We start from the raw sequence: 113,206 nt of genomic DNA on the forward strand, positions 1-113,206 counted from the left end.
TGCGCGAAACCATCGGCACCGGTTTTCCGGGTGGTACGTACAAGCAAGTGTTCTACGTGGCTGACGTGGAAGCTACCGGTCCGTCGTTGAATGGGCAGTTGCACGTCGATCTGGACGAGGCGGATTTCCTGGCCGTATTTCCGCTCGCCGGCGAAGGTCGAGCGCGCCTGATCGGCACGGTGCGTGACGAGCGTGCTGAGCATCCCGAAACGTTGCGCTTCGAGGATGTCAGCGGACGCGCGATGACACGTTTGAAGGTCGAGGTGAAGCAGGTGCATTGGTTTTCCACCTACCGCGTGCATCACCGTGTAACCGAACACTTCCGCAAGGGCCGAGCGTTTGTGTTGGGCGATGCCGCGCACATCCACAGTCCTGCCGGCGGCCAGGGCATGAACACCGGCATCGGCGATGCCATCAATCTGGCCTGGAAGCTCGCTGCCGTTTTGGACGGATACGCGCCCGACCGTCTGCTCGACAGCTACGAAGCAGAGCGCATCGGTTTTGCGCATCGCTTGGTCGCTACGACGGATCGCGTTTTCACTTTCGTTACCGCCGAAGGCCGTGTCGCCGATCTCGTGCGTACGCGGCTCGCGCCTGCACTGATTCCGGCCTTCTTCCATTTCGAAGGTGTTCGCGAATTCCTGTTCCGCACCGTGTCGCAGATCACCTTGAATTATCGCGGATGCCCCTTGAGCGAAGGTGTGGCAGGTGATGTTTATGGCGGGGATCGCCTGCCATGGGCGACCGCCGCGGGAAGCGACAATTTTTCGAGTCTCACGGCCATGACCTGGCAGGTGCACGTGTACGGTAGCGCGAGCGACGCACTACGCCAGTGGTGCGCGGATCACGCCATGCCGCTGCACGTCTTCGATTGGCAACCACAGCACGAAGCCACAGGTTTTGCGCGCAACGCACTTTACTTGATCCGTCCGGATACCTATGTTGCTCTGGCGGATACCTCTGGCAGGCCCGAGGCTTTAGACACCTATTTTACTTCCCAAGGCATTAGGCTCCCGATGGCGCGCGCGATGTCCACCGCTCAATGTGATATCGCTGCGCATCCGAGGGAAATCCATGAATCCTGAAGAATCCATGCGCACCAAGGGGTCCGCATCGGCCCACGACGATGCCGTGGGCGCTTATAGCAAGGTTGCGGCCATCATGGCCGCCGTCGTCGGCTGGGCGGTCGGCATATACGCGGGTTTCAATCTGCTGGTGCCGCTGGTCGCTACTGCGATTGTGTGGCTGGTGAGCAGGAAACTTCTGAGCAAACCGAAGCAGGCCGTCGTCGCACCGTTCTGCGTACAGGCCGGACATCTGGTGTGGTTCGTGGTGTTGACGGCGAAGGGCCACGAGGTGATCAATCCGAACCTGATCGACATTGCCTGGCTGACGATCGGATTGACGTGGCTGTGGTTGAAGCCGGGCAAGCTTGCGTTATGCGTGCTGGCTGTCTACCAGCTGCTCACACTGCCCTACAACCTGCTGCAGTTTTCCGAGACGGATTTTGGTAGCGCGGCGAACAAGATGTTGGTGGTGCATGTGGTTTGGCGCGTGCTGGCGTTGTTCTATATGGGCAGGTTGTATTACCGCATGAGCAAGCCAAAGAAGAATGTAAAGCGTTGACTCCGTAGGTTGGTATTTGTACCCCGGTAATCGTGCTGCGTCACGACACCCGCCATGATGAAAGTCACTTCACGGCCGTCATTCCCGCGAAAGCGGGAATCCATCTTGCTCTGATGTACCGTTGAAAATGGATTCCCGCTTTCGCGGGAATGACGGCCGTGAGGCATGGTCGCATCGCAAATTGATCGGCAAACACGCATATAGCCGTTTTTTCTTCCGCTGCATCCTTGCAACCATTTAGCGCGTCGCCGCATCCCTTCTCTTGTTGAACATGCACTGGCTGCCTTTTGGCTTGCGGCCGGGGCTCGGTTTGCCCAACGGAGAGATCATCATGCGCTACGCACTATGCGTCGTGGCGGGGCTGCTTGCGTCCTGCTCAACCATGGATCCACCGCGACACTATGTGGATTTCGTCAATGACAGCCCGGATTCCGTCGTTTCACTGAGCGTGGCGGCACCAGGCAGTACGAACTGGCAGGCGCTGCACCTCCATGGCACTTTCAACGGCGGACCTCTTGAAGGTGGATACGTCGGCGACGCTAACGTTGCCCTGCCTGATGGACAGGGCTGCACATATGACGTGCTGGTCGAATTCGCGCATCAGAAAGCTCTGCTGATCAGCGCGTTGAACGTTTGCAAGGTTCAACGGCTACACATTGGCCACGCGTGGCAGCAGGCAAATCTGCATACGATTTGATTTACATCGCCGCGATGATGCGTCCGGTTGCTGCCAATACGACAGCACGTCCATCGCTATCCTTCGCCGGATTTTCGTAATAGGCCGCAACAAGCAGTGGTTTGCGATCGGGCGGCCAGATGATGGCGACGTCGTTGTTCTGCATTACGCCGCTGCCGGTTTTCTCGCCGACCCGCCAGTCGGCGGGCAATCCCGCGCGCACCAGTTTTTTTCCGGTCGTCGTGCCGAGCATCCACGTCGTCAGTTGCTTGCGCGAGGCTTCGGATAAGACGTTGCTCAACATCAGTTTCTGCAGGTTCGCCAGCATCGCGCTAGGCGTGGTGGTATCGCTGACGTGGTCGGGGGTGGGACGGTTGAGTTCCGGTTCGATGCGGTCAAGTCGCGTGATGGGATCGCCTAACTGTCGTGCGAAATCCGTTACCACGGAAGGGCCGCCCAGATGCGCCAGCAACACGTTTGCCGCGGTGTTGTCACTCAGCGAAACGGCGGCCCCGCACAGTTCGGCGATCGTCATCCCAGGCGGGCCAACGTGCTGGCTGGTGATGGGTGCGTATTCGAGCAGCGCGTCTTTATTAAAGACCAGGCGGCGATCCAGCTGCTCCTTGCCATGATCGACACGCGACAGCACTGCTGACGCAAGCAGCATCTTGAAGGTGCTGCACATGAGAAAGCGTTCGTCCGCGCGACGCCCTGCGCGATCGCCGCTTCCGGTATCCAGGATCGCTACGCCCAGCCGTCCACCGTATTGGCGTTCCAACGCTGCCAACTGCGCGTTGATGTCTTTCGTATCCGCTAATGACAGCGAAGGACGGAGACCAAGCGCGACCGCGCCCACTGCGATGCCCTTGAGCACACTACGACGATCCATGCTGCGTTTACCTCCGAAACCGTGTGGGGTGCTCATGCTAGCTGTGTTGCAGGTACTCCTGCTGTCGAAGTTGGGGCGAAATCAAGACAGCCATGCTGCGCATTGGCTTGCCGGAAGTGCGTGCGATTGGCTCTTGTACCTCCGCCGCTCGCCGTTTGAATGAGCGTATCCATTACTGCGGGAGGCTTGCATGCGCATCGCTGACATCGGTCGTTGGTTGTTTGCACTGGCGTTCGTAACACTGGGTTTGCTGAGTGTGTTTTCGCGTGATTTTGCTTCGGTATGGCAACCGGTGCCCGACGGTGTGCCAGGGCGGGCGTTCCTTGCGTTGATGTCCGGCGCCGTGATGGTGGTGGGCGGCGCGGGATTGCTGCTGCGGCGCATGCTGGTGCCGGCCTCGTTCGTGATGATGGTGTATACGCTGCTGTGGCTGCTGGCGCTGCATGTGCCCCGCGTGATCATGGGACCGTGGCATGAGATCACGTGGGGTGGCTGCGCGGAAATCATCACGTTAGTCGCCGCGAGCTGGGTGCTGTACGCAAGCGCGGCAACACCGGATGACAAACCTTACTTCGCTGCGCTCAGCGGCGCACATGCGGTGCGTGTCGCGCGCATTGCGTTCGCCGTCGCGCTGCCCTTGATCGGGCTGGAGCATCTGATCTACGCCAAGGAAACCGCCGACATGGTGCCTGGCTGGCTGCCTTATCACACGGGCTGGGCGTGTCTGACCGGTGTCGCGCACATCGCCGCGGGATTGGCGATTGCGCTGAACGTGTTACCCCGACTGGCGGCCACGCTTGAAGCATGGATGATGGGTGCCTTCACTGTATTCGTGTGGATTCCCATGGTGATGGCTACGCCATCGCAGCGGTTTGCGTGGACAGGTTTGGCGATTTCCACGGTGATTACGGCGGCGGGGTGGATCGTTGCGGCGTCGTATCGGGAAGTGCAGTGGCTTTCTTTCAGCCGGTCGCGCAATCAAGCGTTTAGTCCCCTCTCCCCTCCGGGGAGAGGGTAGGGTGAGGGGATAATCTTGCGGTGTGGGTGAAATCGGAGCGAGGCTCTTAATGAAGCTTGAGGCAAGCCTTGACCCCTCACCCCAACCCTCTCCCCGGAGGGGAGAGGGAGCAAAAGAGCTCTAGACGGTACGCCCCGTCTCAAACAGGAACCACACGCGCCGCTCCGCCTCATCGATCCAGTTTTCAAGCAGGCTGGCGGTTGCTACGTCGTTGTATTCATCGCACAGGTCGTGCGTTTTGCGCATGTAGTCGGCCACGCGCGCGTTGTCCTCGCGCAATTCGGCCAGCATGTCCGCCGGTGTGACGAAATCTGCATCGTTGTCCGACAAGCGCTGGTGACGGGCGATATCGCCGATCGACCGCAGCGTGGTACCGCCGAGCTTGCGTACGCGTTCGGCAATCGGATCGGTGATGGCGTAGATCTCGTCGGAATGTTCGTCCAGCAACAGGTGGTAGTCGCGAAAGTGCGGACCACTCATATGCCAGTGGAAGTTTTTGGTTTTGAGATACAGCGCGAACACATCGGCCAGTAGGGTGTTGAGTTCGGCGGAGATGTCGCGCCGCGCGTTTTCACCGAGTGCGCTGGGGGTTTTTAGCGGCCCTTTGCGCAGCTGCTTGGCTTTTTCGACCTTGTCGGCCTTGTTTGCTTTGGGCATGGCGGTTTCTCTCCTTGCAGTGGGGATGGGTGATTTGAGAGATCGGCGGGCGACAGCAGATTTATGACCATAGGCCAGCAAGCTCGCGCAGGCAACCGCTCAAATGTGGTACCGGCTTACCCCGCTGTCACCTTTCATCGCTAGACTGCTGGGCAGTTTTGGGGAGAGAACAGCGCCTGCCATGACCGAAGTTTCTGCAAACCCATTGAAAAAGCCTGCTTTGTTGTGGGCCAGCGTTGGTGCCCTCGGCGTGGTGTTCGGCGATATCGGCACCAGCCCGCTGTATACCTTCAAGACCGTGTTGGACATGACTGGCGGTAATACGCCGCAGACCATTTTCGGCGTGATCTCGCTGTTGATCTGGACGCTGATCATCATCACGTCGATTAAATACGCCGGCTTCGCCATGCGCATCGACAACGATGGCGAAGGCGGCATCCTGGCCCTGATGGCCCTGTTAGGGGTGAAGAACCGCAGGCGACCGGCGATCGTCGCAGCCGGCTTGTTCGGCGCCGCGCTGATTTATGGTGACGGTGCGATCACGCCGGCGATTTCGGTGCTATCGGCACTGGAAGGGCTGAATATCGCCGCACCTTCCCTGCAGCACTATGTATTGCCATTGACGGTGGTGATCCTGCTGGCGTTGTTCGCGTTCCAACCCGTAGGTACAGCGCGCATCGGTCGCGCGTTCGGGCCGATCATGGCGTTGTGGTTCATCACCATGGCGGTGCTCGGACTGTGGGGCATTGCCAAGCATCCCGGCATTCTGTGGGCGCTCAATCCGTATTACGCGCTGCATTACCTGTTGTATGGCGGCAGTGGCGCATTCCTGGTGTTGGGCGGCGTGTTTCTATGCGTCACTGGCGCAGAGGCGCTGTATGCCGACATGGGGCACTTCGGCGCAGGGCCGATCAAGCTGTCTTGGTCGACGCTGGTGTTTCCCAGCCTGGTGCTGAATTACGCGGGCCAGGGTGCGATCGTGCTGGCCGGCGCGCCGACGCAAGGCAATATTTTCTATCGGCTGTGCCCTGCTTCGCTCACCTTGCCGTTGATCGTGCTGTCGACCATTGCCACCATCATCGCCAGCCAGTCGATCATCACCGGCGCGTTTTCGATGACGCGGCAGGCCATTCAACTCGGTTGGATGCCGCGATTCAGAGTGTCGCAAACCTCCGAAGAGGGTTACGGGCAGATCTACGTCGGCGCGGTGAACTGGATGCTGATGCTGGTGACGATCGGATTAGCGCTGGGCTTCCGCAAATCCGACAACCTGGCTGGCGCGTATGGCATTGCGGTATCGGCGACCATGCTGATGACCACAGTACTGCTGTTCATCGCCATGCGGGAAATCTGGAAATGGAACATGCTCGCCAGCGTGATGGTTGCGGGCGTGTTCTTCATCGTCGACAGCTCGTTCTTCGCATCCAACATGATGAAGCTGTTCGACGGCGGTTACGTGCCCTTGTTGCTCGCCGCACTGGTGTACCTGGTGATGTACATCTGGCATCGCGGCATCGTGGCGCTTGCCGCGCGCAGCGGTGAAGATCCACTGCCTGTCGACGTGTTTCTGGATGAGCTCGGCGCCAGCGGCATCGTCCGCGTGCCCGGCACGGCGGTGTTCCTGACCAAGACAAAAGCCACTACGCCACCGGTGATGCAGTGGTACGTCAAGCACAGCAAGTCGCTGCAAAAACGCGTGCTGGCCGTGACACTGGAGATTGCTTCCACGCCGTGGGTGTCGGCCAAGAACCGCCTGGCCCTGTCCGAAATCGCACCGAATTTCTGGTCGATCACCGCCAACTACGGCTTTATGGAGCGTCCGGACATGCCGGCCCTGATGGCGCAAATCGCCACACATGGCTGCCCCATTCAACCCCATGAACTGACCTATTTCGTCGGCATGGAGAAAATCGTTCCGCGTGAAGACGGCCGTGGTATACCTCGTTGGATTCGTGCGGTGTTCGCCATGATGCTGCGAAATTCAGCCCGCGTAACCGATTATTTGCGTATTCCCGCCTATCAAGTCGTGGATATCGGGCGGCAAATTTCGATCTAAACCGCGCACGCGCAGATTTTCATAAAGTTAAACACAACGCTCTTTCCGGCTCCTATTTAGCTGAACAACTCGATCCCCCTTTACTGGCATGCTCCTTGCCTCGTTGTTTTGACAGGCAGGTGCACATGCTCACAACGGCATGTATAGGCGCATGCCGATGATGCGAATAACCGCGCGACGGAAAGGGGAAGCATGGCTATGTTGACGATAAAGCCTATCGATGTGCAGTAAAGCTGGCAGTTTTGACGCATCGGCGGTCCGTCGATGACGTTGCGTTGCGCATGAAGCGCAGACGATCGAAGCTGGCTGCCATAGGGATCTCCCGATGCATCTGAACATCGAGACACTTGCGCTGATCAATGGCGGGCAGGCGCTGGTGCTTGCGCTGATGCTCTGGTTTGGCACGCGCAGCGGCAGCAACCGCGCGGTCAAAGGGCTGCGTCTGCGCGCGGCGGCTTTGCTGCTGGAAGCGGGCGGTGATTTCATACTCGCGTTCGATTTCAAGCTTTCCCAACTGGCCGTGCTGCTGATGGGCAACACGTTCAACCTTTCTGCGCAGGCGCTGACCATCGTGGCGCTGCGCATGGTGCTTACCCGTTCGCTGCGCTGGCGTGAAGCGCTGATGCTTGGCTTGGCGGCTTGGCTTGGCGTGACCTACTTGAGCACAGTGCACCCGGATTATCGGATGCGCGTGCTGTGGGGCTCGATCATTCTTGCTTGCAACGCCCTGCTCAATCTCTCCGCCTTGTGGGGCGGCTGCAGCAAGCAGGATACGCGCGCGCAGTGCCTGCTGTTCTGGGCTTATGTGCTGGCCATTGCGCTGCTCGCGTGGCGCAACATCTCGCTATGGACGCTCGACACGCCGCCGCAAGGTATCGGTGTGCCGACACCGGTGAACATCGTCTACGTCTTGTTGATCGGGTTGCAACCGCTGCTGGCCAGCGTGGGTTTCCTGTTGCTTTACAACGAGATTCTGCAGCGTGATCTGTATGACCTTGCGCGCATCGATCCGCTCACCGGCGTCATCAACCGCCTGGGCTTGGTGGAAGCTTCGGATGTTCTGCTTACCAAGGCGCGTGCCAAGAACGAATCGATCGGCGTGCTGTTGATCGATGCCGATCACTTCAAAAGCATCAACGACCGATTCGGTCACGACGACGGCGACCGCGTGTTGTTGGAACTGGTTGCCAACATACGGCGCATGCTGCGTTCCAACGATCTGGTGGGGCGCGTAGGCGGCGAGGAATTCCTCGTGCTATCGCCTTCGGTGAAAGAGGGAGACTTGCTGGCGCTGGCCGAGCGCATTCGCTCAGCGGTGGAACGCACGCCGTTCCACATCAACGGCCAGTCGTACGCACTCACCGTTTCCATTGGCGCAGCCATTGCTACCGGCAATGAACCCGACATGATGGCGGCGCGGCGCCGTGCGGACGCTGCGCTTTACGACGCCAAGCGGGCGGGACGTAATTGCGTGAAGATTTCACCGACCTGAAGCATCGTGCAGGCACGCATGCAACTGCTGCAAGGCCGGAAGAATCTGTACCGGCTCGCGCATGGAGCGGCGCGCATGCGCAAGTGCGCGATGCACACTCGGCGGTGCTTGGCCTTGTTCAATCAGCTTGCCGCCTGGTTCCCGGCAGCTGAGAAGCGCCTCGATCCAGTCAGCGGACCGCTCCGGTCGCACACGTTGTGCGATATGGCGGGTAGCTCGAAACGGCGGCGCAACCTGTTCCACGGCGTGAAGCGCAGCGAAGAAGGCATCCGTGTTGCCGGCTGGTTGTTGCCGATCCAGCGCGGTGGAAAGTGCGGCCAGTGCGTCTGCGATGCGCCGGCGTAGCACGCCGGTCGAGCGGACCGGCAAGACAAACCACCCCGCTGCCACGCCGATGATCGCGCCGATCACGATTTCTTCCAGGCGCGGCCACAGCATCCGCGCTGCGGGTACGCCCACGAGATCCTGCAACAGCGCCAACGCCACGGTGACGAACAACGCCCACCAGCCATAACCAAGCGGCCGTAGCCATACACCGAGGAAGATGGCGGTGAGGATCAAGATGACGATCGTGTGTTCATCCAGACCGAGATGAACGCCAAGAACCAGCGCTATGAGCGTGCCCACCGCTGCACCGAGTACGCGCAACACGCTCTTGTGCGCCACATCCAACCGCCCACGATTGCCGCTGTTGACGATGAAGGCTGTCAACACGATCCATGACCAGTGCTGCGGAAACGCGGCATAGCCCACGGCAAACGACAGCAGCAAAGCAACCGCCATTTGGATGGCCATGCGCGTGGAGGCGATAGGGCGCAGTGAACTTTCCGGCGTTGGTGCAGCGACGAAGGCCGCATGGCCGACGCGTGGCAGCAAACGGAGCGCTTGCGCCAGCGCGTGCATCAGGTTGACCCAGAACAAGGCCAGCAATCCCACGACGATCGGCAACAACAACACTGGAACCGGGCCAGGTTGTTTGGGCGGTATATACGGCACCGTGAGCAATGTGACGAACGGCAACGCAATCAATGAGCCAACGCGACGCGCCATCGGGCCGAAGCGTCGCAGCCAGATCGACACGAACATGCCGGCGGTGAACACGAGCGCGCCCACAATCGGAAAACGATGCAGCAGGATGCCTACTCCAGCTGCCGCGAGGCCAACGGCTGGCAACACAAAGACCGCCTCGATGCGACCCCGGCGATCCCGATCGAGCTGGCTGCGCGACAACGAAAGGCACAACACCACGGCCAATATGCCGGGACCAGGTTCCCGGCTGATCGCGAGCGCGCAAAGCAGCGTGGCGATCGCCGCTATCAGCGTTGCGACGGCTTCTACCAGGGCGCGCCCTAGCCGTGACCGTTCGACCAATCCTTGAGACGACGGAAAAACGAGGCGCAAGAGATACTCCTGAATGACGTTGGCGGAGCAGCGGACCAAGATAGCACTTGCTGCCGGCCGCCTTATCGATGAATCAACGCAAGCTTTTGCGCACGCCGAGCGACGTGCTGCGTCAACAGCGGCGGGGGCTGCCCGTTCTTCCGCTGTGACGGCCTTCACGCAGCGCAGCGCCCGGACGCCGGAGCATACGCCGCATTGAAGCTATGGCGGCGATGGATTCCATCAGATGAATTGCGACAAGGCATAGCAACGCATGAGCCTGCTGTACGACCTGTCAGCCAATATGGTGCGTCGGCTTTACGATGCGCGCATCGACACGCCACCCGTGCTGGATGCCGGCATCTACTTTCCCGATGCCGGCAAGTTTGTCGACGCCTGGCCGACACTTCGTGACGAAGCGCTGGCACTTGCTGCGCGATTGCACACCATTCCACGCTTTCACGACATCATGCCGGCGCAGATGCCGATTTCCGCCAACGATGGCAAGGATTGGCGCGTGCTGGTGCTGAAGGTGTACGGCACGGATATCGGCAAGAATCTTGCGACCTGCCCAAAGCTGGCACAGCTCATTGCGTCATCGCCGGATGTGCTTTCGGCCACGTTGTCGTTTCTCGCACCACACAAACATATTCCGCGGCATCGCGGTCCGTTCCGCGGCATCTTGCGCTACCAGCTGGGACTGTCGGTGCCGGTGGATGCAGATGGGCGGCCTGCCGCCGTGCTCGCACTCAACGATCAGGAGCATCGCATCGGCAGCGGCCAACACTTGCTGTGGGACGATACCTATCCGCATGAAGTGTGGAATCACAGCGACGAGCCGCGCATCGCGTTGCTGCTGGATGTGCGGCGCCGCTACATGCCGGTGGATATGCGCCTGCTGTCGCGGGCGTTGATCGCGTCAGTGGGCATGGTGGCACGGCTGCGCGGTGTAGATTGACCGTGGGTTGGGGTGCAAACCCTAACCTACAGAGCTCATTGCTTGCGCATGACACCATCGCCGATGCCGAGACATCGACGAAGATAGTTCGGCACCTCGCAGATACGCTGCGCATGACTGTTCGTCTCGCCGCTTCTATGTGCAGAGCGTGCGCGTTCCAGCGGCCATCGACGATCCGTGACGTAGCCATGCAGGAACAGCCTATCGAACCAGGTCGAAGTCATAGAAGATTCACGTTGATGGTGCGTACGTGCGAGAGGTCAGTCGACGGTTTCGCCCACGAATTCGGTCAGCTGCATGGAAGGCCGCTGCAGGAACGCGCGATACCACGCCGACAAACGCGGCCGTCCGTGCTCGAAATCTGGCAACCGCCGGAAAGCCAGCCAATCCAGCGTGGTGGCGAGCGCGATCTGTCCGAGATCGACGTGTTCGGCTTCGGCATCGTGTGGTGTGAAGCCTCCTTCACGTTCGAGGAAGTCGTAGGCGCCGATCAGTTTGTCGAGTTGCCCGTCGCGAAAGGCGGGATAGCGGAGTGCCTCAGGACGACGCGCGGTTTCATAGCGCGCGGCGATGCCTGCATCGCACATGCCTTGTGCAAGCGCCTGCCGGCGCAGACTGACGAGCCTTGCGCGGCCATGTTGGGGAAGGAAGCGTTCGCGCTGATGCAACCCGTCGAGGTAGTCGCAGATCACGATGGAGTCAAACAATGCGAAGCCGTCATCGAGGATCAGCACCGGCACCTTTCCAAGCGGGTTTTGCCGGAACACTGCGTCGTTGCGCACCGTGGGACTGGTTTCGTGATGGATGACGTCGAGACGATCCGCGAGGCCTGCCTCGTGCGCCATGACCAAGACTTTGCGGGCGTAAGGGGAATGCGTTTGATAGAGGAGTTTCATGCTGTGCTGGGTCGGGGAGGTCGCAGCATTTTTCCAGCTTTATGCGCGGTCTAGCCGCGTTATTGGCCTCTTCGGCGTTGCATGGCCGCATTCTTTGGAGTAATTCTGCGGCATGACCGACGATACCGCTCTTGACGCCTTCGACCGCGAGATTCTCCGTTACGTGCAGCGTGACGCCCGCATGACCGGTGAGGACATCGGCGCCGCCATCGGTCTTTCTGCAGCCGCTGTGCAACGCCGGTTGAAACGCATGCGGGAAATCGGCGTGATCGTGGCTGAGGTCGCGATCGTTGATCCGCAGGCGGTAGGCCAGAGCATGGGCTTCATTGTCGGCGTGGAGATGGAGCGCGAGCGCGCGGACATGCTTGATGCGTTCCGCCATGCTGCATGCGCTGACCCCAATGTGCAGCACTGCTACTACGTGACTGGCGTAGCGGACTTCATCCTGATCGTGACCGCCCGCGATATGGACGATTTCCAAGCCTTTACCCGCCGCTTGCTGTTCGACAATCCCAACATCCGGCGTTTCACCACCAGCGTGGTGATGGCTCGCGACAAGACCAGCCAGGTGGTGCCGGTTTAAAAAGTTTAAATAGCGGGACTACGTAGGCTGGAATGCAAACCCCAGCATTGCCCTATCGGCATACACCGCGATGTTGGGGTTTGCACCCTAACCTACGGTTAGCATCACGCGTTCATGTGTGACAAACGTGAAGCCACATTTGACGCTTTAAAACTGTAAACCCGATGAAACAACTAAATGCGCGCAAGGCACTGGACGATGCTTTCGCGCGGGCGCACGATCGAGTGCCCCGATGTTCAAGCGGGATATCAGTTGGGGAGCAATGCAATCCAAGGCAAGTCAACGCGATCGCAGCCGGCGTGGCTGTGTCGGGCCTATACGGCGGTCCGATGACTTTTTGCGCACCTTTACCAGAGAGGTCAAGACGACGAGTACATAAGTTGGCTGATTCATCACAGGGGGACTCGCTTTTTTCATCCAGACTTAAAGGAGAAAAGACGTGAAAACCGAGCATGTGATGATGGCGTTGGCGATTGCGGCCGCATTCGCAACGCTGCCTTCGATTACTCAAGCAGCTTCTTCCAATCCGGCGCTTGCCGGTCTCAATACGACCGAAGCACCGCGTGTTACGCAGGTCGTAGACAACAATGCGGTCTCCGCATTGGAGCACACGCATCTGGCCGTTGTTGCCAATACAACATCTGCCGGCCGCGTGGACGATGCGTTGCCGATGAACCATATGCAACTGGTTCTTCGGCCAAGCGCGCAGCGCGCAGCGGCATTGCAAACGTTGATCGCCGCACAGCACGATCCGGCTTCGGCGAAATTCCATCAATGGCTGAGCCCTGAAGAATTTGGCACCAATTTCGGCGTCGCCGATGCGGATATCGCTGCTGTGAAATCGTGGCTGATGTCACGCGGCTTTACCGTGCATGGTGTCTATCCGAACAAGCTGCAGATCGACTTCAGCGGTACGGCGGGCCTGGTTCGCCAGGCATTCCACACGCAAGAGAACCGTTACGTCGTCAACCATGTCACGCATATCGCCAATGCGGGCGACATCAGCGTGCCTTCCGCACTGCGCGAGGTGGTGGTGGGCGTAGCGGGCCTCAACGACTTCCGTCCGCAACCCTTGCACGTGGCACCGCAAGTGGCGCAGTTCGATCGCGGCAAGAGCAACTTCAACATCAAGCAACCGGCTAATTCGTTGGCGGGAACACCAGGCCATTCGGCAGTGAATTTCACAGGTGGCGTGCGCGGTTTGGTGCCGTTCGACATGCAGACGATCTATAACGTCAGCAGCTTGTATACCAGTGGCTTGACGGGCACGGGTATCAACATTGCAGTGGTCGAAGATGTGGATATGTACACCCCCGACTGGGCTAATTTCGTCAGTCAGTTCGGCCTTGGCAGTTACGGCGGAACGTTCACGCAATTCCAGCCACAGTTGACGCCCTCCACCGGCAACTGCACCGACCCGGGCGGCAACTCGCCAGGTGGCGAAAGCATCGAGACGGTGCTGGATTCGGAATACTCAACTGCGATGGCTCCCGGTGCGAACATTTGGGTGGCTACCTGCAATGACGCCGGCTCGACCAATTTCTTCGGCGGCGTATTCACCGCAGCGTCCAACCTGATCAACAACACCAATCCGGCGGGACGTCCCAACATCATCAGTGCAAGCTATGGCTACGGCGAAGGCTTTACCGACGCCGCCAGCAAGACCGCGATCGACCTGATGTGGGCGCAAGGCGACGCCGAAGGTATTTCGGTGTTCGTATCCAGCGGTGATTCCGGTTCCAATCCGAGCTTCAACGGCAGCATCATCAATGGATTTGGCGTCGACGCGAACTCGTTCGCTACCTCGCCTAACGATACGGGTGTAGGCGGTACGGATACTGCAGACGTGCTCGACGGCACCACCAGCAAGTACTTCAACAGCACGCTCAATGCGCAGTACGGCTCTGCGAAATCGTATGTGCCGGAGCTCACCTGGAATCAGTCGTGCGGCAATACGCTGGCAGCGAACAAGCTGGCGCACGTGTCCGCGTTGCAGTTCTGCAAGAACGCGCTGATCTACGATCCGTACGGCTTTTACGTGACGTCCGAGAGCGGTAGTGGCGGTCCATCGTCGGTCGATTACAAGCCGTCATGGCAGCGCATCGTGCGTGGCGCGGCGAAGGACCAGTCGCGCGATCTGCCGGATGTGTCGTTGTTCGGCGGTTCTTATGGCGGGTATTCGTGGGTGATTTTGTGCACCGGTTTTTATCCTTGCACACCCAACTTCACTTCACCGGTGGAACTGGTGGGTGGCACGTCGCTGTCGGCACCGATGTTTGCGGGCATCCAGGCACTGATCGATCAAGGCTTGCATAACGACGGCCTGCCAGCGAACCAGGGCAATGCCGCACCAACCTTGTACGAACTGGCCAGAAATGAATACGGCGGCCCGACCGGGAAGACGCCTGGTACGTTGGCAAAGTGCAACTCCAGCAACGGCACCAGCGGTACCGGCAGTTGCGTGTTCCACAACATCACCACGGGCGGTAATTCCACGCAGTGCGTGCAGCTCCAAGGGCAAACCACGCCCGATTGCTATTTCTATGGCACCAGTCAGAACTTCCTGCAGTTCTATGGACCGACGCAGCTGGGTCTCACTTCTACTAGCTCCTCGACGTACAACAGCAACACTGCAGCCTATGCCGCACAACCCGGCTGGAGCTTCGCGAACGGGTTGGGTACGGTGAATGCGTACAATCTGCTGAGTGCATGGAGGGCATTCGTGAACGCGCCGTAATCCATCTAGACATGAATGCGCAAACCCTGGCGGCACAGCCGCCAGGGTTTTTTGCATCGATGCGTATGCTGCAGTTATGCCGGATAGTCGAGCTTCGGATACCAATCCGTTCCGCGCCCTTCCGGCGTCATGTCGAGCAAGGTCCAGATCGGCATGGGATCGGGCGCGCCACGCGGATCCTGGCCGGGATCGGAGGTTTCGAAACCCATTTCAGCGGCCCAGAACAGGCGGATGATGCCGTCGCGGCGAGTGAACACGTTTATTTCCGGGATGTCGCTGCCGTCCGGCGCAATGGCGTGATAGTCGCGGCTGAAGTTGCCGTTGAGATCGGAATACAGCTTCAGGTCGCGCCAGCCACGCTCGCGTTTGAACGCCAGTAGCTTCTGGAGCGGCGCGCGCGCGATCACGGCCAGTGCAACGCGCTGCTGTATGTCACGTGCTTCACCTTCCCATGCGCTGAGCAGCGACGTGCACATAGGGCACGGGCGCTCCCTCTGCGGACCGTACATGTAGCTGTAGACGACCAGCGTTTGCTTGTCGCCGAACAGGCCTGCGAAATCGAGGGGTCCGTTTTCCCCTTCGAAACGGTAATCGCCGATGACTTCGCCACCGGGCGGCAATGCGCGCCGCATCGCTGCAACACGTTCGATATGACGGCGTAATTCGATTTCCTCGCGCAGCAGTTCGTTGCGCGCGTGGCGGTACTCGTCACTTTCGTTCGGCTGGGTGGCGGCGTTGCGCTTCACCAGTTCGACGGCGGGGACGAGGGTGGGGTTCTGCGTCATGGTTGCGTTCCTCTGGAGGGGGGCCCTATAGGGGTGACGAACAAGATGGAAGGAAATCGACGTAGATCTTCCCCTCCCCTCAAAACTTGCGAAGAAACCTCGACTCGTCGTCCCGGCGAAGGCCGGGACCCAGGGACGTTGCTTTGACATCAAGACACTGGGCCCCGCCCTTCGCCGGGGCGACGGCTCAGGATTTTCAAGGATGGAACGCCATTTTCCGACCCTGACTTGCACTTCGATACAATTTCGATATATCGTTTCGACCGTCATTTAGATATATCGGAGTTATATCATGCGCGGACATTTCCTGTTTCATCGCTTCATGCATCGCCATCATGACGGTGGCTGTGGAGGCTGGCGTGAAGCCGGCGGGTACGACTACGAGGAGTACGCCTTCCATGGACGGCGCGGCCGGCATGGTGGGTTCGGGCATCACGGTGATTTCGGCGACTTGGGCGATCTGCAAGGCGGCGGCCGACGCGGCGGCGGACGCATGCTGGGTCACGGCGATCTGAAGCTGTTGTTGCTGGCGCTGATCGAGCAGCAGCCGCGCCACGGCTACGAGCTGATCCGCACCATCGAGGAAATGTTCCTCGGCCAATACTCGCCCAGCCCGGGCGCCATCTATCCGACGCTGACCATGCTGGAAGAGCTCGGCCATGCCTCGGTGGAGAACGAGCAAGGCGGACGCAAGCTGTATGCGATCACTGCCGAGGGCCGCGCGTATCTGGACGCCAATCGCGCGACGGTCGAAGCGATCATCGAACGCACACGCGAAAGTGCACGCATGTTCGCCAAGCTGTCGGTGCCGATGACGGTGCGCAAGGCGATGCATGCACTCAAACACGCCGTGTTGATGCGCGGTGGCGATTGGAAGGCCGAGGCACAACGCGTAGCCGCGATTCTGGAGCGTGCCGCAACCGAAATTGCATCCGGTCACAAGGACAAAGACAAAAGCGAGGACAGCGACAAGTGACGCGGCACGAACATCGCATGGTGCGGCATCAGCTGGCGATGCGCACGCTGGAAGTGTTGAGTTCGAAACGCATGACGCCGCACATGCAGCGCATCACCTTGAAGGGCGAGCAGTTGCACGGCTTTGTCAGCGCCTCGCCCGACGACCACGTGAAGCTGCTGTTTCCCAATGCGGATGGCGAACTGGTGTTTCCCGCACTGGGGCCGAACGGTCCGGAATTTCCGCCCGGCTCCAAACCTTCGCCTATGCGCGACTACACGCCGCGCGAACACGATGCCATGCGCAATGAGTTGATCATCGACTTCGTGCTGCACGGCGATGGGCCGGCATCGACGTGGGCCGAACAGGCCAAGCCTGGACATCGCATCGGCGTGGGCGGGCCGCGCGGCTCTTTTCTGATCGCCGACGATTTCGATCGCTACATGTTGATTGGCGACGAAACCGCCCTGCCCGCCATCGGCCGCCGATTGGATGAAATGCCAGCCGGTGCGCATGTGGTGGTACTGGTGGAAATTCCCGAGCGAGCGGATCGTCAGCCACTGGGTTCGCAAGCGGCATTCGAAGTGACGTGGCTGGAACGCAACGGTATCGAAGCTGCCAGCAGCGATTTGCTGGAAAGCGCATTACGTGAATTGCCGAAGTTGCCGGGCGATACGTTCTATTGGATTGCGGCGGAATCGCGTCGCGTGCGAACGATGCGGCGTTTTCTGGCAGAGGACCGTGGCGTGCCGAAGGAGTGGATTCGCGCGACGGGATATTGGAAGGCGGATGGGAGTGAGGAAGATGAGGATTGACGCCAGCATCAGCCCCCTCTCCCCCTCCGGGGAGAGAGGACCGTTTACGGCAAGCTTTAACGCACCGGCTTCACCCACGTATCGAACAACTCGTAAATCCGCCGATACTCGTCATACCACGCATCGGCATGCTCGAATTCATGCCGTTCCAACGGATACAGCGAGATCCAGAAATTCTTTTTGTGCAGTTCGACGAAGCGCTGATACAGGCGAACGGAGTCGCTGGCCAGCACGTTGTCGTCGATCAGGCCGTGGTTGATCAACAGTGGATCGCGCAGGTTTTCCGCATACGTCATCGGCGAGCTGATCTTGTAAGCCTCCGGATCGACCTGCGGCGTGTTGAGAATGCCGGAGGTGTACTGCGCGTTATAGGTCACCCAGTCGGACGGCGGACGCTGTGCTGCACCGGCAGCGAATTCGCCGGGTGCGCGCAGTAGCGCAATTTCGGTCATGAAGCCGCCATAGCTGCCACCGCAGATACCTACACGCTTGGGATCGACGCCATGGTTCTTCACCAGCCATGCCTTGCCGTCGAGCAGGTCTTCCAGTTCCGGGTGGCCCATCTGGCGATAGATCGCGGTGCGCCATGCACTGCCGTAGCCTTGGGAGGCGCGGTAATCCATGTCCAACACCACATAGCCTTCCTGCACCAGCATATTGTTGAACAGCTGTTCGTGCTGGTAGTACGTTGCGCCCTGCTTCACGTCCTGCAGATAGCCGGCGCCATGTACGAACAGCACGGCTGGGCGTGACGCCAACGCATTGGTTTCATCAGCCGGTCCGTAATACTTCGCATAGATCACACCGGCACCGTGCGTGGACGGCACTTCCACGATCTTCGGCTCGATCCACTGATGCGAGGAGAAGCCGGATTTCATGGTGTTGGTGAGTTCTCGCGGCGTGCCGCCTTCCGCGTTTTGCACAGCAAGTTGCGGCAACACGTAGGCGGACGAATGCAACACTGCCAGCTGCTTGTCGTCTGACGAGAGTGCGAACTGTTCCATGCCGCCGTACTGAGTAACGCGGTTGAGTTCGCCACCGCTCGTCGGCACGCGATAGACGTCGTAGCTGTAAGGCGCGGTCTTGTTCGCACTCAGGTAGAACCATTTGCCGTCATTGGACAGTTGCGGCTGGCTGACTTCGAACTTGCCGGAAGTCAGCGCCTTGGCAGCGCCGTCCACGGGTTTTGCGTAAAGCTGCGAATAGCCGCTTTCTTCGCTGAGGTACCACAGCGTGCGGTTGTCCTTGAGCCAGCCGAAATCATTGAAAGCCCAGTTGATCCATGCATCGTTGTGCAAGCGGTGTTGCGGCACCAGCGCGTGATGCGCGAAGTCGATGCTGGCGATCCAGCGATCTTTGTTGTCGATGGAAAGGAATGCCAGCGCTGCGTTGCGGCCGTCGTCGCTCCACACGATGCCGGCACTGTCGCTGTCCATGCTGTACAGGGTGACCGGCCGCACGTCCGGCGCCTTCAGTGCCTTGGCGTCATCGTCCTTGCCGGCTTTCTGCAGTTCGGCAACGGTTTTGGCGCGAATCGCCTTCAGCGGATCGTCCTTGATGCCGGGCAGGTTGTCGGTCGAGAGCGGGTAGGACTTGTGCGCGGCAAGATCGAGCAACAGCACCGATTGCGGCGCAGGATCATTGCGGCCGACATACGTGCGCGCCGCTTCGGTTTCGGTGAAGCCGGAATCGGTGACGTAGTGGATGACGTCGGGCGCCTTGCCGTCGTCGTGATGCGCAGGCTGTGTCACCACCAGCATCCAGTGGCCGTCGGGCGAAAGTTCGGTGTCGGCTAGCTGCTGCTTGTCGCCGAGATAGAAAGGCTGCGGTGCGCGCGAGGCGTCGGCCACAGCCAGTTCCTGTTCGTTGGCGTGCAGCGCATCCTTGTCCGCCTTGTCTTCGCGCAGCGATTTGAACAAATCGAGCTGCTGCTGGCCGAGCGCATCCGGCTTCTTGGCCTGCGGATCGTCGGCGAATTTCAGCACGGCAGCCGGTGACGTGACGCCGCTAGCGATGTCGTAGACATACCAGGTGTTGCTTTCGCGAAATTGCAGCGCGCGACCATCGGCCGAGAAACGCGGCGACGATTCCGGCAATGCACTGCGCGTGACTTGCGTGCGCCGACCGCTGCTCAACTCCACCAGGAACACGTCGCCATGGAAGATATACGCTGCATAGCGATGGGCACGGTCGTAGATGGCAGGGCCTTCTGCCCGCGCAGTGGCGGCGGCGTCCAGCTTGGTGCTCGTTCCGCTGGCGGGATCGATGCGATACAGATCGCGCACCGGGCTGCTGTCACGCTTGAGCCGGTAATACAGGCTGCGGCCGTCCACGCTCCAGTACGGATTTTCCACCGCGTGGCCCATCCAGTCCGGGTTGGCCATGATGGTTTCCAGATCGAGCTTTTGCGCGCTCGATGGGGCTTCTGCTGCCACAGGCAGTACGGTGAATGCGATGAGGCCGGCGAGCAGCAGTCGGCGCATGGGAGAGCTCCGGAGGTCGAAAATCGGCCAGCATAGCCAAGCGTCGGCGGGAGACAAGCGCCAAGGGTCCCGTTCCACGGGCCGGGAGCCGGATATAGTCTGAGCGGTCGGCCTTATCTAACGTCATTTCCAACGTCAAAAGGATTTCGGCATGCCCTCTTTCCTGCGTTGCCTGCCTGCCCTCGCCCTGATTGCAACCATGGTTACGTACGCGAACGACATACCGAAACCACCCGCATCACCTACGCGAACAGCCACCAGCAGCTTGCATGGCGTTACGGTGAACGATCCTTATCGCTGGCTGGAAAACCCGCAGGATCCCGCGGTCCAGGCCTGGATCAAGGCACAGAACGAACACACGGAAGCGGTGCTGGCGGCCATGCCGTACGGCAAGGCAATGACGGAGCGCGTGCAGCAACTCGCCATCACGTCCACTACGCGATCCTCACCGCTGCTTGCCGGTGGCACGCTGTTCTACATGCAGGAAACGCCACCGCAGCCGCAACCGCAGTTGATGGCGCAAGCGTGGCCGAATGGGCAGGCGCGGGTGCTGGTGGACGTCAATGCCGGCGACGGCAATACCGCGATCACCGGTTATTGGCCTTCGCCCAGCGGACGTTATCTGGCGTACGGCACGGCGGAAGGCGGTAGCGAGTTGACCACTGTGCACGTGCTGGATGTGCAGACCGGCAAAACCTTGAGTGACGCATTGCCTTATGCGGGCGGCGGTACCACGCCGGAGGGTGTGGCGTGGGATGCGAATGAGCAAGGCTTCGTGTACGTGCGTTTTTCGTTGCCGCCGGCCGGAGCCGAAGTGCAGCAGTTTGATGCGGCGTTGATGCATCACGTGTTGGGCCAGCCGATCAGTGCCGATGAAGCGGTCTTCGGCAGAGGCTATTCGAAGGTTGCCGAATACCGCCTGCTTACTTCACCGGGCGCCAAGCAGCTGGCCGTGCTCGCCAACATCGGTGACGGCGGTCCGGCCGAGGTGTATCTGCGCGAGGGTGAAGATTGGAAGAAGGTGCTGGGTCACGATGCAAACGTGCGCGAAGCGGCTTGGGTCGGTCAGCGTCTATTCGTGACAAGCTTTGCCGACGCGCCGCGCGGCAAAGTGCTTGCGGTGGATGCGCAAGGCAAGGTCACCACGGTGGTGCCCCAACACGAAGGTGCGTTGCAGGGCGTTGCGCCGATCGCGGATGGATTTCTCATCACACGCAGTTGGGGGCCGGACTGGTGGATCGAGCAATACGACGCGCAGGGCAAGTGGCTGCGCCGTCTGCCGCTGCCGGGCCACGGCATAAGCATCGACGGCATCGCTGCCGAACAGGGCCAGGATCATGCGTTGATCACGTACGACGGCTGGACTTTGCCCTCGCGCTGGGTCGACTACGACGCGAAAACCGGCGACCTGCACAGCGTGTTCGAAGTGAAGCCTGCTGCCGACTACAGCAACGTGGAAATGCATCGTATCGACGGCGTGTCGAAGGATGGCACCAAGATTCCCGTGACGGTGCTGGCACTGCGTGGCGTCACACCGAACGGTCAGCGCCCCACCATTTTGTACAGCTACGGCGGCTACGATCTTCCGGTCACACCGCATTTCATCGGCGCCCGCCTGGCCTGGCTGGAGCGCGGCGGCGTGTTTGCTTTCGCCAACATCCGCGGCGGTAATGAGTACGGACAGGACTGGCACGCGCAGGGTCAGAAACTGCACAAGCAGAATGTATTCGACGATTTCCATGCTGCTGCGCTGGCCTTGGTCGATACGCATTGGACCGACCGCAAGCACCTGGGCATTCTCGGCGCCAGCAACGGCGGCCTGCTGATGGGTGCGTCACTGGTGCAGCATCCCGCCGATTACCGCGCTGTGGTAGCGATGGTCGGCATCTACGATGTAATTCGCCATGAAACGAACTTCGCCAACGGTCCGTACAACGTCAGCGAAATTGGCACGGTAAGCGATCCTTTGCAGTTCAAGGCGACGCTGTCGTATTCACCGTTGCAGAACGTGAAGCCACATACCGGTTATCCCGCGGTGTTGATGACGACCGGCGCGAACGACCCGCGCGTGGCGCCGTGGCAATCACGCAAGTTCACTGCGGCACTGCAGAACGCAAGTTCCTCGGATCGACCGATTCTGTTGCTGACACGCATGAATGCAGGTCATGGCGTTGGCGCGCCGTTTAGTCAGCGGGTTGGGGATATGGCGATCATGCTGACGTTCTTTGCGCATGAGTTGGGGTTGTCGGCGCAGACGGCGTCGAGCGAGTGAATCTGCACGAGATTCAATCCCCTCCCCTGCTTGCAGGGGAGGGTTAGGGTGGGGTGACGCGAGCAAAGCTCGCGTTCGGCTGCGCCGGAACAATGTGAGGCACTGACGGAGCATCATCGCGAGAGTGCTTCACCCCACCCCAGCCCTCCCCTACTACACGTAGGGGAGGGGGCACATCGTGTGTGGATTACGCCAATCAGAACATCAAGCCCCACGAAACTCCCGCCGATACATCGACGGCGTCGTATTGAACGCCACGCCAAAATGCTGCCGCATCGACAACGCGGTGCCGAATCCCGCGCGCTCGGCGATGCGTTCGATCGGTTGATCGGTGGTTTCCAGCATGCGTTGCGCCAGGCCGAGCCGTTGCGACAGCAGCCATTGGCCGACCGTGGTACCCGTGTGCTGGCGAAAATGCCGCGTAAAGCTACGTCGACTCATCAGGGCGCGGGTGGCGAGCGAATCGAGCGTGTGGGTGTGGCCGAGATGTTGCGTAGCCCAGTGCAGGGTTTTGGTGAGCGGTGTGTCGGTCGCACGCGTGAGCACAGGCTGCTCGATGTATTGCGCCTGGCTGCCTTGGCGATGCGGCGGCACGACCAGGATACGCGCGATACGGTTGGCGATTTCGGCACCGTACTGCCGCCGCACGACGTGCAAGCAACAGTCGATGCCCGCAGCCGTGCCGGCAGACGTAACGACGTTACCCTGATCGACATACAGCACGTCTGGGTCGAGCCGCACTTTGGGGAAGCGCTGCCGGAAGAGTTCCGTCCAACGCCAGTGCGTGGTGGCGAGCTTGCCGTCGAGCACTCCGGCTTCAGCCAGCACATAAGCGCCAAGGCAAAGTCCGACGAGGGTGGCGCTGCGCTTGTGCGCGCGGCGCAACGCGGAAAGCAAGGGCTCGGGTGCGGATTCGTGCGGATTGCGCCAGGACGGCACCACGATCACATCGGCCTGCGACAGCTCGCGCAGGCCATGACGTGTGGCAATGCCGAAGCCGGCAGTGGTGCGCAATTCGCCCGGTTCTGCAGCGCAAACGCGAAGCTGGAATAGCGATTCCGGTTCGCCAAGCGTTTCGCCAAAAACAGCGCAGGGCACGGAAAGATGGAACGGGCGAATCTGATCGAAGGCAACGACGGCGACTTTGACAGGCTGCATGCGAGGATTCTCCGGCGGCTTGGCCCGATTCTATCGCTAAATGGCAATTGGGCCACTGCCGGGTCGCATGGCAGAAGCGGAAGATGCACTCACCGGGAGCACTCACGCTCTCTTTCACAAGGAATCGCCGTCATGAGCCATACCACTCCTCGCCGCGCGCTGGTCGTGATCGATGTGCAGAACGAATACGTTACCGGTGGCTTGCAGATTCAGTACCCGCCAGTCGCCACCTCGCTGCGCCATATCGGGCGCGCCATGGATGGTGCACGCGCAGCCGGCATTCCGGTGATCGTGATCCAGCAAACCTCGCCCGCCGACGCGCCGCTGTTCGCCATGGGCACACCGGGATGGGAGCTGCACGAGACGGTGGCCAAGCGCCCGCACGATCACTATCAGCGCAAGCTTTTGCCCAGCGCCTTCGCCGGTACCGATGTGGCCGACTGGTTGAGTGAGCACCAGATCGACACGCTGACCGTGGTCGGCTACATGACGCACAACTGCGACGACACCACCGTCAAGCATGCGTTCGATCGCGGATTGCAGGTGGAATTCCTGCACGACGCTGCGGGCACCGTGCCCTATGCGAACCGCGCCGGGTTTGCCAGCGCGGAGGAAATCCATCGCGTGTACAGCGTGGTGCAGCAGTCACGCTTCGCGGCGGTGTTGAGCACGGACGAATGGCTGGAATGCATTGCCACGGGGCGCGTGCCGGAGCGGGATACGATTCATGCTTCGCATCAGCGTGCGTTGGCGCTGCTGGCGCAAGGTGCGGCAGCATGAGGCTCAACAACAGCAGCGAAGAACCTGGCTCCCTCTCTCCTTCGGGGAGAGGGTTGGGGTGAGGGGTCACGCTCGCCTGATCTCGCCCGCAACACCTCGACATCGTCATTCCCGCGAAAGCGGGAATCCATTTTTAGCTTTCACATCGGAGCAACATGGATTCCCGCTTTCGCGGGAATGACGACCATGAGGGTGAGCAGGTTTCCTTGCAAGATTGCCCCCTCACCCCTCTCCCAACAGAGAGAGGGAACAGAGTGTCGTGCTGCTACGATGCCATTTCGAATCACTCCCCTCATGCTGCTATGTCCTTGCTCCCCACCGTCGAATCCGAAACCGCCGCCAACCCCGTCTATAGCATCATCTGGCTGCACGGCCTGGGCGCTGATGGCCATGATTTCGCGCCGATCGTGCCGGAGCTGGTTGTGCCCGAGTGGCCGGCTATCCGCTTTGTGTTTCCGCATGCGCCGGTGCGCCCCGTGACCATTAACAACGGCATGGCGATGCGCGCGTGGTACGACATCTATGGTTTCGATCTGCTCTCACAGCAGGACGAGGCGGGCACCCGTGAATCCATTACGCAAGTGGAAACGTTGATCGCCCGCGAACAGGAACGCGGCGTGCCGAGCGAGCGCATTCTGCTGGCGGGGTTTTCACAGGGCGGCGCGATTGCATTGGCGACGGGCTTGCGGCACGCGCAGAGGCTGGCGGGCATCGTCGCGTTGTCCACGTACCTGCCGATCGCCCATACGCTCGCCAACGAGCGCAGTGCGGCGAATGCGGGTGTACCGATTTTCTGGGGGCATGGCACTTACGATCCGGTGGTGGCGCTGCAGCGTGGTGTGGAATCGCGCACCACGCTGGAAGCACTCGGCTACAGGGTGGATTGGCATACCTACCCGATGCCGCACTCGGTTTGCCCGGATGAAATTGCAGATCTGCGCCGCTGGATCGGCGAGCATCTGCGCTGAAAAACGGCCAGATCTGCAGGCATACTGCACGCATGCCAGGGGCCACTACCAAACCATCCACCCAGCCGCACAGTCCGCTGCCGGATTTCTGTAGCTTGCCGGTCATTTCCGCGCTGCTGATCGTTGGCGCACTGTGCGTCACCCTGGCCTGGCTCGCGCCACAAAGTACGCGTGGCTGGCGCGGTTACAGCGTCGGCATGTTGTTCGTGGAATGGGTGGCGATGGTGATTGGCGTGGCGCTGTGCAAGTTGCGCCCGTGGTTGCTGCGCCTGCCGGGCCTTTTGCCGTATGCAGGCGTATGGCTGGTGATGGTGCTGATCGTGGTGATCGGCAGCGTGCTGGCGCAGTGGATGGACGGCACGCTGGAGATGCGGCTGATTCCGGCTGACTCCTCCACGTTCGTGCGCAATAACGCGATGATTGCTGCCCTGCTTGGCGCGGCGATGCTGCGTTATTTCTACGTGCTGGCCGAATGGCAGGCGCGCTTGGCGGCGGTGGCGCATGCGAAGGTGGAAGCGTTGCAGGCACGCATTCGACCGCACTTTTTGTTCAACAGCATGAACACGGTGGCGGCCCTGGTGCGGGTCGATCCCGAAGCGGCCGAACGCACGGTGGAGGATCTTTCCGAGTTGTTCCGTGCTGCACTGGGACAGGACGATACGCACAGCGGCACACTGGGCGAGGAACTGCAATTGGTCGATCGCTATCTGGCCATCGAGCAGTTGCGGCTGGGTGAGCGCCTGCGCGTGCAACGCGATCTGGACGATCTGCCGATCGATGCGTCGATGCCGGTGCTGCTGCTGCAGCCGCTGGTGGAAAACGCGGTACGTCACGGCGTTCAGCCGTTGCGTGAAGGCGGCGAGATCGTTCTGCGCGGTGCGCGGGAGGGATCGATGATGCGGATCGAGATCAGCAATCCGCTCGCCGACCGGCCAGCCATCGGCGGTAGTGGGCATGGCCTCAACAATGTGCGTCAGCGCGTGACTTATCATTTTGGGCCACGGGCAAGCGTGGAAGCAGGCCCGCAGGAGAATTGCTTTGTGGTGAAGCTGCATCTGCCGATCGTAGGGGTTCCCTCAAATCATGCGCGTACTGATCGTTGACGACGAACCGCTGGCGCGGGCACGACTCGATGCCTTGCTGAGGGAATGCGCGGACGTGGATGTGGTCGGCAGCGTGGGCGACGGCGAAGCCGCACTGGCAGCGCTTTCGGAAACACAGCCTGATCTGCTGCTGCTCGACATCAACATGCCGGGCATGGATGGCAAGGCCCTGGCCGCCCGTTTGGCCAATCGCACGCGCCCGCAGGTGGTGTTCTGTACGGCGTACGAAGCGCACGCCGTGCACGCGTTCGACCTGGGTGCGGCCGATTACTTGCTGAAACCCGTACGCGTGGAACGCTTGCGCGATGCACTCAAACGCGTCCGCCAACGGCTGGATGCGCAGCCGCGCGAACCCACCGGCTGGCTGCATGCACGCGTGCGTGGCGAGCCGGTCCGCATCGCGCTGGATGAAGTGATCTGCCTGCTGGCAGAAGAGAAATACGTGGTGGCGCATCGCGCGGGCGATCAGCTGCTGCTCGACGAATCGCTGCGACAGCTCGAGGAAACCTATCCCGATCTGATCCGCCTGCACCGCAACTGCCTGGTACCGGCGCGCCGCCTGATCGGCCTGAAAACGCTCACTGATGGCCGCGTGCTGGCGCGTCTGGCCGGTACCGATTTCAGCCCGGAAGTGAGCCGCCGCAATCTGCCCGCTTTGCGCAAATTGCTGCGTATGGGTTGAAGTGGCTGGGAGTGAGTAGGCTGGGATGATAATCCCAGCTTTGTTGCGGCTACTGATGCTGGGATTTCATTCCAGCCTACGCGATTGCTGCGCGTGAGTTGACGAGTGCGCGACAATGATAGCCGCCATCGTTTCCGGAGCCGTCATGTCGCCTTCTCTCCTCCGCATCGCCACCCGCAAAAGTGCGCTTGCCTTATGGCAGGCCGAACACGTGGCTGGCTTGCTGCGTGCAGCACACCCGGGGTTGCGGGTGGAGTTGGTCCCATTGACCACACGTGGCGACGAAATCATCGATAAGCCGCTGGCGACGATCGGCGGCAAGGGTTTGTTCCTCAAGGAACTTGAGGTGGCGATGTTGGAAGGTCGCGCGGATCTCGCCGTGCATTCGCTCAAGGATGTCCCCGCGGAACTGGAACCCGGCTTCACCCTGCCCGCCGTCCTGCCGCGCGCCGACGCGGCCGATGCGTTCGTCAGCAACGATTACGCCGATGTGACGGCGCTACCGCTAGGGGCGCGTGTCGGCACCTCATCCCTGCGTCGTCAAGCGCAATTGCGCGCCGTGCGACCCGATCTGGAATTGCTCGACTTGCGTGGCAACGTCGGCACACGTTTGCAGAAACTCGACGCCGGCCATTACGAAGCCATCATCCTCGCCTGCGCCGGCCTAGAGCGACTCGGTTTACATGCGCGCATCCGCAGCCGCATGAGCGCACCGAGCTGGTTGCCTGCACCCGGCCAGGCGGCCATCGCCATCGAAGCACGCTCGGATCAGGCTGACGTGCTCGAAGCCCTCGCCGTGCTGGACGATGCCGATACACGCTTGGCTGTTACCGCCGAGCGGGCGATGAATCGTGCTTTGGGTGGAAGCTGCACGGTGCCCGTCGGAGCGTGGTGTACGGTGACGGAGCATGGGTTGCATCTGCGCGGCATGGTGGGCGACGTATCAAGCGGTCGTCTACTGCTGGCCGAGGCCTCGGGTAACAGCAGTGACGCCACGAAGCTTGGTAACGATGTAGCACAGGCCTTGTTTGCACAAGGTGCTGCAGATTTCCTTGGTCATTAAAAAAGCGGGCGCAAAGGCCCGCTCTTTCAAAGCGACAATACAAAAATTCAAAGGTCGAATTTCTGGTTGTACTGCAGATAGAAGAAACGATCGATGTCGAAATTCGGATCATACGGCGGGCTACCCGAACCCGTCTGCACGACGCTGTAGTAGAACGGTCCCTTCTTGTTGAAGATGTTGTTCACGCCCAGTGAAACAACGCCTTTCCATGGGGTGGTGTAACGCACCTGGGCGTCATTGAAAGCCACCGAACCCTTCCGCGAGATGCCGTAAGCGCCAATCCAAGGATTGGTATACGTGGGATTAGCACATTCGATCATTGGCGTTCCTGGAGGACTGCCATAGCTGTTGCTGTAGCAGGTGTCTTTCAAGCCTGAGTAATACCGAACGGTCCAGCTTGCACCAAATTGCTTGTAATCCCAGTCTGTCTGGAAGGTGGAACGAATGCGGTACAAGCCCTGCTCGCCGTTCATGAAGCCGGCGAGATCTTGCGGGACTGCGCCAGGGCCGCTGGTTTGCTGATATTTGGTGAGATACGTGCTGTCTGACGAGATGCGGAAGCGCCCGAACGACGTTTCCGGCAAACGATAGTGAATGCCTAGATCGTAACCGCTGGTGGTTATCGAACCCAAGTTGTACAGGGTTTCCGTGAGGCTACTGATGGCTCCTGTGCTATCACGCGTGAAACTGTTGCAGAAGCTCGAAATGTTCTGCACGTAGCAGTAATCCAGAATGCCGCCCGCAACCACACTGGTAATGGCGTTCTTCAGACGGATGTCGTAATAGTCCAGCGACATATCTAGGCCGTCGACATAGTGCGGGCTGTAGACCACACCAAAGGTGCGCGTGGTGGATTTTTCCGGTTTCAGGTTTGGATTGGAGCTTGCGAGAAAAGCGTTAGGCGTCTGACCGCCCGCTGCGCTGGTGATCGCACCACCGGATTGATCGATCTGGCGGTAATTGGCCGGTACGCCAGCTGCCGCACACCGCCCCGCAATCGAAGGATTGCTGGCCGCGGCACCGTACACGCTATCGCATGGATCAAGGAACGTTTCGAAGCTCTGCCCCGTGCCGCTATAGAGATCGTTAAGCGTTGGCGCGCGGAAGCCTTGTGCATACGTGCCACGCACCAATACATCCTGGATCGGCCGCCAGCGCACGCTGTACTTGTTGTTGGTCGTGCTGCCGAAACTGCTGTAATGCGAATAGCGGCTGGCGATGTTGATGCCGAATTCCTGCGCACCCGGTAGGTCGCGCAACAGTGGTGCGTCGAGTTCGATGTAAGCCTCGTTGACATCGTAGCGACCATTGGTCGGCTCGCTGGCCAGATTGGTGGTGAGGCCGGCGGAATCGTTGGGATCGGGCGCGAAGTAACCTTTTTCGCGACGATGCTCGATGCCAGCGGCCACGCTGAATGTGCCGCCGTGAGGAATGTCGAACAGGCCACCGCTCACGTTTGCCGTGACGTCGTCGGTCTGGCTCATCTGACGCGCATTGCCGACGTAATTCACGTAGTCCCATACGCTCTTTGGCGTGTTGCCAGGACCGGCAAGGATGTTCCAGGGAACGCATCCACCTGTCGGGTTCGCACAAACGGGCTGACCGTCCGGACCTGCAATCGCATTCAACGCATTATCGGCATTAGGCAAATATAGGTTGCCCGTGGAAATTTGACGGATGCGCGTTTGCGCGAAGGTGTAGCCCGCATCCCAGTTCCAGTCGTGACCGAGGAAATCGAAGTAGCCTTCGATGCCTGCGTCTATATGCGTAAGACGCGAATTGGTCCATGTGATGCGCGGCATTTCAGAGGTGCGGCGCACGAAATCCGTTTCAGAGCCTGGGAACGGGTTGTAATAGGCGTCAGGATTAAGGGTCCAGGAAAATGGATAACCTGCGAGCTGGCTGGAACTGTTGCGGCTGCTGTAGCTAGCGGAACCGCGCAGCGTGATGCTGTCGGTCAGCTTGTAGCGTTCTTGCAAGAACAGGTTCTTTAGCGAGGTGCCCGCGCGGAAGGTCATGTCCTTGCTGGCGTTGTATTTGTCCGCTGTACTGGAGGAATCGTAGAGGTGGTAGTTAGCTAAATCTGCGCTATTCGTGCTGCCGTGATTGATGACATACGCCACTCCCGTATTGGGATCAAAAACGCGGCCATAAGGACCCGTACCCAATCCGGCATCCGGATGACGCGGACCTTGCGCATAAGCCGTGATGTCACGGCTGCGATCCCATGTAGGCTGCTCGTCCTGATAGGAGGCGCTCAGGATGAAGGACGACTTTTGGGTGGTATGCCCCCAGGTGAAATCCCCGTTCTTCTGCTGGCCATCGCCTTTCTGGTTCTGGCCGTAATAAGCGTTGAATTCCGCACCGTCGAAATGCTCGCGCGTAACAATGTTGACGACGCCACCGATCGCATCGGAACCGTACACCGAAGAGGCTCCGTCTTTCAGCACGTCGATGTGATCAATGATGGATACCGGAATCGTAGAGAGATCGGTTAGCCCAGTGAGGCTGGTGCTCCAGCGACGACCGTTGACCAACACTAGCGTGCGTTGTGAACCGAGATTACGGATATTGACGTAACGTCCGCCGATATCCATGCCGGAGGACAATGTGTCCTGCGGTGTGATATCGGGTGTACCGATAGAAGGCATCCGCGCCAGAATGTCGTTGACGTTAGTCAGACCCGTCGCTTTGATCGCCTGACGATCCATGGTGAACACTGGTTGCGAAGTTTCCACATCCACACTGCGGATATGAGAGCCGGTCACCGTGATGACCTCGAACTGTTTTGCCTTGTCGGCGCTAGGGCCTTGCGCACCGTCTTGTGCTCCCGCACTCCACGCACAAATCATAAGCGCCGCAGCAATGGCAGATGCCATACGGTTCTTGTAACTCATCGATGCACCACTCCCTCAGACAATACGTGTTTGCGGCACGCGTGAAGTGCGCAGCCGGCTTTACGAAAAAATGACGTCCAGCCAGTTTTCGCGATGCCGTGTCGAAGGAGTAGCGGACACCGGCATTCAAATGTGTATGCCTGCACTGACAACGGTGAGCGGGATTAACCTCAGCGCATGAGGCAATGACCGATGCACGGAAAACAAAACCCCTCCGCGCTTGCACACGGAGGGGTTGAATAGACGGCTAAATCGCGACGCGCGATCAGAGGTTGTAAACGATATTGGTCGTCGTCAACGTATCGGTGTGACGGATGCCCGACAGCACATCACTGTTGTGGCGTACCTGGAAGCCCACCTTGAGCGACAGCTTCTTGGTCATGCTCACCGCAACTCCGGCATCGTTTTGCAGGTAAGTGTTCTTGGTACCGGATTCCATCAGGAACGTATCGTCGAACGAGGTGTTGTCGGTGATGCGGTACTTGTAGTTCACCAGTCCGCGCGCAACGACCTGGCTCTGGCGCGGTTCCTTGAGCGGCACAGTGACGCCGTTGATGGTCTGCGTGCCGGTAGCCGGCTGGTATTCGGTGTAACCGGGACCGATTTCGAAGGAGAGCTGGGTACGATCGGTCTTCAACGCCATGTAGCCGTAGCCGATCGAGACCGTGCCCTGCCAGCGGTAAGCGGCGAAGTCGTCATGCTCATAGCGGCCGGCGGCGACGATGTAGCTGCGCGGGTCGAGCTTGTAGCCGGCCGAAGCACCGAAGTCATAGCGGTCGGCCGTGGTGTCGAATTGCTTGACGGCTTGGCCTTGCGCGTTCGTCACCGTGACCTGGCCCCTGGAGCGCAGCCAGTCGGCGAAGAAGCTGTTCTTCCACTGGTCGGTTTCCTGTGCAAGGTTCAGCTTCGCATTCACGTTCTGCGAGCGGGAGTTGCCGGTAGTAGAGGCGAAGCCCAGTTCGCCCGAGCCCGTCCAGGTGCCGGCGCTGGTCTGGGTACCGGAGGACGTGTCCTGGGCGTGGGCAGTGAAGGTGGCCAGGGTGGCGAGCGCCAAGCCGGTCATCAGCAGGTTTTTCATCGCTGGAGTCGTCCAATGTTAAAAAGCTGTTGGAACAGGCCACTTTAACGGAGCGGCTTGAACGCTTTGTGAATATTTAGAGCGATCTTAATGGCCTGATCGTGACAATCGGGCCGGCAACGCGCATCGGCGCTAAATCTCATGGGAAAGCCTGCGACACGCTTGCGGGCGTCACGCGGCATGGCCATGCTACGCAGACTCCCCTGCTGAATGTCGACATGGATCGGTACGAGCGCATTCTTACCCTGCACCGCTTGTTGAAATCGGCGCATTACCCGGTGCCGCTGCCCAGGCTGATGGACGAGCTTGAGTGCTCGCGAGCCACGCTGTACCGGGATATCGCCTTCTTGCGCGACGCCTTGGGCGCGCCGATCGAGAGCGCGGGCGGCGAACACGCCGCGTTCCGCTACGAAGCCACCGAGGGCCAGCGTTTCGAATTGCCAGGGCTGTGGTTGACCTCGGACGAGTTGGCCGCGCTGCTGGCGCTCAACGAACTGATCGGCCGCAGCGGCCCCGGCGTGCTGGCCGGTGCATTGGCGCCCTTCAAGGCGCGTATCGAGCACCTGCTTTCCGATCGAGCCAGCGGCAAAGCTTTGCCGGTGGAGCGCATCCGTGTGATTCCATGGGGCGAGCGCAAGCTCGACCAGCAAGTGTTCCGCATTACCGCGGGAGCAGTGTTGGACCGCAAGCAAGTACGTTTCCTGTACCGAGCGCGCACGACCAACAATGAAAGCAAGCGCACCGTATCGCCGCAGCGACTGACGCACTACCGCGACAACTGGTATCTGGACGCCTGGGACCACGATCGCGAAGCTTTGCGCAGTTTCGCGGTGGATCGCATCGCCGATCCGCATGCGATGGAAGAAGCAGCGACAGATGTGGCAGAAAGCGAGCTCAATGACCTGCTCGCCTCCAGCTACGGCATTTTCGCCGGCAAGCCGAAAGCCTGGGCCACTATCCGATTCTCTGCACACGCCGCGCGCTGGGTGGCCGATGAACATTGGCACTCGCAGCAGAAAGGCGCTTGGCTGCCGGATGGGCGGTATGAATTGCAGCTGCCGTATTCGAATTCGCGCGAGTTGCTGATGGACGTGCTCAAATACGGGCCAGATGCGGAGATCGTTGCGCCGCTGCCGCTGCGCGAGGAAATGAAGATCATGCTGCAGCTCGCACTCACCGGCTATCAATAGCGATTAAGCCGCTCGTCACCCATGCCAGCTACCCCGTCCACCGAACTTCAGCCGCGCGTTGGCAATGAGGGAAATGCAGCACGCAAGCCTACGGTTGCGTTGGCGCTCGGTTCCGGCGGCGCGAAGGGGCTGGCGCATATCGGTGCGATCGAGGAGCTGGAAGCACAGGGTTTCGACATCGTCGCCATCGCCGGCTGTTCGATGGGTGCATTGATCGGCGGCGTTCACGCAGCCGGCAAGCTGAGTATCTATCGCGACTGGGTCTGTACGCTGGACAAGTTCGACGTGCTGAAGCTGGTGGACTTGTCGTTTTCCTTCGCTGGCGGCGGCTTGATCAAGGGCGAGAAAATCATCGGCACCATGCTCGATCTGGTCGGCGATGTGCGTATTGAAGATCTGCCGATTACGTTCACCGCGGTTGCCACAGATCTCGAGCGTGAGCGTGAGGTATGGCTTACGCGCGGTTCGCTGTTCGATGCGGTGCGTGCGTCGATCGCGATTCCCACGCTGTTTCGTCCACACCTCATCAACGGACGATTGCTGGTGGACGGCGCACTGCTCAATCCCGTACCGGTAACGCCGTTGATTCGTGAGCCGGCCGATTACGTCATCGCGGTCAGCATCGATGGGCCAGCCGAAACGAATCTGCCGACGGAAATGTCTGCGGGCGATGCAAAACCAAAGGGCGGTATTGGCCGCTTGCTGGGACGGCTTCTGCCGGGTGGCGAATTGAAAGCGATGGACGCCGCAAAGCCGCGCGAAACGGGCGCCTTGGAGTTGCTCGGCCAATCGATGGATCTGATGCAGGCGAATCTTTCTCGTCTGCGCCTGGCCGCGTATCAGCCGGATCTGCTGGTGCAGCTGGCGCGCAATGTATCAAGCGCGTATGAGTTTTACCGCGCGCGGGAGTTGATCGAATTGGGGCGGGAGAAGATGCGGGTGGCGTTAGAGTCGTGGAATCCGCCGCCGCGGTGATGCTTTTCTTTCTCTCCATGTTGGTTGGGAGAGGAAACTGAACACATCAGCGCAGGCTGTTCGCCCTCATCCAATTATCCAGATACATCTTCAGCGCAACCGCCTGGTTGTGCTCTTCATCCTTCGCGCCAAACAGCAACGTGACACGGTGCCGTTCCGCCTTTGTCACCAAGGGTTGCCAGAATGATTTTTGCGCGTCCAGTTCGGTCGCATAACGGTGGCGGAAGCTTTCCCAGCACGCGAGATCGTGGCCGAACCATTTGCGCAGCGCCGTGCTGGGCGCCAGTTCCTTGGCCCATAAATCCAACGTGGCGTTTTCCTTCTTCAGGCCACGCGGCCAAAGCCGGTCCACCAGGACACGATAGCCATCAGTTTGGGCGGGCGGGTCGTAGATGCGTTTGACGGCGATGCTCACGGACGGCCTCCTGCAAGACTACGTCCGTCAAGCATACGCCTGCGTCATTCAAACAACGTGATCGCGGTCTAAGAACCTACTTTCATCTCCCAGGTATCTCGCGCTGCGCCGGAGCGGCCGTCGGGCGGGCGTGGCGCAGCGCCTGAGTGCAGCCACTCAGGCGCAAGGAGGGATGCTTGGTAGGCTCTAGAGTTCTTCGACGTGCGTCACCTTGGCGCGGCGCATCAGCCAAGCCACGCCGCGCAGATCGGCGATGCCCACCCACAGGCGGTCGAGCATGCCGTACTTGGATTTACCGGCCGTGCGCGGACGGTGTCCCACCGGCACGCTCTGGCTTTGGAAGCCGGCGCGTTTCACCAGCGCCGGCAGGTAGCGGTGCATGTGGTCGAAATAAGGCAAGCGTAGGAAGACGTCGCGCTCGAACAGCTTGAGACCGCAGCCCGTGTCCGGCGTGGCATCGCGCAACATGCGCGAACGCACCGCGTTGGCGATCTTGGAGGAGATACGCTTGTTGAAGCTGTCGCGCCGCGTGGTACGCCAGCCGGCAAACAGTTTGACTTCCGGCTCGGCCGCATCGCGTGCGGCAAGCAGATTGGGGATATCGGCCGGATTGTTCTGGCCGTCGCCGTCGAGCGTGGCGATCCACGACGAGCGTGCCGCGCGCACGCCATTCCACACCGCCGTGCTCTGTCCGCTGCGGGTTACGTGATGCAGCACGCGCAGTTCCGGATAGCTGGCTTTCTGAGCTTGCAACACGGCGCGGCTGTCGTCGCTGGAGTCGTCATCGACGTACACGATCTCGAAGTCCAGCTTGCCGCGTAGCGAGGCGGCGATTTCGGCGAGCAGCGGAGGAATGTTGTCGCGTTCGTTGAAGACGGGCACGACGACGGAAAGTTGCGGCATGGAATCTAGCCTTGTGATGCGAATTTATTTTTTGCCCTCTCTCCTTCGGAGAGAGGGCATGGTTCGTGGCTCAGCGCAGCTTGCCGAGAATCCCATCCAGCTCGTCATTGCTGTGGTAATGGATCACCAGCTTGCCGCGCCCGCCGCGGCCATGCGCCACTTCCACCTTGGTGGCAAAGCGCTCGCCCAGTTCGCGTTCCAACGCATCGATGTTCGGATCACGCGCCGGTGCGCTCTTCGCCTTGCCCTTGGGTGCGGTCTGCGCCTTGCGGGCGGCGTCTTCGAGTTCGCGCACGCTCCAGTTGTGGCGTGCGGCTTCCAGTGCCAGCGATTCAGCTTGGAATTCGGGCAGCGTGAGCAGGCAGCGGGCATGACCCATTTCCAGCTTGCCGTCATCGAGCAAGCGTTTGATGGATGCCGGCAGATCGATCAGGCGCAGCATGTTCGACACCGCGGCGCGTGAGCGGCCCACTGCGTCGGCAGCTTGCTGGTGGGTGAGATCGAAATCGTCGATCAGGCGCTTGATGGCGTCGGCTTCTTCCAGCGGCGTGAGATCCTGGCGCTGGATGTTTTCGATCAGCGCCATCGCCGGTACGGCGACTTCCGGCACGTCCTTCACCAGTGCGGGGATCTCGCTGAGCTGCGCGCGCTGCGCTGCACGCCAGCGACGTTCGCCGGCGATCAGCTCGTAGCTGTTCTTGCCGATCGAACGCACCACAACGGGTTGAATGAGACCTTGCGCGCGAATCGACGCGGCCAGTTCGTCCAGCGCTTCGTCATTCCAATGGCGGCGCGGCTGGTATTTGCCGGGCTGGATGTATTGGATCGGCAGATTGCGCAGCTCGCCTTCCTGTTCGATCACCGAGGGTGCGCCGGTGTCGCCGCCGCCAAGCAGGGCATCGAGCCCGCGTCCCAATCCACGTTTCTTCGCGGCAGACATTCTTGATGCTTACTCCTGATCCAGATGTGCCGAGGCTTCCACCGATTCCTCGGGTGAGTCGCCGTGCATGGCATGCAGCGCTGCGACAGCCGCCTGCGAACCGCGTTCGCGGCGAATGATTTCGCCGGCCAAACCGATGTAAGCGATGGCGCCGCGCGAGCTGCGGTCGTACAAATGAATGGGCTGGCCGTGGCTGGGCGCTTCGGCCAGGCGCACGTTGCGCGGAATGATCGAGCGCAGCACCTTGTCGCCGAAATGCTGGGTGAGCTGCGCGGAAACTTCATTGCCGAGGTTGTTGCGCACGTCGTACATGGTGCGCAGCAGGCCTTCGATTTCCAGCTGCGGATTCAGATGCTGGCGCACGGCTTTCACCGTATCGAGCAGGCTCGAAAGGCCTTCCAGCGCAAAGTATTCGCATTGCACCGGAATCAGCAGGCTGGTCGCAGCGGTAAGCGCGTTGACGGTGAGCAGATGCAGCGTGGGCGGGCAATCGACCAGGATGATGTCGTATTTGCCGATGACTTTCGCCAGCTGTTCCTTGAGCCGGTTCTCTCGCGCCAGCGCGTCCATCAACTTCAATTCGGCGGCAGTGAGATCGCCATTGCCCGGCAGCAGATCGTAATGCGCTTCGGTAGTAACGATGGCTTGCTCGATCGGTGCTTCGCCCAGCAGCACTTCGCAGCCGCTCGGCGAAACTTCGCGCTTATCCACGCCGGATGCCATGGTCGCGTTGCCCTGCGGATCGAGATCGATCAGCAGCACTTTGCGCTTCGCCGCAGCAAGCGCCGCAGCGAGGTTGACAGCGGTAGTGGTTTTGCCGACGCCACCTTTCTGGTTGGCGACAGCGATGATACGGGCCATGTCTCGTCCGGTACCGTGGGTGTATTCAAAAGGACGGCTAGATTAGCAGGAAGGGGGCGAAACAGCCTGCTGTCAGAGCCAGTGCAGGCCGCCCGGAGATCGTAGACAGGCTCTCATGGGTTTGCGTGCTCCAGCACGACCAGGTGGCGTTCCGCGGACCCCAGGCCCGGCACCGCCAGCGCATGAATGCCGCGAACGACGAATGCGGATGGCACACCTGCAAGCTCTTCTTCCGGTGTCTTGCCCTTCATGGCCAGCCATACACCGTGGGGCGCCAGCAGATGGCCACCCCAGGCCAGCATGTCCGTCAGGCTGGCAAAAGCGCGGGCCGTGACGCAGTCGAACGAGCCTTCCACCTCTTCGACGCGCGATTGCAGCGCGCGCACGCCTTCCAATTTCAGTGCACGAATTGCTTCGCGCAGAAAGCGCACCTTCTTGCCGTTGGAATCCACCAGCAGCACCTGCCGGCCCGGTGCGGCAATGGCCAGGGGAATGCCCGGCAGGCCGGGGCCGGTGCCGAGGTCGGCCAGCGTTTCGCCCTTCACGTGAGGCAGGATGGCCAGCGAATCGAGCAGGTGCCGGCTCACCATCTCCGCAGGATCACGAATCGCGGTGAGGTTGTAGGCCGCGTTCCAGCGCTCGAGCAGCGCAAGGTAATCGAGCAAGCGCGACACGGCATCGGTCGGCAAGGACAGACCGAGCGCAGCAATGCCCTGTTCAAGCTGGATTTGCAGGGTAGAGCGATCGGCCATTGCGGTTCCTTGAGAGACGTACGGTGCTTCGTAGGTTGAGGTGAAAACCCCAACGTTGCCATGCCTGCGGCCTTAAGCAGATCCGCGAAGCAGTAAAAAAAGAAGACCCGCCGTAGCGGGTCGAACTTCTCAGATTCCCCTGAGCCGGTGCTTCTTGGGCAACCTGGCCAGATGCTTTTGTTAGGCGGCGGCGTCCAGCTCGACGCGAGTCACCATCACACCGCGTTCGCGCAGTTGCTGGTTGAGGCTGGACTTAAGGCGAGCCACAACCTGGCGCTGTTCCTGTTGACTGGTTTCCGACTCCGACTGCAGGGCATCGAGCACGCCATGGCGGATGAGCTGATCAGCTTGTTCGATCACTGCGTCGGCGCGCTCAGGCTCCAACACTTGCCAGTACACGGTGCCTTGTACCGGCGTGGCTTTGGCATTGGAGGCATCGAAGCGCAGCACGCGTCCACTAAGGTCGATGCGATGACCGACACGATCCAGCAGCGGCATCACCACATGGGTGCCTGGCTGCAGCAGACGAACCTGCTTGCCGTAACGATAGAGGCTGTAGACCTGACCCGCCGGCACACGCTTCACCGCCACTGCAGCTAGGGAGAAAACCGCTATAAGAGTAAAGGTCAGGATGGTCATGATCTTTTAAAACAACCAGTTAACTACGGTTTCTAAAAACTTTACGGAGCATCATTCTACAGGCACATGACGCCGCCAGGATTAATTCTAATTTAACGCCTGGATTTTCAACCCCGCAAGCCCTTTTTGTCAGCAAATCCTTAACGGTTGTTGGCACTGAAACGTTTGCATCGTTCGTGCCGTAGGCCAAGGCACATCGCCCCAGCTGTCCATGCTGTGACCCAAAGCACATCGCCCCGCCGATAGGTCTATCGGCAGGGCGATGGCGTGGCTGAAGTGCTAGCGGGCTAACTGGGGTTAAAACTTGCCGGCGCGGAAGTCAGCAATGGCCTGGTGGATTTGCTCAGGTGTGTTCATCACGAACGGGCCGTAGCGCGCTACCGGCTCCTGTAGTGGCTGACCGGCCACCAAAAGCACACGGGATGGGGCTTCGCGGCCGGCAATACGCACGCTGGTACCCTCGGACAACACCGCCAGTTCGCTGCGCGAAAGCTTCTCGCCCGCCACTTCGGCATCGTTACCGTCGAAGACATAGGCGAAGGCATGGTGGCCTTCCGGCAGCGGAATCTCGATGCCAGCCCCGGCTTCCAGGGCGATATCCAGGTACACCGGAGCGGTGACAATTCCCGACACTGGACCGGTTGCGTCACCGAAATGGCCAGCAATGACCTTGAGCGTCACTCCAGAGACCGGGCGCACAACAGGAATGTGTTCTGGATCAATATCCTGGTAGCGCGGCTCGGTCATCTTGTCCTTGGCCGGCAGATTCACCCACAGCTGGAAGCCCCACATCAGGCCGTTTTCCTGCTGCGGCATTTCCGAATGCAGGATGCCGCGACCAGCCGTCATCCATTGCACGCTGCCGGGCTTCAGATCGCCGCGGTTGCCGTGGTTGTCGCCATGCTGCATGTGGCCGGCCAGCATGTAGGTGACGGTTTCGAAGCCGCGGTGCGGATGCTCAGGAAAGCCGGCTATGTAATCGCCCGCCTGGTCAGAGCGGAATTCGTCCAGCAGCAGGAAGGGATCGAGCATGTCCAGCCCAGGCTGGCCGATGATGCGCTTGAGCTTTACGCCCGCACCGTCGGCGGTATCGATGCCGCGGATGCGGCGGAGAATGCGGCGCTCAGTCATGGTGTGCTCCCGTAAGAACGATCTGGCGCACATGATGGTTGTGCTGAAGCAGCAACCCAAGTAGGAAGGGGCGAACGGACTGTTTCGAGTCATGCACGCAGAACTGCGTTTTACCGCAAGTCGTGCCCGCTCACCCTGGCCCTCTCCCTGGAGGGAGAGGGAATAGAACGACTCAATGCACCCAATGCCCGCTGCGTTGCCGCGGTGGTGCGGGATGCTCGGCTTTCGACTCGTTCGCGCGAAGCAGCGCATCCAGTTCCGCTTCTGTGGCGGGATGCTCGAACCAATACTGGTTTACGGCGGCCAGCACAGCGGGGAGTTGCGCCAAGCAGTCGTCGTATTCCTCGTCGGTGAGTTTTTCGAACTCGGCTTCGGCGCTGAGAATACCTTCGTCCACGGCCAGGGCCATCACGGGGCCGAGCACTTCCATCAAGGACGGATCGTCGGCCAGGCGCTTTTCCCACAGTGCTGCGCGTAGATCGATGCCGCGGCTGAAGCCCTCGCACCAGCCGGCCGCCGACAGCGCCGGGCCGGCTTCGGTGTCGATTTCGCCGAGAATCGGTTCGTAGGCGTCCACGTCCAGTTCGGCGCTAATCGAATCGTTGAGCTTGGCGAGCAAGGCCAATACGCGGTTGCCTTCGTTTTCGTCCGCAAACGGCTCATGCAGCACTTCGGGCAGCCATTCCTCCGGCAGTACCTGTGTGGGGCCTACGGCCAAGGCGCTGAGCAGGCCGTGCACCCCGTCGAGCAGCAGATGGCCGTCACCTTCCTGGGTGTGCGTGCGCAAGTAGGCATCCAGCTCGTCGAGCTCGCGATCATCCAGGGAACTGGGCCATTCGGTCTTGGTTTCGCTCATCGTCATTCAATATCCAGGTCTACCGTGACCGGAGTGTGGTCGGAAGGCCGCTCCCAGCGCCTCGGTTCACGGTCAATGGTGGCACTCTTGGCCGACGATTTCAGGGCATCGCCCAGCAGGATCAAGTCGATGCGCAACCCCATGTTGCGCCGGAACGCACCCTGCCGGTAGTCCCACCAGCTGTAATGGCCGGCGTCCTGTTCAAAAAGGCGAAAGCTGTCGTGCAGGCCCAGCTCCGTAATGGCTTTCAGGGCGGCGCGCTCGGGCGGGGAGCACAGCACTTCCTCACCCCAGGCAGGCGCGTCGTAGACGTCGCGATCATCCGGGGCGATGTTGAAATCGCCCAGCACCACCAGCTTGGGATGGCGCTGGATTTCTTTCGCTAGAAACGCGTGCACTTTTTCCAGCCAGTGGAGCTTGTAGGTGTATTTCTCGTCACCCACGGCCTTGCCGTTCACGACGTAAAGATCGACCACGCGCACGCCACCCACCGTGGCGGCGAGGATGCGCCGCTGCGGATCGTCCAGCCCGGGAATGTCGGTGATTACGTCTTCAAAGGACAAGCCAGCATCATTCCGAGCCAGGATCGCCACGCCGTTGTAGGTTTTCTGACCGGCGTAGATCGCTTGATAGCCCGCGGCGGCCAATTCGTCGACGGGAAACTTGGCGTCTTCCAGCTTGGTTTCCTGCAGCGCCACGACGTCTGGGCGTGCATCGGCCAGCCACTGGGTGAGGTGCGGAATGCGCACCTTCAGCGAGTTCACGTTCCAGGAGGCGATTTTCATGCGCGGGATTGTACGGGATGACGATGACGCACACGGGCTGCCCCATGACGCAGCGTGCCTTCATGCACATGGGCACAAGGGGGTTAGCTGCTAGCGTGGGGCTTTCTTGTGTCCGCGGAACGCTGTCATGCTCAAACCCTCCCGCTTGCTGTTGCCGCTCCTTGCCGCGTTGCTCGCCCCGGTCGCGGTGGCCGATACGCGCAGCACTCCTGACCCGCGTATCGAAACCTTGCTCACCCAACTGGGTAAGGTGCGCGATATCAATGAAGTAGCGCTGTCGCCGGATGGGCATCAGCTCGCCTGGGTTGTGGAAACCGAGGGCAAGCCAGGTATCGTGCTGGCCGACGTCGACGGCAAGAACGCGCATAGCGTCGGCATAGCCACCAAACCCGGCATATGCAGCGAAGAAGGCATCGCTTGGGCGCCGGATTCGCGTCATCTGGCCTTTCTCTCTAATTGCGCCAGCACTCGTAACGGTATGGGCGGCAGCAAGCAGCAGGACGTCTACGTGCTCGACACGCAGTCGTCGGGCCAGCCGGAACATCTGTCCAACCTCAATGGCTACGCGCATGCGCTGAGCTGGTCGCCGGATGGCAAAACGCTGGGCTTCCTTTATGTGGAAGGTGCCACGCGCCCGGCCAGTGCGCTGGCGGCGGCGAAGCCGTCCGTCGGCGAGATCGGCGTGGAAGGCATCGAAGTGCAACGGGTCGCCACCTTGCCTGCGCAGGGCGGTGCGGTGCAGCGAGTCACGCCAGCCGACAGCTATGTCTACGAGTTCGCGTGGGCGCCGGATAGCGATCGCGTGGCTTATGTCGCTGCACCAGCACCGGGTGACAACAATTGGTGGATCGCGCAGCTCTATGTGCAGAGTGCGCAGGCAAGCGCGACACGCACGGCCGTGGTCAATCCGAATACCGTCAGCGGGCCATTACATGGTTTGCAGATCGCGTTGCCGCGTTGGTCGCCGGACGGTTCGCGCATCGCTTTCATTGGTGGCTTGATGAGCGATCAGGGTTTTACTGGCGGCGACATTTACAGCGTTGCCGCTGGCGGTGGCGCACCCGTCAATCTCACATCAGGCATCCATGTCTCGCCATCGTGGTTTACCTGGAGTTCGCCGCAGTCGCTGCTAGTGAACCAATTCAGCGACGGTCACGCGCAATTGGCGGAATACACGGTGGACGCACGGCACGCGCAGCAGCAGCGCGTGTTGTTCACGACGCAAGGCGCGGTATGGGACGGGAGCGCAATCATGGGGCTTTCATTCTCCGCTGATCATCGCTACGTAGCGTTCGAGCAATCGTCCTTCGACGTGGCACCGGAGGTCTACGCGGGTGCAGTGGACAGTGGAGCACCTCATGCCGTCACCGCGATCAACGCAGCGTTGAAGCCGAGCTGGGGCAAAGCCGAATCGGTCGAATGGGATCACGATGGTTTCCACGTGCAGGGTTGGCTGCTGTACCCGGTCAACTACGATCCCAACAAGCACTATCCGATGATCGTGAACGTGCACGGCGGCCCTTCCGGCGCAGTGCTGCCGCGCTGGCCTGGGTTGGGTGCGAGTTTCGCGCCGTTCTCTGGATTGGGCTATTTCGTTTTCATGCCGAATCCGCGCGGCAGCTACGGTCAGGGGGAGGCCTTCGTGCAGGCCAACCGCAAGGACTTCGGCTATGGCGACCTGCATGACACGCTTGCCGGTGTCGATGCCGTGGAAAAGAAAGTGTCGGTGGACGATCACCGTCTTGGCCTCGTCGGCTGGAGTTACGGCGGCTTCATGAGCATGTTCGCGCCCACGCAAACGCAGCGCTTCCGCGCCGTGGTGGCCGGCGCAGGTATTGCCAATTGGCAGAGCTATTACGGGCAGAACCTGATCGATCAGTGGATGATTCCGTTCTTCGGCGCATCCGTGTACGACGATCCTGCGGTGTATGCGAAAAGCTCGGCGATCAACTTCATCAAGAATGTGAAGACACCCACGCTGATCGTAGTGGGTGAACGCGACGCAGAATGCCCGGCGCCACAATCGTTCGAATACTGGCATGCCTTGCGCACCCTCGGTGTGCCGACGTCGCTGGTGGTGTATCCCAACGAAGGACATCATTTCGTCAATCCGGTGCATCAACGTGATCTGCTGCAGCGGGCGTTGAATTGGTTTGAGAAGTATTTGCCGCCGCAGTCGTAACACGAGATCCACACACGCTCCTCTCTCGACGTGAGAGGGGCGTTATCTCAGAACAGCTCACCCTGCGGCGACACTTTCCGCGGAGGCACAAAACGCGACGTATCCAGTTGCAACGCGCGTGCGCGAGTCAATCCACGACGACGGCATGTCACTTCAAAGCGACGCCGCAACAGTTCGGCAAATACGCCTTGCCCTCGCATGCGCGTGGCGAAGTTGCTGTCGTAATCTTTGCCACCATTGGACTGCTGCACTAGGCTCATCACGTGCTCTGCACGCTGCGCCGCGTGCAAGCTGAGCCATTCGCGAAACAGTGCTTTTAACTCATACGGCAATCGAATGACCGTGTAGCCCGCGCAGCTCGCGCCCGCGTCGGCTGCCTGCTTAAGCACGGCTTCCATATCACGATCGTTCAACGCAGGGATGATCGGCGCCACCAGCACGCCTACCGGCACACCAGCCTCGGCCAAGGTGCGAATGGCTTTCAACCGCCGATGCGGCGCACTCGCACGCGGTTCAAGCTTCGCCGCCAAATGATTGTCCAATGAATTCACCGAGACGAACACCTGCACCAAGCCTTCTCGCGCCATCGGTACGAGGATGTCGAGATCACGTTCCACCAACGCGTTCTTCGTGACGAGGGTGCAAGGGTGATGGCATTCGGCCAGCACTTCCAATGCAGCACGCGTGATGCGCCATCGTTTTTCGATCGGCTGGTAAGGATCCGTATTGCTGCCGATATTGATGGGACTGGCGACATAGCCTGGCTTGGACAGTTCTGAACGCAGCACTTCAGCCAAGTTGCTCTTGGCACGAAGCTTGGTTTCGAAATCGAGGCCAGGGGACAGATTCAAATAGCTGTGGCTGGGTCGCGCGTAGCAGTAAATGCAGCCGTGCTCGCAGCCGCGATACGGATTCATCGCCGCTGTGAAACTCAGGTCTGGCGAATCGTTGTGTGTTATGACACTACGTGCACGTTCTTCCGTCACTTCCGTGCGCGGACGCAGACACTCTTCATCCAGCATGGCATGCTGCCAGCCATCGTCTTCGGCGTGATGACGAATGCTTTCGAAGCGTCCTTCCGGATTGGATGCAGCGCCGCGGCCTTTGAATGCGTGAAGGGGGTCAGCCATTGCTCAATGATGCGCCGTGCTCATCTCACACTGCGCGACACTCAGGGTTCTTTCGCTTGCTTGAGCTGCTCCGCCAGCCAGGTGGCCATGTCCGCCATGGGATAGTCGGTATTCAACTGCCGATGCATTTCTTCGAACACAGGTGGCGAAATCGTCCAGCCCAATGGAAGCAGATAATTGCCGGGACACAGTCGCATGTGCCAGAGCACGTCACTGCGACCGGGTTCAGTAGCATTGATGTGCAGCGACGCCAGTAGCGCGGCTCTGGCGTATTCGCCACGCGCATCCCGCGTGTCCAGCAGCGCCACCAGCGGTGCGGTTGCTTCGCCATAACTGCGTTGTTCGGTAGTGCTGAGTGTGCGTGGACAGGCCGCAGAGTAGAGCGGTACGGTTTGCGCAGGATCGTGCGCATCGACGAAATCGTGCAAGCTGGGATCGTTGCTGATGTGGAGCACGATGAACTGCAGTGGTTGCTGCTGCACATCAGCGATCGAACGCAGTCGTTGCATCACTTCAAACAAGGTGGTGGCGCCCGAATTCTCGAAGTAGCCGCCATCCACCAATTGGAACGAGGCCGGCGGCAGAGCGCTGTTGCCGGCAGTCTGCAACGTGCCGGCCGGACTCAGATAGGTGAACCGGGCACTATTGAGCACCACTTCACTGAGCGGCACGCGCGGATCCAGCCAATGCGCCGCATCATACGCGGTGGTCCACGGGCTGCGCGCGAACGGGCGGAACGGGTGCTGCACGAAACGCCAGCCCTGTCCGACGGTGGTGCTATTGAAGAACAGTGCAGGTGTGTTCGTGCTGACATCGCCGTCATCGTTTTCATAGAGCGCGGCAAACGGTTGCGCCAGCGCGTTGACTCCCTGCTCCTGCGCTGCCTGTTCCCAGGCATGCGAGAGCGCACGGCCACGATCGTTGAACAAAGCACCCGGCAGCCAACGTTGCGTGAAGTCGATAAACCAGGCGTTGGCCATCACCGGTGCAAGAAAATCGTGATCAAGCATGTTTTCGGTGCGGTTCTGCGCGGACAGTCCGGTCTGCGGTGCGACACGTAGCGCGGCTACGTAGCTGGCCAAGCCCAAACTGCCGCCGGAAACGCCGGAGCCTGCAAAAAGATATCGCTCGAACAGGGGTTCGGTGCCGGCGGGCGGTTCCGCCTGGTCGATCAGCTTAGTGAATTGCGTCAACACCGTTGCGGTCCAGGCGGCCGCACGCAGGCCGCCTCCTTCGGCGGAAACCATGATCACCGGGCAGGCGCGTTGCGGAGTGCATCGACTTTGCAACCAGGCCTTGGCGTAGGCGTCGAAGTCTGGCCGATGGTCGGGTGGTGGAGGCGCAGGCTGTTGGTGCGTGGTCATCGCCGGATACTGGCGTACGTGGTGGTTGTCGTTGAGATGCAGCGCGTGCAACAGCACGGACACCACCATCAACAAGCTCAGCAGAGGTACGCCACGACGATCGGCGATCATGCACAGAAAACCGCCGCTCATGCAGAAGAAGCTGCAAGTGATCAGCAATACGGCCAGCGAGCCCATGCCGTCGAATTGCCGCGGCTGGAACGCGACCAGGACGGTAATGAGGACGTTCAAGATCAGCACAGCAAGAAATACGCTCAATGGCGTCGTGCCCAACGTTGCGATAGATGTCGCACGTGGTTCTGCCGCTGCGCCGGTTCGCTCGGCGTTGGCCTGTAACAATCGTTGACGCCCAATGAAGAACACGATCATTGCGGCAGCCACGATCAGTAGCCCCGCGGTGCGCTCATCGCGCCGCAAGCACTGCGCTGACGTGGCGCACACTGCATGGGGCGTGCTGCGCAAAGCCATCAGGTATCCGAACAGCACCAGCAGCGGCATCAGGATGCCCAGGACGCGCGGTATCCACTGCCGCAGTGTGGCCGCGCGCGGATTTTGCAGCGCGGGCCAGCGCGGGTAGGTCAGCCGATAGGCCTGGTGTGCGGTGTACCAGAGGGCGAGGCCAGCCAGTGCGGCGGTCGCCAGCAAAAAGAGGTAGCGGGTGCTGCTGGGATCGACCCACATGGCAATCAGGAACAGCTCGTTGGCCTGATCGACGTTGCTGATGACGATGCCGGCGAAGGCAAGCACCAGCAGGGAGACGCGGATCGGCTTGCCGTGGTCCAGAACGATAATCAGCCAGTCGACGATGTTCAGCCAGGCCAGCCGCGCGTTCTGCGTTACGGAAGTAGGTGGATCGTGCTCAGCCATCATCCCTTGTTCCCGGGCATATCCGATCGGCGTCCATATTACGGATATGACATGCATCGGGCCGGTGGAGAGGATCGCAGTTCCAGGCGGGGGTACAGCGTTATGATGATTTTGTTTCGGGGGATCAGGTGTAGGGGTCTGTCATGCGCTGGTTACTGCTGTTTGCGACCTTGCTGTCGTGGGTGCTCTGCTTCACGCGCCACGGCGCAGGCGCCATGGCCTTTTGGCTATTCGCGGGGATCATCGGTGCCATCGCCACCGTTCTTGGTTTTGCGCATGCGCGCATCTCTGCCAATGCGCAACCAGAGATCATGCTCGATCTGCCTAAGCGTCAGCCGCCGCAAGAGAAGCCGCCGCAAGCATGAAATGCTGCACTGCAGCTTTGGTGGTTTAGCCATCCAAACGCTACACTCGGGTGATTGACGCAGCGCAAAGGTGCGGTGCGCAATCATTCACGAGTGCGCTCCCGGCGAATCGGCGAGCAGGAGGCAAAACATGTCCAAGGTCTATCCCGTCGATCCCGCCTTCGCCGCCAAGGCGCGCATTCGCAAAGAAGACTACGAACAGCTGTATGCGGAGTCGGTGAAGGATCCCGAAAGCTTCTGGGGCCGCATCGCCGAGCGCTTGGAATGGTCGAAGAAACCCACGCGCATTCGCGACGTTTCCTTCGATCCGAGCAACCTGCATATTCGCTGGTACGACGATGGCCAGCTCAACGTGTCAGCCAATTGTTTGGATCGTCACCTGGCTACGCGGGGCGACAAGACCGCGATCATCTTCGAGGGCGACGATCCGTCGGAGTCGCGGCGCATCAGCTATCGCGAGCTGCATGCGGAAGTGTGCAAGTTCGCCAACACGCTGAAGCATCTGGGCATCAGCAAAGGCGATCGCGTGGCGATCTATATGCCGATGATTCCCGAGGCCGCCGTGGCGATGCTGGCCTGTGCGCGCATTGGTGCGGTTCACTCGGTGGTGTTCGGCGGCTTCTCGCCCGATTCGCTGGCGGGCCGTATCGCCGACTCCACCGCAAAGTTGGTGGTGACGGCGGATGAAGGTTTACGCGGCGGCAAGAAGATTCCGCTGAAGACCAACGTGGATGCTGCGCTTCAGCGCCCTGGCACCAACAGCGTGGAAACCGTGATCGTGGTGCGCCGTACGGGTTCCGCCGTGCCGATGCAATCGCCGCGCGATCGGTACTACCACGTGCTGATGGAAGGGCAGTCGGCAGATTGCCCGGCTGAACCGTTGGAGGCGGAACATCCGCTGTTCATCCTGTATACCTCCGGCTCTACCGGTAAACCAAAGGGCGTGCTGCATACCTCGGGCGGTTATCTGGTTTACGCGAGTTTCACGCACGAGCTGGTGTTCGATGTGCGCGAGGACGATGTGTACTGGTGCACCGCCGACGTGGGTTGGGTTACCGGGCACAGCTATGTGGTCTATGGTCCGCTCGCCAACGGCGCGACCACGGTGATGTTCGACGGTGTGCCGAACTATCCGGATTTCAGCCGCTTCTGGCAGGTGGTGGATAAGCACAAGGTTACGTTGTTCTACACCGCGCCCACGGCGATCCGAGCTCTGATGCGTGAGGGCGAGGGCCCCGTGAAGAAATGCTCGCGCGCCAGCCTTCGCCTGCTCGGTTCGGTTGGCGAGCCGATCAATCCTGAGGCGTGGGAGTGGTATCACCGCGTGGTGGGCGACGAGCGTTGTCCGATCGTAGATACCTGGTGGCAGACCGAGACCGGCGGCATCCTGATTACGCCGCTGGCAGGCGCCATCGACACGAAACCCGGCTCGGCCACCTTGCCTTTCTTCGGCATCAAGCCGGCCGTGGTGGATGCCGGCGGCGCGCTGCTGGAGGGAGCCGCGGAAGGCAATCTGCTGATCACCGATTCCTGGCCTGGCCAGATGCGCACGGTGTATGGCGATCATCAACGCTTTATCGACACTTACTTCAAGGCTTACCCCGGAAATTACTTCACCGGGGACGGCGTACGTCGTGACGAGGATGGCTATTACTGGATCACTGGCCGCGTCGACGACGTAATCAACGTTTCCGGCCACCGCATCGGTACGGCCGAGGTGGAAAGTGCATTGGTGGCGCACCCGAAAGTGGCGGAAGCAGCGGTGGTCGGCTGCCCGCATGAGATCAAAGGCCAGGGCATCTATGCCTATGTGACGCTCGTGGCCGGTGAGCAGGGCAACGACGATTTGCGCAAGGAGTTGGTTGCCTGGGTGCGCAAGGAAATCGGGCCGATCGCCACGCCTGATTACATTCAATGGGCACCGGGTTTGCCAAAGACGCGTTCGGGCAAAATCATGCGCCGCATCCTGCGCAAGATTGGAGAGAACCAGCCCGATCAGTTGGGGGATATTTCCACACTGGCGGATCCGGCAGTGGTGAAGAACCTGGTTGAGGAACGGTTGATTCGCTAAGCGTCTGCTTTTTCTCGAGCCCGAGGTTTGCGTTACCGTCTTCCCGGTGTACGCCGGGAAGACAAACGTTTAGGGGCAGCGGATCACCGGGCTGCTTGTTTACCTGCATTACGTTCCGGCAGCATGCGCGTATGCGCACCACGCAAGGCCAAGATGTCGCCGGTATTGCTGCCGGATTAGACAACCATCAGATCCATGTATGGCGGCTTCGCTATGACAGGGCGCAGCGACGTGAGCCTTTGTGCGCGTTGCTCAGTATCTACCTTGGCGTGCCGGCGGCGTCGATCAGCCTGGAAGATGGTGAGCATGGACGGCCCGAACTTGCGGAACCGTTGCATCAAATATTGCAGTTCAATTGGTCACATAGCGGCGATGCGGCGTTGATAGCTGTGGCACGTGACGTTGCTCCCGGCATCGACATCGAGCGTCTTCGCCCTCGCGCGCATGCCATGCAGCTCGCGGAGCGGTTCTTTCATCCGGAAGAAACTGCCGCGTTGGCGGCGCTGAACGCAGCGGAGCAAGAACCGGCTTTTCTTCAACTCTGGACGGGCAAGGAAGCCGTACTCAAAGCCATGGGGCGAGGCATTGCATTTGGCCTGGATCGCCTGCGCCTGACCGTCATGCCTATGCAGCCGAGTGTGCTCTGGGTGGATGGCGACGATCCCGCACAGTGGCAACTTCACACTTTGCCAGCCGGCGCCGATCATGTCGCCAGCGTGGCTTGGCGCGGACCGGACCGGGTCATTGCCAACTGGACACTTGCCGATAGCGCTTGAACGGAGCACTGTGTTCGGCCAATGATTTTTTGTTCCTGGCCTCCATGACCCTGCTCAGCGTCAATCTCAACAAGATCGCCGTGCTGCGCAATTCGCGCGGTGGCAACGAACCCGACATGGCCCGCGCTGCGATCACCTGCATCGAATCAGGCTGCGGCGGCATCACGGTGCATCCTCGCCCGGATATGCGCCACGTGCATCCCGATGATGTGCGTACGCTCGCCGCTATGTTGCGCGGACGTGTGGAATACAACATCGAGGGCAATCCGTTTGCCGCGGCCCGCGGAGCCTATCCCGGGTTGATTGCGCTGGCACGTGAAGTTCGTCCCACTCAGGTGACCTTGGTGCCGGACAGCGATGGCCAGATTACTTCGGATCATGGCTTCGATTTGGCGCAGGATACGGAGCGGTTGCGACCACTTGTGACGGAGTTGCGCGAATTGGGTTGCCGGGTGAGCTTGTTCGTTGATCCAGGTGCGACAGGATTTGAGCATGCCGTGGCGATCGGTGTGCAACGCGTCGAGATCTACACCGGGCCTTATGCACACGCCTTTGCAGAGGGCGACGCCAAAGAGCAGCTGGATTTATGCGTCGACACGGCTCGCCGTGCTCAGCAGGCTGGATTGGCGGTCAACGCTGGACATGACCTCAGCCAGGCGAATCTGGGAACGTTGCGCGCGGCCATTCCTGGTCTTGCTGAGGTGTCCATCGGACATGCTCTGATAGGTGAAGCGCTGTATGAAGGTCTTGCTACCACGGTGCGCAAGTATCTGCAGATTCTTCGCTGAAGCTTTGGCCGTTTAGACGGCTACAAGTAACCCGACATTGCCGTCATTCCCGCGAAAGCGGAGGCGTGTTTCGACATCGGGGCTGGTCAATCCATTTGCTCTAATGTGGAACGTGAGCAGTGATTCTTGCTTTCGCGGGAATGATGGCCGTGCATAGGTTGAGATGAGATGCAGCCTATTAAATGGACCCCATAAAAACAGAAACCCCCGCATACGCGGGGGCTCTGTGGGTAACGCTTGGCTGCACGGTTGAACTGTTCCGATTCAACCGCCGCTGTTTTACTTACTGTCCACTACTTTCGGTGAAACCGATCTTGTTCAGGCCGTAGCTCTTCGCGTCGGCCAGCACACGTGCAACGACTTGGTAAGGTACCTGGTCAGCTGCATCGATCTGCACTTCCGGTTGATCAGCTTCAGCCTTGGTCGAGATCACCGCGATCTGCGTCTTCAACTGCGCCTCATCCACCGGGGTGTCGTTCCAATAGAACGCGCCCGATTGGTCGATCTTCAGACGAACCGGTTCCGGCGGATTCGAAGGCGGAATCACGTTCGGATTCGGCTGCGGCAGGTCGATCTTGATCTTGTGGGTCATGATCGGCGCCGTAATCATGAAGATGATCAGGAGCACCAGCATCACGTCGACCAGCGGCGTGACGTTGATGTCTGCCATGGGGCCTTTGCCACCACCTGTACTAAATGCCATGGCACATCACTCCTTACCGGTCGTCATGAAGCCGACGTGGACCATGCCCGCGTCCTTGGCCTCACCAAGCACCTTACGGACCGTCTTGAATTCCGTGTCCTTGGCGGCACGGATCTGCAGTTCGGGCTGCGGCGACTGCTGTGCAAACACCGCAAACTTCGACTTCAATTCGGCGTCGGTGATCGGGTTCTGATCGTCATTGAGATACATGCTGCCATCGTCCTTGATGGCCAGATCCATCGGTGGTGTCGGCGGCGCGGTATCCGTGGTTTTCGGATTGGCCGTCGGCAGCTTCACCGTGATCCGGTGCGACATCAGCGGTGCTGTGATCATGAAGATGATCAACAGCACCAGCATCACGTCAACCAGCGGCGTGACGTTGATTTCCGACATCGGCGAGCCGGACTCGTTTCCGGAGCTCATCGCCATGGGTCAAATCCTCACTTCTGAGTCGGAGCGACGCCTTCGACGCGTGCGCCGGTGGCGAAGAAGTCGTGCAGGTCATGCGCGAATTCGTCGAAACGGGCGTAGGTCAGGCGGTTGGAACGGGTAAAGAAGTTGTAAGCAAGCACCGCCGGAATAGCGGTGAACAGACCGAACGCGGTCATGATCAGCGCTTCACCCACCGGACCAGCCACCGCTTCCATCGAAGCGTTACCGGAAGCCGCGATGCGGATCAGTGCGTGGTAAATGCCCCACACCGTACCGAGCAGACCGATAAACGGTGCGGACGAACCGACCGTGGCGAGCAGGGTCATGCCGCCTTCCAGACGCAGGCTCTCGCGAGCAACAGCCTGACGCAGGGCACGGTCGATGAATTCGGAGCGGCTCAGCGATTCGGCGAGACGACCACCACCGGCGGAAGCCTGCTGGTGGTGAGCCACCGCCGAAGCGGCATCAAGAGCGATCTTCGAGAAGGGTTCGCCCTTGGGCTGGGCTTCCAGCTCACGAATCGCGTCTTGCGTGGAGTTGTTAGACCAGAAGCCGTTGATCACGCCGTCGGCGCGACCGCGAACCATCGAGTTGCGGATGGCGTTGGCGATGATGAAGTACCACGAGGAGAACGACATCGCCACGAGCACCACGAACACAATCCACCCCAGGAAATCGAAGTTGTGGAGCAGGTCGTGGAAACCCATTTGCTGCATGGCCATCGCATTAGCGTTGCCACCCAGTGCCGGAGCTGCGGCGTCGGACGGAGGAGTTTGTTGGAACATAAACGCTACCCTTGGAAGTCAGGCGTGAACTGTAACTGTAATAGGTATTACAGCTGATTGAGATTGAAGTTGACGGGTACGCGTACGTAACCTTCAACCTTTTTACCGTTTTTCATTTCAGCATTGAAACGCCATTTCTGAGCGGCCTCAATTGCTGCGCGATCCAGCTCGCGGAAACCGCTGGACTGCTCGACCTTGATGTCCTTCGGCGTGCCATCCACGGCCACCAGAATCAACAGCGTCACCGTGCCTTCATGCCGTTGGCGAATCGCCTGCGGCGGATACTTCGGCTGCATGCGGCTGTTGTAGCTGATGTCCTGGCTCGCCGTGATATCCGCAGGCGGTGCTGGCGGCGCGGGCGGTGCCGGCGGCGGCGACGGCGCAGGATTGCTCGACGCTTCTTCCACAGCCGGCGGTGGTGCTGGCGGCGGCGGCGTCGGCGGCGGAACCACCTGCTTGATGATCTTCGGCGGCGGCTGCTTCGGCGGTTCCGGCGGCGGCGGCGGCGGCGGGGGAGGTGGCGGCGGCGGCTCGATGAAGTTCACCTGCACAATCTTTTCTTTCTGAACTTCCGCCGTTTTCGGGGGTGCCATCGGCGCGATCAGTATCAGGAAAGCAAACGCATGCAGCGCAATGGCTACCGCCAGCGCCCATGTGCGCCCCCAACTGAACGGCTTAGTGCCGGTATCTTCGTTACTTGAGGCCATCTGTCGCTTTCAATCAGGAGCTGGTTAATTCGGAATCGTGATCGCAGCATCCATCGGCAAAAGTCCGCTCCCAAAAGAGGGTGACATTTGCCACTGGACAACGCGGGAAAAGTCCAACGGTACAACAGCACATGGCGTTTGTATAGCTTTTGTGTAGGCCTAAGATGGCAATGTTATGCATGTCCATCCGGCACACTAAAACGTGTTCGCCACGTGCTTTTCAATCAGCCGCCGATGTTCGCTTCCTTGAGCCATTTCTTGGCTTGTGCGGCGGTTTCCGGATCCTTCTGAGCTTCCATGACTGCTTCGGCTGCAGCTGCCTTATCCTTTAGGCCGACGTTTGCCTGAGCAAGCGCCATGTACGCCTTGCCCTTATGCTTCACGCCCTTGCTGATGGCCTGTTGGAGCAGCGGCTTGGCTGCGCTGTATTCGTTCTGTGTGACGAGCGCAACGCCAGCTTTGTACGCTGCTTCACCATCACTGGAGAGCGGAACGGCTTTCTTATATTGCTCAGCAGCTGCCGTAGCGTCACCGCCGATCATATGAGCGTCGCCCATCAGTTCGTAGTTCTGCGCGCTGGGCTTGACCACACCTTTGGTCATTCCTTCTTGCATGACCTGCACAGCTTTCTCAGAGTCCGGACCTGGATCTTGAGTGGACTGGCCCTGGGCTCTATTCATATAAAGCTTGGCCATGGTCACGTAGTCGTTTTCCGTGTTCAGAAGGCCTTTGGATTTGCCGTCCTCCATCAACTTCAACGCGTCGTCGTATTTCTGCATCTGGATATCCAGACTCAGCGCGTTGTGGAAGTTGGTGGGATCGGTCGGTGAAGCAGCAACTTGCTGCTTGGCGATTTCAGCAGCTTTATCTTTCTGACCAGAATCGTTGTAGTCGAGCATCAGCAGCTGATTCCAGCGCGGATCAGGCTTGTCCGTCATCGATTGGGCCTTCTTGATGGCCGCAATCGATTCGGAATATTTCTGCAGGCGGTAATACGCTTCGCCTTCCAGTGCGTAGGATTCAGGTGTTTCCTTCTTGCCCTCTGCACGCCATTTTTCGACCTGGTCGATGGCCTGCTGATACTGCTGATTAAGCACGTAGAACTGGGCTAGTTCGAGCTCAAGCGTGAAGTACGTGTCGTTCGGCATAACGCCGTTGTCGAGTGCACGCTTCAGCATGTCGATGCCGCCGGGCAGATCGTTGTTCATCGCATGCACGCGGGCCAAGCCTTGTAACGCTAATGCCTGCGCGTACTTGCTCTTGCTGCTGTCGATGAGTGGCTGCAGCAATTGCGTGGCTTGGTCTTTGTTGTTTGATTGTGCGGCATCGAGTCCCTTGTTGAGCGCTTCCTGTTCCTTCTTGTCGGTCAGATCCAGCTTGGGCTCTTTACGAGTCGCGTTGGGATACTGCGGAGCCGCTTTCTGCTGGTCGCCCGACGAGTTATCGCTCGCTAGCGCCGGAGTGCTCGCCAACATCAGCGCGAACGCGGCGCCGGCCAGCATCTTCAGGGAAGCGTGTTTCATAGCGTTCCTCAAAATGGAAAGGAGTCGAATTTAACGCACAGAGCGTGCGGGGGATCACTGAGATTAACCTGACCGTGCTATCGATAACAAGCTGCATTGCCACATTAAACTTTCTTTAAAATCAGGCGGTTATGACGTTATCGCCATACGGTGCCGAATTGCAGGCCGAAATTCGCCTCAAATAGGTTTGTGAGCATCCAGTGCCGGTCGTGACAGACGTGTGTACGCTTGTTCCGTTGTATTAATGCGTTAGTGCAATAGCTAAATCATCGAGGCACTGCAGATTAAGCAGTGCCTCGAGTTAAAGCTCACATCAGATGTCAAGGTTGGCGACCTTTAGCGCATTGGCTTCGATAAAGTCGCGGCGCGGCTCGACTGCCTCACCCATCAGCATTGAGAACATCTGGTCAGCAGCGATCGCATCTTCAACGCCCACCTGCAGCATGCGGCGCGTTTCCGGATTCACCGTGGTTTCCCACAGCTGCTCCGGGTTCATTTCGCCAAGGCCCTTGAAGCGCTGGATGGTCCGACCCTTTTTCGCTTCGTCCAGCAACCAGGTGCGTACGTCCCCAAAGCGAAGAACACCGCGCGACGCGTTGCCGCGACGAACAACAGCTTCGGATTGGATAAGTCCGGCCAACTGCTGGCTCATGTTCAAAATGGGACGGAACTCCGAGCCAGCGAAGAAAGGCTGCGGCAACAGCCATGTGTGGCTGAGGCCGTGCTGATCGCGGACAACCTCGATTGCCGCCGGCTGATCGCCATGCGCGGCGCGGAACATGAGTCGATAACGTGGCTTGCCCAGGCCGCTGAAAGCGAGATTTCGCGCAACGCCGTCCAGCCAGGTCTGCATCGCAGCTGTGTCTTCCCAATGACGCGGTTCGATCGGCGCGTGCTCAAGCATGGCGGTAAGCACGTTGGCGTCGAAGCGATGACCGAGGCGTTCGATCTGATCCAGTCCAGCCTGATAATCACGCAGCAGCTTTTCCAACGGCTCGCCGCTAATCGGAAGTGCGTCCGGGCTGTAAATCAATTCGGCGTTGTCGACTGCGTTGGAAATCAAGTACGCGTTGAGTGCTGCGTCATCCTTCAGATACAGCTCCTGCTTGCCTTGCTTGAGTTTGTACAGCGGTGGTAGGCCAATGTAGACGTGACCACGTTCGATCAAGTCTGGCATCTGACGGTAGAAGAACGTCAACAACAGCGTGCGGATGTGTGAGCCGTCCACGTCCGCGTCGGTCATGATGATGATGCGGTGGTAGCGCAATTTGTCGGGGTTGTAGTCCTCTTTGCCGATACCAGTGCCCAGCGCGGTAATCAGCGTGCCGACTTCGGCAGACGAAAGCATCTTGTCGAAGCGCGCCTTCTCTACGTTGAGGATTTTGCCTTTCAGAGGCAGCACCGCCTGCGTCTTGCGATTACGGCCTTGCTTAGCCGAGCCGCCTGCGGAGTCACCCTCCACCAGGAAGAGTTCGCACAGCGAGGGATCTTTCTCCTGGCAGTCGGCCAGCTTGCCCGGAAGACCTGCGATATCAAGCGCGCCCTTACGACGGGTCATCTCACGAGCCTTACGGGCGGCTTCGCGCGCACGCGCAGCGTCTACCACCTTGCTGGCGATGGCCTTGGCCTCATTGGGGTGTTCCAACAGGAACTCGCCAAGCTTCTCGTAGACCACCTGCTCCACCACCGTTTTCACCTCGGACGAGACCAGCTTGTCCTTGGTCTGGGAGGAAAACTTCGGATCGGGCACTTTCACCGACAGCACGGCGATCAGGCCTTCGCGCATGTCGTCGCCGGACAGCGTGACCTTGGCGTTTTTAGCTAAGCCTTCCTTCTCGATGTAAGCCTGGATAGCGCGCGTCAGCGCGGCACGGAAGCCCGTAAGGTGGGTGCCGCCGTCGCGCTGCGGAATATTGTTGGTGAAGCAGAACATCGTCTCCTGGTAGGAGTCGGTCCATTGCATCGCCAAGTCGACCGTGATGCCGTCCTGTTGGGCATTGAGGCTGATCACGTTTGGATGCAGCGCGGTCTTCAGATGCGCCAAGTGCTGCACGAAGGATTTGATACCGCCTTCGTAGGCGAAGGTATCGCTGCGCCCTTCCCCACGTTCGTCACGCAGATCGATGGTGACCCCGGAATTCAAGAAGGCCAGCTCACGCAGGCGCTTGGCCAAGATCTCGTAGTGGAACTCGATGTTGGAGAAGGTCTGTGTGCTAGGCAGAAAGCGCACTGTGGTACCACGCTTTTCGGCCGATCCCACGTTCTTCACCGGATAGAGCGGCTCACCGAGCTGATATTCCTGATGGTATTCATTCCCGTCGCGGTAGATGGTCAACCAGAGGTGTTCGCTGAGTGCATTCACCACGGACACACCCACGCCGTGCAAGCCGCCGGATACCTTGTACGAGTTTGCGTCAAACTTACCGCCGGCGTGCAGCACGGTCATCACCACTTCGGCAGTGGAACGGCCCTCTTCCGCATGCATGTCCACAGGGATGCCGCGGCCGTTGTCTTGCACGCTGACAGACCCATCATCGTGGATGGTCACAATGACGTGATCGCAATAACCTGCCAGGGCTTCGTCGATGGAGTTGTCAACGACTTCGAACACCATGTGATGGAGGCCGGTGCCGTCATCGGTATCACCGATGTACATGCCTGGGCGCTTGCGCACCGCTTCGAGGCCTTTGAGTACCTTGATGCTGTTCGAATCGTAGGATGCGTTCATGCAGTAACTATGTCCCGACGCCAATAGCCTGCCCGGTGTGGCGCCTTGAGGGCCGGGCTGGATGCAACCGATCGATTATAACAGGGGCGTCAATTGGCCCTGTTCCACGTGAAACATTTTTGCAGGGGTGTGCACCAACACCTCAGGCAGTTCGGTGCCTGAAATAAGGATCTGTGCTGATGTAGCTCGCAAGCTGTTCACCACGGCAGCTTGGTGGGTTAGGTCGAGCTCAGACGCAAGATCGTCCAGGCATACAATCGGCCATTCGCCCCGATGTTTGGCATCCAGCCAAGCTTGCGCCAATACGCAGATGAGGGCCGTAAGCTTCTCTTGCCCTCGGGAAAGGTGTTCCCGTTGGGGTGCCAATTGGAAGGAGAGTGACCAGTCAGCCCGGTGAACTCCGGACGTGGTATGCCCTCTTCCCTGATCCCGTATTCGTTGAGTGGCCAGAACGTCGGCAAGGTCCTCATCCTCCGGCCACCCTGGACGATACCGAAGCTGGATGTCTCCAAGCTCTGGTAGCAGCAAAGCTGCTTGCTCCTTCAAAAAGGGAAGCAGGGCTTCGAGATAGGCTCGCCGCCAGCCGTCGATAAGTACCCCATTTCGGGCTAACTCATGCTCCCAAGGCTTGAGTAGGAGCTCATCAAGTACGGAGGCAGATCGAAGTAAGCTGTTTCGTTGTTTGAGCGCCCGCTGATAACGACGCCAAGTCAATAGGAAATCGTGTTCCACGTGGAACACGCCCCAATCTAGAAACTGACGACGTTCCTCTGCCCCGCCCGCGATCAAGGCGTGCGATCCGGGCTCGAAACAGACGACCGCGCATTCCCTAATGAGTTGTCCAATAGCAACGTCTTCGCCGTCCAAACGAGCGACCCACCGTGCACCCTCACGTCCCAAGCCCAGGCGGCGCACTGTCCCGTCATCATGTCGAATACCTGAAAAAATGCTCAGCCCAGAGGTACCGCGCTGAACCAATACATCACGCGCTCCGCTGCGGAACGAACGGCCATGAGAAAGCAGAAAAGCAGCCTCCAGCACCGAGGTCTTCCCTGCCCCGTTTGCGCCCGTCAAGACATTGAACCCAGGTTCGAAATCCAAAGTGAGATCACGGATACAACGCAGCCCCTGAAGATGCAGACGCTCCAGTCTCATGCGCTACAAGCTCTCAAACGACAACGCCGGAGCTTGAGGCTCCGGCGTTGCGCTGGCAAAAAACGCCTGCAATCGAGCATGGAAACGGAGATCAGAGCCGCAGCGGCATAATTACATGCCGGGACTGCTCGCTATCGTCCTCTTGTACCAAGCAGCTCGACTGGGCATCACGAAGGCTCAACCGAGCCTTTTCGCCACGAAGCGCCGCAAGTGCATCCAACAAATACCCAACGTTGAAGCCTACCGTGAGATCCGACACGCCGGTATCGGCTTCGACTTCCTCAACCGCTTCTTCCTGTTCCGGGTTATGCGCAACGATGCGTAACTTGCTTGGCGAGAACTCAAGTTTGACGCCGCGATACTTTTCATTCGACAGAATGGCGGCACGCTGCAGAGCACCGCGCAACACCTCGCGATCAAGTATCGCCTGCTTATCCGCTCCCAATGGAATCACTGCTTCGTAATCCGGAAAACGACCGTCAATCAGCTTCGACGTAAACACAACCTCGCCGCGACGCACACGCAAATGGTTCCGCCCGAATTCCAGTTCGACCGAACCATCACCTGATTCCAGCAAACCGACCAGCTCATTCACACCTTTACGCGGAATGATCACCTGGCGACGTGCAGAAACCTTGCTCTCCAGATTCGTTTCTTTCAGAGCCAAACGATGGCCATCCGTCGCCACGCATCGCAATGCGTGTTCTTGCAGATCCAGCAACATGCCATTGAGGTAATAGCGAACGTCTTGGTTCGCCATGGCAAATGAAGTGCGTTCCATCAGGTCACGCAGCACTTCTTCAGGAAGGCTTACGCGCTCGACCAGTTCTATTTCATCGATGGTCGGAAATTCAGTAGCGGGCAACGTGGCTAGCGTAAAACGGCTGCGCCCTGCGTTGAGAGCAACGCGATCGCCATTTTGCTTCAACTCGATCTTGGCGCCATCTGGTAATGCGCGAACGATATCGAACAGCTTGCGCGCGGGAATCGTAGTTTCACCGTCCACCAGCTTTTCTGCTTCGGTAGCGGCAACCATTTCCACTTCCAGATCGGTACCGGTGAAAGACAGCTTCCCGCCGCCCACTTTCACCAGAAGATTGGCGAGTACCGGCAACGTCTGACGACGTTCCACCACGCCGACAACCTGCTGCAAGGGTTTAAGCAGAGCTTCTCGTTGGATGCTGAATTGCATGTTTGTGCTTTCCCTATCCTGCTGTTCTGTTTTTAAAAGAAGAGTAGTGGTTGCAGCTGGGGGCGTGGATAACTTGAAAACTCAAAATTATCCTTAACTAACAAAGGGTTAAGAAAATTTCCCCTGTGCCTCGAACGCTTTGCGACTTGTGCATCGCCAGTGGATAACTTTGGCGTGTCAAGGCGTCTTCATATTATCCACAGGATACGCGCCTACTTTTCAAGCGCTTGTTCAAGTTCCGCCGTGAAGAGACCCCTTTTCGACACTTGCGATCAACCTGTCAAGCTGCGAATCAATTGTTCCCAATCCTGACGCATGCGTGTGTCGGTTTCGCACAGCTTGCGGATGGTGCGGCAGGCGTGCAGCACGGTTGTGTGGTCACGGCCGCCAAAGGCTTCACCAATTTCGGGCAGGCTGTGCTCGGTCAGTTCCTTCGATAACGCCATGGCGATCTGGCGCGGGCGTGCCAGCGAACGCACGCGTCGCTTGGATAAGAGGTCCTGCAGGCGCACGCCAAAGTACTCAGCGACGATCTTCTGGATATTCGGGACTGTTATCGCTTGCGCATGTGTGGCGAGCAGATCACGCAAGGTTTCTTCGGCGAAATCCGTCGTGATCGGCCGGCCATAGAAATTGGCTCGTGCCGCAAGCGTGTTGAGAGCACCTTCCAGATCGCGCACATTGGAACGTATGCGTTTGGCCAGCAGCATCGCCACGTCTTCGCTGACGCGTACGCCTTTGTCATGCGCCTTGGCTAGCAGAATCGCGGCGCGGGTTTCGAAATCCGGCGGCTCGATCGCCACCGACAAACCCCAGCCAAGGCGTGATTTCAGACGTGGCTCAAGCTTGTCCACCTCTTTCGGGTAGCGGTCGCAAGTAAGGATGATCTGCTGCTTGGATTCGAACAGCGCGTTGAAGGTGTGGAAAAACTCCTCCTGCGTGGTGTCCTTGCCGGCGAAAAACTGGATGTCGTCGATCAGCAGCGCGTCCACCGAGCGGAACCGGCGTTTGAACTCGTCCATACTCTTGGTGCGCAGCGCCTCGATCATGGAGCCCACGAACTGCTCCGAGCGCAGGTACAGCACCTTGAAGTTCGGATTGTGCTCGCGCATCAGGTTGCCCGCAGCGTGCATCAAGTGCGTCTTGCCCAGACCTGTGCCGCCGTACAGCAACAATGGGTTGTAGGCGCGACCCGGGTTCTGGGCCACCTGCATCGCGGCGGCCTTACCAAGCTGGTTGGACTTGCCTTCAACGAAGGTTTCGAAGGTGTAGTGCGGATCCAGATTGTGGTGAAAATTCACCGGGGCAGCTTCGGCGACGCCGGATGGCTTGATGATCGGTGCCTGCATGGGGCGGCTGCTACCAGTCCCTGCACCGCTGCTGGAGCCGACTTCCAGCCGCACGGGCAGGCGCTGCCCGTTGAGCAAGGTCAGAACGGCTTCGATGCGAGGCAGATAACGGTCGCGAACGGCATCCAACGTGTAGGGATTAGGCGCGTAAAGTTGCAAACCTTCCGCATCGTCACGCGCCTGCAGCGGCATCAGCCAGGTATGCAGGTCCTCGGCGCTCAATTCACCTTCAAGACGCTCGAGACAGCGCCGCCACAAGTCACTCATGGATCCTATCAACCACAGCAGGGGCGCCTTCGCGCAGGGTGGACCGAGGAGTCTACCAGCAGGAACGGGGCAACTATCCACACGGATATCCACAACTTTCCTCGATCACTGCATTTGACACTGAGCGACCGGACTCCGCATAATCCAAGACCTTTTTCACCCATACATTTAGGAGGAAGCCATGAAGCGGACCTTCCAGCCCAGCAAGCTCAAGCGCGCCCGCACGCACGGCTTTCGTGCTCGCATGGCCACGGCCGATGGTCGCAAGGTGCTCAACGCACGCCGCGCCAAGGGTCGTAAGCGCCTGATCCCGTAAGCGATCGCGTTTATGAGCACCGCCGGCCTGCCGCGCGAGGCGCGGATTCGCCGAGCCGGTGACTTTGCGGTCTTGCGTCAAGCCAGCGGTCGCCTCGGCGGCCGCTGTTTTTCTGTGCGCTATCGGCAGAATGGCGCAGGCCATGCCCGGCTCGGCCTTGCCATATCCAAACGGGTTTCCAAGCGCGCCGTGGATCGCAACCGCATCAAACGACTTGTGCGCGAATCTTTTCGTCGCGCCTGCCACACGCTACCGCCGGTCGATCTGCTGGTGATGGCTCGTGAGCAGGCCTGCGTAGTGCCTGGCGCGGTGCTGCTGGCCGAGCTCGACGCCCTCTGGCGCAAATTGCCGCCGTTGAAGCGTGAAGGCGACACCTCCACAATGGCGTGCTGACCCTCCTTCATTCCTCCGCCTGGCTCGCCATGGCAGGGCCTTACCCTCGGATCGCTACGCGATGAATCAAACGCGCACCTTCCTTCTCTTCGCCCTGTTGGCCGTGGCCTATCTGCTATTTCAGCAGTGGGAACAGGATTACGGCCCTCATCCGCTCACGCCGAGCACTGCGACCAGCAACGCGGGTGACAACGCCACGCCCGGTACAACGCCGACGATCGCGAATGCCGCAGGCGGGGAAACCGGAACAGCCCAGCTCATCACTGTCACTACCGACGTGCTCCGCCTGACCATCGATACGCGTGGCGGCAGCATTGTGCGCTCCGAGCTGCTGCAGTACCCGGTTACGCCACGTACGAAGAAAGATCCCAATCCTGCACCGATCCGTCTACTCGACGATGGTGCCAATGATTACTTTGCCGCGCAGAGTGGCTTGGTGAGCGCGGACGGTGCGGCCCCTGATCATCATGCGATTTTCCAGGCAGCGCAGACCAGCTATGAACTTGCTTCTGGTCAGGATGCACTGAATGTCGACCTGGCGTGGACGGATGCTTCCGGTATCAAGGTAACCAAGCGCTACACGTTGCATCGCGGGAGCTACGTGATCGATCTCGACCAGCAGGTCGACAACGGCAGCAGCAAAACCTGGGACGGCCAGGCTTATCGCCAGTTGCAGCGCGCGGATCGTCCAGCCCCTGTTTACAGCAACTTCCTGCAGCGCATTTCTGACCAGTCGCGCTACGGCTTCTTCGGCGCTGTGTGGTACAGCACTGAAGACAAGTTCAAAAAGCTGGAATTCGGTGACTTCACGAAGCCGAAGGACCAGCCGCCGAGCAATCAAATGACCGGCGGCTGGGTGGGTATGATGCAGAACTATTTCCTCGGCGCCTGGATTCCGGCTGCGAAGGAAGCAGATACGTTCTCCACGGCTGTCATCAACAAGGAAAATGGCAAAACTCAGTACGTAATTCGTACTGTTGGCCCGCTGATCAGCCTTGCGGCCGGCCAGCGTGTGAGTAGTACGGCGCAGCTCTACATCGGTCCCAAACTTCCGGACGTTTTGGAAAAAGTTGCGCCAGACCTAGACCTAACAATCGACTACGGCATGCTGAAGATCTTTGCCGTACCGCTGCACGGGGTCTTGGCTCTGCTTCACAAGCTCACCAGCAACTGGGGCGTGGCCATCGTCCTGCTGGTGCTGCTGATCAACCTCGCCACCTTCAAGCTCACCAACGCGCAGTTCGAATCGGCAAACAAGATGCGCAAGCTCAAGCCGCGTATCGATGCTTTGAAAGAGCGTTATGGCGACGATCGCCAAAAGATGCAACAGGCGATGATGGAGCTGTACAAGAAGGAGAAGGTGAATCCCGCTGCCGGCTGCTTCCCGCTGCTCATCACCATTCCGATCTTCTACGGTCTGTATTACGTGCTGCGCGATAGCGTCGAGCTGCGCCAGGCACCCTTCTTCGGCTGGATCCACGACCTGTCCGCCGCCGATCCGTACTTCGTGCTGCCAGTGCTCTACACCATCGTGATGCTTGCACAGCAGTGGCTGATGCCCGTGCAGCCGGGCATGGATCCCGCGCAGCAGAAGATGATGAAGTTCATGCCGCTGATGTTCGCGGTAATCTTCCTGTTCTTCCCGTCAGGCCTGGTGCTCTATTACGTGGTCAACGGCGTTTGCCGTCTGCTGCAACAGTGGTGGATGATGCGCCGCGCCGATGCTGCTCCGGCCAAGGCAGCAGCTTAAAGATGCACTTCGCGCGGGCGGCCAAGGCCGCCCGCTGCGGTTATGCTGATACACCATGACCGCACACGCTTCCGATAACGACACCATCGCCGCCATTGCCAGCGCACCCGGCGCTGCAGGAATCGGTGTCGTGCGCGTATCTGGCCCGCGCGTACCCCTCATTGCGCAAACCCTGCTTGGGCAAACACCGGCACCACGTCATGCCCATTTCGCGGCATTTCGTAACGCAGAGGGTGAGCTGATCGACCGTGGTTTGCTATTGCACTTCCCGGCCCCCGCTTCCTACACCGGCGAACATGTGCTCGAGCTTCAAGGTCACGGCAGCACGGTACTGCTCGATGCGTTGCTGCAGCGAATATGCGAGCTCGGTGCACGCCTGGCGCGTCCTGGCGAATTCACCGAGCGCGCGTTCCTCAACGGCAAGCTCGATCTTGCGCAAGCAGAAGCCGTCGCCGATTTGATCGCTGCGCGATCTCAAGCCGGAGCCCGCGCAGCACTGCAATCCATGGAAGGCGTGTTTTCGCGCAAAGTGGATGCTTTGCTACAAGCACTGATCGCGTTGCGCGTGCATATCGAAGCCGCGATCGATTTTCCGGAAGAGGAAATCGATTTTCTTGCCGATCCCACCATTACACACAAGCTAGAAACGTTGCGTGCGCAACTGACCGATCTGCTACGCGAAGCACAACGCGGCGTGCGCCTCAACGACGGTTTGCGCATTGCCATCGTCGGTCGACCGAACACCGGCAAATCAAGCTTGCTCAACGCCCTGGCCGGCAGCGAACGCGCCATCGTCACGGATATCGCCGGCACCACGCGCGACGTATTGCGTGAAAGCATTTCGCTCGACGGCATTGCGCTGGAACTGGCCGATACCGCGGGATTGCGTGACACACATGATCCGGTGGAACGCGAAGGCGTACGCCGCGCGCACAACGAACGCGAGCGTGCCGATGTCGTGCTCCTCGTCACCGATGCTGAGCATTCAAATGCCGACCTCGCATGGCTGCAAGATCTTCCTGCCAGCATCGAGCGCATCGTCGTCATCAACAAAATCGATCTTGCCGGTTTGACCGCACACACACAGACGCGTGATGGGCTAACCTGGTTATGGCTCTCCGTCAAAACCGGCACGGGCCTCGAAGCACTGCGCGGACACCTCAAACAACTCGCAGGTGCCGGCAGTGGCGAAGGCGCATTCAGCGCACGTCGCCGGCACGTGTTCGCGCTTGAACAAACAGCCGATCATTTGAATCATGCGGCGCATGTCCTGGCCGATACGCACGCCGGCGAACTTGCCGCCGAAGAACTACGCCAAGCACAGCACGCGCTTGGTGAAATCACTGGCACGTATACCAGCGACGATTTGCTAGGCGCGATCTTCAGTTCCTTCTGCATCGGCAAGTGATTAAACGTGCTGCCTTGCCAGGAGCGCTTCCACTTCCGCCGGATGCGGCATGCCACCGCGAGCGCCAAGGCGCGTTACGGACAACGCTGCAGCGGCGCAGGCTTTACGCACGGCAATAGGTAAGCCTTCATGTAGAAACACTGCGAAGGCCGCATTGAACGTATCGCCAGCTCCAGTGCTGTCCACCGCTTCCATCTCAAAGCCTGCTTGATGCTGCGGTTCGCCTTCTTCGCGGAACCATGCGCCTTCGGCACCGCGTGTTAGCACGACTGGACAAGGTGTACGGTGCATCAGGCTGCGAAAATCTTCGGAAGGATCAGCGCCAAGCAAGATGGCGAGTTCATGTTGATTTGGCGTGATATAGCGAGCGAGATGCAACCATTCCATCGGCAATAGCTGCGCAGGTGCGGGATTGAGAATGACGGGCACGCGTTGTGCATGGGCGATACGTAGCGTGGCTTCCACGGTTTCAAGTGGAATTTCCATCTGCACCAAGACTGCGTCCGCGCTTGCAATCAGGTGTTGTGCTTTGGCGACATGCGAGGGTTCCAGGCGTGCGTTTGCGCCAGGTACGACGACAATTTCGTTTTCACCGCCAGCGACAGTAATCGACGCAGTACCACTGCTGCAGTCGGCGATGCGCGAGACATGCCCCACTCCGACGCCTTCCTTCGCCAGCTCATCGCAGAGCGACTCAGCAAACGCATCGTCACCCACTGCACCGACCATGTGTACCTGGGCGCCAAGCCGAGCAGCGGCTACGGCCTGGTTGCCGCCCTTGCCACCATGCACGGACAGAAAACGCTCGCCGAGCAGCGTTTCACCTGGTGCCGGAAAGCGCTTCGCCACAGTCACCAGATCCATATTGATGCTGCCGACAACGACAAGGCAGGTCATGAAGCTCTCGCAGGTGTGAATGACGTGCGAGAGCGTAAACGCAGAAGGGCGACGAGGGTAGCTTGTGCGTCGCGCTCAGTGGCTGTTGCTGTCGGGGCCTCCGTCCGTGCCGCCAGAAGCACCTGACGCATTATGTGCGTTCTGCTGGCGTTCCTTCATGTTCTGCTTCAGCGTGGCGTATTGGGTTTGTTGCGCTGGCGTGAGCAGGGCGTTGATCTGTGCATCGGTGTCATGCTGGATCGAGCGGATTTTGGCGCGGCGATCCTGCGGGGCAAGCGAGCCGTCATTGCGTACGGAAGCGAGCTGCTGCTGGCGATTCTGCAAAATCGCAGTGACTTTCGATGTCTGATCGTCACTAAGTTCCAGCCGCTTGGCGAGCCGTGCTGCCTGCTTTTGCGGGTCGGGAGCACGGTGTTGCGCAGTTGACGCGTCATTGGAATTCGCAGGTGCTGCATTGTCCTGGGCAAACGCGACGGGGACATAGCTCGCAACAGTAAGCGCCAGACCCAGTAGTGCAAAACGCAAGGCAAATCGGTTCATGGGTGTCTCCGGGGTTCCATGGTGAAGGTCGTCATTCGACGGTCGGCAGGAAAACAAACGGCGAAGTCTGCACGCCGTTTACCGTCCGCCTGGCTCGTCTATCTTTCGCAACCTTGAAAGCGGATACGTCGGCCCCGACGCTGAAGAATTCCCACCCTGGAGTCGACCATGATCGAGCTCTATTACTGGCCTACGCCGAACGGCCACAAGATCACCCTGTTTCTGGAGGAATGCGGACTGCCCTACACCATCAGGCCAGTGAACATCGGCAAAGGCGAGCAATTCGAGCCAGCGTTCCTGAAGATATCACCCAACAACCGTATGCCCGCCATCGTCGACACCAAACCGGCGGATGGAGGTGAACCCGTCAGCGTGTTCGAATCCGGCGCGATCCTGCAGTATCTGGCTGAAAAGACCGAACGCTTCCTGCCCAAGGATCTACGCGGCCGCGCAACGGTGATCGAGTGGCTGTTCTGGCAGGTCGGCGGTCTTGGCCCGATGCTGGGCCAAAACCATCACTTCAATCGCTACGCGCCAGAGAAGATTCCCTACGCAATCGATCGCTATGTGCGTGAAACGCGCCGCTTGTATGGCGTGCTCGACAAGCGATTGGAAGGGCGTAATTTCATCGCCGGCAGCGAATACACCATTGCTGACATGGCAGCCTATCCGTGGATCGTGCCCTACGAAAACCAAGGCATGAGGCTGGACGATTTTCCGCATCTGAAGCGCTGGTTCGAACGCATTCGTGATCGTGAGGCGACGCGTCGGGCCTATGCGATCGCCGACACCATCGAGGGCAAAACAGATTTGCGCACGGATGAAGAGGCGCGACGACATTTGTTTGGGCGTTGAGTCACCATGAGTCGCAAAAACAAAGCCCGCCAAATGGCGGGCTTTTTCATGCATGGATCAACGTGCTCGTCCTACACCCGAATCGCCTTGTAGCAGCGGCGGCGGTGCACCGGCCACGGCGAGCAGCGACTGCGCGTAGCCATCTTCCATCGTCACCGTGGACACCTCGTCCCATGCGAAGAACGAAGGTTCGCACAGCCACTCCGCATCGGGGGTGATCTCCTGCAGATTGAAGCCGTCGTCCTCCACGCTGATCAGGCGGCCGATATAGCAGACCTCCGATTCGTCTTCGCTGTCCACGTGGACGCCGATCACCGGCATCATCGCGCTAGCGGCTTGCACCACTTCGCGAATGCTGTCGAGCGGGAAGCTGCGCGGGAGGCGCGGCACCAGATTCTTCAGCACCAACGCCTTCTCCATGAAGGGACTGTGCTTGTCCGGCGTCTCCAGCTCGGAGATGTCGCGATGCCGCATTACATACATGCCGTCGTAGGTGATGCCATCACCTACCACCCACAACAAGAAAAATTCACGGCCCACGCTACCGACATAACCGCAGAAGCTGCCGTGTTCCAATTCGCCGCGCCATAGACGCACCAGTTGCTGTTTTTGTTGCGCTTCGCGGAGTTGCGCACGCGGACCGGTGGTCTTCAGTTCAATGATCGTACCCATACCCGCCATTTTATCAGAGGGGGTCTGGCGGCTTGTTTACAGCCCGCTAACTCCCCTCGCTTCGCAAAAATAGCCTTTCTGTACAATCATTTACTGAAAGGCTTTCGCATCAGAGGATATACCGGCTCAAATCCTCGTCCTTGACCAGGCTACCCAGGTTGTTATCGACATATTCGGCGTCGATCAGGTAGTTTTCGCCGGATTTATCCGCAGCTTCGTAGGAGATCTTCTCCAAAAGCCGCTCCATGACCGTATGCAGGCGGCGGGCACCGATGTTTTCGGTCCGTTCGTTCACCTGATAGGCCACCTCGGCCAAGCGGTCGATGCCCGTTTCGTTGAACGTCACCGTCACGCCCTCGGTACCGAGCAAGGCAACGTATTGCTTGGTAAGCGCGTTATGCGGCTCGCGCAGGATGCGCTTGAAGTCATCGACCGACAGTGCCGACAGCTCGACGCGAATCGGCAAGCGGCCCTGCAGTTCCGGAATCAGGTCCGAGGGCTTGGCGAGCGAGAACGCGCCGGAGGCGATGAACAGCATGTGGTCGGTCTTGATCGGGCCGTACTTGGTCGACACGGTCGAACCTTCCACCAGCGGCAGCAGGTCGCGCTGTACGCCCTCGCGGCTTACACCCGCGCCGCCCCATTCCGAGCGCTGCGCGATCTTGTCGATCTCGTCGATGAAAACGATGCCGTTTTGTTCGGCTGCCTCCATGGCCTGCGTACGAATTTCGTCGTCATTGAGCAGCTTGGCAGCCTCTTCGTCGATCAGCAGCGGGCGTGCGGCTTTGATCGGTAGCTTGCGCTTCTGCGTGCGTGCGCCGCCCAGGTTCTGGAACATCTGGCGCAGCTGCTGGCCCATTTCTTCCATGCCCGGCGGCGACATGATCTCCACGCCGACGTTCATAGCGACATCCAGTTCGATCTCGCGATCGTCCAGCGCACCTTCGCGCAGCTGCTTGCGCAACTTCTGGCGCGTATCGTTTTCGAGCGAAGCGGCTGGCGCGGGATCATGCGTCCAATCGGTCGGCGAAGCACGGCGCGGCAGCAAAGCATCCAGGATGCGATCTTCGGCGCGGTCTTCGGCCTGCGAACGCACGCGCTTCATCGCTTGCTCGCGAGTGAGCTTGTAGGACACGTCGGCGAGGTCGCGCACGATCGATTCCACGTCCTTGCCCACATAACCCACTTCGGTGAACTTGGTCGCTTCCACTTTGACGAACGGCGCATTGGCCAACGTGGCCAGACGGCGCGCGATTTCCGTCTTGCCCACGCCGGTAGGGCCGATCATCAGGATGTTCTTTGGCGTCACTTCCTCACGCAGCATCGGTTCCAGCTGCATGCGGCGCCAACGGTTGCGCAGCGCGATGGCGACGGCGCGCTTGGCGTCGTGCTGGCCGATGATGTAGCGGTCGAGTTCGTTGACGATTTCGCGAGGGGTCAGTTCAGACATGGGTTTAAATCCAGGGAACAGGGATCGGGGAACAGGGAACATGGAGATTGCGGGAGGGGTGACGTTCCCCCCTTCCCTGTTTCCCGTTCCCGGCCTTCCATCAAAGCTCTTCGATCGTGGTGTTGTGATTCGTGTAAATGCAGATGTCACCGGCGATCTTCAATGCGCGCTCGACGATGGCACGCGCATCCAGGTCGGTGTTCTCCATCAGCGCGAGTGCAGCCGATTGCGCATAGGGGCCACCGGAGCCGATCGCAATCAGCCCGTGCTCGGGTTCCAGCACATCGCCGTTGCCGGAGATCAGCAACGATGCTTCCTTGTCCGCTACGGCCAACATCGCTTCGAGCCGGCCGAGGCGGCGATCGGTGCGCCATTCCTTGGCCATCTCGACGGCGCCTCGGGTAAGGTTGCCGCCGTGCTTGTCCAGCTTCTGTTCGAACAATTCGAACAAGGTGAATGCATCGGCGGTAGCGCCGGCGAATCCGGCCAGTACATCGCCCTTGCCCAGGCGGCGGATCTTGCGCGCATTGGCCTTCATCACCGTGTTGCCCAGCGTGACCTGGCCGTCGCCGCCGATCACGACGCGGCCGTTACGGCGCACCGATACGATGGTGGTGGCGTGGAAGGATTCCATGTAGCTCTCCGAATAAAGCCAAGACCGCTGAGATAGGGTCGCCCTGAGGAAATCCAAGCTGCTTGGAGCGTAACCGCCGGTCAGGGCTGATCAGTGTCGCTGCCAGAGCAACACCGCACCGGCGGCGGTTATACCCCAAACACACAACGCTACCAGCAGGGCCGGCAGCAGACGTAGCCGATCGACCAGCCAATACAGACTTGCCAAGTACGCCAGATAAGGCACCACCGCCCACATGCCGAACACGATAGTGGCCTTCAGATCGGCGATGCCGCGTTCGCTTCCTACAATGTAATGCGCCATCAGCGCGAACGTCGGAAACAGCGGCAGCAAACCGGCAACGTAGTAGTTGCGCGTGCGCGCGAGCAACCCGATCAGCAGCACCATCAACGCACCGATCAGAGCTTTTAAAAGTAGATTCATGTCGTCGGTAGGATCTCGACTATTTTCTGCGCGCGCGTGGATGCGCGGCGTCGTACACCTTGGCCAGGTGCTGGAAATCCAAATGCGTATAGATCTGCGTGGTAGCGATGTCGGCGTGACCGAGCAGCTCCTGCACTGCGCGCAGATCACCGGACGATTCCAGCATGTGACTGGCAAACGTATGGCGCAGCAAATGCGGATGCACGTGCTTGGCGAAACCTTGGCGCAGGGCGAGCAGTTTCAGGCGTGCCTGTACTGTGCGTGGGCTGATTGGCGCACCATTGCGTCCGCGGAATATCGGCGATTCCGGTGCACGACCTTCCGCATCACCCAGCGTGCGCAGCGCGGCGATCGCATGACGGCCCACCGGAACGATGCGTGTTTTCTGTCCCTTGCCCAGCACGCGCACTTCGCCCGCATTGAGATCCAGATCCAACCAGCGCAAGCCGGTCAATTCGGAAAGACGCAAGCCGGAGGAATAGAACAGTTCCAGCATGGCGCGGTCACGCACGCTCAGCGCGTCATCGTTGCCGTCACCTTCCACCAGCGCGGTGGCTTCATCGACATCCAACACCTGTGGCAGTTTGCGATGCACCTTCGGCCCACGTACGCCGGCCACAGGATCGTGCGAAAGCATGCCTTCGCGCGTGAGCTGACGGAACAAGCTGCGGCAAGAGGAAAGTAGCCGCTGCAGACTCTTCGGCGACAAGCCCGCGCGATGTTCGGCAGCGATGAAGCTGCGCATGTGATGCGGCTTCAACTGCTCAACCGAAGCCATCTGCTGCTTCTGCATGTAGCGCAGCAGCTTATCCAGATCGCGGCGATAGCCTTCTATCGTGTGCGGCGATGCCTTGCGTTCGCTACCCAGTCGCGCGAGCCATGTATCAACCTGGGATTGCGCGTCCATCGCTACGTTCAAACGCCGTCCCGCATGCGCGCCAGCGCGGCAGTGACGGTGGCTGCGATCATCTTCAGGAATACCGTGCCCATGCCGGGCTGGAAGTGGTCCGCGTCCTGGCTGCCCAGCGCCAGCAACCCCAGTTCACCCAGCGGCATCAATGCGGCGGATTTGATGTTCGTTGCCTGTCCACCGAACAACCGCTGCAAGCGATCGGCAGAAAGCCGTCCGGAAACCGGCTCGTGATGGGCGAGGAAATCCGCAAATTCCGGCATGGCAGCGCGGCCGCCTGGTTCGTGCACGAGCCAATCCGCCGGCGGGAGCATCGTCTTGCCGAACACCACCAGGCGGGTCTGGTCGGTACCGAAATCTTCCGACAGACGAGCCACCACGCTGCGTGCAGCCACTTCCGGCGTGTTGGCGCGCAGCACGGCGACGTTGAGCTCATGCACGCGCTGCATCAGCCGCTCGTTCTCGGCGGCGATGGTGGTGAGTTCGGCCAGCTTGCGTTCCAGCTCGGTGTTCTTATCGCGCAAGGCCTGCAATTGATAGGCCGCGAGCGATGCCACGGCACCCTGCTCGCGCGGCAACGTCAGCAGCGTGGCCAGTTCCGGGTAATCGTTGAGGAAAGCCGGATGCTGACGCAGATACGCCGCTACATCGCTAGCTTTGATAGTGTCGTGAAGCAGGGCGTTGGTGGTCATGCGCGGAGCCTCTCTTAACCCTGGGGTGCAGTGTGCGATGGACGCGCGCGCGCATCAATCACCCAACCACTCTCCCTCATAAACGAAGGTCGCAGGTCCGGTCATCCACAGTCGTTCGCCGGGACCGACCCAATCAATCTGCAGCGTGCCGCCGGGAAGATCCACCCGCACCTGCGCATCCACTTCACCGCGACGCCGCAGCACCGCCATCGCCGCGCAGGCGCCAGTGCCGCAGGCCAGCGTCCATCCGGAACCGCGCTCATGCACCCGTAGGCGTACGTGCTGCGGGCTCAGTTTCTGTACGAATCCGGTATTCACGCCTTCCGGAAACCGAGTGTGCGCGGTCAAGGCCGGGCCGAGACGCGCCAACGCCGGGGCCAGCAGATCGTCCACCACGACCACCGCATGTGGATTGCCCATGGACACTGCACCGATGTCCAGTGTTTGACCATCCACTTCGATCGAATAGCGATCCGCCATCTGAGTGGCGTTGAAAGGAATGCGTGCCGGTTCGAACACCGGCACGCCCATGTCCACAGTGACGCGGTTCGCGTCGACCACGCGCACCGCCACCGGTCCGGAAGGGCTCTGCACTTGCGCCGTCTCGCCGATCGCCAACACACCGGCCCGCTGCAGCCAGGCGGCGACGCAACGCACGCCATTGCCGCATTGACCCGAAGGCGAGCCATCGGCATTCCAGATGCCGTAATAGAAAGCGCTAGCACCGTCGCGCGCCGGTTCCACACTCAGCAATTGATCGAAGCCGATGCCGGTATGGCGATCGGCCATCGCGCGGATGCTGGCCGGGTTCAGCGCAAGCGCGCCGCTGCGGCTGTCGATCACGGCAAAGTCGTTGCCGCTGCCGTGCATCTTGGAAAAACGCAGAGCCATGTTCGATCGTGCTATCCGTTTCCGTCCAGCGGCTTGGTCTGAACGCTGCTGGCGCTCGCGGGTGCTTGCGCGGTGCTCGCCTTGGCCGGTGCCGGAGCAGGCGCGGGATGAGCCGCGGGCGCCGGATTCGGCGGCGGATAGTACAGCGGGCCTTTGTTGCCGCAGCCGGCGATCGCAGCGAAGGCGAGGCAGGTCGGCAGCAGCAGAATCGATCGGCGCATGGGAAGGGAATCCTCGGAAAACGCCCGCAGTATAGCCAAGGCGGCCCGTCTATCATGTGCGCCTTGCAGAACATCTTGAGTACCCGATGAACTGGAATGAAGTGCTGCGCCTGCCCACCACTCTGCTCGTCATCTTGACGGGCGTGGTCTTGCTGCTTGCTTTGGTCCAACTGCTGGCAGCACGTCAGCACGTGCGCCAGCGCCGGCACATCGCCGCGGCCGGACATTCGTTGTTGCTAGTGGTGTTCCTGCTGCTGGCAGCGTTTCTTGGCGGCATCGCCATGTCGTTGCGCGGCTACCGTTTTCTCGGCGAAGAGGCGCCGGTAGCACAGATCGATGCCCGCATTCTGTCGCCGCAGCGGTGGGCGCTCACCGTGACATGGCCAGATGGCGCCACGCGCAAGATGATGCTGGCCGGCGATGACTTCCAGGTCGACGCCATCGTGCTGAAGTGGAAGCTGCCGGCGATGCTTGCAGGCCTGCCGCCGCTGTATCGGCTCGACCGCATTTCCGGGCGTTATGACGACGCCAGCCAGGAGACCACTTCGCCACGCACCGTGATCGACTTCAGCCAGGCCGGCGCGGACGATCTGTTCGACTTGAAGAAGCAGATGCCGCGCTGGTTCCCCGAAGTGGACACGGTGTTTGGCAGCGCGGCCTTCCTGCCGTTGGTCGACGGTGGGCGCTACAGCGTGAGCCTGATGCGCACCGGTGCGCTGGTGGCGCGGCCGGATGACGCAACAGCCCAGCGCATGGGTCAGCCTTTCGGCGGCTGAGGGTCGGAAGATTCTGCCGCAAGAACTTCCCCGTGGCCGCTGTCATGAAGCGCTGCTAGATTCCGCTCACCGTCCAACTGCTTCGCAGACACAACAAAGGGGAAAAGCATGAAGCGTCTTACGTTGATCGCCATGACCGCCGGTCTTGTTCTTGCTGCTACCGCTACGGTCGCCCAACAGCCGGTGCGCGACGTCAGTGCTCGGCGCCATCCGAATCTGGCTGCCGCGCAGCGGCTGGTCGACCAAGCCTACAAGCGCGTGACCGATGCGCAGCAAGCCAATGAGTTCGATCTCGGCGGCCACGCCGCCAAGGCCAAAGAGCTGTTGGATCGGGCCAACGCCGAGCTCAAGCAGGCGGCAGAAGTTTCCAACGAAGACCACCACCACTGATTGCCACGATCTCGAGAAGGCCTCCCCAAGCGGGAGGCCTTTTTTATGCAAGCGCTTTTTCGTAGACGAAAGCGTCCGTACCGTCTTCGTAGAAACCTTCTTTCACCGCACCGACCCGGTGATAACCCAGCCGCTCGTATAGGCGGACCGCGCTGTCGTTATCCGTGCGCACTTCCAGTCGCAGCGCTTCGCAGCGCCGCTGGCGCGCAGCCGTTTCGGCGGCTTCGATCAGCGCCGTGCCTACGCCCTTGCCACGTGCTTCCGGCAGGCTGGCGATCGAGTAAAGCCGAGCCACGCGGCTGCCCTTGCGGAAGAACACCATCGCTGTACCCAGGAAGCGCCGATGATTCGCGCTGGCCACCAGCACGCGCGCGGTATCGCTGTCGAGATGGCGGCGAAATTGCGCACGGCTGATCTGGTCACTGTCGAACGTGGCCTGTTCCAGTGCGACCAGATCGTCGAGATCGGAAAGTTCGGCGCGGCGCACCCGCACGGCGGCGGTGGCTGGCGATGGGGTCATCAGCGGCTCTTCTCGTGAAAGCAATGCACCTGCGACAGGCGCGGTGGGACTGAAGGGTTCTTTGCCCGGGTCGGTTCGAGCAAGCGGGGCACTCTAGTGCACACGGCGTTGGAAATCATCCCGCCGAAGTCATCCTTCGCGCGTGCAGGCCAGCCGGCGCATTTAGGCCTGCTTCATCGGGCACTCTTGTGTGTCCCGCCGAGGTGAAAGACACTGCCGCCTTGCGCTGCGCCGCCTCGTTTCCCCACGCGACGACGTCCCTCCTGCTGGTCTGTTTGAGGTGTCATGACCCGACTCGTCATCGTCGTCGAGAAAGCTTCCGACTGGAGCTCTTACTACCCCTCCGTCGACGTCGTCACTGCCATGGACTACCTGCGCGAGCCGGTGGGCGGTGATGAGGAACGCACTCACGTAATCAACCTATGCCGCAGCTACAAATACCTCGGCACGGGCTACTACGTATCGCTGCTGGCCGAAGCCCGCGGGCACCGTGTGATGCCGTCCGTGCGCACGGTGAACGATCTGCGCCGACGCTCGCTCTATGGCATCGCTATCGACGACCTCAACGCCAAGCTCACGCACTTTTTGCCAGCGGGTGGGCGCGACACAACGGACTTCGGCATCCTCGTCTACTTCGGCGAGACCGCCTACCCTGCGTTGCAGGATATGGCGCGGCAGGTATTCGAAATGTTCCCTTGCCCGCTGCTGCGCATCGAGTTTGAGCGTGAGCGCGTCTGGCAGATTGCCTCGGTCAAGCCGGTCGGCCTGCACACGCTGGACGATGCGCAGGAAGACGCCTTCGCGGCCGAGCTCGATCGCTTCTCCAAGAAGCTGTGGCGCAAGCCTCGCGCAAGGCGTCTGTATCGCTATGACCTGGCCATGTTGGTCGACCCGAATGAAGCGATGCCGCCGTCGAACAAGAAAGCGCTGAAGTCATTCATTGCCGCCGGCAAGGAGCTTGGCATCGAAGTCGATCCGATCGGCAAGAACGACTACCAGCGCCTGGCCGAATACGATGGGTTATTCATTCGCGAAACCACGGCCAGCGACAACCACACTTACAGCTTTGCGCATCGCGCCGAACGCGAAGGCATGGTGGTGATCGACGATCCCAGTTCGATCCTGCGCTGCACGAACAAGATCTTCCTCAACGATTTGATGGTCGCGCGCAAGCTCGCGGTGCCGCGCACGGAAATTCTCTACCGCGACGACGCCAAGGGTTTAAAAGAAGTCGCTGAAAAGCTCGGATTTCCAGTGGTGCTGAAAATCCCCGACGGCTCGTTCTCGCGCGGCGTCGTCAAGGTGGAAAGCGAAGATCATCTGGAAAAAGCGGCGAGCGAACTGTTCCAGCACAGTGCCCTGCTGCTGGCGCAGGAATTCGTCTATACCGATTTCGACTGGCGCATCGGCGTGCTCAATCGCGAGCCGCTCTATGCATGCAAGTACTACATGTCGCGCGGCCATTGGCAGATCTACAACCATGGCGCAAAAGGCACCGACAAATCGGGTGGTTTTGAAACGATCCCAGTTCGCGATGCACCCGCCGAGGTTGTAAAGCTGGCGCTCAAAGCCACCAGCGCCGTGGGTGATGGTCTCTACGGCGTGGACCTGAAACAGATGGGTGACAAGGTCGTAGTGATCGAAGTGAACGACAATCCGTCCATCGATGCCGGCGTGGAAGATCGATATCTGGGCGAAGATCTTTATCGACGCATCATGCAAGAGTTGCTGCGCCGCATGGAACGCAAACGCATGGGCATCGTCGTATAGAGTTATCTGGTTCGTGTCGAACCTCGGTTGATCCTTTTTTTGCTCGTCATCCCTGCGAAAGTCGGGGTGACGGTACGGCGTAGTTGACGTTCGACGCCAATAAGATAGGGCTATTCCGGTCACCCATCCGTGGGCGAACCGGAATCGCAGGCGCACTCCTTTGCGCTGACTGTCGGCCGCGACCACTCCCTGCCAGCCGGTAGTCATCCCTGGATGCGGCACTCCGGCCGCAACGGCTCCACTGCCAAGCGGAATTCGATCAATTCCAGATCAATTGAGAGGTGTTGCGGCGGCGTGGTCTGCGCATGCTCAACAACAGTCGCGGAAGCTTGGGCTCCAATGTCAGCGCAACGGCAAGCGGCGCGACAAACAACCAGAAAAATGGCGTCCAACCCAGCAACACGGTATATGCGGGAACGAGTGTCGTGACCAGCAGCACGCTGCCGCCGAACAACCACAGAAGGGCTGCGGCTAAGAGACGCGGATGCCGATTGGGATCGATGGACTTGCTAAGCATGACGAACTCCGGAGCTGCACGATGAATACAGCTTGCTCGGCGTTCGTCTCATAGGTTGCGATGCCTTTTACCGAGCGCGAAACCAGTCGGTGGGGAGCTTGCGCATGGCTGACATACCACCCGTTCTTGAGCATCGCGGGATGTGTCATGCGTCAAAAAAGGTCCGCCTTCACATTTAGTTGTCTTGACCGGCGTATGACTTTCGACCTACTTTGAAACCGGCAACACCCTTTGGGGAGGGTATGCCAGCGTGTCGGGGAGGCACGCTCTCATTTCGTTTCTTCTTTTTATCTCTGCGAGATTGGGGAGGGGTAACTCATGCCTATACATATACATACACCGTCGTTTCGACGACATGCCCTGTGGCTGTCGATGCTGTCCGCACTGCTTTCCGTTTCCGCGCTTCACGCTCAAGACACCAGCACTACGCAAGACGACAAGAACGTCAAACAACTGCAGCAGGTCGTCGTAACCGGTACGCGTGCCACCAGCCGCACGGTGGATGAATCACTCGCTCCCATCGACGTATTGACACCCAAAGATCTGGCGGCGACCGGTGCCGGAGACTTGGCGACCGCACTCAATCGTCTTTTGCCATCGCTGGATTTTCCCAAACCTGCCATCAACGACGGCAACGATGCGCTACGACCGGCCACACTGCGTGGACTTTCGCCGGATGACGTGTTGGTGCTGGTCAACGGCAAGCGCTACCACACCTCGGCCCTGGTCAATTACAACGAAAGCGTGGGTCGCGGTTCGGCGCCTGTGGATCTCAACTCCATCCCCATTGCTGCGATCGATCACATCGAAGTGCTGCGTGATGGCGCTTCTGCGCAATACGGCTCCGACGCCATCGCCGGCGTGATCAACATCATCCTCAAAGGCGCGCCGGGTCCGGGCAAAAACAGCATTGATATTTACGGCGGCGTGATGGACGTCGGCGACGGCGAAAACAACGGCGTGGAAGGTTCGGTAGCCATTCCGTTGGGTGGTGTGGAAGGGAAGGCGCCAGGCTGGGCGCGTTTCTCCTGGAATTACCAGAGCGTGATGAATACCAATCGCGCCGAGAACACTGATCCCACTTTCAACTATCCGCCACGCGACTTCATCAACAATCCGTACCCGCCACCGACGCCCTACCAGCGCTATGGCGAACCCGCGGAAAAAGTTCTTCAGGGTGTGCTCAATCTTGATTACAAACTTGGCGGCACGGTCGATCTATACGGCAACCTGATCATGGGCAAGCGCGACGTAACCTCCAACGGTTACTGGCGCATGTGGAACAATCCGGATCGCAACGTGACTGCGGTGTATCCCGATGGTTTCCTGCCGCACATCGTCAATCCCACGCGCGATTATCAAGGCACGCTGGGCCTCAAAGGCCAAGCCTTCGATTGGAACTGGGATCTGTCGGGCACCTATGGTGAGAACGACCTGATCTTCGACGTCACCAACTCCATCAACACCAATCTCTATCATTCCACCGGTTCTTCGCCGACAACCTTTTACGCCGGCCGCTATGCCACCAAGCTTGCTGTCGTGGATTTCGATGCGTCGCGCGAATTCACCCTGGGCTTTCTCAAGAATCCGCTAACCGTCGCGTGGGGTGTGGAATACAAGAAAGACGAATACGACGTGGGCGCGGGCGAACCGGCGTCGTGGTATTTCAATCCCAATGCGCTCGATCCCAGCGGCAATGTCTATCCGGGCGGCTCGCAGGTATGGCCGGGCATCACACCCAGTCTCGCCGGCAATTTCAGTCGTCATAACTACGCCGCCTATTTCGATCTCGAAAATGACATCACCGACAAGTTCTCCGCGGGCGTAGCCGGACGTTATGAGAACTACTCCGGCGGTGTCGGGTCAGTGGTATCCGGCAAGCTTTCCGGGCGCTATCAATTCACCGACAACTTTGCCTTGCGCGCCACCGCCTCCAACGGTTTCCGCGCACCGTCGATGGCGCAGGTGAACTACAGCTCCACTGTCACCCTGGTATCGAACGGACAACTCGTGCAGGTCGGTACGTTGCGGCCGAACGATCCACTGGCCATTGCCTATGGCGCTAAGCCACTGACGCCGGAGAAGTCCTCGAATTACTCGGTCGGTTTCGTGTTCACGCCACTGGATCGGCTCAATGCGACGCTGGATGTCTATCAAATTCGCATCTGGCACCAGATTCTGTACAGCGATCCGCTGACCAACACTAACCCGAACTTCCCGCAGATCGCGCAGCTGCAGTTCTTTGTCAACGGCGGCAACACGCGCACCCGTGGTGCGGACTTGGTCGTGAACTACACCCAGGACATGGGTGACTTCGGACGCCTCAACAGCGGCGTCAGCGCCAACTACAACCAGGTGCACATCGAAGAGATCAGCAACCCTGCCTTGCTGGGCCCCTACAACCAAGGCCTGCTAACCAAGGGTACGCCACGCACCAAATACGTGCTGTACACCGACTGGGTGCATGGCGGTCTGGACGTGCACGCTGACTTTACTCGCTACGGCTCGGTCACTGACGTCTCCGATCCCGCCATCGGCCTGGTTGGTCAAACGTTCTCTGCACGTTGGCTATTGAATCTGTCTGCCAACTACAGCTTGCAGAACTGGATCTTTGCAGCCGGCGTCGACAACGTCACCAACCAGTACCCGACCAAGGTGGCTCTGTCGAACAACGGTGGCTATGAAGATCGCGCGAACGGCTTGCAGTATTCAGCACTCTCGCCGTTCGGCTTCGATGGCCGCTACTGGTATGGCAAGGTGACTTACCGCTGGTAAGCAAACACAACATCCAGTGATACAAAACCCTCCCCTGCTCGCAGGGGAGGGTTGGGGGTTTCTAGGTTGGGGTTTGCACCCCAACCGACGCAGATTTTGGGTACATCGAAAAATTGGGACGACGCCAAAGCGCTTACAATGGAGCACCACGCAGGAGCACCGCATGTCCCAGCCTTTGCAATTCGCCGTCTTCGGTCATCCGATCGCGCACAGCCTTTCGCCGCAGATCCATCAGGCTTTTGCACGGCAGTTCGGCATTACGCTCGAATACCGTGCGATCGATGCCGCACCGGACGCCTTTGCCGGGGCAGTGAAGCATTTCTTCAACGAAGACCATGCACGCGGCGCGAATGTCACGCTGCCGCACAAATCCGCCGCCTTCGCGCTGGCTGATGAACGCACACAAGCCGCTACACGCGCCGGCACCGCCAACGTGCTCACCCGTCTCGCAGATGGACGTCTATCCGCCCATAACACTGATGGCCATGCATTGGTGCGTGACCTTACCGAGCGGCACGATCTGGATCTGCGTGGTCACGATGCGTTGCTGCTCGGTGCCGGTGGCGCCTCGCGCGCGGTGGCCTGGTCGCTGTTCGAAGCGGGCGTGCAGACGCTCACCATCGTCAACCGTTCGCCCGAGGCAGCCGACACCCTGGCCGACGCCATCGGCGAACCCGCGCGCGTGCACACGCGCTATTGGGAAGACCTCGCCAATATCGGCAGCTTCGATTTGATCGTCAACGCCACCTCAGCCGGTACGCTGGGTCAATCGCTGACGTTGCCGATGTCGTTAGCCGGGTCGCGCGCCGCCTGTTACGACCTCGCTTACGGCAAATCCGCGTTCGCCTTTCTCGCTTGGGCACGCGCAGCCGGTGCGCGCTACGCCTACGACGGTCTCGGCATGCTGGTGGAACAGGCGGCCGATGCGTTTGAACTGTGGCATGGCCAACGGCCAGGTACCGAACCCGTCTATCAATCGTTGCGTGCGCAAGGTTCGTGAGGATGAGCATGCAGTGCCGCGTGGGCTGCGGAGCGTGCTGCATCGCACCGTCGATCACGTCGCCCATTCCCGGCATGCCACACGGCAAGCCCGCCGGCGTGCGCTGTGTGCAACTTACTGATGACAATCACTGCGCGATCTTCGGTGATCCGCTTCGTCCTGTGGTGTGTGCAAGTCTCAAACCGGAACCAGTGATGTGCGGTGCGAGTCGTGAGCACGCGCTTACATGGCTCAAGGCCTTGGAACGAATGACCGCGGCTTGACCCTGATCAGGCGCGCCATATGGGCCCTCCAACCAATGATGCCTAGGATTGAATATAGCTGTTCCGCATAGCTATATTAAACGCTGTCTATCATATGGACCTGTTGTGGTTCCATATTCAACGCAGGAAAGCACATGAGCGCCCAGGATGCTTCGGTTCGCGCCGGTCGTTATATACGTCAGCCCACGGGGTATCGGGCGTTTATACCTGCACCGTTGCCTCCGGAACCGCCGTTGGCCTTGAATGGCGAACTGCAGGGGCTTTTATCTCAGGCTGATCGTGCATTAGGGCGCCTGGATGGCTCGGTGCTGACGCTGCCTAATCCAGACCTATTCGTCTTTATGTATGTGCGCAAAGAGGCAGTGCTGTCCAGTCAGATCGAGGGTACGCAGAGTTCATTGCAGGATCTTTTGGCGGCCGAGGCTGATCTCTTTGATGAGACCATGCCGCGTGATGTGGACGAAGTTGTCAACTACGTGCGCGCGATGGACGTCGGGTTGAGCCGGTTGACGGAATTACCGGTGTCGGTGCGCTTGATCCGGGAAATCCACGCTGAACTCATGAAGGGTGTACGTGGTGGCCACTTACAGCCGGGGGAATTGCGCCGTAGTCAGAACTGGATTGGACCCGCAGGTTGCACGCTGGCAACGGCCAGGTTTGTGCCGCCACCTTATGAGGAAGTTCCGCGGGCATTGGGTGAATGGGAAAGCTTCTTGCATGAAGACACCACCTTGCCACCGTTGGTGAAGATCGCGCTGGCGCACGTGCAGTTTGAAACCATACATCCTTTTCTCGATGGCAACGGTCGCGTAGGGCGCTTGCTCATCACCTTCTTGCTGACAGAATGCGGCGTGTTGCACAAACCGGTGCTCTATCTCTCCCATTTTTTTCATCAGCATCGACAAGCCTATTACGAGCATTTGCAGGATGTGCGAGATCGCGGGCAGTGGGAAAGATGGTTGGCTTTTTTTCTACGTGGAGTGATCGAAGTGGCGGCGGAAGCTGCGGACACTGCGCGACGTATCCAATTGCTGCGAGAGCAGCATCGATTTGCCATTACTGAAAAGCTTGGGCGTGCTGCCGGCAATGGGCATCGTGTGCTGGAGAGCTTGTTCGATCGTCCCATTGTTACAGTGGCGGACGTCAAAGCACTGACCGGTACGACCTTCGCTGCGGCCAACAATTTGGTTACCCGACTGGCGGAGCTTGGCATTCTGTCGGAGATGACGGGTTACGCGCGTAATCGCCGATTTCGCTTCGAGCCCTACGTTCGTCTGTTTACCGATGACATCGTCAGCGAGGATGCTGCGTAAAGCGAAATTAGCTCCCCTAAATTTGACCTTTCTAAAAGCAAGGTCATGCTAATTTGGGAGGACAGGGGGCATCACTGTGGGGAGAGTTGCACCATGTTGTTGCCGATGGGGTGTATCAGTCGCTGCCTGGCGGTAGCTGGGTTTTCGATGGTGTTGGGTGGTGTCGCGCAGGCGGCGCCGGATAGCAGTCCAATTGGCTCGGCCAACGTCACCGTGGCCGATCCCACCGTGCCGCGTCCACCGGGCCAGCCGTGCGTGGTGCAGCTTTACACCGATGACACGTTCAATGATTTCAGCACGCGGCCTTATAGCTACACGCCGCCCACAGGATGCGGCACGCGCTGGTCGAAGGTCGTACTGGAAGCCGATTTTTCCGTTACGGCTGGCGTGCAGTTCGACCGCACGGCTTCGATCTGGCTGGGCGGCGTGAATCTCTACTTCGGCACTACACAAGAACCGGGATCCAGCTTGGCGCCGAACTGGCATGTCGAGCGCGACTTGACCGATTACAGCGCCCTGTTCCGCAATGCGGGTCAAGGCCAGGCGGTTCTCTACAATCTGGTCGACAGCACCTACACGGGCGTGATTCACGGCAGCGCTCGCCTGCTGTTCTATCCGGCTTCCATCGTGGCGCCCGCGGCGCGAACACCGGATGCGATCTACCCGCTGGGCAGCGATCCGGTCGGCAACACCGTCACCTTGAACAACTCAAGCAGCCAGATGGCGGCCACGCTGAGCTTGCCGACCAACGTCGAGCACGCTTACTTGGATGTGTTCACGCAAAGCCAGAGCAACGACGAGTTCTGGTACACCTGCGTGCCTGATCAGTACGCTGCGGAAGTGCAGGAATGCGGTGGCGGCAATTTCCGCGAAGCCGAAGTCAGCATCGACGGAACGCCGGCTGGCGTAGCGCCGGTGTATCCGTGGATCTACACGGGTGGCATCGACCTGTTCATCTGGAAGCCGACACCCGGCGTGCAGACGTTGAACTTCATGCCTTATCGCGTGGACCTGACGCCGTTCGCTGGTCTTCTCAGCAATGGTTCGCCGCACACCGTGGCGGTGAATGTGCAGGGCGCGAACAGCTACTTCTCTGCCACTGCTGCGTTGCTGGTCTACCAGGATCCCCATAAGAAGCAGGTAACCGGCGCCGTGGTGAGCAATACGCTCGCCAACCAGCCGCCCACACCGACCATCGGCAGCACCGTGACGCAGGATTCGTCCGGCAACGTCACCGGTGCCATCACCACCGACCTGAGCCGTCACTTCGTGATCCAAGGCTACGCGGATACCTCGCATGGCCGCGTGATCACCACGGTGGATCAGACCGTGGCCTTTGCCGACACGCAGACCTTCAACATCACCGCCACCGACTACCACCAGATCAGCGATCAGCTCACGACGGTGCAAGGCGTGAGCCGCAGCCAGACTGGCAGGTTCGTGCGCGATGAGTTCAAGGCAAGCTTTAACTATCCGCTGCACGTGGATTACAACCAGACCGCCGAGTCGAATGGGGACTACTCCATCCTCACCGCCATCTCGCAGGGGTACGACCAGCACAACGGTTTGAGCTTAGGCGGCTTTCCACTGTATTCGGCCGACGTGCATAACCAAGTGACAGGTTCCGACACGTTGGTGCTGGACAGCGGTTTCCACATCGTTAGCCACAGCGGCCAGCAAGCCACGCAAAACTTTGCGTTCAGCGATTCGCTGGGCGGCTGCTACAGCGGCAGCGTGAGTTCAGCGAACAACGTGGTGACGGCCTATAGCACCGGCCAAAGCTGCCCCGGCGGCAACAACCGCGTGTTCTGGTTTACGCATCCGGATGGTTCGCCCTATCAAGGCAGCGGCTTGCTTCCTTGGTAAGACGCAGGTGAACGCGGTGCCCCTTCAGATGGTCTGAAGGGGCACCGGCATGCTAGTTTTGCCGGCATGTGAATTGAGCACCATGGAGTTCTTAGCGATGCGTACCCGTTTGCTTGCCCTATCCATTCTTGGCGTAGCTGTTGCCCTGGCTGGTTGCCACCACGGCACGCGTCCTGATGGTTCGTCAGTGGACAAGAAGGGTGTCACCGACATGGCTTCGTTCGAGAGCTTCATCGGCACGCATCCGACGGCCGAAGAATTCAAGAAGATGTATCCCGGCGTGCAGTTGATGCTGCCCGGCATGATCAGCACGATGGAGATGCGCTACGACAACTCGCGCTTCTTCCCGCAGATGGATAACGGTGGCCACATCGTCGGCGGCGATTTCCACTGACGCGACGAGAATCGCTCGCAGCTCGTACCCAAACTGTCATTTTAGACAGTCCAAGTCATTTTGCTGACATGTTGCGCCGTTAGCCTGCTCCGCACAGGGCGCCGTCCTCGCAAGTGGACGGCTGTTTTTCCAGGATCAGTACGCGAGCCAGCATGTCGTCACCCAATTCACCCGATGCGAACCGTCGCGGTTTGCTTTTTGTCGTGCTCGCCGTCGCCGTACTGGCGATCGTCGGCGGTGGATTCTGGTACGCGCATGGATCGCTGCGCAGCAAGTCGGCCGAAGGGCATACGGCGAACGATGGCAGCGAAGTCGGCGTGATGATGGATCTGGCCGACAAGGCCTATCAGGAAAAACGCCTGGTAGCGCCGGTGGGCAGCAATGTCTACGAGTTTTATTTCAGCGTACTGCAGCTTGACCCGAACAACGCCACTGCGCAGCGCCGTTTACGCGATGCCTTCAAGCCGGCTTGTGACGTGATTGAAAGCACGCTCAACGGTGGCGATCTGGATGAAGCGCAGCGCGAGCTTTCCCTGCTGCGCCAATACGATGCGCACAACTATAAGCTTGCCTTGCTCGGCAGCGTGCTCGATGCGCAGCGCATCATCGAACGACGCAAGCATGAGGCCGAAGCGGCGCTTATCCAGGCCCAGCAGTCAGGCGGGAACTAGATCGTAGGTGGGTCTTGGGGCTTGCCCCCAACCTGCTCAACCGGCGAGATAGGCGTCTTTCAAACGCACATAGTGATCCGCCGAGTAATGCAGTTGCTCGATTTGCTTGTCCGTCAGCAATCGCACGCATTGCGCCGGGTTGCCCAGCCATAGCTCGCGTTCGCCGACCACCTTGCCCGGCGCCACCAGGCTGCCGGCGCCGACGAAGCCGTATTTCTTGATCACGGCGCCGTCGAGCACGGTGGCATGCATGCCGATCAAGCAATAGTCCTCGATGGTGCAAGCGTGGATGACCGCCGCATGGCCGACAGTGACACCCTCGCCGATCAAGGTAGGAAATCCGCCGGGTGAATAGGGACCGTCGTGCGTCACGTGCACGATGGTGCCGTCCTGGATATTGCTGCGCGCACCGACACGAATGTAGTGCACGTCACCGCGCAACACCGCGCCGGGCCAGATGGAAACATCATCGCCCAGCACTACGTCGCCGATGACGGTAGCCGCCGGGTCGACATAGGCGCGGGCGCCGAGAGTGGGCAGGATGCCCTTGAAGGGACGCAAAGCATTCATCCCGCTATTTTAGCCTTCGAGCGGAAGATGTGCCGTATCGTTCGAAGACCGCGGTGCGCGTTCCAGCGCTTCCAGCACGCGCATCGTCTCTTCATAGCCCGAATCCACCGCCAGCTGCCAGTCGCGCCAGTCGAGCATGCCCACGTGTTCCAGTGGTGGGGTGATCAGCACGTCGGCTCGTGCGCGGCAGTGTTCGCTGGTCTCCTCGCTATTGACCATGGCGGCGCGAGTCAGCGTGGAAACCAGGCGTGGCCATCCGGTGCCGCGCCGCTGGCGGATCCACAGTCGCCACCAAGGCGGCGTGGCAAATTCCTCGGTTTGCGCCTTCAGTTCGATGTCGGCGCGAATGCTCACCGCGGTGATATGCGCGATACCGTCATCCGCCATCACGTCAGCCGGCAGGTTGTCCACCAAGGCGCCATCGACGTACACCTGACCGTGATGCAACACCGGCGGAAGGATGCCGGGAATGGAACTGCTCGCGCGCAGCCACAACCACAGTGGACCGTGGCGATGCACGACCTTGCCCTGTCCTGAAAGATTGGTGGAGACACAGAAGAACGGCAGCTCCAGGTCCTCGATGTCGATGGCCCCAAATGCACGCCGCAGCATGATCGCCGCACGGCGCCCGCGCGTGAGCGCCACCAGCGGCACGGTCCAGTCCGATAGCGGTTTGCCGCGCACGAAGGCTTCGTAATACACGCGCGTCATGTCTTCGATGCTCCAGCGGTTGGCGACGCCGGCGCCAATGATCGCGCCGATGCTGGTGCCGCCGATCGCGTCGAAATGATGGCCGGTTTCGTGCAACGCGCGCAGCGCTCCCAAGTGAGCAAGACCGCGCGCACCACCGCCGGCCAGCACCAGTCCGCGCGCGTGGCCGCTGATCAGGCGCGCAATGCGTGGAATATCACTTTCGCCGCAAATATGGTGATGCTCCAGCTCGCCGCTGAACTGCGCGCGCCACCGCCGCGCCGCGCCCGGCAGCACGCGGTGCGCGGGATGGATCAGCAGCAAGTGACGCGGGCGATGGCGCACGCGCGCCGGATGTCCCGGTGCCGCTTCCGGCCATGGCCTTGCCGGTTGTGCCGCCAGCGCAGGCAGCAACAGCACATCAGCCTGGCGCAGGCAGCGCAGGCGCCAGGATGCATCGCCCGTGCTGTCGAGATAGATCACGAACCGCGCCTGCGCCTCGCGCTCGGCAAACCAGTCACTGCCGCGGTTCGCGCCGTGCTCGGCGTCGATCACCACGCAGCTGCCATAGGCTTCCAGCGATTGCGCCAACTGCATCGCCAAGCCGCGCACCGGCACGCCTTGGTCAACCGGAAGAATGGCGAAAGTGCGCGGCTTGTCCGGCGGTTCCACATGGCGTTCACGACGAATCAGCCGATCGACGGCCTGCCGCGCCATGCCCAGCATGGCGCGGGGATGGTGCTCGATCAGCTGCTCGAAATGGTTGCGATCCAGCCTCAGCAGCTCGCAATCGCGCAAAGCGCGCACGTTGTAGCGCAGCGCCTCACCACTGAGCAGGCTGACTTCGCCCAGGCAATCGTCCGCGGAAACCTGCCGTATCAGCGTAGTCGGTCCGTCGAACACGCCCAGGCTGCCGCTGCGCAGCAAGTACAGTGCGTCTGCGGTTTCGCCGGCTTTGAGCAGGTACTGCCCGCCTTGAAGGCAGATCCAACGCAGATGGTCAGCCAGCGCTGCCCGCTGCGCATCGGTCAGATGCGCAAACAACGGGATACGACTGATCAGGGCGGAAACGTCGGCAGGCAGCATGCGCGCGATGGTACGACGAGCGCGATGTCGCCCGTCACCATGCTCTGCTTGATTTCGACACACGGCGCCAGCACGCTTCAGGACCTGAAGGAGTAAACCTCATGAGCCAAGACAACCCCCTGCTGGCCGACACCACGCTGCCCACCTTTACTCAGATCAAGCCCGAGCACGTGCTGCCGGCCGTTGATAACCTGCTGGAGGAAGGCCGCGCTGCTATCGCTGCGCTGACTACGCCCGGCGCGCTGCGCGATTTCAATGCGGTGATGCTGCCGCAGGAACGCCTGGAGCAGCGCATTTCCCATGCATGGTCACCCGTTTCCCATCTGCACTCGGTGGCCGATAGCGAAGCGCTGCGCGAGGTCTATGGCCCGGCCGAGGAAAAGCTCACGGATTACTCCATCGAAGTAGGCCAAAACCGTGATCTTTACGCCGCCGTGCAGGCTGTGGCCGACGCGCCGGATTTTGCCAAGCTGTCTCGCGCACAGCGCGCACTGGTCGAGCATGCGCTGCGCGACTTCAAACTTTCCGGCGTGGCGCTCGAAGAACCCGCGCGCTCGCGTTTCCGCGACATCGGCGTGGAATTGAGCAAGCTTTCCACGGAGTTTTCCAACGCCGTGCTGGATGCCACGGACGCCTGGCAAGAACACATCACCGACGAGCGTGATCTGGCGGGTATTCCCGACTCTGGCCGCGCCGTGCTGCGGCAGTACGCGAAAGAAAAGGGTTTGGACGGCTATCTGGTCACGCTCAAGCAACCCAGCGTGCAAGCCGTCATGACCTATGCCGACCAGCGCGGCTTGCGCGAACGCGTGTACTGGGCCTATCAGACACGCGCGTCCGATCAAGGTCCGCATGGTGGCAAGTACGACAACACCGGGCGCATCGAAAAGATCATGGCCTTGCGGCACGAGGCGGCTCAACTGCTTGGTTTTGCCAGCGCAGCGGAGGAATCGCTTGCCACCAAGATGGCCGGCACGCCGGACGAAGTGCTGAGCTTCCTGCGCGATCTTGCCGCGCGTGCCAAGCCCGTAGCGCAGAAAGAACTGGTCACCTTGCGCGACTTCGCCGCCAATGAACTCAAACTCGACAACCTCGAAGCCTGGGATGTCGCCTACGCTGCAGAAAAACTGCGGCAAAAGCAGTACGCGCTGGATGAAGAACAGCTCAAGCCGTATTTCCCGCTGCCCGCTGTGATCGACGGTTTGTTCGGTCTGGTGCATAAGCTCTACGGCATCACACTGAAACCGCGCGATGGCATCGACGTATGGCATCCCGACGTGCGCTACTACGATGTGGTCGATGCCAACGGCCATATCTTCGCCGGTGCCTACATCGATCTGTACGCACGCAGTGGCAAGCGCGGCGGTGCGTGGATGGATGTATGCCGCGCACGTTTCGACGACGGCACGCACATGCAGCTACCGGTGGCGTTTCTCACCTGCAACTTTGCTCCGCCCACGGAAGGCTGTCCGGCGTTGCTTACGCACGACGACGTGCTCACCCTGTTCCACGAATTCGGGCACGGATTCCACCATCTGCTGACGGAAGTGCCCTTGCCTTCCGTGGGTGGCATCGAGGGCGTGGAATGGGATGCTGTGGAATTGCCTAGCCAGTTCATGGAGAACTTCGGCTGGAATCGCGAAGCGCTGGACCTGTTCGCCAAGCATTGGGAAACCGGCGAACGCCTACCCGACGAACTGTTTGAACGCATGCTGGCGGCACGGCATTTCCATACCGGCCTGTTCCTGGTGCGCCAGCTCGAATTCGCCTTGTTCGACTTCCTGCTGCATCTGGAATATGACCAGGCCAAAGGTGCCCGCACGCTCGAAGTGCTGGAGCAAGCCCGTCATGAGGTAGCTGTGCTGCATCCGCCGGCCTGGCAACGCTTCCCGCACGCGTTCACACATATTTTTGCGGGCGGCTACGCCGCCGGCTACTACAGCTACCTGTGGGCGGAACTGCTGAGCGCGGATGCCTTCGGTGCCTTCGAAGAACGCACGCATGCTGGCCAAAGCGCGATCGACGCTGCCACCGGTGACCGCTTCCGTCGCGAAATCCTGGCTGTGGGCGCAAGCCGGCCTGCGCTGGAAAGCTTCATCGCCTTTCGCGGCCGCAAGCCGGAGCCGGAGGCGCTGCTGCGCAGCCACGGGCTGGCGTGATTCCGCGCTTTTCTCCCCTCTCCCTTCGGGGCCTGATTAACGTCTCGCCTCAGGTGGACATGTCGCGGATTGGGGTATTGCCTGCGGCGCTTTCGGACGCCGTAGGCAATGCCCCAGCACCACGACATACCCAGATAAGGCTCAACGCTAATCAGATCCCGAGGGGAGAAGGGATGCCCACCTCCCTCCAGGCCTCTCGCACTTACCAGGCCAACCGGTTCACAATCGGCCTCGCACTGCCCTGCCACCATCGGCAGCGCACCAGGCTATCGAACTGACAGCGCTGTAGACCTGAGGAGTCTGCGATGAACGCGATGACACAACTGCCGCCCGAATGGCACAACTGGATCCAAGAGAACCTCGCACGAGGTTGCGCGCCGCAATCGCTGATCGACGACATGGTGCGCAATCACTTCGATCCCGTGTTCGCGCGCGCTGCGGTGAATGGCGTGATGAGCGGCCCGTTCACCACACCCGCGCAAACACAAACCAAGCCTGTCAGCCACACCGCCGGTTACGTTTACGAAAAACCGCGTCTTCACGCTGGCAACCTGATCCGCACCTTCGATCGCGATGTCCGTATCGTCACACGCGTCAATCGACCCATGATCGCCGTCCTGGATGGTGTACTGAGCGATGAAGAGTGCGACGAAATGATCCGTCGCTCCGCCGACAAGATGCGCCGCTCCACGACGGTGGATCCCATTACCGGCAAACACGAAGTGATCGCCGACCGCAGCAGCGAAGGCACCTTCTTCGCGCTCAACGCCGACCCCTTCATCACGCGCCTCGACCGCCGCATCTCTGAAGTGATGAACTGGCCCGTCGACCATGGCGAAGGCCTGCAGATCCTGCATTACGGCGTCGGCGGCGAATACAAGCCGCACTTCGATTACTTCCCGCCAGAAGACCCTGGCAGCCAGGTGCAAATGACCATCGGCGGCCAACGCGTTTCCACCATGGTGATGTATTTGAACGAAGTGGAAGAAGGCGGCACCACCATCTTCCCTGAGATCGGCTTAGAAGTTGTGCCGAAAAAAGGTTCAGCCGTCTATTTCGAATACACCAACAGCCACAACCAGCTCGACAAGCTCACCCTGCATGGCGGCTCGCCCGTGACGCGGGGCGAGAAATGGATTGTGACGAAGTGGATGCGGCAGCGCAGGTATGGTGAAGCGGTGGCGTAAAGCTGCCGCCGCTCGTATTCACCGCGTAAATTCCCCAAGTGTTCCTGTAGATCGCGCAAGACTGTTCACCGCGGCTGCGATGAGCATCACGTTCTGAGCGGCGCAATCCAGCGCTCACTAGACAACGTTGTCATTTCGGGCCAATACTCCGCCAGGACTTTCCGTGGCGGCGCGCATGCGCGACACGCTGTAGGAAGCGGGATGCGTGATGTTCACCACTCCGGCGTGGCGGCTGGGAACGTTGTCATGGCTCGCCGATGCCACTCACTTGTTGCAAGTTCCTTCACTCGGGAGACGGCTTATGCATGTGAAGAAGTCGACGACGCGCTCTACCTTGACCTTGAGCTCACTCAGTACTGCTTTGGGTGCAGCCCTATCGACCAGTTTGCTTACGGCAGCCCCTGTGCAAGCGCAAACGACTTGCGCTGCTGCCTGGAGTTCGACGGCGATTTATACCGCGGGCAATGTGGCCAGCGAAAACGGTATCAATTACAAGGCTAACTGGTGGACGCAGGGGAATGATCCGGCGACCAACAACGGCGGCCCGGGTACTGGTCAGCCTTGGACTTCGCAAGGTGCTTGCGGCGGTTCGCCAACACCGACGCCTACTCCGACCCCCACGCCTACTCCGACTCCAACTCCAACACCTACCCCAACGCCGACACCCACACCCACACCCACACCCACACCCACACCCACACCCACACCCACACCCACACCCACACCCACACCCACACCCACACCCACACCCACACCCACACCCACACCATCTCCGTCGTCGGGCGACGTCAATTTCCATTTGCTGCTTGGCATAAGCAGCGCCCAGGATCAGATTGCATTGGCGGGGGATAACTACACCGACCTGATCATGTCCAACATCATCGCAGGCGTGATGTATGGCCACTTGGTGCAGGAGTATTACCCGGGCATTCAATTCGACAAGGACTACTTGTACGGCTCCATCCTGGGTCAGCTACTGCAAGAGAACATCGCCACCGAGTATTACGTCGACACCAGCAACCTCATCGACCCGTCGCCAAATCAGGCAGCGGTCATGGGCGTTGGGCAGGGTGGTCCGTATCAGATCAACAACTATGCGGCCGATATGGTTTCCGGTTCGTATACGCCATCAGGGCACTCGTTGATCAACTACGTCACGATCCAGAAGAACATCGGCTACACCATGGCGACGGCGCCCACGCAATACAGCAAGCCGACACCGGCATCGTTCAACGATAAGTATTACGGTCCTATGTTGACGGCGTATTTCCATTACAACGATTTCGTTGCGTTGAATGTCACCGGAAAGGGGGCCAATGGTTGGCAAACACCCTGGGAGCCGGCTTACGACAACGCCCTGGCGAACTTCAAAACCTTGCCGAACAATTTCCTGGACGTGCTGTTGAACGTCGCTTACAACCAGGGCTATTACGGTGGTCTGGTGCAAAGCTATAGCAGCTTGGGTGCAACGGCTACGTCTGCAACCGTAGCATCGGTAAACAACTACGGTTCGGTGTGGGGTGTGAACGACACCTACAAGCAATATCCCTATCAGGTTCGTTACTACCTCGATCAGCTCTACGACAATCCGATTCCGACGACCAGCCTGTCGACCATCGTCACGCCCGGCAATCACGTCGTATTCGATATCGCAACGTTGGAAAACGTGTTTTCCAACGTGTTCCAGACGCTGGATTACGTCAACAGCTCAGGCACGGGTACGTACATCACTGCCGCACAAGCCACTACAGCGTTCAATACGGCCCTCACCCAAACCGGTATCTCGAGTACCGGAACGCTGGATTTAAGTAACGCATCGGATCGTGCGCAGATCTTCAGCTTGCTGGAACATGCGATGGGCAATCTGGAGGCGAACCTGGGCACGCAATTCAACGCCACTACCAATTCGCAGTTGTAAGAATCTGCAGGGCATGAAGCCCTTCGCACAAGCGAAGGGCTTCATGCTTTAAAGCCGCTTAGTTCCGCGCGCCGTCGGCTTCGAGGTGGTAATGCGTGGCAACCTCGACCTCTTTCTTTGAGCCAAGAAACACCGGCACGCGCTGATGTAGACCCGTCGGCTGAAGCTCAAGAATGCGTTCGCGCCCGGTGGTTGCCGCGCCACCCGCCTGCTCGATGATGAGCGACATCGGATTGGCTTCATACATCAAACGAAGTTTGCCGCCCTTGCTCTTGATCTTGGCATCCAACGGATAGAAGAACACGCCGCCGCGAGTGATGATGCGGTGTACGTCGGCCACCATCGAGGCGACCCAGCGCATATTGAAATCCTTGCTGCGTGGACCATCCTTGCCGGCAAGCAATTCACCGATGTAGCGCTGCATGGGCGGTTCCCAATGGCGCTGGTTGGACATGTTGATGGCGAATTCGGCGGTATCTTCGGGAATGCGGATGTCGCGACGGCTCAAGGTGAAACTGCCCACTTCGCGATCGAGCGTAAACTCGTGCGTGCCATAGCCGAAGGTGAGCACGAGCACGGTGGCCGGTCCATACACCACATAGCCCGCGGCGAGCTGCGTGGTGCCTGGCTGCAGGAAATGTTCGGCCTTCGGTTCGGTAATGCCATCCGGGCAACGCAGCACGGAGAAGATGGTGCCGACGGAAATGTTCACGTCGATGTTCGAGCTGCCGTCCAGCGGATCGAACAACAACAGGTGATTGCCCTTCGGGTACATGTCGGGAATCGGCTGCGGATCTTCCATTTCTTCTGAAGCACATGCCGCGAGTTGGCCGCCCCATGCGTTGGCTTCCAGCAGGATTTCGTTGGAGATCACGTCCAGCTTCTTCTGTGCCTCACCCTGGATATTGCCGGTGCCCGCCTCGCCCAGCACGCCGCCGATGGCGCCTTTGTTGGTGGCGACGGCGATGCGCTTGCATGCGCGCGCGACCACTTCGATCAGCAAGGTGAGTTCGGCATTGATATGGCCAGCGCGGCGTTCTTCGATCAGAAACTGGATCAGCGAGATGGGCTTCATGGTGGACTTGGTGGCAAAAGAGGCCGCCATTGTCTCGACTCAGCCTTACAGAAGCCAGTCAACGGCCTGAACCAGCCCACCCCTTCCTGCTGACAACACGCTGGCAGTAGCAGGGGCGCACGCTCTCACCATCGAAACGGAGGGACGATCATGCGCGACACGGTTTATGTGCTGGTGTTCGAAGGGTTTGCGGATTGGCAAGTGGCCTTGGCTCTGGCCGAAATCCGTCGTCCCGGGGAATGGGAAGTGCGCAGTGTGGGTTTCACGCGCGAGCCGGTCACGTCAATGAGTGGCCTGCAGGTGCTACCCGACGTCAGCATGGACGAAATCGATTTCAATGCCGTGGCATTGCTGATGCTGCCGGGCGGACATCTATGGTTGTCTACACACATCGAGCGAGCGGCAGAACTGGCCCGTCGCGTGCATGACGCGGGTGCGCCGGTCGCTGCCATCGATCAAGGTGTGCTTTACGTCGCGCGCGCTGGCCTGCTCGGCGAATGCCGACATACAGGCAACTGGCCAGGCCAAATTGGCCGAGAAGTGCCGAGCTACCAAGGACATGATCAATACGACGCCAACGTGCTCGCAGTGAGCGACGGTGGCGTCATCACGGCGAGCCATCTCGGAACGATCGAGTTTGCGCGCGAAATCATCCACACGCTGGATCTCTACACCGCCAGCGATCGCGAGCACTGGTATCGCCTGTTCAAACATGCGGTTCCGCCGCCGTGGCTTTCCGTCGAAGTCGTTCGTGCTGCCTGAGGGGTTTATGTCATGAGCAATTTGTTCGATCGCATTCTGATGGCTTATCGGCCGCTGTATCTGCGCGGCTTGCTGATGGATGGCCAATATCGCCTGCCGGCGAAGCAGGAAAAGAAACCGGAGAAGGGAAACCGTGTAGTGCAACTCACGCCGGCATTCGATCCGGAACGCAAGCGCGTACTGGTCGCACCTGCTGCGGCTTCTGCAAATTTCAGCATGTCGTCCGCCGACGATTCATTGGACGACCTGCGTCGCGCATAACATCACCACGGGATATTCATCATGCAAAAGACTTATCACGGCAGTTGCCATTGCGGCGCGGTGACATTCGACGCCGATATCGATCTGAGCCAGGGCACCGGCCGCTGCAATTGTTCGATCTGCACCAAGGCGCGGCAGTGGGGCGTAATTGTGAAACCGGAAGCGTTTCGCCTGATCAGTGGCGAAGGTGAGCTTACCGATTATCAATTCGGCACGCACAGCATGCACCACCTGTTTTGCCGGCATTGCGGCATAAGGCCGTTCGGAAAGGGCCACCTGGATGTAGTGGGTGGCGACTTCTACTTCGTCAATGTGTTTTGTCTGGACGATGCCGAGCCGATCGAACTGATCGATGCGCCAATGCGGTTTTCCGATGGGCGCAACAATAACTGGCCGTCCACACCCGCCGAAACGCGGCATCTGTAAGTGTTAATCACGGAGATGACGTCATGACGCATAAGATCGATTTCTACCACGCACCCAACAGCCGCTCCGGCAGCACGCTGGCTTTGCTTGAAGAACTGGGTGCGGACTACGCGTTGCATTTGGTCAACTTCAAGCGTGGCGAGCAACGCCAAAGCGCCTATCGGGCCATCAACCCGATGTGCAAAGTGCCGGCGATTCTGCATGACGGTGTGCTTGTTACGGAGCAGCCGGCCGTTTTCATGTATCTGGCCGACCTGTATGCCGAAGCAGGCCTTACTCCAGCGATCGGCGATCCACTGCGCGGTGCCTACCTGCGCTGGCTGGTTTTCTATGGTTCGTGCTTCGAGCCTGCGCTGGTCGATCGCTCGCTCAAACGTGATCCGGCGCCGCCTTCCACTTCGCCTTATGGCACCTGGGAGGATGTGATGAACACGTTGCAAACCCAGCTTGCGAAGGGGCCTTACCTGATCGGCGATCGATTCACCGCGGCGGATGTTCTGTGGGGCGGCGCTTTGCACTGGGCCACGATGTTCAAGCTGGTGCCAGAAACACCAGAGTTCCGCGCCTATATCGAGCGCGTGATCGCGCGCCCTGCGATGCAGCGCGCAGCGGCCAAGGATGCCGAATTTCTCACGCAGCTGGCTGCGTGAGGCGGGTGAGCAGCATGGCCATGCTTTTGCCGAGTTCACATAAGGCGGTCTCACCTATTGGGACCGCCACACATGACTTCGGACGCTGGTCCACCGCTGCGACCTGGGCGATCATGCACGGATGCGTCGAGCCGATCGCCTCTTTCTCATCATCAACGCCCTGCGTGGTCGCCGCACCGCGTTGCAGGCGCGTCAGCTTGCCGAAATGCTGGGTGTATCGCTGCGCACGGTCTATCGTGATGTGGCGGACCTCCAGCTTTCCGGCGTACCCATCGAAGGCGAAGCCGGCGTGGGCTACGTGCTGCGCAAGGGCTCGGACATCCCGCCGCTGATGTTTACCGCCGACGAACTCGAATCGCTGGTGGTCGGCACGCGCTTCGTCCGCGCGTTTGCCGGCGAGAAACTGGCGGCCGGTGCGCAAGCCGCACTGATGAAGATCGAAGCCGTGCTGCCGCCGGAATTGCGCGAGCGCTCCTCGCGCACGCGCATCTACGCACCGATCTGGCGCGACGAGCATTCCACGGCATTCGCCGCGCGTATCGATCAACTGCACGCGGCGATCGAGGCGCAGCACGTACTACGGCTGTTCTATCGCGATGAAGTAGGTCGCGAAAGTGAGCGCGAAGTGGAGCCGCTTTGTCTGGCCTTCTGGGGCGGCAAATGGACGCTCGGTACCTGGTGCCGGCTGCGCAAGGATTTCCGCAACTTCCGGCCGGACCGCATCGAGCGGGTGGAGAACACTGGTGAGGTGTTCAAGGGTGAAGCCGGTCGCGATTTAAATGCGTACCTGCAGGCCATGCGCGGCTATTACGCGGGAATGGAATAAGCCCCGTTGGGGTTCAAACCCCAACATCGGGATATATGCGTGCACGGGGATGTTGGGGTTTGCACCCCAACCCACGCTTGCTACCCTGCGCCAACCAGGGCTACCGCAGGAGTCACCCCATGTCGTCAGGCGTGCGTCATCCGTTGTTGTCGATTGCCCCGGCCAAGCTGCGCCCCACCCAGATGACGGTGGGCAAGGCGGAAGTGGCGGAGAAGCGCACCCAGTGGGAGAAGCTGGGCAAGAAGAAGCGCAAGGAACTGCTGGCCGCGCACTGGTTTCCCGGCGTGCTGGGTCCAAAGCGCCAAGTCTTTATCGTCGATCATCATCACCTTGGCCTTGCCTTGTGCGAGGAGCGCGTCAAGGAAGTGCCGGTCATGATCCAGCGCGATTTCTCCTGGCTGGAGATGGACGTGTTCTGGCGCACCATGGAGTTCAACCGCTGGGCGCATCCCTACGATGAACAAGGCCAGCGGCGCGAATACGACGCCATTCCGCGCAGCCTCAATGATCTGGCCGACGATCCCTACCGCACCCTGGCCGCGCGCGTGCGTACGGCGGGCGGCTATTCCAAGGACGCCACGCCGTACTCGGAATTCCTGTGGGCGGAGTTCTACCGGCGCAACATGAAGCTCAAAGGGAGTGCGGTGAGCGCCAAGCAGCTGCAAGACGCATTGGTATTCGCGCATTCTCACGAAACGGCGTATTTGCCGGGTTGGAGTGGGCAATTCGGATGAGCAACGCCGCGCTTTCGTCGGCGCGCGTGACCGACCTGCTGGCCGGCCTGGCCATCGCGGGTCTGTTGGTGCCCGAGGCTGTGGCGTATTCGGGCATTGCAGGCATGTCGCCGGAGGCCGGCGTGGTGGCCTTGTTCATCGGACTGCTCTGCTATGGCCTGCTCGGCACCAGTCGATTTGCGATTGTGTCGTCCACGTCGTCGTCCGCGGCGGTGCTCGCAGCCGGAACGTTGCTCCTGGCTGGTGGTGCGGTGAACCGCACGGCAGTGGCCGCCATGCTCGTGCTGCTGGGTGGCATCTGTTTTTTGATTGCCGGCGCGGCGCGGTTGGGCGGTCTGTCGCATCTGATCGCACGTCCGGTATTGCGTGGTTATACCTTTGGGCTGGCTATCGTGATCGCGCTCAAGCAGCTTCCGCATCTGGGCGGCTGGCCGGAGCTGCATGGCGACTTCGTGCCGCTGCTGATTGCGAACTTGGCGCGAACGTCCGGGCAAGTTCACTTAGTGACATTGGGCGCCGGCTTGTTGGCGTTGCTGCTGCTGTACGCATGCGAGCGCGTACGCCGCTTGCCAGGCAGCTTGCTGGTGATTGCACTGGGCGTGGCGGCTTCTGACTGGTTGGCCGCGCGTGGCGTGCCGCTGACGGGTGCGATCAGCCTGCACATGAATCTGGGCATGCCTGCGTGGCCGGCCAGCGGCCAGTGGCTGCCGAGCGTGGAATTGGCGGCGGCGTTGTTACTGATTCTGTATGCCGAGTCGTACAGCTCCATCCGTGGCTTCGCGCTCAAGCACAACGACAAAGTGGAAGCGAACCGTGATCTGCTGGTGCTTGGCGTTGCCAATGTCTTGAGTGGCCTGTTCCAGGGCATGCCGGTAGGTGCCGGGTATTCCGCCACTTCTGCCAATGAAGCGGCGGGTGCGCAATCGCGCCTGGCCGGCCTGGTGGCGGCCGGCACCGTGTTACTGATGGTGTTGCTGCTGCTGCGTTGGATCGAACGCATTCCACTGGCGGTGTTGGCGGCCATCGTGATCCACGCGGTGAGCAAATCGTGGCGCTTGTCGGTATTCCGGCCTTATCTGCAATGGAAGCGCGATCGTCTGCTCGCGCTTGCTGCGGTAGTAGCGGTGCTCTCGCTGGGCATTCTCAATGGCCTGCTGTTCGCGATTGCTTTCAGCCTGATCCTGCTGTTGCGGCAACTGGCGTCGGCGCGGGTGAGCGTGCTCGGGCGTTTGGCCGACAGCCACGATTTCGTCGATATAGCCCAGCATCCGAATGCGGTGCCGCCGACAGGCATGTTGATTCTGCGGCCGGAAGAACCGCTGTTCTTTGCGAACGCCGAATCCATGATGGGGTTGGCGCGCAAGTTGGTCGAACAGCACAGCGACGTCAAACAGGTGATTCTCAGCCTGGAAGCTTCGCCGAATCTGGACAGCACTGCGCTCGAATCGCTGGGCGATTTTTCCGGTTGGCTGCAGTCGAGCGGCATCGGCTTGCGTGTCGCACGCCTGAAAGATGAAACGCGCGCCTTGTTGCTGCGCGCCGCGTTGCCCCAGCTTTCGTCACAGGCACTCGATAGTTGGAGCGTGGAAGATGCCGTCCAGGCGTCGACGAACGCATCGTCTGCAACAGGGAATCACACGTAGTGAGCCACACGAAACGTATTGCCAGCGTGGCCGTGGGCCTGCTGCTGACCATGCCCGTGTTCGCGCAGCAGGGCGCCGATGGGCACTTCAAACAGATCTACGAAAAGGAATGGGCCTGGCGCACAGGACAAGCCGGCGTTAGTGCCTCGGGCGAACCCCAGCCGAACAATGGCCGCCTCGATCAGGTGGATGCCAAACGCCAGCAGGAGCGTCTCGCTTACTGGCAGAAAGTGATGAGCCAGCTCGACGCGATCGATGCGAAACAACTCTCGCCGCCCGAGCAGGTGAACTACGCGATTTATCGCGAGCAGATTCGCAATTTCATCGCCGATCAGCAGTTCAAGCTGTGGCAGATGCCGTTCAACAGCGATTCGGCGTTCTGGAGCGAGTTGTACGACGATCTCGGCGCGGATTCGCTGCACAACGAAACCGACTATCGCCGTTACGTGGATCGTCTTGGCCAGGTGCCTGCGTATTTCGATCAGCAGATCGCCAATATGCGTGCCGGCTTGAAGCGCGGTTTCAGCGTGCCGCGTGCGGTGCTGACGGGGCGTGACGTTTCCATCGCTGCAGTCGCCGACGTGAAGGATCCAACGCACACGTCGTTCTACGAACCGCTGCAACACATGCCGTCGAACATTCCGATCGTCACCGCGGCAGCGATTCAGGCCGATGCGCGCGAGAAGATCAGCAAGGACGTGATCCCTACCTACGCGAAATTGCTCACTTTCTTCCGCAATGAATACGTGCCGCAGGCGCGCACCACGCTGGCGGCGGAAGCGCTGCCGGATGGGAAGGATTACTACCGGCAGCAGATTCGCGAATACACCACGCTTGATCTCGATCCCGACCGCATTCACCAGATCGGCCTGGAGCAGGTGGAAAAAATTCACGCGTCCATGCTGCAGACCATGCAGGAAACCAGCTTCAAAGGCAGCTTCGCCGACTTCCTGCATTTCCTGCGCACCGATCCGCAGTTCTACGCGAAGACGCCGCAGGAGTTGCTCGACAAAACCGCATGGGTGGCCAAGGAAGTAGATGGCCAGCTCGGCAAATTCTTCGGCCATCTGCCGCGCAAGCGCTTCACCATCGAGCCGGTGCCCGACGATATCGCGCCCTATTACACCTCCGGCCGCGGCGGCCCGGACGTCTATTTGGTCAACACATACGACCTGCCCTCGCGGCCGCTCTACAACATGCCGGCGCTGACCTTGCATGAGTCGTATCCCGGCCACGCGTTGCAACTGGAGTTGGCCGAAGAGCAGCGCGACCAGCCTGCGTTCCGCCGCAACAGCTACATCTCCTCCTACGGCGAGGGTTGGGCGCTGTATTCGGAATACCTCGGCAACGAAATGGGTATCTACAAAACGCCCTACCAGCGCTTCGGCTATCTCACTTACCAGATGTGGCGCGCCTGTCGCCTGGTGGTCGATACCGGCATCCACCACCTCGGCTGGACGCGCCAGCAGGCGATCGACTACATGACCGAGAACACCGCGCTGTCCGACCGCGAAATTGCCAACGAGATCGACCGCTACATCAGCTGGCCGGGGCAGGCGCTGTCCTACGAGCTGGGCTATCTGAAGATGCTCGATCTGCGAGCGAAGGCCGAGAAGGCGCTCGGGCCGAAGTTCGACCTCCGCGCCTTCCATGACACGGTGCTTTCAGTGGGCTCGGTGCCACTGCCCGTGCTGGAGCAGCGGATTGATCGGTTTATCGCCGAGGGTGGGCGGGAGCCGGACTATGGTGCCGGGCGTTAGCCCTTCCCGGGGTGGACCTCTTGGAGGGCTGATCATTGGCAAAAACTTCACCAATAAAGTAGTATGACTCCAAACTTCATTGGGAGAGTCGGTCCATGACAGCCCACGCCTTGCATCGGCCAGCCCCTGCCGAAGAGCTGAGCGGCCCCGCCCTGCGCGCTTTCTTCAACATGGCCGAGCGCTGGAAGTTGCGTATCGCCGAACAGCGCAAGCTGCTTGGCGACCCGCCCGAGTCCACCTTCTACAAATGGAAGCGTCACCAGGACGGCACGCTTGGGCGCGATACGCTGGAACGCATCAGCTATCTGCTCGGCATCTACAAGGCGTTGCAGATTCTTTTCCCCAATACCGAGCAGGCCGATGCCTGGTTGCACAGACCCAATCGCACGCCGTTGTTCGGCGGGCAGTCGGCACTGGACCGGATGTTGTCGGGCAACGTGAGCGATCTGTACGTAGTGCGTCAATATCTGGACGCGCAACGCGGCTGGTAAGACATTCGTCGCAGTCGGCGAGAACCCGCTTCGGCACTATTTGGCGTCGGACAGGGATGAACGAAAACGTAGCGGTCATGTGCCGCGGACTACGCCATGCCTATCGACACGCCTCCCCTTCGCCGAATCCGTTGGACGCACGCCTACCGCATCGTACCGAGCCGCTTTCCGCCGGCCGGGCTGTTCGATCGCATCGCCGATCCGGCCGATCTCGATGCCATTTTTGCGATTGAAGCGATGACCAATCCGCGCCTGCGCGAAGAAGCGGATGCGTTGCGCCTGGTGCCTAAGGATCACCGCATCAGTGGTCCGGGCTCAACGCCGGTGATGGCCGCATTCACGCATCTCAACCCAGAAGGCAGCCGTTTTTCCGATGGCACGTGGGGTGTGTTCTATGCGGCACGCAACGTGATCACCGCGGTGGAAGAAACGGTGTATCACCGCGAGCGATTTCTCGCGGCCACGTCCGAACCCGCTTGCGATATCGAAATGCGCTGCTATCGCACCAGTGTCGATTGCAAGCTGCACGATATTCGCGGCGGCTGGCCGGAGGCGCATGACGCCGACAGCTACGTCGACAGCGTCAAACTCGCGCGCAAGCTGCGTGAAGAAGCATCCAACGGCATCGCATACGACAGCGTGCGGCATGCCGGCGGTGAATGCCTGGCCGCGTTCTATCCCGATGTTGTAGCGCCCTGCGTGCAGGCGCAGCACTTGATCTATCGCTGGGATGGTCAGCACATCGCGCAAGTGTTGGAAGTCAGCGAGTTGAAGCGTCACTGATACACGTGTGATTTGCGCAGCGGGATTATGATCGCGGTTTGCCGTAACGATCGAACCGGGAGCGTCATGAAGATCCTGCTATCGCTGTTGCTTGCCCTGGCGCCGTGCTTCGTGTGTATGGCGCAGACCAATCACATGCAATGGAACACAGCGATTGAGGCCTTTGAATCGTCTGATCGCGCCGATCCGCCGCCACAAAATGCAGTGTTGTTCATCGGCAGCTCGTCGATCGAACATTGGAAATCCGTCGCGGCGGATTTTCCGGAAGTGAAGGTGATCAATCGCGGTTTTGGCGGTTCGGAGTTAGGCGATTCCACATATTTCGCCGATCGCATCGTGAAGCCTTATCACCCGCGCGCGATCGTGTTGTATGCCGGTGACAATGATCTGTATAACGGTCACACGCCGCAGCAGGTGCGTGACGCTTTTTCAGCGTTCGTCAGCAAGGTGCGCTCGTTTGATCCGGGTGTGACAATCGCTTTCGTCTCGATCAAGCCGAGCATGGCGCGCAAGATGTTGTTGCCGAAGATCAAGCAGGCGAACGAGCTAGTGCGTGAGTACGCAAGCACTCAGAAGAATGTTGCGTACATCGATGTGTTTACGCCGATGCTGGGGGCGGACGGCCAGCCGCAGCCGAAATGGTTCATTGAGGATGGGCTGCATATGAACCGCACGGGGTATGCACTGTGGATTGGGTTGCTCAAGCCGTGGGTGGATACGCACGGGCGCTAACCTCACCTGCGTTCACAGAACTGCCGTCATTCCCGCTTGCGCGGGAATGACGGCCTTGAGGGTTACAACAAGTTTCTCGCGAGGTTTGCCCCTCACCCCAACCCTCTCCCCGGAGGGGAGAGGGAGAGGGAGCACGAGCGCATCAAGTATCCGCGTCAGTCGCAAACCCTTCGCGCGTACCGCGATTGAACACGCGATCGCTAACCAACACATCGGCGGCGGCATGCGCGGTCTGCTGCTTCAGCTGCGCATAGATTGGCGTGAAGTCCGGTCGCGTGGCGTCGAACAACTGCTCGAAACTGTCGATCACGAAGTAGGTCTGCTGATAGGTATCGATGCGATAGCGCGTATTCATGACGCGCTCCAGGCCGAAGCCGATGCGGTTCGGCGCAGGTGAATCCAGGCAGTAAATCGATTCGCCCTTGGAGCTGACGATGCCCGCGCCATAGATGCGCATGCCTTCGTCGGTGTTGATCAGGCCGAATTCCACCGTGTACCAGTACAGGCGCGTGAGATTCATCAGCGCTTCGGGGCCGATGCCGAATGCCTTCATGCCGCCGCGGCCATAAGCTTGCATGTAATCCGCGAAGATCGGATTGAGCAGCAGCGGCACGTGGCCGAACAGGTCATGGAACAGATCTGGCTCGCTGAGGTAATCGAGCTGTTCTGGCTTGCGTATCCACCAGCTGACCGGGAAGCGGCGGTTGGCGAGGTGATCGAAGAACACTTCATCCGGTAGCAGACCTTCGACGGCGACCAACTCCCAGCCGGTGGTCTTGCCCAGCACCTTGTTGAGATCGGCGAATTTCGGAATGCCACCATCACCCAGGCCGAAGCGCTCCACGCCTGCCAGGAATTCGCGGCAGGCCCTGCCGGGCAGCAGCTCGCGCTGGCGCTTGTATAGCGTGTCCCAAACGTCGTGGTCGGTACGGCTGTAGCTCGCCCAGGGCTGCTCCACCACGCCGGTGGCGTAGACCGGCACGTACCCGCGATCGGTCTGATGGTGTTCGACGCGGCGGGGAGGGGTGTTTTCCATGGGGGCTCCGTGGGCTGTAGGGCTGGTGCCTACGTGGTGTATGCAAGATCATAGGTCTGCCACGGCGCAAGATGATTGTTTTGTTGTCGACTCCATGGGTCTAGGTGCAATATTTCATCGTCAAACGAAATATCGGACGAAGAATATTGCAATGACCGATCTCGATCGCACCGACCTGCGCATACTTGCCGTCCTACAGGCCGAAGGGCGCATCACCAATACCGAATTGGCGGAACGGGTGAACCTGTCTCCCTCCGCCTGCCTGCGCCGCCTGCAGCGGTTGGAAAGCGAGGGCGTACTGACTGGCTACAGCGCGCAGGTGGATCCGGAAGCGGTCGGGCTGGGCCTGCAGGCGTTCGTGCGCGTGCAGCTCACCCGGCACGAAGGCGATGTGATCGAACGCTTCGTGGAGCGGGTGAACGGGTGGGATGAGGTGGTGGCCTGCTACGCACTAACCGGCGATATGGACTATCTGATGCACATTTACGTCGCCGATTTGCAGCATTTCTCGCGCTTTCTGCTCGATCGCTTGCTCAATGCCTCCGGCGTGGCGGACGTGAATTCCAGCTTCGTCCTGCGTACGGTGAAACGTTCGCCCGCCTTGCCGCTCAGTCAGCTCGAACGCTGACTGAGAGCCTGTTTCAGACTCTTAAACATTCTCACCTGCCACAACCAGCGGCATGCGATCGTCACGTCGCCGAATGCGCAAAGCCAGGAACGCCGCGACCACACCGGTGGCACCGGCAATCACGAACGGCGTGAGATAGCTACCCAGCTGTACGCGCAACACGCCGGCCATGAAGGCCGCTGTCGCTGCACCTATCTGGTGGCCCGCCACCACCCAGCCGAACACTACCGGCGCATCGCGTTCGCCGAAGGCTTCGGTGGTCAGGCGCAGCGTGGGCGGTACGGTGGCAATCCAGTCCAATCCATAGAACACGCCGAACAGCGACAGGCTGTAGAACGAGAAATCGGAATAGGGCAGATACATCAACGACAAGCCGCGCAGCCCGTAATAGACGAACAGCAACTTGCGTGGATCGAAGCGATCCGTCAACCAACCTGACAACGTGGTACCGATGAGATCGCAGACGCCCATCATCGCCAGCAATCCAGCCGCACGTACTTCCGGAATGCCGTGATCGCCACATAGCGCGATGAAGTGCGTGCCGATCAAGCCATTGGTGGTGAAGCCGCATACGAAGAACGTGGCGAACAGCAGCCAGAACACGCGGCTCTTGCTGGCCCGCTGCAGAGTACCCAGCGTCAATGCGAACAGATTGCCTGATGGCGCGCCCGCATCGACTGGTTCATTCGGAGCAGCGCCGTAGCGCGTCAACCCGATATCGGACGGACGCTCCGGCATCAGCCACAGCACCAGCGGCAGCAGCAATACGCATACTGCAGCAATGGTCAGCACGACCGGGCGCCAGCCGAAGTATTCAGCGATGGCGGCCAGGCCAGGCAGAAAAATCAGTGTGCCGGTCGCGGTACTGGCGGTGAGCAGACCCATCATCAAACCGCGATGCGTACTGAACCAGCGGCCGACCACGGTCGCGCCCAGCACTACCGCCACACAGCCGGTGCCGGTGCCGGAAAGCACGCCCCAGGTCAGCAGCAAATGCCAGGGACGGGTCATTAATGCGCTGGAAGATGCCGCCGCCGCCATCACCGTCAGTGCAATAAGCAGCACGCGCTTGATGCCGAAGCGTTGCATCAGTGCGGCAGCGAACGGGCCCATCAGGCCATAGAGCAAGATGCCGACTGCCGCGGCGGAGGAAATGTCGTCCCGGCTCCAGCCGAAGGCGCGTCCCAGCGGCAGCATCAGCACACCGGGTGTGGCGCGCATGCCGGCCGAAGCCAGCAGCGCCAGAAACACCACGGCAACCACTACGAAAGCATAGTTTTGGCCGAAGGGCCGGCGGCGCTGTATAGTCATGTTACCGATCGGTACGGAACGGAAGCGCAGAGTACGTACCGATCGGTAACATTGTCAACCGGTTTGCTTATGTCCATGCGTTCTAAATCTGCTCCACGCCGTGCCGCGGACCGCATTCGCGAAACGGCGTTTGATCTGTTCTATCGCGAGGGCATCCGCGCCGTCGGCGTGGAGGAAATCGTCTCCCAGGCCGGCGTCACCAAGCCCAGCCTGTACCGAGCCTTCGAATCGAAGGACGAACTGATCGCCGCCTACCTGCGCGACTACAACCAACGTTTCTTCCAACGCTTCGAGGCGCCGGCGGCCGATCACCCGGATGATCCCAAGGCGCAGCTGCTCGCCTATGTTGACCGGCTCGCCGTGCGCGCCAGCCGCGATGGCTACCGCGGCTGCGGCCTTACCAATGCAGTGATCGAATATCCGGACGGTGATCATCCGGCGCACCAGGTTGCCGTCGAAAGCAAACAACAATTGCGGGACCGCTTGCATGAGATGTGCAGCAGCATGGGCGCGCGCAATTCTGACGAACTGGCAGACGGCATCTTGCTGCTGCTCGAAGGTAGCTATGTTTCCGGACAGACCTTCGGCGAAGGCGGTCCGGCGCGCGTGCTTGGTACGATGGTGCGACGTTTGATCGACGCTTCGACATGAGAGCTTGAGCAACATCTCAGCGTGGCCTGAAGCGACATCGCAGTGACGATGTGCAGTCGATTAACGCTAAACTAACCGCACCAATGAACATCGAAGCCGTATCCACCCCGGACCGAGACCTCCTGCGCCCGCTGCGTTATGTGTGGCGCGTACCGCTACTGCTGCTGCATGTCGTGCTCGGCATCCTGTTGTGCGGGTTCATCCTCACCTGGAATCGCCATCGGGTGATGAAGAACGGCCGCGAGCCATTCACCCATCGCATGATCCGCGCGTGGTCCACCGGGCTGATGCGCATCTTCGGACTGCGTTCCGTGCGCGTCGGCCAGCCGCTGCAAGATTCGGCGCTGTTCGTCGCCAATCACACCTCATGGATCGACATCGAGCTGCTGCACAGCCAACGCGCAGCCTGCTTCGTCGCCAAGGCAGAAATCGCAAGCTGGCCACTGGTCGGCTGGCTGGCGGCCAGCGGCGGCACGATTTTTCATCGCCGCGGCAGCAACCATTCACTGGCGGCGGTGATGCAGGTGATGGTGGATCGGCTGCGCGCCGGGCGTTCCGTGGCGGTGTTTCCGGAAGGTGGCACCGGCCACGATGGTGTGCTGAAAGTATTCCATGCGCGCATCTTTCAGGCCGCGCTCGATGCAGAAGTGCCGGTGCAGCCGGTCGCGCTGCGCTTCGTGCGCGACGGCAAGCGGCAGATCGATGCGGGCTTCCGTCTCGACGAGAACTTCCTGCAGAACTTTCTGCGTTTGCTCGGCGGTGCGCCGATGGATGCCGAAGTGCATTTCCTCGAGCCGGTGCCGGTCAATCCGGAAGGCCGGCGCCGCATGGCCGACCTGGCGCGTGAACGCATCGCTGCAGCGCTCGAGGATCGCTCTGCATGACCCTCCCGCAAGGACGCGACTTTCAGCCGCCCTGGCCGCTGACGAGCGGGCATATTCAAACCATGCTTTCTTCCAGTGGCGTGCGGCGCACGATGCTGCCGCGCAGCGCCTACCGCGTACTGGAAGGCGCGCAGGAAGTGATGGTGGATGGCGGCGAAGGCATCCGTCTCACTGGCTCGTTTACGCCGCAAAAAAAGCAGCAGGTGTCGCGCGGCCTCGCAGTGCTTTTCCACGGCTGGGAAGGCAGCGTCGATTCCACCTACGTGCTGCAAACCGGCAGTCGCTTGCTGGACGATGGTTGGGACATCTTCCGCCTCAATTTCCGCGACCATGGCGAGAGTCATGACCTCAACGAGTCGCTGTTCCATTCCTGCCGCATCGATGAAGTCGTGCATGCGTTGGGCGATATTGCGCAACGCTGGCCGGCGCGCGTGATGGCGCTAGCCGGCTTCTCGCTGGGCGGCAATTTCGCGCTGCGCGCGGCGATGCAGGCCCCGGTCAAAGGCATTCCGCTGCAGTACGCACTGGCGGTGTGCCCCATCATCGACCCCAGCGAAGGCCTGTTCTCGCTGGAAGAATCCGCACCCTGGTTCTACCAGGCGTATTTCATGAACAAGTGGCGGCGCTCGCTGCGCATCAAGCAAAAGGCGTTTCCGCACGTTCAATACTTCGAACTGCAAGAGCTGAAGCAGAACCTGCGCGGCCTGACCGAATCACTGGTGCTGCGCCACACCGATTTCGGTTCGCTCGAAGCTTATCTGGACGGCTATTCGGTGGCGGGCCGCGCGCTGGCGCAGATGCAGATTCCCGCGACCATACTTACTGCGCGCGACGATCCGGTGATTCCGGTGACGGCGTTCGAGAAGCTGGAATTGCCGAGCAGCATCGAACTAGACATCGCCACGTATGGCGGACACTGCGGTTTTATCCGCGGCTGGGACATGACCAGCTTCTGCGACGAATACATCGCTGCTCGTTTCAACGCGATCGCCGAAGGGCAATTCCCGCGCGCCTAAGCCGGTTTGCGTGACTTTCCTCACAGGTGACTTCCTGCAGGCGGAGGTCGCGCATAGACGCGCGTAAGCTGGCTCACAACGTTGCATCACTGACGCACGGAGCTGCCATGAAACGTTGCACCGCCTTTTTGCCTGCCTTGTTGTCGCTGGCCATCTCGGCAGCCTGCTTCGCTACGAATCCGCCAGCGGATGGCGAGCTAGTCAAAGGTGATGGACATCCGGGTTGCGAAGGTATCGATGCGAAAGCCTGTGTCGAGCACGCCATGGTTGCCATGGGGGGCCGTCAGCGTCTCGAAGATATTCACAGCATCCACTACGAGGCTATTGGTCATACGGCGCTGGCGGAACAATCGTACCGGCAGCAGCCATTCATCGCCGCCTACGAACGCGACGATGTCACCATCGATTTCGATAAACAGCGATGGCTCAGCGATGACCAGGTCACCTGGCCGGAAGCCGATCCGCATACCGAGAACATGGAACTCACCGTGATCGCGACACAGCAAGGCGTCGTTCGTCGCGACAAGCATGGCGATACACCGGCTTCGCTAGCGGACCAGGATACGGCTCGCGATGTCCTGAACCTGGAGCCCGAACGCTTGTTGCTCAACGCCGCTGCGGCCGGCGATTTGCATTACGCCCCATCCCAATGGCTGCGCGCGACGCCGCACAGCGTGGTGGAATTCAGCTGGCAAGGCACGCCTATCCGCGTATTGCTCAATGCCTCCAATCATTTACCTGATGCGTTGGAGCGCACGAGCACGTTCAATGATTTCTGGTTTGCATGGGGCGACGTCGACCAGCGCATTTATTTCGACAACTGGCATCTCGTGCAAGGTGTGGTATTCCCGACCAATCGCATCGATCAGCGCAACGGTCTCCTGCTTGGATCCATGCAGTTGTTCGATGCGAGGTTCAACGCCGACGTTGACGACAAGGTATTCACGATCGATCCCACCGTTGCCGCCAAGAGCGCCCAATCCAAGGGCTGGAATCGCATCTTCAGCGACAAGCAGCGCGTGGAGCTCGCGCCGGGCATCGAGCTTTATCAGGGTGCCTGGAATACCACGTTGATCAAGCAGGACGACGGCGTGTTCGTACTGGAGGCGCCGATTTCCCCCGCTTATGTAAAAGGCATCCTCGCCAAGGTGCATAGCGAATACCCGGGAGTGCCGATCAAGGGCGTGCTCAGCACTTCCGATTCATGGCCGCACATCGCTGGTGTCAGACAGGTTGTCACGGAAGGCGTGCCGGTCTACGCACTCGATCTCAACCGGCCGCTGCTGGATCGCCTGGTCGCCGCACCGCATCGCCTGCAGCCGGACGATCTGCAAAAGCATCCCAAGTCGGCGCATTGGATCACGGTAGGTGATCGTCTCGTGCTCGGCCAGGGTGCCAATCAGGCCGTGTTGTATCCCTTGCGTGGTGCATCGACCGAACGCCAATACATGGTGTACTTCCCACAGCGCAAGTTGTTGTACGCCAGTGACACCTTGGCGCTGAACGCCGATAACACCCTCTACGATCCGGATCTGATGTACGAAGTGGCCCAGGCTGTCGCACGCGAACATTTGCAGGTTGATACGGTGTATGCCATGCATGAGGGGCCTACGCCATGGAAGCAGGTGCAGCAGCAGCTCGCTCAAGCGATGTCGGCTGCCAAGCCGGCGACCTAGCGCAGTCTACTTAGTCCGCCGGTACGCAACGCCCTTGTGCCCAGGCGCGCAAGCTGGCGACTTGCTCGTGCATCAACACCGACAGCGGCTTGGTCACTTGCAAAGCATGCAGCAACGTCGCCTGATCGAGCGTACCGCCATTGCCGCTGGCATCGTAAAGCGCACTAACGATGGCCTGTTCGATTTCCGCACCTGAAAAACCTTCGCTCGCTTGCGCCAGTGCATTCAAATCGAACTCGTTCGTGTCTAACTTGCGGCGCTTCAGATGCATCGCGAAGATTGCTGCGCGCACCTCGGGCTTGGGCAGATCGACGAAAAAGATTTCGTCGAAGCGACCTTTGCGCAGCAATTCCGCGGGCAGTTCGTGTACCGCGTTTGCGGTCGCAACCACAAACACTTTGGCCTTGCGCTCCGCCATCCAGGTGAGCAGATAGCCGAGCACGCGCCGCGACACGCCACCATCCTCGCCACCGCTGGCCAAGCCCTTCTCGATTTCGTCGATCCACAGCACGCATGGCGCCAGCGTTTCGCAGCTCGACAACGCCTCGCGCAGATTCTTTTCGGTCTCGCCCTGGTATTTGTCGTAGAGCGAACCGAAATCCATCCGCACCAGCGGCACACCGAAGCCCCCGGCAATGGCTTTGGAGACCAGGCTTTTTCCGCAGCCCTGCACGCCTAGCAGCAACACGCCCTTGGGCGGATCGAGCGCAGGCTTGGGATTGGGATCGAGAAACACCGTCCGCCGCCGCTGCACCCACTCGCGCACCTGGCTTACGCCGGCAACGTCGGCAAAACTGGCCGTGGCGTATTCGTAATGCAGCAAGCCGGAACGATTGAGCAGTTCGAACTTGGCCTTCATCAATTCGGGCAGGTCGCTCGCGTTGAGCGCGCCGTCGTTGTAGATCAGCTTGCGCACGATGCGCCGTGCATCCGGCCCGCTCAGGCCGACCAGGTTGCGCACGATGGTGCGTGCAGCTTCGTTGTCCACTTCCAGGTTGCGGTTGTTCTCGCGCTGCCAAGCCGCGGCTTCGCCGCGCAGGATGCCAGCGAGCTCCTTGATATCCGGCAAGGCCAGCGGCACGCGCGTAGCCAATGCATCCAGCTCCTGCGGCAGTTCCACTTTCGCGCCCACCAGTACCAGCGTGTGCGCAGCGCAACGTTGCCGCTGTACGATTTCGCGCATCTGCCGGAGCGTCCCTGCGTATTGCAGACAAGGCTGAAAGTCGAACAACAGATAGATGCTGCGCTGTTCCGCCGTGCGAATGGCATTGAGCGTGGAGGTGGCATCCGGTGCGACTTCCACATTCCTCGGCCCGTTGAAGTCGAGCCGTTCCAGGCCGTCCGTAAGCGTCCAGCGCCACAGCGGATGTAACGCCTGAGCGATGACATGGCGAAAGCATTCGATCACCCGCTGTTCGTCGATCGTTTCAATCACCAGCAAGGGTGTCGCCGCACGCACCAGCGTGCTCAGGTCTTCCAGTTCGCTCATGCATCCTCCCGCGAGATCGTTAAGGTAGCAGAGCTGTCACGACCGGATCATGGCCCGCACGTTATGCTCGCCCGGGACAAACGCCGACTTGCGCGTGCGCGACCCTGCCCCAAACTGACGGCTTTCCATGGCGTTACGGAGATTCCCCATGCAGCTACGCAGCGACAACTTCCAGCACGGCAAGCCCATTCCGCCGACCCTCGCCTTCGCCAAGCTCGGCAAGCCGGTTGCGCTGTCGGACAACCGCAGTCCGCATCTGGCCTGGAAGGACGCGCCTCAAGGTACGCAGTCGTTCGTACTGACCTGCATCGACACCGACGTGCCGAGCAAACCCGATGACGTCAACAAGGAAGGCCGCACGGTGCCGGCCGACTTGCCACGCGTGGAATTCGTGCACTGGCTGATGGCGAACATTCCGGTGGAATGCGGTGAGCTGACCGAAGGTGCATGCAGCGACGACATCACTCCGCGCGGCAAGCGGCAGCCCTACGGTCCGCCCGGCAACGTACAAGGCGTCAATAGCTATACCGACTGGTTCGCGGGCGACGTGCAGATGGAAGGTACCTACCTGGGCTATGACGGCCCGTGCCCGCCATGGAACGATTCGTTGGTGCATC

The 113,206-nt window shown here is 60.1% G+C and carries 107 protein-coding genes (2 of these 107 only partly in view); 59 read left to right on the plus strand and 48 right to left on the minus strand.

Translation table 11 applies throughout. The features are described from left to right. The 3 genes from QQJ86_RS01185 to QQJ86_RS01195 all read left to right on the plus strand — a co-directional run. A protein-coding gene (locus QQJ86_RS01185) for an FAD-dependent monooxygenase (protein WP_284319066.1) crosses the window boundary here: on the plus strand, positions 1 to 1,085 show its 3' portion. Its footprint begins 502 nt before the window's first position; only the last 1,085 of its 1,587 coding nucleotides appear in the window; the start codon falls outside the window, past its left edge; the stop codon is at positions 1,083 to 1,085. Next, positions 1,075 to 1,626 (plus strand): hypothetical protein, encoded by a 552-nt coding sequence (locus QQJ86_RS01190; protein WP_284319067.1) that lies wholly within the window; start codon positions 1,075 to 1,077, stop codon positions 1,624 to 1,626. Before QQJ86_RS01185 ends, QQJ86_RS01190 begins: the two co-directional genes overlap by 11 nt. Positions 1,627 to 1,957: 331 nt before the next feature. Beyond that, positions 1,958 to 2,323 carry a hypothetical protein gene (locus QQJ86_RS01195; protein ID WP_284319068.1) on the plus strand — a complete coding sequence of 122 codons (366 nt, stop codon included), beginning with the start codon at positions 1,958 to 1,960 and terminating at the stop codon, positions 2,321 to 2,323. A 1-nt stretch (position 2,324) separates the two neighbouring features. Here QQJ86_RS01195 and bla read toward each other — a convergent pair whose 3' ends face one another. Then, positions 2,325 to 3,191, minus strand: coding sequence for a class A beta-lactamase (bla, locus tag QQJ86_RS01200; RefSeq protein WP_284319069.1), 867 nt, complete (start codon positions 3,189 to 3,191; stop codon positions 2,325 to 2,327). Positions 3,192 to 3,381: 190 nt separating this feature from the next. Between bla and QQJ86_RS01205 the strand changes: the two genes are divergently transcribed. After that, entirely contained in the window at positions 3,382 to 4,209 is an 828-nt protein-coding gene (locus QQJ86_RS01205) for a DoxX family membrane protein (protein WP_284319070.1), read from the plus strand. 120 nt (positions 4,210 to 4,329) lie between these two features. Here the strand turns inward: QQJ86_RS01205 and QQJ86_RS01210 are convergent, their stop codons facing one another. Continuing rightward, positions 4,330 to 4,866: a Dps family protein gene (locus QQJ86_RS01210; RefSeq protein WP_284319071.1), complete on the minus strand. Its 537-nt coding sequence runs from the start codon at positions 4,864 to 4,866 to the stop codon at positions 4,330 to 4,332. A gap of 181 nt (positions 4,867 to 5,047) precedes the next feature. On the opposite strand from QQJ86_RS01210, the gene QQJ86_RS01215 reads away from it, so the two are divergent. Continuing rightward, positions 5,048 to 6,922 (plus strand): potassium transporter Kup, encoded by a 1,875-nt coding sequence (locus QQJ86_RS01215; protein WP_284319072.1) that lies wholly within the window; start codon positions 5,048 to 5,050, stop codon positions 6,920 to 6,922. A gap of 325 nt (positions 6,923 to 7,247) precedes the next feature. Beyond that, positions 7,248 to 8,414, plus strand: coding sequence for a GGDEF domain-containing protein (locus tag QQJ86_RS01220; protein ID WP_284319073.1), 1,167 nt, complete (start codon positions 7,248 to 7,250; stop codon positions 8,412 to 8,414). On the opposite strand, the gene QQJ86_RS01225 is transcribed toward QQJ86_RS01220, so the two are convergent. Further along, positions 8,403 to 9,815 carry an FUSC family protein gene (locus QQJ86_RS01225; protein WP_284319074.1) on the minus strand — a complete coding sequence of 471 codons (1,413 nt, stop codon included), beginning with the start codon at positions 9,813 to 9,815 and terminating at the stop codon, positions 8,403 to 8,405. The genes QQJ86_RS01220 and QQJ86_RS01225 overlap by 12 nt on opposite strands. Positions 9,816 to 10,068: 253 nt before the next feature. Between QQJ86_RS01225 and QQJ86_RS01230 the strand changes: the two genes are divergently transcribed. Beyond that, on the plus strand, positions 10,069 to 10,752 hold the full coding sequence (locus QQJ86_RS01230; protein ID WP_284319075.1) for an aspartyl/asparaginyl beta-hydroxylase domain-containing protein: 684 nt from the start codon (positions 10,069 to 10,071) through the stop codon (positions 10,750 to 10,752). A 35-nt stretch (positions 10,753 to 10,787) separates the two neighbouring features. Here QQJ86_RS01230 and QQJ86_RS01235 read toward each other — a convergent pair whose 3' ends face one another. Together QQJ86_RS01235 and QQJ86_RS01240 are read right to left on the minus strand one after the other, a co-directional pair. Beyond that, on the minus strand, positions 10,788 to 10,976 hold the full coding sequence (locus QQJ86_RS01235; protein WP_284319076.1) for a hypothetical protein: 189 nt from the start codon (positions 10,974 to 10,976) through the stop codon (positions 10,788 to 10,790). A 36-nt stretch (positions 10,977 to 11,012) separates the two neighbouring features. Next, positions 11,013 to 11,648: a glutathione S-transferase family protein gene (locus QQJ86_RS01240; RefSeq protein WP_284319077.1), complete on the minus strand. Its 636-nt coding sequence runs from the start codon at positions 11,646 to 11,648 to the stop codon at positions 11,013 to 11,015. Between the two features lie 112 nt (positions 11,649 to 11,760). Between QQJ86_RS01240 and QQJ86_RS01245 the strand changes: the two genes are divergently transcribed. Both QQJ86_RS01245 and QQJ86_RS01250 read left to right on the plus strand, forming a co-directional pair. Then, positions 11,761 to 12,231: an Lrp/AsnC family transcriptional regulator gene (locus QQJ86_RS01245; RefSeq protein WP_284319078.1), complete on the plus strand. Its 471-nt coding sequence runs from the start codon at positions 11,761 to 11,763 to the stop codon at positions 12,229 to 12,231. 439 nt (positions 12,232 to 12,670) lie between these two features. Next, a complete protein-coding gene (locus QQJ86_RS01250; RefSeq protein WP_284319079.1) occupies positions 12,671 to 14,968 on the plus strand; it encodes a S53 family peptidase in 2,298 nt (765 codons plus the stop codon). Positions 14,969 to 15,042: 74 nt separating this feature from the next. On the opposite strand, the gene QQJ86_RS01255 is transcribed toward QQJ86_RS01250, so the two are convergent. Continuing rightward, positions 15,043 to 15,753 (minus strand): DUF899 family protein, encoded by a 711-nt coding sequence (locus QQJ86_RS01255; RefSeq protein ID WP_284319080.1) that lies wholly within the window; start codon positions 15,751 to 15,753, stop codon positions 15,043 to 15,045. Between the two features lie 292 nt (positions 15,754 to 16,045). On the opposite strand from QQJ86_RS01255, the gene QQJ86_RS01260 reads away from it, so the two are divergent. Beyond that, positions 16,046 to 16,729 carry a PadR family transcriptional regulator gene (locus QQJ86_RS01260; protein WP_284319081.1) on the plus strand — a complete coding sequence of 228 codons (684 nt, stop codon included), beginning with the start codon at positions 16,046 to 16,048 and terminating at the stop codon, positions 16,727 to 16,729. Then, complete coding sequence (locus tag QQJ86_RS01265) at positions 16,726 to 17,523, plus strand: siderophore-interacting protein (RefSeq protein WP_423372869.1); 798 nt, start codon at positions 16,726 to 16,728, stop codon at positions 17,521 to 17,523. The genes QQJ86_RS01260 and QQJ86_RS01265 overlap by 4 nt, the downstream gene beginning before the upstream one ends. Before the next feature lie 56 nt (positions 17,524 to 17,579). On the opposite strand, the gene QQJ86_RS01270 is transcribed toward QQJ86_RS01265, so the two are convergent. Further along, complete coding sequence (locus tag QQJ86_RS01270; protein WP_284319082.1) at positions 17,580 to 20,006, minus strand: S9 family peptidase; 2,427 nt, start codon at positions 20,004 to 20,006, stop codon at positions 17,580 to 17,582. Between the two features lie 151 nt (positions 20,007 to 20,157). Here QQJ86_RS01270 and QQJ86_RS01275 point away from each other — a divergent pair, with 151 nt between their 5' ends. Then, a complete protein-coding gene (locus QQJ86_RS01275) occupies positions 20,158 to 22,278 on the plus strand; it encodes a prolyl oligopeptidase family serine peptidase (RefSeq protein ID WP_284319083.1) in 2,121 nt (706 codons plus the stop codon). A 204-nt stretch (positions 22,279 to 22,482) separates the two neighbouring features. Here the strand turns inward: QQJ86_RS01275 and QQJ86_RS01280 are convergent, their stop codons facing one another. Beyond that, a complete protein-coding gene (locus QQJ86_RS01280) occupies positions 22,483 to 23,436 on the minus strand; it encodes a GlxA family transcriptional regulator (protein ID WP_284319084.1) in 954 nt (317 codons plus the stop codon). Between the two features lie 132 nt (positions 23,437 to 23,568). Between QQJ86_RS01280 and QQJ86_RS01285 the strand changes: the two genes are divergently transcribed. The 5 genes from QQJ86_RS01285 to hemC all read left to right on the plus strand — a co-directional run bounded on the left by QQJ86_RS01285 (position 23,569) and on the right by hemC (position 28,032). After that, on the plus strand, positions 23,569 to 24,216 hold the full coding sequence (locus tag QQJ86_RS01285; protein WP_284319085.1) for a cysteine hydrolase family protein: 648 nt from the start codon (positions 23,569 to 23,571) through the stop codon (positions 24,214 to 24,216). A gap of 302 nt (positions 24,217 to 24,518) precedes the next feature. Next, on the plus strand, positions 24,519 to 25,184 hold the full coding sequence (locus QQJ86_RS01290; RefSeq protein WP_284319086.1) for an alpha/beta hydrolase: 666 nt from the start codon (positions 24,519 to 24,521) through the stop codon (positions 25,182 to 25,184). Positions 25,185 to 25,216: 32 nt separating this feature from the next. After that, positions 25,217 to 26,287 (plus strand): sensor histidine kinase, encoded by a 1,071-nt coding sequence (locus tag QQJ86_RS01295; RefSeq protein WP_284319087.1) that lies wholly within the window; start codon positions 25,217 to 25,219, stop codon positions 26,285 to 26,287. Further along, positions 26,268 to 26,969, plus strand: a complete 702-nt coding sequence (locus QQJ86_RS01300) for a LytR/AlgR family response regulator transcription factor (RefSeq protein WP_284319088.1) — start codon at positions 26,268 to 26,270, stop codon at positions 26,967 to 26,969. The genes QQJ86_RS01295 and QQJ86_RS01300 overlap by 20 nt, the downstream gene beginning before the upstream one ends. 145 nt (positions 26,970 to 27,114) lie before the next feature. Beyond that, a complete protein-coding gene (gene hemC, locus QQJ86_RS01305) occupies positions 27,115 to 28,032 on the plus strand; it encodes a hydroxymethylbilane synthase (protein ID WP_284319089.1) in 918 nt (305 codons plus the stop codon). Between the two features lie 47 nt (positions 28,033 to 28,079). On the opposite strand, the gene QQJ86_RS01310 is transcribed toward hemC, so the two are convergent. Then, positions 28,080 to 30,929, minus strand: coding sequence for a TonB-dependent receptor plug domain-containing protein (locus QQJ86_RS01310; RefSeq protein ID WP_284319090.1), 2,850 nt, complete (start codon positions 30,927 to 30,929; stop codon positions 28,080 to 28,082). A 265-nt stretch (positions 30,930 to 31,194) separates the two neighbouring features. Next, positions 31,195 to 32,007 (minus strand): DUF481 domain-containing protein, encoded by an 813-nt coding sequence (locus QQJ86_RS01315; protein ID WP_284319091.1) that lies wholly within the window; start codon positions 32,005 to 32,007, stop codon positions 31,195 to 31,197. A 218-nt stretch (positions 32,008 to 32,225) separates the two neighbouring features. Between QQJ86_RS01315 and QQJ86_RS01320 the strand changes: the two genes are divergently transcribed. Continuing rightward, positions 32,226 to 33,197 (plus strand): helix-turn-helix transcriptional regulator, encoded by a 972-nt coding sequence (locus tag QQJ86_RS01320; RefSeq protein WP_284319092.1) that lies wholly within the window; start codon positions 32,226 to 32,228, stop codon positions 33,195 to 33,197. A 21-nt stretch (positions 33,198 to 33,218) separates the two neighbouring features. After that, entirely contained in the window at positions 33,219 to 34,172 is a 954-nt protein-coding gene (locus QQJ86_RS01325) for a patatin-like phospholipase family protein (RefSeq protein WP_284319093.1), read from the plus strand. Between the two features lie 46 nt (positions 34,173 to 34,218). Here QQJ86_RS01325 and QQJ86_RS01330 read toward each other — a convergent pair whose 3' ends face one another. The 9 genes from QQJ86_RS01330 to xth all read right to left on the minus strand — a co-directional run bounded on the left by QQJ86_RS01330 (position 34,219) and on the right by xth (position 41,454). After that, positions 34,219 to 34,587 carry a DUF488 domain-containing protein gene (locus QQJ86_RS01330; protein WP_284319094.1) on the minus strand — a complete coding sequence of 123 codons (369 nt, stop codon included), beginning with the start codon at positions 34,585 to 34,587 and terminating at the stop codon, positions 34,219 to 34,221. A 186-nt stretch (positions 34,588 to 34,773) separates the two neighbouring features. Continuing rightward, positions 34,774 to 35,490, minus strand: a complete 717-nt coding sequence (locus tag QQJ86_RS01335) for a glycosyltransferase (protein ID WP_284319095.1) — start codon at positions 35,488 to 35,490, stop codon at positions 34,774 to 34,776. 70 nt (positions 35,491 to 35,560) lie between these two features. Further along, entirely contained in the window at positions 35,561 to 36,430 is an 870-nt protein-coding gene (locus QQJ86_RS01340; protein WP_284319096.1) for a ParB/RepB/Spo0J family partition protein, read from the minus strand. 9 nt (positions 36,431 to 36,439) lie between these two features. Next, positions 36,440 to 37,291 carry a ParA family protein gene (locus tag QQJ86_RS01345; protein WP_284319097.1) on the minus strand — a complete coding sequence of 284 codons (852 nt, stop codon included), beginning with the start codon at positions 37,289 to 37,291 and terminating at the stop codon, positions 36,440 to 36,442. Between the two features lie 113 nt (positions 37,292 to 37,404). Next, positions 37,405 to 38,043, minus strand: a complete 639-nt coding sequence (rsmG, locus tag QQJ86_RS01350; protein ID WP_284319098.1) for a 16S rRNA (guanine(527)-N(7))-methyltransferase RsmG — start codon at positions 38,041 to 38,043, stop codon at positions 37,405 to 37,407. Positions 38,044 to 38,223: 180 nt separating this feature from the next. After that, positions 38,224 to 38,682, minus strand: coding sequence for an SPFH domain-containing protein (locus tag QQJ86_RS01355; RefSeq protein ID WP_284319099.1), 459 nt, complete (start codon positions 38,680 to 38,682; stop codon positions 38,224 to 38,226). Between the two features lie 297 nt (positions 38,683 to 38,979). Continuing rightward, a complete protein-coding gene (locus tag QQJ86_RS01360; protein ID WP_284319100.1) occupies positions 38,980 to 39,813 on the minus strand; it encodes a pirin family protein in 834 nt (277 codons plus the stop codon). A gap of 172 nt (positions 39,814 to 39,985) precedes the next feature. After that, positions 39,986 to 40,669 (minus strand): YecA/YgfB family protein, encoded by a 684-nt coding sequence (locus tag QQJ86_RS01365; protein WP_284319253.1) that lies wholly within the window; start codon positions 40,667 to 40,669, stop codon positions 39,986 to 39,988. Between the two features lie 2 nt (positions 40,670 to 40,671). Further along, a complete protein-coding gene (xth, locus tag QQJ86_RS01370; RefSeq protein ID WP_284319101.1) occupies positions 40,672 to 41,454 on the minus strand; it encodes an exodeoxyribonuclease III in 783 nt (260 codons plus the stop codon). 127 nt (positions 41,455 to 41,581) lie between these two features. Here xth and QQJ86_RS01375 point away from each other — a divergent pair, with 127 nt between their 5' ends. After that, positions 41,582 to 43,636, plus strand: coding sequence for a S9 family peptidase (locus QQJ86_RS01375; RefSeq protein WP_284319102.1), 2,055 nt, complete (start codon positions 41,582 to 41,584; stop codon positions 43,634 to 43,636). Between the two features lie 47 nt (positions 43,637 to 43,683). Here QQJ86_RS01375 and QQJ86_RS01380 read toward each other — a convergent pair whose 3' ends face one another. Together QQJ86_RS01380 and QQJ86_RS01385 are read right to left on the minus strand one after the other, a co-directional pair. Continuing rightward, the gene (locus QQJ86_RS01380) at positions 43,684 to 44,766 is read right to left on the minus strand and encodes a PA0069 family radical SAM protein (RefSeq protein WP_284319103.1); all 1,083 of its coding nucleotides are present in this window, start codon (positions 44,764 to 44,766) and stop codon (positions 43,684 to 43,686) included. Between the two features lie 41 nt (positions 44,767 to 44,807). Next, positions 44,808 to 47,000, minus strand: a complete 2,193-nt coding sequence (locus QQJ86_RS01385) for a hypothetical protein (protein WP_284319104.1) — start codon at positions 46,998 to 47,000, stop codon at positions 44,808 to 44,810. 140 nt (positions 47,001 to 47,140) lie between these two features. Between QQJ86_RS01385 and QQJ86_RS01390 the strand changes: the two genes are divergently transcribed. From QQJ86_RS01390 to QQJ86_RS01405, 4 genes are all read left to right on the plus strand, one after another. Continuing rightward, a complete protein-coding gene (locus QQJ86_RS01390; protein ID WP_284319105.1) occupies positions 47,141 to 47,362 on the plus strand; it encodes a hypothetical protein in 222 nt (73 codons plus the stop codon). A 130-nt stretch (positions 47,363 to 47,492) separates the two neighbouring features. Further along, positions 47,493 to 49,433, plus strand: a complete 1,941-nt coding sequence (gene acs, locus QQJ86_RS01395; protein ID WP_284319106.1) for an acetate--CoA ligase — start codon at positions 47,493 to 47,495, stop codon at positions 49,431 to 49,433. Positions 49,434 to 49,564: 131 nt separating this feature from the next. Next, complete coding sequence (locus QQJ86_RS01400; protein WP_284319107.1) at positions 49,565 to 50,209, plus strand: 4'-phosphopantetheinyl transferase family protein; 645 nt, start codon at positions 49,565 to 49,567, stop codon at positions 50,207 to 50,209. 44 nt (positions 50,210 to 50,253) lie between these two features. After that, a complete protein-coding gene (locus QQJ86_RS01405; protein ID WP_284319254.1) occupies positions 50,254 to 50,997 on the plus strand; it encodes a pyridoxine 5'-phosphate synthase in 744 nt (247 codons plus the stop codon). Between the two features lie 283 nt (positions 50,998 to 51,280). Here the strand turns inward: QQJ86_RS01405 and QQJ86_RS01410 are convergent, their stop codons facing one another. The 9 genes from QQJ86_RS01410 to dnaA form a co-directional block, all read right to left on the minus strand. Next, a complete protein-coding gene (locus QQJ86_RS01410) occupies positions 51,281 to 51,700 on the minus strand; it encodes an ExbD/TolR family protein (RefSeq protein WP_284319108.1) in 420 nt (139 codons plus the stop codon). A 6-nt stretch (positions 51,701 to 51,706) separates the two neighbouring features. Then, positions 51,707 to 52,129 carry an ExbD/TolR family protein gene (locus QQJ86_RS01415; RefSeq protein ID WP_284319109.1) on the minus strand — a complete coding sequence of 141 codons (423 nt, stop codon included), beginning with the start codon at positions 52,127 to 52,129 and terminating at the stop codon, positions 51,707 to 51,709. A gap of 11 nt (positions 52,130 to 52,140) precedes the next feature. After that, entirely contained in the window at positions 52,141 to 52,917 is a 777-nt protein-coding gene (locus QQJ86_RS01420) for a MotA/TolQ/ExbB proton channel family protein (RefSeq protein WP_284319110.1), read from the minus strand. Between the two features lie 47 nt (positions 52,918 to 52,964). Beyond that, positions 52,965 to 53,624 carry an energy transducer TonB gene (locus QQJ86_RS01425; protein WP_284319111.1) on the minus strand — a complete coding sequence of 220 codons (660 nt, stop codon included), beginning with the start codon at positions 53,622 to 53,624 and terminating at the stop codon, positions 52,965 to 52,967. A 224-nt stretch (positions 53,625 to 53,848) separates the two neighbouring features. Further along, on the minus strand, positions 53,849 to 55,147 hold the full coding sequence (locus tag QQJ86_RS01430) for a tetratricopeptide repeat protein (protein WP_284319112.1): 1,299 nt from the start codon (positions 55,145 to 55,147) through the stop codon (positions 53,849 to 53,851). A gap of 313 nt (positions 55,148 to 55,460) precedes the next feature. After that, positions 55,461 to 57,875 (minus strand): DNA topoisomerase (ATP-hydrolyzing) subunit B, encoded by a 2,415-nt coding sequence (gene gyrB / locus QQJ86_RS01435; RefSeq protein WP_284319113.1) that lies wholly within the window; start codon positions 57,873 to 57,875, stop codon positions 55,461 to 55,463. A 75-nt stretch (positions 57,876 to 57,950) separates the two neighbouring features. Beyond that, a complete protein-coding gene (recF, locus tag QQJ86_RS01440; protein WP_284319114.1) occupies positions 57,951 to 59,030 on the minus strand; it encodes a DNA replication/repair protein RecF in 1,080 nt (359 codons plus the stop codon). 91 nt (positions 59,031 to 59,121) lie between these two features. Continuing rightward, entirely contained in the window at positions 59,122 to 60,222 is a 1,101-nt protein-coding gene (gene dnaN / locus QQJ86_RS01445; RefSeq protein WP_284319115.1) for a DNA polymerase III subunit beta, read from the minus strand. A 272-nt stretch (positions 60,223 to 60,494) separates the two neighbouring features. Then, entirely contained in the window at positions 60,495 to 61,838 is a 1,344-nt protein-coding gene (gene dnaA, locus QQJ86_RS01450; RefSeq protein WP_284319116.1) for a chromosomal replication initiator protein DnaA, read from the minus strand. 181 nt (positions 61,839 to 62,019) lie between these two features. Between dnaA and rpmH the strand changes: the two genes are divergently transcribed. The 4 genes from rpmH to mnmE all read left to right on the plus strand — a co-directional run bounded on the left by rpmH (position 62,020) and on the right by mnmE (position 65,705). Then, complete coding sequence (rpmH, locus tag QQJ86_RS01455; RefSeq protein WP_007510029.1) at positions 62,020 to 62,154, plus strand: 50S ribosomal protein L34; 135 nt, start codon at positions 62,020 to 62,022, stop codon at positions 62,152 to 62,154. Between the two features lie 12 nt (positions 62,155 to 62,166). Next, positions 62,167 to 62,547, plus strand: a complete 381-nt coding sequence (gene rnpA, locus QQJ86_RS01460; RefSeq protein WP_284319117.1) for a ribonuclease P protein component — start codon at positions 62,167 to 62,169, stop codon at positions 62,545 to 62,547. Between the two features lie 61 nt (positions 62,548 to 62,608). Next, a complete protein-coding gene (yidC, locus tag QQJ86_RS01465) occupies positions 62,609 to 64,297 on the plus strand; it encodes a membrane protein insertase YidC (RefSeq protein WP_284319118.1) in 1,689 nt (562 codons plus the stop codon). A gap of 55 nt (positions 64,298 to 64,352) precedes the next feature. Beyond that, positions 64,353 to 65,705, plus strand: coding sequence for a tRNA uridine-5-carboxymethylaminomethyl(34) synthesis GTPase MnmE (gene mnmE / locus QQJ86_RS01470; RefSeq protein ID WP_284319119.1), 1,353 nt, complete (start codon positions 64,353 to 64,355; stop codon positions 65,703 to 65,705). Here the strand turns inward: mnmE and rbsK are convergent, their stop codons facing one another. After that, entirely contained in the window at positions 65,706 to 66,602 is an 897-nt protein-coding gene (gene rbsK, locus QQJ86_RS01475) for a ribokinase (protein WP_284319120.1), read from the minus strand. A gap of 75 nt (positions 66,603 to 66,677) precedes the next feature. Next, on the minus strand, positions 66,678 to 67,142 hold the full coding sequence (locus QQJ86_RS01480; RefSeq protein ID WP_284319121.1) for a hypothetical protein: 465 nt from the start codon (positions 67,140 to 67,142) through the stop codon (positions 66,678 to 66,680). A gap of 168 nt (positions 67,143 to 67,310) precedes the next feature. Here QQJ86_RS01480 and QQJ86_RS01485 point away from each other — a divergent pair, with 168 nt between their 5' ends. Continuing rightward, positions 67,311 to 67,997 (plus strand): glutathione binding-like protein, encoded by a 687-nt coding sequence (locus QQJ86_RS01485; protein ID WP_284319122.1) that lies wholly within the window; start codon positions 67,311 to 67,313, stop codon positions 67,995 to 67,997. A gap of 57 nt (positions 67,998 to 68,054) precedes the next feature. Here the strand turns inward: QQJ86_RS01485 and QQJ86_RS01490 are convergent, their stop codons facing one another. From QQJ86_RS01490 to lptM, 8 genes are all read right to left on the minus strand, one after another. Then, the gene (locus tag QQJ86_RS01490) at positions 68,055 to 68,669 is read right to left on the minus strand and encodes a hypothetical protein (protein WP_284319123.1); all 615 of its coding nucleotides are present in this window, start codon (positions 68,667 to 68,669) and stop codon (positions 68,055 to 68,057) included. 109 nt (positions 68,670 to 68,778) lie between these two features. Beyond that, entirely contained in the window at positions 68,779 to 70,119 is a 1,341-nt protein-coding gene (hslU, locus tag QQJ86_RS01495) for an ATP-dependent protease ATPase subunit HslU (RefSeq protein ID WP_284319124.1), read from the minus strand. Between the two features lie 100 nt (positions 70,120 to 70,219). Then, a complete protein-coding gene (gene hslV, locus QQJ86_RS01500) occupies positions 70,220 to 70,753 on the minus strand; it encodes an ATP-dependent protease subunit HslV (protein ID WP_284319125.1) in 534 nt (177 codons plus the stop codon). A gap of 90 nt (positions 70,754 to 70,843) precedes the next feature. Further along, positions 70,844 to 71,176 carry a GlpM family protein gene (locus tag QQJ86_RS01505; RefSeq protein ID WP_284319126.1) on the minus strand — a complete coding sequence of 111 codons (333 nt, stop codon included), beginning with the start codon at positions 71,174 to 71,176 and terminating at the stop codon, positions 70,844 to 70,846. 19 nt (positions 71,177 to 71,195) lie between these two features. Further along, positions 71,196 to 72,083 carry a tyrosine recombinase XerC gene (xerC, locus tag QQJ86_RS01510; protein WP_284319127.1) on the minus strand — a complete coding sequence of 296 codons (888 nt, stop codon included), beginning with the start codon at positions 72,081 to 72,083 and terminating at the stop codon, positions 71,196 to 71,198. An 8-nt stretch (positions 72,084 to 72,091) separates the two neighbouring features. Continuing rightward, positions 72,092 to 72,778 carry a DUF484 family protein gene (locus tag QQJ86_RS01515; RefSeq protein WP_284319128.1) on the minus strand — a complete coding sequence of 229 codons (687 nt, stop codon included), beginning with the start codon at positions 72,776 to 72,778 and terminating at the stop codon, positions 72,092 to 72,094. A 54-nt stretch (positions 72,779 to 72,832) separates the two neighbouring features. Next, positions 72,833 to 73,669: a diaminopimelate epimerase gene (gene dapF / locus QQJ86_RS01520; protein WP_284319129.1), complete on the minus strand. Its 837-nt coding sequence runs from the start codon at positions 73,667 to 73,669 to the stop codon at positions 72,833 to 72,835. Positions 73,670 to 73,680: 11 nt separating this feature from the next. Continuing rightward, positions 73,681 to 73,890 (minus strand): LPS translocon maturation chaperone LptM, encoded by a 210-nt coding sequence (gene lptM / locus QQJ86_RS01525; RefSeq protein WP_284319130.1) that lies wholly within the window; start codon positions 73,888 to 73,890, stop codon positions 73,681 to 73,683. 86 nt (positions 73,891 to 73,976) lie between these two features. On the opposite strand from lptM, the gene QQJ86_RS01530 reads away from it, so the two are divergent. Both QQJ86_RS01530 and QQJ86_RS01535 read left to right on the plus strand, forming a co-directional pair. Continuing rightward, positions 73,977 to 74,666, plus strand: a complete 690-nt coding sequence (locus tag QQJ86_RS01530; RefSeq protein ID WP_284319131.1) for a hypothetical protein — start codon at positions 73,977 to 73,979, stop codon at positions 74,664 to 74,666. A 108-nt stretch (positions 74,667 to 74,774) separates the two neighbouring features. Next, positions 74,775 to 75,056, plus strand: a complete 282-nt coding sequence (locus QQJ86_RS01535; RefSeq protein WP_284319132.1) for a hypothetical protein — start codon at positions 74,775 to 74,777, stop codon at positions 75,054 to 75,056. A 43-nt stretch (positions 75,057 to 75,099) separates the two neighbouring features. Here the strand turns inward: QQJ86_RS01535 and QQJ86_RS01540 are convergent, their stop codons facing one another. Continuing rightward, positions 75,100 to 75,576, minus strand: coding sequence for a GNAT family N-acetyltransferase (locus QQJ86_RS01540; protein WP_284319133.1), 477 nt, complete (start codon positions 75,574 to 75,576; stop codon positions 75,100 to 75,102). Positions 75,577 to 75,861: 285 nt separating this feature from the next. Here QQJ86_RS01540 and QQJ86_RS01545 point away from each other — a divergent pair, with 285 nt between their 5' ends. After that, positions 75,862 to 77,346: a RimK family protein gene (locus QQJ86_RS01545; RefSeq protein ID WP_284319134.1), complete on the plus strand. Its 1,485-nt coding sequence runs from the start codon at positions 75,862 to 75,864 to the stop codon at positions 77,344 to 77,346. A 259-nt stretch (positions 77,347 to 77,605) separates the two neighbouring features. Here QQJ86_RS01545 and QQJ86_RS01550 read toward each other — a convergent pair whose 3' ends face one another. After that, positions 77,606 to 77,863 (minus strand): hypothetical protein, encoded by a 258-nt coding sequence (locus QQJ86_RS01550; protein WP_284319135.1) that lies wholly within the window; start codon positions 77,861 to 77,863, stop codon positions 77,606 to 77,608. 318 nt (positions 77,864 to 78,181) lie between these two features. Between QQJ86_RS01550 and QQJ86_RS01555 the strand changes: the two genes are divergently transcribed. The 7 genes from QQJ86_RS01555 (at position 78,182) to QQJ86_RS01585 (ending at position 86,145) form a co-directional block, all read left to right on the plus strand. Beyond that, on the plus strand, positions 78,182 to 80,638 hold the full coding sequence (locus QQJ86_RS01555) for a TonB-dependent receptor plug domain-containing protein (RefSeq protein WP_284319136.1): 2,457 nt from the start codon (positions 78,182 to 78,184) through the stop codon (positions 80,636 to 80,638). 163 nt (positions 80,639 to 80,801) lie between these two features. Next, positions 80,802 to 81,638, plus strand: a complete 837-nt coding sequence (gene aroE, locus QQJ86_RS01560; RefSeq protein WP_284319137.1) for a shikimate dehydrogenase — start codon at positions 80,802 to 80,804, stop codon at positions 81,636 to 81,638. Between the two features lie 2 nt (positions 81,639 to 81,640). After that, positions 81,641 to 81,901, plus strand: a complete 261-nt coding sequence (locus tag QQJ86_RS01565) for a YkgJ family cysteine cluster protein (RefSeq protein WP_284319138.1) — start codon at positions 81,641 to 81,643, stop codon at positions 81,899 to 81,901. A gap of 134 nt (positions 81,902 to 82,035) precedes the next feature. Then, on the plus strand, positions 82,036 to 83,214 hold the full coding sequence (locus tag QQJ86_RS01570; protein ID WP_284319139.1) for a Fic family protein: 1,179 nt from the start codon (positions 82,036 to 82,038) through the stop codon (positions 83,212 to 83,214). A gap of 93 nt (positions 83,215 to 83,307) precedes the next feature. Then, positions 83,308 to 85,080, plus strand: a complete 1,773-nt coding sequence (locus QQJ86_RS01575; protein WP_284319140.1) for a peptide-N4-asparagine amidase — start codon at positions 83,308 to 83,310, stop codon at positions 85,078 to 85,080. A 97-nt stretch (positions 85,081 to 85,177) separates the two neighbouring features. Next, the gene (locus QQJ86_RS01580) at positions 85,178 to 85,474 is read left to right on the plus strand and encodes a hypothetical protein (RefSeq protein WP_284319141.1); all 297 of its coding nucleotides are present in this window, start codon (positions 85,178 to 85,180) and stop codon (positions 85,472 to 85,474) included. Between the two features lie 152 nt (positions 85,475 to 85,626). Then, positions 85,627 to 86,145 (plus strand): hypothetical protein, encoded by a 519-nt coding sequence (locus tag QQJ86_RS01585; RefSeq protein WP_284319142.1) that lies wholly within the window; start codon positions 85,627 to 85,629, stop codon positions 86,143 to 86,145. A gap of 36 nt (positions 86,146 to 86,181) precedes the next feature. Here the strand turns inward: QQJ86_RS01585 and QQJ86_RS01590 are convergent, their stop codons facing one another. Beyond that, positions 86,182 to 86,715 carry a gamma carbonic anhydrase family protein gene (locus QQJ86_RS01590; RefSeq protein WP_284319143.1) on the minus strand — a complete coding sequence of 178 codons (534 nt, stop codon included), beginning with the start codon at positions 86,713 to 86,715 and terminating at the stop codon, positions 86,182 to 86,184. Between the two features lie 9 nt (positions 86,716 to 86,724). After that, on the minus strand, positions 86,725 to 88,491 hold the full coding sequence (locus QQJ86_RS01595; RefSeq protein WP_284319144.1) for a patatin-like phospholipase family protein: 1,767 nt from the start codon (positions 88,489 to 88,491) through the stop codon (positions 86,725 to 86,727). 101 nt (positions 88,492 to 88,592) lie between these two features. Between QQJ86_RS01595 and QQJ86_RS01600 the strand changes: the two genes are divergently transcribed. The 3 genes from QQJ86_RS01600 (at position 88,593) to QQJ86_RS01610 (ending at position 93,755) form a co-directional block, all read left to right on the plus strand. Then, positions 88,593 to 90,650 carry a M3 family metallopeptidase gene (locus QQJ86_RS01600; RefSeq protein WP_284319145.1) on the plus strand — a complete coding sequence of 686 codons (2,058 nt, stop codon included), beginning with the start codon at positions 88,593 to 88,595 and terminating at the stop codon, positions 90,648 to 90,650. Positions 90,651 to 90,955: 305 nt separating this feature from the next. Further along, entirely contained in the window at positions 90,956 to 91,837 is an 882-nt protein-coding gene (locus QQJ86_RS01605; RefSeq protein ID WP_284319146.1) for a 2OG-Fe(II) oxygenase, read from the plus strand. A 301-nt stretch (positions 91,838 to 92,138) separates the two neighbouring features. Continuing rightward, positions 92,139 to 93,755 carry a carbohydrate-binding protein gene (locus QQJ86_RS01610; RefSeq protein WP_284319147.1) on the plus strand — a complete coding sequence of 539 codons (1,617 nt, stop codon included), beginning with the start codon at positions 92,139 to 92,141 and terminating at the stop codon, positions 93,753 to 93,755. A gap of 58 nt (positions 93,756 to 93,813) precedes the next feature. Here QQJ86_RS01610 and QQJ86_RS01615 read toward each other — a convergent pair whose 3' ends face one another. Continuing rightward, positions 93,814 to 94,830 (minus strand): class 1 fructose-bisphosphatase, encoded by a 1,017-nt coding sequence (locus tag QQJ86_RS01615; RefSeq protein ID WP_284319255.1) that lies wholly within the window; start codon positions 94,828 to 94,830, stop codon positions 93,814 to 93,816. A gap of 150 nt (positions 94,831 to 94,980) precedes the next feature. Between QQJ86_RS01615 and QQJ86_RS01620 the strand changes: the two genes are divergently transcribed. The 11 genes from QQJ86_RS01620 to QQJ86_RS01670 all read left to right on the plus strand — a co-directional run bounded on the left by QQJ86_RS01620 (position 94,981) and on the right by QQJ86_RS01670 (position 103,898). Next, on the plus strand, positions 94,981 to 95,592 hold the full coding sequence (locus QQJ86_RS01620) for a DJ-1/PfpI family protein (protein ID WP_284319148.1): 612 nt from the start codon (positions 94,981 to 94,983) through the stop codon (positions 95,590 to 95,592). 12 nt (positions 95,593 to 95,604) lie between these two features. Next, positions 95,605 to 95,853, plus strand: a complete 249-nt coding sequence (locus tag QQJ86_RS01625) for a hypothetical protein (protein WP_284319149.1) — start codon at positions 95,605 to 95,607, stop codon at positions 95,851 to 95,853. A gap of 21 nt (positions 95,854 to 95,874) precedes the next feature. Continuing rightward, complete coding sequence (locus tag QQJ86_RS01630; RefSeq protein WP_284319150.1) at positions 95,875 to 96,279, plus strand: GFA family protein; 405 nt, start codon at positions 95,875 to 95,877, stop codon at positions 96,277 to 96,279. A gap of 23 nt (positions 96,280 to 96,302) precedes the next feature. Beyond that, entirely contained in the window at positions 96,303 to 96,929 is a 627-nt protein-coding gene (locus QQJ86_RS01635; protein ID WP_284319151.1) for a glutathione S-transferase family protein, read from the plus strand. A gap of 121 nt (positions 96,930 to 97,050) precedes the next feature. After that, positions 97,051 to 97,755: a helix-turn-helix transcriptional regulator gene (locus QQJ86_RS01640; RefSeq protein WP_284319152.1), complete on the plus strand. Its 705-nt coding sequence runs from the start codon at positions 97,051 to 97,053 to the stop codon at positions 97,753 to 97,755. Between the two features lie 119 nt (positions 97,756 to 97,874). Then, positions 97,875 to 98,489, plus strand: a complete 615-nt coding sequence (locus QQJ86_RS01645) for a ParB-like protein (protein WP_284319153.1) — start codon at positions 97,875 to 97,877, stop codon at positions 98,487 to 98,489. After that, positions 98,486 to 100,132, plus strand: a complete 1,647-nt coding sequence (locus tag QQJ86_RS01650; RefSeq protein ID WP_284319154.1) for a SulP family inorganic anion transporter — start codon at positions 98,486 to 98,488, stop codon at positions 100,130 to 100,132. Before QQJ86_RS01645 ends, QQJ86_RS01650 begins: the two co-directional genes overlap by 4 nt. Before the next feature lie 50 nt (positions 100,133 to 100,182). Next, positions 100,183 to 101,892 (plus strand): DUF885 domain-containing protein, encoded by a 1,710-nt coding sequence (locus QQJ86_RS01655; RefSeq protein ID WP_284319256.1) that lies wholly within the window; start codon positions 100,183 to 100,185, stop codon positions 101,890 to 101,892. A gap of 95 nt (positions 101,893 to 101,987) precedes the next feature. Beyond that, on the plus strand, positions 101,988 to 102,383 hold the full coding sequence (locus QQJ86_RS01660) for an MbcA/ParS/Xre antitoxin family protein (protein ID WP_284319155.1): 396 nt from the start codon (positions 101,988 to 101,990) through the stop codon (positions 102,381 to 102,383). A gap of 96 nt (positions 102,384 to 102,479) precedes the next feature. After that, a complete protein-coding gene (locus QQJ86_RS01665; protein WP_284319156.1) occupies positions 102,480 to 103,166 on the plus strand; it encodes an RES family NAD+ phosphorylase in 687 nt (228 codons plus the stop codon). A 66-nt stretch (positions 103,167 to 103,232) separates the two neighbouring features. Next, positions 103,233 to 103,898, plus strand: coding sequence for an SGNH/GDSL hydrolase family protein (locus QQJ86_RS01670; protein ID WP_284319157.1), 666 nt, complete (start codon positions 103,233 to 103,235; stop codon positions 103,896 to 103,898). Between the two features lie 142 nt (positions 103,899 to 104,040). Here the strand turns inward: QQJ86_RS01670 and phhA are convergent, their stop codons facing one another. Next, positions 104,041 to 104,934, minus strand: coding sequence for a phenylalanine 4-monooxygenase (gene phhA, locus QQJ86_RS01675; protein WP_284319158.1), 894 nt, complete (start codon positions 104,932 to 104,934; stop codon positions 104,041 to 104,043). A 151-nt stretch (positions 104,935 to 105,085) separates the two neighbouring features. On the opposite strand from phhA, the gene QQJ86_RS01680 reads away from it, so the two are divergent. After that, complete coding sequence (locus QQJ86_RS01680; RefSeq protein WP_284319159.1) at positions 105,086 to 105,562, plus strand: Lrp/AsnC family transcriptional regulator; 477 nt, start codon at positions 105,086 to 105,088, stop codon at positions 105,560 to 105,562. Between the two features lie 21 nt (positions 105,563 to 105,583). Here QQJ86_RS01680 and QQJ86_RS01685 read toward each other — a convergent pair whose 3' ends face one another. Then, positions 105,584 to 106,873: an MFS transporter gene (locus tag QQJ86_RS01685; RefSeq protein ID WP_284319160.1), complete on the minus strand. Its 1,290-nt coding sequence runs from the start codon at positions 106,871 to 106,873 to the stop codon at positions 105,584 to 105,586. A 69-nt stretch (positions 106,874 to 106,942) separates the two neighbouring features. On the opposite strand from QQJ86_RS01685, the gene QQJ86_RS01690 reads away from it, so the two are divergent. The 4 genes from QQJ86_RS01690 to QQJ86_RS01705 all read left to right on the plus strand — a co-directional run bounded on the left by QQJ86_RS01690 (position 106,943) and on the right by QQJ86_RS01705 (position 111,100). Next, complete coding sequence (locus tag QQJ86_RS01690; RefSeq protein WP_284319161.1) at positions 106,943 to 107,524, plus strand: TetR/AcrR family transcriptional regulator; 582 nt, start codon at positions 106,943 to 106,945, stop codon at positions 107,522 to 107,524. A gap of 83 nt (positions 107,525 to 107,607) precedes the next feature. Next, entirely contained in the window at positions 107,608 to 108,408 is an 801-nt protein-coding gene (locus tag QQJ86_RS01695) for a lysophospholipid acyltransferase family protein (RefSeq protein WP_284319162.1), read from the plus strand. After that, positions 108,405 to 109,424, plus strand: a complete 1,020-nt coding sequence (locus QQJ86_RS01700) for a YheT family hydrolase (protein WP_284319163.1) — start codon at positions 108,405 to 108,407, stop codon at positions 109,422 to 109,424. The genes QQJ86_RS01695 and QQJ86_RS01700 overlap by 4 nt, the downstream gene beginning before the upstream one ends. Before the next feature lie 107 nt (positions 109,425 to 109,531). Next, a complete protein-coding gene (locus tag QQJ86_RS01705) occupies positions 109,532 to 111,100 on the plus strand; it encodes an MBL fold metallo-hydrolase (RefSeq protein ID WP_284319164.1) in 1,569 nt (522 codons plus the stop codon). 10 nt (positions 111,101 to 111,110) lie between these two features. Here the strand turns inward: QQJ86_RS01705 and QQJ86_RS01710 are convergent, their stop codons facing one another. After that, complete coding sequence (locus QQJ86_RS01710; protein ID WP_284319165.1) at positions 111,111 to 112,589, minus strand: AAA family ATPase; 1,479 nt, start codon at positions 112,587 to 112,589, stop codon at positions 111,111 to 111,113. Positions 112,590 to 112,737: 148 nt separating this feature from the next. Here QQJ86_RS01710 and QQJ86_RS01715 point away from each other — a divergent pair, with 148 nt between their 5' ends. Beyond that, on the plus strand, positions 112,738 to 113,206 hold the 5' portion of the coding sequence (locus QQJ86_RS01715; protein ID WP_284319166.1) for a YbhB/YbcL family Raf kinase inhibitor-like protein. The gene runs 155 nt beyond the window's last position; the window shows 469 of its 624 coding nt (coding positions 1-469); its start codon is at positions 112,738 to 112,740; its stop codon lies off the right edge, out of view.

Source organism: Dyella acidisoli (genome assembly GCF_030160295.1).
GTDB lineage: Bacteria > Pseudomonadota > Gammaproteobacteria > Xanthomonadales > Rhodanobacteraceae > Dyella_B > Dyella_B acidisoli.

Excerpts from the sequence above, each read along its gene's own strand:
- QQJ86_RS01190 (WP_284319067.1), top strand. The coding sequence starts at position 1,075 with ATGAATCCTGAAGAATCCATGCGCACCAAGGGGTCCGCATCGGCCCAC.
- QQJ86_RS01195 (WP_284319068.1), top strand. The coding sequence starts at position 1,958 with ATGCGCTACGCACTATGCGTCGTGGCGGGGCTGCTTGCGTCCTGCTCA.
- bla (WP_284319069.1), bottom strand. The coding sequence starts at position 3,191 with ATGGATCGTCGTAGTGTGCTCAAGGGCATCGCAGTGGGCGCGGTCGCG.
- QQJ86_RS01205 (WP_284319070.1), top strand. The coding sequence starts at position 3,382 with ATGCGCATCGCTGACATCGGTCGTTGGTTGTTTGCACTGGCGTTCGTA.
- QQJ86_RS01210 (WP_284319071.1), bottom strand. The coding sequence starts at position 4,866 with ATGCCCAAAGCAAACAAGGCCGACAAGGTCGAAAAAGCCAAGCAGCTG.
- QQJ86_RS01215 (WP_284319072.1), top strand. The coding sequence starts at position 5,048 with ATGACCGAAGTTTCTGCAAACCCATTGAAAAAGCCTGCTTTGTTGTGG.
- QQJ86_RS01220 (WP_284319073.1), top strand. The coding sequence starts at position 7,248 with ATGCATCTGAACATCGAGACACTTGCGCTGATCAATGGCGGGCAGGCG.
- QQJ86_RS01230 (WP_284319075.1), top strand. The coding sequence starts at position 10,069 with ATGAGCCTGCTGTACGACCTGTCAGCCAATATGGTGCGTCGGCTTTAC.
- QQJ86_RS01235 (WP_284319076.1), bottom strand. The coding sequence starts at position 10,976 with ATGACTTCGACCTGGTTCGATAGGCTGTTCCTGCATGGCTACGTCACG.
- QQJ86_RS01240 (WP_284319077.1), bottom strand. The coding sequence starts at position 11,648 with ATGAAACTCCTCTATCAAACGCATTCCCCTTACGCCCGCAAAGTCTTG.
- QQJ86_RS01245 (WP_284319078.1), top strand. The coding sequence starts at position 11,761 with ATGACCGACGATACCGCTCTTGACGCCTTCGACCGCGAGATTCTCCGT.
- QQJ86_RS01255 (WP_284319080.1), bottom strand. The coding sequence starts at position 15,753 with ATGACGCAGAACCCCACCCTCGTCCCCGCCGTCGAACTGGTGAAGCGC.
- QQJ86_RS01260 (WP_284319081.1), top strand. The coding sequence starts at position 16,046 with ATGCGCGGACATTTCCTGTTTCATCGCTTCATGCATCGCCATCATGAC.
- QQJ86_RS01270 (WP_284319082.1), bottom strand. The coding sequence starts at position 20,006 with ATGCGCCGACTGCTGCTCGCCGGCCTCATCGCATTCACCGTACTGCCT.
- QQJ86_RS01275 (WP_284319083.1), top strand. The coding sequence starts at position 20,158 with ATGCCCTCTTTCCTGCGTTGCCTGCCTGCCCTCGCCCTGATTGCAACC.
- QQJ86_RS01280 (WP_284319084.1), bottom strand. The coding sequence starts at position 23,436 with ATGCAGCCTGTCAAAGTCGCCGTCGTTGCCTTCGATCAGATTCGCCCG.
- QQJ86_RS01285 (WP_284319085.1), top strand. The coding sequence starts at position 23,569 with ATGAGCCATACCACTCCTCGCCGCGCGCTGGTCGTGATCGATGTGCAG.
- QQJ86_RS01290 (WP_284319086.1), top strand. The coding sequence starts at position 24,519 with ATGTCCTTGCTCCCCACCGTCGAATCCGAAACCGCCGCCAACCCCGTC.
- QQJ86_RS01295 (WP_284319087.1), top strand. The coding sequence starts at position 25,217 with ATGCCAGGGGCCACTACCAAACCATCCACCCAGCCGCACAGTCCGCTG.
- QQJ86_RS01300 (WP_284319088.1), top strand. The coding sequence starts at position 26,268 with ATGCGCGTACTGATCGTTGACGACGAACCGCTGGCGCGGGCACGACTC.
- hemC (WP_284319089.1), top strand. The coding sequence starts at position 27,115 with ATGTCGCCTTCTCTCCTCCGCATCGCCACCCGCAAAAGTGCGCTTGCC.
- QQJ86_RS01310 (WP_284319090.1), bottom strand. The coding sequence starts at position 30,929 with ATGAGTTACAAGAACCGTATGGCATCTGCCATTGCTGCGGCGCTTATG.
- QQJ86_RS01315 (WP_284319091.1), bottom strand. The coding sequence starts at position 32,007 with ATGAAAAACCTGCTGATGACCGGCTTGGCGCTCGCCACCCTGGCCACC.
- QQJ86_RS01320 (WP_284319092.1), top strand. The coding sequence starts at position 32,226 with ATGGATCGGTACGAGCGCATTCTTACCCTGCACCGCTTGTTGAAATCG.
- QQJ86_RS01325 (WP_284319093.1), top strand. The coding sequence starts at position 33,219 with ATGCCAGCTACCCCGTCCACCGAACTTCAGCCGCGCGTTGGCAATGAG.
- QQJ86_RS01335 (WP_284319095.1), bottom strand. The coding sequence starts at position 35,490 with ATGCCGCAACTTTCCGTCGTCGTGCCCGTCTTCAACGAACGCGACAAC.
- QQJ86_RS01340 (WP_284319096.1), bottom strand. The coding sequence starts at position 36,430 with ATGTCTGCCGCGAAGAAACGTGGATTGGGACGCGGGCTCGATGCCCTG.
- QQJ86_RS01345 (WP_284319097.1), bottom strand. The coding sequence starts at position 37,291 with ATGGCCCGTATCATCGCTGTCGCCAACCAGAAAGGTGGCGTCGGCAAA.
- rsmG (WP_284319098.1), bottom strand. The coding sequence starts at position 38,043 with ATGGCCGATCGCTCTACCCTGCAAATCCAGCTTGAACAGGGCATTGCT.
- QQJ86_RS01355 (WP_284319099.1), bottom strand. The coding sequence starts at position 38,682 with ATGACCATCCTGACCTTTACTCTTATAGCGGTTTTCTCCCTAGCTGCA.
- QQJ86_RS01360 (WP_284319100.1), bottom strand. The coding sequence starts at position 39,813 with ATGACTGAGCGCCGCATTCTCCGCCGCATCCGCGGCATCGATACCGCC.
- QQJ86_RS01365 (WP_284319253.1), bottom strand. The coding sequence starts at position 40,669 with ATGAGCGAAACCAAGACCGAATGGCCCAGTTCCCTGGATGATCGCGAG.
- xth (WP_284319101.1), bottom strand. The coding sequence starts at position 41,454 with ATGAAAATCGCCTCCTGGAACGTGAACTCGCTGAAGGTGCGCATTCCG.
- QQJ86_RS01375 (WP_284319102.1), top strand. The coding sequence starts at position 41,582 with ATGCTCAAACCCTCCCGCTTGCTGTTGCCGCTCCTTGCCGCGTTGCTC.
- QQJ86_RS01380 (WP_284319103.1), bottom strand. The coding sequence starts at position 44,766 with ATGGCTGACCCCCTTCACGCATTCAAAGGCCGCGGCGCTGCATCCAAT.
- QQJ86_RS01385 (WP_284319104.1), bottom strand. The coding sequence starts at position 47,000 with ATGATGGCTGAGCACGATCCACCTACTTCCGTAACGCAGAACGCGCGG.
- QQJ86_RS01390 (WP_284319105.1), top strand. The coding sequence starts at position 47,141 with ATGCGCTGGTTACTGCTGTTTGCGACCTTGCTGTCGTGGGTGCTCTGC.
- acs (WP_284319106.1), top strand. The coding sequence starts at position 47,493 with ATGTCCAAGGTCTATCCCGTCGATCCCGCCTTCGCCGCCAAGGCGCGC.
- QQJ86_RS01400 (WP_284319107.1), top strand. The coding sequence starts at position 49,565 with ATGCGCACCACGCAAGGCCAAGATGTCGCCGGTATTGCTGCCGGATTA.
- QQJ86_RS01405 (WP_284319254.1), top strand. The coding sequence starts at position 50,254 with ATGACCCTGCTCAGCGTCAATCTCAACAAGATCGCCGTGCTGCGCAAT.
- QQJ86_RS01410 (WP_284319108.1), bottom strand. The coding sequence starts at position 51,700 with ATGGCATTTAGTACAGGTGGTGGCAAAGGCCCCATGGCAGACATCAAC.
- QQJ86_RS01415 (WP_284319109.1), bottom strand. The coding sequence starts at position 52,129 with ATGGCGATGAGCTCCGGAAACGAGTCCGGCTCGCCGATGTCGGAAATC.
- QQJ86_RS01420 (WP_284319110.1), bottom strand. The coding sequence starts at position 52,917 with ATGTTCCAACAAACTCCTCCGTCCGACGCCGCAGCTCCGGCACTGGGT.
- QQJ86_RS01425 (WP_284319111.1), bottom strand. The coding sequence starts at position 53,624 with ATGGCCTCAAGTAACGAAGATACCGGCACTAAGCCGTTCAGTTGGGGG.
- QQJ86_RS01430 (WP_284319112.1), bottom strand. The coding sequence starts at position 55,147 with ATGAAACACGCTTCCCTGAAGATGCTGGCCGGCGCCGCGTTCGCGCTG.
- gyrB (WP_284319113.1), bottom strand. The coding sequence starts at position 57,875 with ATGAACGCATCCTACGATTCGAACAGCATCAAGGTACTCAAAGGCCTC.
- recF (WP_284319114.1), bottom strand. The coding sequence starts at position 59,030 with ATGAGACTGGAGCGTCTGCATCTTCAGGGGCTGCGTTGTATCCGTGAT.
- dnaN (WP_284319115.1), bottom strand. The coding sequence starts at position 60,222 with ATGCAATTCAGCATCCAACGAGAAGCTCTGCTTAAACCCTTGCAGCAG.
- dnaA (WP_284319116.1), bottom strand. The coding sequence starts at position 61,838 with ATGAGTGACTTGTGGCGGCGCTGTCTCGAGCGTCTTGAAGGTGAATTG.
- rpmH (WP_007510029.1), top strand. The coding sequence starts at position 62,020 with ATGAAGCGGACCTTCCAGCCCAGCAAGCTCAAGCGCGCCCGCACGCAC.
- rnpA (WP_284319117.1), top strand. The coding sequence starts at position 62,167 with ATGAGCACCGCCGGCCTGCCGCGCGAGGCGCGGATTCGCCGAGCCGGT.
- yidC (WP_284319118.1), top strand. The coding sequence starts at position 62,609 with ATGAATCAAACGCGCACCTTCCTTCTCTTCGCCCTGTTGGCCGTGGCC.
- mnmE (WP_284319119.1), top strand. The coding sequence starts at position 64,353 with ATGACCGCACACGCTTCCGATAACGACACCATCGCCGCCATTGCCAGC.
- rbsK (WP_284319120.1), bottom strand. The coding sequence starts at position 66,602 with ATGACCTGCCTTGTCGTTGTCGGCAGCATCAATATGGATCTGGTGACT.
- QQJ86_RS01480 (WP_284319121.1), bottom strand. The coding sequence starts at position 67,142 with ATGAACCGATTTGCCTTGCGTTTTGCACTACTGGGTCTGGCGCTTACT.
- QQJ86_RS01485 (WP_284319122.1), top strand. The coding sequence starts at position 67,311 with ATGATCGAGCTCTATTACTGGCCTACGCCGAACGGCCACAAGATCACC.
- QQJ86_RS01490 (WP_284319123.1), bottom strand. The coding sequence starts at position 68,669 with ATGGGTACGATCATTGAACTGAAGACCACCGGTCCGCGTGCGCAACTC.
- hslU (WP_284319124.1), bottom strand. The coding sequence starts at position 70,119 with ATGTCTGAACTGACCCCTCGCGAAATCGTCAACGAACTCGACCGCTAC.
- hslV (WP_284319125.1), bottom strand. The coding sequence starts at position 70,753 with ATGGAATCCTTCCACGCCACCACCATCGTATCGGTGCGCCGTAACGGC.
- QQJ86_RS01505 (WP_284319126.1), bottom strand. The coding sequence starts at position 71,176 with ATGAATCTACTTTTAAAAGCTCTGATCGGTGCGTTGATGGTGCTGCTG.
- xerC (WP_284319127.1), bottom strand. The coding sequence starts at position 72,083 with ATGGACGCGCAATCCCAGGTTGATACATGGCTCGCGCGACTGGGTAGC.
- QQJ86_RS01515 (WP_284319128.1), bottom strand. The coding sequence starts at position 72,778 with ATGACCACCAACGCCCTGCTTCACGACACTATCAAAGCTAGCGATGTA.
- dapF (WP_284319129.1), bottom strand. The coding sequence starts at position 73,669 with ATGGCTCTGCGTTTTTCCAAGATGCACGGCAGCGGCAACGACTTTGCC.
- lptM (WP_284319130.1), bottom strand. The coding sequence starts at position 73,890 with ATGCGCCGATCGATTCTGCTGCTGCCGACCTGCCTCGCCTTCGCTGCG.
- QQJ86_RS01530 (WP_284319131.1), top strand. The coding sequence starts at position 73,977 with ATGAACTGGAATGAAGTGCTGCGCCTGCCCACCACTCTGCTCGTCATC.
- QQJ86_RS01535 (WP_284319132.1), top strand. The coding sequence starts at position 74,775 with ATGAAGCGTCTTACGTTGATCGCCATGACCGCCGGTCTTGTTCTTGCT.
- QQJ86_RS01540 (WP_284319133.1), bottom strand. The coding sequence starts at position 75,576 with ATGACCCCATCGCCAGCCACCGCCGCCGTGCGGGTGCGCCGCGCCGAA.
- QQJ86_RS01545 (WP_284319134.1), top strand. The coding sequence starts at position 75,862 with ATGACCCGACTCGTCATCGTCGTCGAGAAAGCTTCCGACTGGAGCTCT.
- QQJ86_RS01550 (WP_284319135.1), bottom strand. The coding sequence starts at position 77,863 with ATGCTTAGCAAGTCCATCGATCCCAATCGGCATCCGCGTCTCTTAGCC.
- QQJ86_RS01555 (WP_284319136.1), top strand. The coding sequence starts at position 78,182 with ATGCCTATACATATACATACACCGTCGTTTCGACGACATGCCCTGTGG.
- aroE (WP_284319137.1), top strand. The coding sequence starts at position 80,802 with ATGTCCCAGCCTTTGCAATTCGCCGTCTTCGGTCATCCGATCGCGCAC.
- QQJ86_RS01565 (WP_284319138.1), top strand. The coding sequence starts at position 81,641 with ATGAGCATGCAGTGCCGCGTGGGCTGCGGAGCGTGCTGCATCGCACCG.
- QQJ86_RS01570 (WP_284319139.1), top strand. The coding sequence starts at position 82,036 with ATGAGCGCCCAGGATGCTTCGGTTCGCGCCGGTCGTTATATACGTCAG.
- QQJ86_RS01575 (WP_284319140.1), top strand. The coding sequence starts at position 83,308 with ATGTTGTTGCCGATGGGGTGTATCAGTCGCTGCCTGGCGGTAGCTGGG.
- QQJ86_RS01580 (WP_284319141.1), top strand. The coding sequence starts at position 85,178 with ATGCGTACCCGTTTGCTTGCCCTATCCATTCTTGGCGTAGCTGTTGCC.
- QQJ86_RS01585 (WP_284319142.1), top strand. The coding sequence starts at position 85,627 with ATGTCGTCACCCAATTCACCCGATGCGAACCGTCGCGGTTTGCTTTTT.
- QQJ86_RS01590 (WP_284319143.1), bottom strand. The coding sequence starts at position 86,715 with ATGAATGCTTTGCGTCCCTTCAAGGGCATCCTGCCCACTCTCGGCGCC.
- QQJ86_RS01595 (WP_284319144.1), bottom strand. The coding sequence starts at position 88,491 with ATGCTGCCTGCCGACGTTTCCGCCCTGATCAGTCGTATCCCGTTGTTT.
- QQJ86_RS01600 (WP_284319145.1), top strand. The coding sequence starts at position 88,593 with ATGAGCCAAGACAACCCCCTGCTGGCCGACACCACGCTGCCCACCTTT.
- QQJ86_RS01605 (WP_284319146.1), top strand. The coding sequence starts at position 90,956 with ATGAACGCGATGACACAACTGCCGCCCGAATGGCACAACTGGATCCAA.
- QQJ86_RS01610 (WP_284319147.1), top strand. The coding sequence starts at position 92,139 with ATGCATGTGAAGAAGTCGACGACGCGCTCTACCTTGACCTTGAGCTCA.
- QQJ86_RS01615 (WP_284319255.1), bottom strand. The coding sequence starts at position 94,830 with ATGAAGCCCATCTCGCTGATCCAGTTTCTGATCGAAGAACGCCGCGCT.
- QQJ86_RS01620 (WP_284319148.1), top strand. The coding sequence starts at position 94,981 with ATGCGCGACACGGTTTATGTGCTGGTGTTCGAAGGGTTTGCGGATTGG.
- QQJ86_RS01625 (WP_284319149.1), top strand. The coding sequence starts at position 95,605 with ATGAGCAATTTGTTCGATCGCATTCTGATGGCTTATCGGCCGCTGTAT.
- QQJ86_RS01630 (WP_284319150.1), top strand. The coding sequence starts at position 95,875 with ATGCAAAAGACTTATCACGGCAGTTGCCATTGCGGCGCGGTGACATTC.
- QQJ86_RS01635 (WP_284319151.1), top strand. The coding sequence starts at position 96,303 with ATGACGCATAAGATCGATTTCTACCACGCACCCAACAGCCGCTCCGGC.
- QQJ86_RS01640 (WP_284319152.1), top strand. The coding sequence starts at position 97,051 with ATGCGTCGAGCCGATCGCCTCTTTCTCATCATCAACGCCCTGCGTGGT.
- QQJ86_RS01645 (WP_284319153.1), top strand. The coding sequence starts at position 97,875 with ATGTCGTCAGGCGTGCGTCATCCGTTGTTGTCGATTGCCCCGGCCAAG.
- QQJ86_RS01650 (WP_284319154.1), top strand. The coding sequence starts at position 98,486 with ATGAGCAACGCCGCGCTTTCGTCGGCGCGCGTGACCGACCTGCTGGCC.
- QQJ86_RS01655 (WP_284319256.1), top strand. The coding sequence starts at position 100,183 with ATGCCCGTGTTCGCGCAGCAGGGCGCCGATGGGCACTTCAAACAGATC.
- QQJ86_RS01660 (WP_284319155.1), top strand. The coding sequence starts at position 101,988 with ATGACAGCCCACGCCTTGCATCGGCCAGCCCCTGCCGAAGAGCTGAGC.
- QQJ86_RS01665 (WP_284319156.1), top strand. The coding sequence starts at position 102,480 with ATGCCTATCGACACGCCTCCCCTTCGCCGAATCCGTTGGACGCACGCC.
- QQJ86_RS01670 (WP_284319157.1), top strand. The coding sequence starts at position 103,233 with ATGAAGATCCTGCTATCGCTGTTGCTTGCCCTGGCGCCGTGCTTCGTG.
- phhA (WP_284319158.1), bottom strand. The coding sequence starts at position 104,934 with ATGGAAAACACCCCTCCCCGCCGCGTCGAACACCATCAGACCGATCGC.
- QQJ86_RS01680 (WP_284319159.1), top strand. The coding sequence starts at position 105,086 with ATGACCGATCTCGATCGCACCGACCTGCGCATACTTGCCGTCCTACAG.
- QQJ86_RS01685 (WP_284319160.1), bottom strand. The coding sequence starts at position 106,873 with ATGACTATACAGCGCCGCCGGCCCTTCGGCCAAAACTATGCTTTCGTA.
- QQJ86_RS01690 (WP_284319161.1), top strand. The coding sequence starts at position 106,943 with ATGTCCATGCGTTCTAAATCTGCTCCACGCCGTGCCGCGGACCGCATT.
- QQJ86_RS01695 (WP_284319162.1), top strand. The coding sequence starts at position 107,608 with ATGAACATCGAAGCCGTATCCACCCCGGACCGAGACCTCCTGCGCCCG.
- QQJ86_RS01700 (WP_284319163.1), top strand. The coding sequence starts at position 108,405 with ATGACCCTCCCGCAAGGACGCGACTTTCAGCCGCCCTGGCCGCTGACG.
- QQJ86_RS01705 (WP_284319164.1), top strand. The coding sequence starts at position 109,532 with ATGAAACGTTGCACCGCCTTTTTGCCTGCCTTGTTGTCGCTGGCCATC.
- QQJ86_RS01710 (WP_284319165.1), bottom strand. The coding sequence starts at position 112,589 with ATGAGCGAACTGGAAGACCTGAGCACGCTGGTGCGTGCGGCGACACCC.